Genomic DNA, 99,039 nt, shown 5'->3' with positions numbered 1-99,039 from the left:
GTTCGGGCGCGCCGGCCCACCCGGATGCGTAGCCCGCGGCCAGCAGCGCCCCGGCGACGGCGGCGAAGCGGATCTCCCTCACCTGCCACAGGGTTTCGGGGGCGCGCTCCTCGGCTCCTTGGCCGGCGTGGGGCTCGCCGTCGCCGCAGCAGGTGTCACTCATCGTGCACTTCCCCTGTTCCGCTCCGGTGGCCGGCTCCGTAGTTCGGGCACAGCGCCACCGCGCTGCCGGTGGCGCTCAGCAGCGTCTCCGCCGCGGCCAGCAGGTCCAGCAGTTCGGGGCGGGCCAGCGAGTAGAACACCTGGCGGCCTTCGGGACGCCCCTCGACCAGGCCGCAGTCGCGCAGGCAGGCCACATGGCCCGAAACGGTGGACTGGGCGAGTTCGAGCTGGTTCACCAGGTCGGCCACCCGCGCCTCGCCCTGGGCCAGGCGGCGCACGATCGCCAGGCGGGTGGTGTCGGAGAGGCTGTGGAACAGGGCTCCGGCCTCGACCAGGTCAGGGGGGGTCGCGGGGGTGCGATCGCCCGTACTGTTCATCGCCATTCGCCGATCATATCCTGTCTCGGCGATGAATGGGGGGAGTCGTTCCCGGCCATGGCTTCTGGGGGACCGCTCCCGGGCGAGGCGGGGAGGGAAACAGGCCCGCTTCGGTGCGGTGGCCGAACGCGCCAAAGCTCGAAACGCGCCCGCCACCGGCTTTTCCGCCCTTGGAAATTACCCGAGTGCTTTGATCGCCGTCCGAATGAGAGCGATCGATCCCTCCTGGTCGAGGGCTTTCCTCGTCAACTGCTCGAAAACAGCGTTGTACGTCTCGCTTTCGTCCGGCTCTTCCAGATAGACAGCGCCCAAGCGGTATTCGACGTAGACGACGTCGCGGTCCTGGGGATCTGCGAAGGTCAGCAGGGTGAACGGTGTCTCGATGGCGGCGTGCGCCCCGGCGGCGGCGGGAAGCACCTGCACGGTGACGCGGTCCTGCCGTGCCAAGCGGATCAGCTGTTCGAGCTGCTCGCGCAGCACCTCCCTACCGCCGACCTGCCGGTAGAGCGCGGCCTCGCTGATAACCGCCCAGACCTTGGGCGGGTCGTCGCCGAACAGGCGCTTCTGGCGTGTCCGGCGGACCGTGACGCAGCGGTCCTCCTCCTCTTCGGAGATCGCATGCGACTCACCGCGCAGAAGCGCCCTGACGTAGTCCTCGGTCTGCACCAGCCCCGGAACCACTTCCACCTGGTAGCACAGGACGGCCGCGGCCTCGTGCTCCAGGCCTATGTAGACGGAGAACCATTTGGGCACCTTGAGCGAGTACCGTTGCCACCAGCCCCGCTTCTTGGCGGCCCGGGCCATGTCCAGCAGTTCCGCGCGCTCTTCGTCGCTGAAGTCGTAAAGATCGAGCATGAGCGCCACGGTCCCGACCTCCGCGCGTACCGACGCCGCTTCGATGCGGTTGATCGTCGGCGGGGTCACTCCGGCGTGCCGGGCGACGTCCTCGCGTTTCACGTTCAGCGCTTTGCGGCGTTCGCGCAAGATCCGAGCCAAACTGCGCCGTGCCACTGTGGGGCCTGTTCGCTGCATGGACCTCGCTCCAGCCACATCCGGAAATCTTGTGCGAGAGAAATAGTAAGCTTATTGCACGCAAGTATGAATGGGTCCATACTTCGACTGCCGCCGCCGGTCCATTCGTGGCCGGGGCGGTGAAAAACGTCGAGCGCCGCGATAAGAACGGCTCCGGCCGGGTGGTAGCGCACCCGGCCGGAGCCTTGTCCCACTCACCTGCTAGCCCCAGGGAGTAGAACCGTGTACCAGACTAGCGTCCGGCCCGATCCGGCCCATGCCGGCGTGTGGCACAGGGAGCCCGACCACCAGCTGACCTTCACCGGCCAGGCCGCGAGCATCCGGCTCATGCGCGACTGGATCGCCCAGCACAGCTGCCTCGGTTACTTCCAGTGCGTCGAGGAGCTGACGCGCGACCTCCTGCTCTGCGCGAGCGAGCTCGGCACCAACGCCCTCCAGCACACACGCTCCGGCCTGCCCGGCGGCGTGTTCACCGTCTCGCTCTGGCAGAGTCCCGACTCCCGTTGCCTGGAACTGCGCGATATGGGGCCGCTGTCCGGTTCCGCCAAGCGGCCCTACCTCAGGCAGATCGACCCCGCCGAGAACACCGCCGATTCCGGGCGCGGACTGCGGGTGGTCGCCCATCTGTGCGAAGGGCGTTGCGGTTTCACCGCCCCGCCGCACCCCCGCGGGCACACCGTGTGGTGCGAACTGCGCGCCTAACACGCCTGCGACCTCGTGATGGGCCTGCACCGGATCCGCTCCGGGGTGGGCCTGGCGCCCTACGACGTGACGTGGAACGTCATCGCCGCGGTGCTCGGCGCGGCGGTGCGTCCGTGGAGATCATGCTGATCGTGCTGCCGTGCCGTTCCCGGCCGGCTCCCCGGCGCTCGAAGATCGACGCTTACCGGGGGACGCGGCGACCGCTTCTGTGACGGTACCCGCCGCTAAAGTGCTGCCATGGCACAGCCCTCCTGCGCGCACAGGGCGGTCCCGCCCGGCTCTCTCGGAGTGGAGACACTGATCGCCCTGCGGCGGGCGCGCGACCTCATGGACAGCCGCTACGCCGAACCGCTGGACCTCGGCGACATCGCCCGCGCCGCGGGCTACTCCCGCTACCATTTCGCCCGCGCCTTCCGGGCCGCCTACGGGGAGACGCCCGGCCGCTACCTGTCCCGGCGCCGGATCGAGCGGGCGCAGGAACTGCTGCGCTCGGTCAACCTCACGGTCACCGAGGTCTGCCACCTGGTGGGCTGTACCAGCCTGGGCTCGTTCAGCTCGCGGTTCAGCGAGCTCGTCGGTGTCTCCCCCTCACAGTTCCAGCGCGAGGCGCACCGCAAAGAGCCGGCGCCCATCCCGGGCTGCTACGTCCTCATGTGGGCCGGGCCCAGACCGCGGACACCGAGGACAGCAAGCACGGAGAAGCCCGGCGACCAGGGGCCGGACTAGCGTCGAGACCAACCAGGTGTCGTTCGACGAGAGGGGCAGGCAATGATCACCAGACTCGGCGTGGCTGGTGTCTACGTCCTCGACTACGAGGCGTCCAAGCGGTTCTTCATCGACAAACTCGGCTTCGAGGAGCGCTTCGACCTCACCCTGGAGGACGGCTACCGCTGGCTCACCGTGGGGCCGCCCGCGGACCCGCGCTTCCAGCTTCACCTCACTGTCCCCGGGCCGCCGATGCACAGCGAGGAGGACGCCGCCGCCATCCGCGCCCTGCTCGCCAAAGGCGCGCTGAGCGGGGGCGCCTGGAACACCGACGACTGCCGCAAGACCTACGAGGAGTACGCCGCCCGAGGCGTGGAGTTCCTCCAGGAACCGCAGGAGCGCCCCTACGGCGTCGAGGCGGTCTTCCGCGACAACTCCGGTAACTGGTACAGCCTCAACGAGCTGTCGTTCGACGCCTTCGACTCCGCGGCGATGGCCGCGAAGTTCGATCAGGCTGATCTGCCGCGGGCGTCGGCCGGACGCCCTCGGAGATACCGGCCAGGGGCGGCCGGAAGGCTGAGGGAACTCGGCCGAGCCGGCCCGCCCCGGCCGAGCTGGGGCGCTGGACACTTTCACCCCTCCGCCGTGCCGCGGCGGCCACCAGCACCCGGATCACCGCACACCCTCCCTTTTCGCCGTGTGCCCGGGGCCGCTCAGGCGCCCACGTCGGCGGGGGTTCCCTCGGTGATCCGGACGAGTTCGTCGAAGGTGGAGCGGAAGACCGTTCTGGGGTGGCCGGCGGCCGCCCACACCGTGTCGCGTTCGGCGAGCCGGGTGTCGACGATCGTCCTGATCGGCTGCGGGTGGCCGATCGGGGCGACCCCGCCGATGGGCTGACCGGTGGCCGCGCGCACGAAGTCGGGGGTGGCCCTCGTGACCTCTGAGGCGTCCACCAGGGAGGCGACCTTGGCGGTGTCGACCCGATGGGCCCCGCTGGCGATCACCAGTACCGGTGCGCCGTCGGCGGTGAAGATGAGGCTGTTGGCGATCGCGGCCACGTCGCATCCCAGTTGGGCCGCTGCGGTGGCGGCGTTGGGGGCAGCTTCCGGGAGTTCGGTGATCTCGTCGGCCGCGCTTAGTCGGCGCAGTACCGCGGCGACATGTTCCACCGTCGCGTTCATGCGTGCACTTTAGCCGCACGCGGGGACCGGAACGTGCGCGGTGCCCCGACGCCGGCGGCTCGCGGAGTGGTCGAGCCGGTGGGCTCTCAGGGGTTTCTGCGCCGCAGGATGGCCGCCCCGAGGGACAGGGCCAGCAGGACGAAGCCGAGCACGACTCCCATGTTCGTCGCCAGGCCGGCGGTGAACTCGCCCGCCGATGTCCCTTCCTCCATGGCCTCAACGGCATAGGACAGAGGCATCGTAACGATGGTGGCCCAGATCAGAGCCGGGTTCATTGCGCGTCCTCCCGCTTCTCACGCCGGCCGTGGACTGGGGCGCGGCGGCTTTCGAATGGCTTCCTGCGCGGCGGACGGCGCCGAGAACCGCTGGATCGGGGCCCCGCTCGCTCACGACTGCGCGGGCGCCGGTGCGCTGCGGGGCACCCGGCAGTCGAAGTGCCCAGAGTGGGGCGTTCGACGGTACGAATCATCCACTTACGTGGGAACTTACCGACTGTTTACCGTGCTGGGAGTTCGCTGACCAGGGCTTCGAGGCCATCGGCGACAGTTGTGCTCCGACCCACCGCCGGGAGACCGAAATGTCCGTCAATCTCGCCGTGATCGCCGCGTACCTGATAGGGATGGTCGCGCTGGGCTGGTGGGGTATGTACCGCGCCCGCAACCGCGCCGACTATCTCGTCGCGGGACGACGGCTCGGCACGTTCATGTACTCCGGCACGATGGCCGCCATCGTGCTCGGCGGAGCCTCCACCATCGGCGGCATCGGGCTCGGCTACACCTACGGGATATCCGGCGCCTGGCTGGTCGCCGCCATCGGGACCGGCATCATCCTGCTGCACGCCATCTTCGCCCGCCGCATCTCCCGGCTGAAGGTCTACACCGTCGCGAGATGATCGACCTGCGCTACGGCGGCAACTCCCGGGTCGTCTCGGGGCTGGTGATGTGGGGCTACACCTTCGTGCTCACGGTGCCCTCCACCCTGGCCTTCTCCACGGTCTTCACCGGGCTGTTCGACATGCACCGCACCGCCGCGATCGTCCTCGGCGGCGGCATCGTCGTGCTGTACTCGACACTAGGCGGCATGTGGTCGGTGACCATGACCGACATCGCCCAGTTCGTCATCAAGACCGTGGGGCTGCTGCTGATCCTCACCCCCGTCGCGATCTGGCACGCGGGCGGCTTCACCGGCATGAGCGAGCAGCTCAACGCTCCTACTTCGACCCGGCCGGCATCGGGGTCGGCACGATCGGGACCTACTTCCTCATCTACTCGCTCGGCCTGCTCATCGGGCAGGACATCTGGCAGCGGGTCTTCACCGGCCGAAGTGGGCGGGTCGTCACCACAGGCGGGATCGGCGCCGGCGTCTACTGCCTGGTCTACGGTGTCGCCGGTGCGCTCATCGGTACGGCGGGGGCGGTGATGTTCCCGAATCTGGACAACCCGGACGACGCCTTCACGATGATCGTCGCGGAGACCCTGCCCGTCGGTGTCGCCGGCCTGGTCCTGGCCGCCGCGCTCTCGGCGGTCATGTCCACGGCCAGCGGCGCGCTCATCGCCTGCTCCGCCGTCACCTCCACCGACCTCTGGCCGCAGGTGCGCCGGCTCTGGCGGCGCGGGGCCGCGCCGGTCCCCGGCGAGAGCGAAGGCGCGGGAAACCACGGCGAGGTCGCCGCCAACCGGGTGTTCACCCTTGTTCTCGGGCTGGGCACGATCGGCACGGCGGTGTTGATCGACGACGTGGTCGCGGCGCTGACCGTCGCCTACAACATCCTGGTCGGCGGGCTGCTCGTGGCCATCCTCGGCGGCCTGGTGTGGCCGCGGGGAACCAGGGCCGGCGCGCTGGCCTCCATGGTCTCGGGAACGGCCATCGTCATCGCCACCATGGTCGCCAAGGGCATGGAGGCCAACGAACCCATCTACTACGGGCTGCTCGGCTCACTCGTCGTCTACGTCGCCGTCAGCCTCGCCACCAAGCCCACCGACCCCGCCGTGCTGGCGGCCTGGCGCCGGCGGGTGCGCGGCGAGGAGGCCCCTGAGGCCGCCGCTGAGGCGCGGGTCGACTGAGCGGTCGCGTCGAGACGCACCGAGAGCAACCACGACCAGGAAGGCAGAACGCAGTGAGCCGCACCCGCACCGGTGGCGACGCCGTCGTCGAGACACTCAAGGCTCTGGGCGCCCGGACCGCCTTCGGCATCCCCGGGCAGCACGCGCTCGGGCTGTTCGACGCCATCGACCGCGAACCGTCGCTGCGTTTCGTCTCCAACCGGGTGGAGAACAACGCGGCCTTCGCCGCCGACGGATACGCCCGCACCACCGGCGAGGTGGCTCCGCTGCTGGTCTCCACCGGTCCGGGGGCGCTGCTGACTCTCGCCTCCCTGCAGGAGTCGCGTGCGGCCGGGGTGCCCGTGCTCGGCATCAGCAGCCAGGTCCCGGTCGCCGGCCTGGGCGAAGCGCGCCGCGGTTTCCTGCACGAGCTCCCCGACCAGCAGGCGAGCTTCGCCGGGGTGGTCAAGTCCACGCGTGTGGTCCGGCACGCGAGCCAGATCCCCTCCGCGCTCGCCGAGGCCTGGCGCGACGCCGCCGCCGCGCCGCCGGGCCCCTCCTGGGTGGAGATTCCCCAGGACATCCTGCTGGGCCCGGCCGGCCTTCCCCCGGTGGCCGATGTCGAGGGGAGCCCGCCCGCCCTGCCACCGCGCGCGGAACTCATCGACGCAGCGGCGCGGCTGCTCGCCGGCGCCGAGCGTCCCGCCGTCCTCGCCGGCGGCGGCGTTGCGAGGTCCGGCGCTCACTCGGCGCTGCGGGAACTCGCCGAACGGTTGCAGGCGCCGGTGGCCACCACCTTCGGCGGCAAGGACGCGTTCCCGTGGGAGCACCCGTTGTCGCTGCAGTCGTGGCTGGAAGACCGGCACCTCACCTCGTTCCTGGAGCAGGCCGACGTGCTGCTGGTGGCCGGATCGGGGCTGGGCGAGCTGTCCAGCAACTACCACACGTTCCGGCCGCAGGGCCGCCTCGTCCAGATCGAGGCCGACTTGGGCAAGCTGGAGTCCAACCACCCGGCGCTGGGAATCCACGCCGACGCCGCCGCGGCACTGGCGGCGCTGGCCGCGCGGGTGCCCCGGCGCCCGGAGGATCCGCGGGTCGCCGAGCGGGTCGCCGACGTCAAGGCGCGGGTGCTCGCCCGCCTCGACAAGCAGGGGCTCGACACCGAGCGCGCCGTACTAGCGGCGGTCCGTGCCGCGCTGCCCGATGACGCGCCCAGTTTCTGGGACATGACGATCCTGGCCTACTGGGCCTGGTCGGCCTGGGACCCCCGCTCGGGCCGGGCGCACTCGGGGCAGGGCGCCGGGGGACTGGGCTACGGGCTGCCCGCGGCGCTGGGGGCAGCGGCCACCGCCGAGGGCCCGGTTCTGGCCGTCTCCGGCGACGGCGGCGCCATGTACTCCATCGCCGAACTCGCCACCGCCCGCCAGCACGACCTGGCCGTGACCTGGCTGATCGTGGACGACGGCGGCTACGGGATCCTGCGCGAGTACATGAACGCCGCGTTCGGCGCCCCGGCCCACACAGAGCTGGCGCGCCCCGACTTCGTCGCCCTGAGCCGGTCGTTCGGGGTCCCCGCGACCTCCACGACCCCTGAACGGCTGCAGGCCGATCTCAGCGCGGCCCTTGCCGCGCCCGGACCGAGTGTGGTCGTCCTGCCGGCCGTGCTCCGCATGTTCGAACCGACCCATCTCGCCGCGGACACGCCCTAGCCGCGGCGCCGCGCAGTGGTCCGCCCCCACGAGGACAAGGACGAAGGGAAAAGGTAAGGACCGGCATGACTCCGCCACTTCGCAACTTCATCGACGGTGCGCGCGTTCCCGCCGCCGACGGCCGCACCTCTGCGCTGATCGACCCGGTCAGCGGTGAGCAGGTCGGCTCCGCTGCCATCGCGGGCCCCTTCGAGGTCGACTCCGCGATGCGCTCCGCCGCCACCGCCTTCCGCGCGTGGAAGAGGACCACCGCGGCCGAGCGGCAGGAGGCGCTGCTGGCCATCACCGACGGGCTGGCCGGACGCGCGTCGCAGATCGCCGACGCCGAATGCCGGGAGACCGGCAAGCCCAGGCGGGCCGTCACCGGCGAGGAGATCCCGATGTGCGTGGACACGCTGCGGTTCTTCGCCGGCGCGGCCCGTCTCATGGAGGGCAGGGCCGCGGGCGAGTATCTGGACGGCTACACCTCCTGGATCCGCCGCGAGCCCCTTGGCGTGTGCGCGCAGATCACCCCGTGGAACTACCCGCTGATGATGGCGGTCTGGAAGATCGGCCCCGCTCTGGCGGCCGGCAACACCGTTGTCCTCAAACCGGCGGAGACCACACCGGGGTCCACGGTGCTACTCGCCGAGATCGCCGCCGAGGTGCTGCCTGCGGGCGTGTTCAACGTCGTGCTCGGCGACCGCGACACCGGCCGGCTGGTCGTCGAGCACAAGGCGCCCCGGCTCGTCTCCATCACCGGCTCCACCCGTGCCGGCATCCAGGTCGCGCAGGCCGCGGCCGCCGACCTGAAGAAGCCGCACCTGGAACTGGGCGGCAACGCGCCGGCACTCGTCTTCGACGACGCCGACATCCCCGCCGCCACCGAGGGCATCATCGCCGGCGCGTTCTGCAACGCCGGACAGGACTGCACCGCGGCCACCCGGGTGCTCGTGCACTCCGCCGTCCACGACGTGTTCGTCGCCGAACTCGCGTCCCGGGCGGCCGCCCAGCGCACCGGCCTGCCGTCCGCGCGCAACGGCGACTTCGGGCCGCTCAACAACGCCGACCAGTTCGCCCGGGTGCTCGGCCTGCTCCAACGCCTGCCGGCGCACGCCAAGATCGAAACCGGGGGAGGCCGGGTGGGGGAGCGCGGCTACTTCGTCGCTCCCACCGTGGTCTCCGGGGTCACCTCCGACGACGAGATCGTCGGCGAGGAGGTCTTCGGCCCCGTCATCACCGTGCAGTCCTTCGGCGCCGAGACCGAGGCCGTGGAACTGGCCAACGGCGTCGACCAGGGGCTGGCCTCCTCGGTGTGGACCAGGGACCACGCCCGCGCGATGCGGGTGAGCGCCGAACTGGACTTCGGCGCGGTCTGGCTGAACAACCACGGGACTCTGGCCTCGGAAATGCCGCACGGCGGGTTCAAGCACTCGGGCTACGGCAAGGACCTCTCGGCCTACAGCCTGGAGGACTACACCCGCCTCAAGCACGTGATGAGCGCGCGGTGAAGAGCCCGGAACCGCGCGGTGACCCCGGCCGGCATCCGGGATCGGCGCGGGCTCTTAGGTCCCGCCGGAGGCGGACCGTCTCTGGGACTCCGCCTCCGCCAGGCGCTCCCGGACGTCGGCCATGTCCTCCTCGATGGGGGCGTCGTCCTGGGTCAGCTTGAGCCGCCAGTACCCGGTGAAATCGATCGAGCGCCGGTCCAGGCCGCGCTCGTCGACGAGGTGCCGGCGCAGCGCGCGCACCGTTCCCGCCTCCCCGGCGAGCCAGGCGAACACCGAACCCGGTGGGAACCGCGCGCGCCGCGCACGGCCTCCACCAGGGCGTCGCTGTGTCCGGGCGGACCTCGCCCCGGTGCAGCCAGTGCACGCTCACATCGCCGCGTGTGGCGAAGCGCTGCTCCTCGGCCGCGTCGTCGACCTCGATGTAGGCCAGCGCTCGGGCTTCCCGGGGCAGCGACTCGATCAGTGTGCCGATCGCCGGAAGCGCCGTCTCGTCCCCGGCCATCAGGACCCGGTCGGCGGCGTCGATGGATGAGCCTATGGGAACGGGCCGGGCGTAGGCGGGCGCGCCCACCGTGTCGCGGGACCGGCGTCGCCGTGCAGTACGAAATCGATGTCGATCATGGTGCGCCGCGGGTGGTGCGCGCGGATCGTGTAGCCGCGCATCCACGGCCGCTCGGCTGCGGCGTGATCCGCATGACCTCGGCGACCCGGATGAGCCGGATCGGAAAGCGCCCCATTGAAACCTCCGAAAGATCGCAGGAATTCTCCGCCGTTTCACGGGATTTTCCTGCTTCAATGTTTCATTGAAGCGCTTTTTGGGGCTTCTCGGAGGAATTCGCGGCGATCGCCCTGTTCGGTGCGCAAAAAGTCTCAAATCGCGCTGGAAGCCGCGCGCTCGGTGTGTGTTGGACGGCGGGCCGCGGCCCGCCGGCTTCGCGCGGACGTCCGGGACCGCGGTCCCGCGGCCACGTGGCGGCCTTCCGAGGCGTCGCGGCGCGCGCCGGTCACCGCTTGCGGTGCCGCGCCTGCCCGAGAGAGGCGACGCTGCTCACATCGTTTCCGGGAGGCGCGAACCTCCAGCTGTCCTGCTCATAGGAGCCGCGCCAATCGCTGACGCTGGCCAGGGCATCGCCGCTCGCGCCGTACAGGAAGGCGTGCAGCCCGGTCAGCAGCAGCCGGACATCCTGCTGCGGTCGTACCACGAAGCGGAGGAACCGGCTGGAGGAGCCCAGTTTGTTCCCGCACTCCCGGACATAGATCCCGTGCTCGGCGAACAGGAAGTCGCGCAACTGCACGCCGTCCTTGCCGTCGGGGAGCTTCACCAGGACGAAGTTGCCCTGAGAGGCGAACACCGTCAGCCCTGGCAGTGCGGCGAGCTGCTGGATCATCATCCTGCGGTCCTGGATGAACAGCTCCAGGCTCCTGTGGTACTCCTCGCGGTGCTGCTTGAGCAGGAACACCACGACCTCGGCGAACGCGTTCAGGTTCCACTTGGGCAGCACCTTCCTGACCTTTCCGGCCAGCGCCGGGTTGGCGACGAGGTAGCCGAACCGGATGCCGTGCAGCCCGAAGTTCTTGCCCAGGCTCTTGAGGACGATCACGTTGGGACGGATGGCGGCCTCGTCCGCCACGCTGGTGTGCGCCTCGGCGTCGACGAAGTCGATGAACGACTCGTCCACCACGACCAGGTCCAGATCGACCAGTTGGTCGAGCAGCTTGATCACCTCGCGCCGCGGGAGGTAGCCGCCGTCCGGGTTGTTCGGGTTGCAGATCACCGCGACCCGTGATCCGCGCTGCCGGACGAAGTGGACGAAGGCGTCCACGTCGAGCGCGAAGTCGTGGCTCTCGGGCAGCTGGAACATGTCCACGCGCTTGTCGGTCTCCAGCGGCTGGTCGGTCCAGCGGCCGAACGTCGGGATCGGTGTGGCCAGGCTGTCGTGGATGAGCAGATGGTCGATCCAGGTGATCAGTTCGGTGGAGCCGTTGCCCATGGCCACCGTCTGCGGGTTGAGCCCCAGCGTCGTGCACAGCTCAGCGGTGATCGTGTCGCCGTCGCTGGGGTAGTACTTGAGGATGGTCTGCAGGTTCCTCTCCAGGCGCTCGAACATCTCCGGAGTGGGGAAATACGGGTTGCACGGGATGCAGAAGTCGATCAGCTCACTCTGCTGCCCGCCCATTCCGCGCAAGAGCGAGAAGTAGGAAGGGCTATGCGCGCCCTTGCGCAGCAACCCGAGATCCATGGAACCAGCCAACACAGATCCTTTCTTAGGAGAAACGGGCATGACACAATGCCCTGCCGCTCCCACGACATCGACGCGATACAAGCAGGGCGTTACACGAGGGATACGTGTGCGGGGGAATTACGGTTCAGTCGCGCCGCCTGCCTGTTGGGGCGTTTCGCCGCCGGAGGCCGCCTCCCCGGCCGTGACGTAGTGGTGCAGGTGGCTAGAGCCTTCGAGCATCGCCGTTGCCTGTTGCACCAGTTCCGCGTGCCGTTGTGTGAGGGCCGCGCGAAGTGCGTCGGTGCTGCCTGTTCGGCGTAGGCCGTCGAGGATGGGCTGGATCTGGGGCAGGGGGTGGCGGCCCTGCCGGAGCATGTTGATCATTCGTGCGTCCCGGAGGTCGCTCGGCCCGAAGCGGCGGTACCCGGTGCCCGGATCACGTTTCGGTGCCAGCAGGCCGGCGGACTCCCATACACGTAGCGCGGAGGTGCGGACCCCGAGGTAGTCGGCCACCTCTCCGATGCGCATCTCCGACCGCGGCGGTGCGGGGGTCTCCGGGGTCTGCTTCGCGACCGCTTCGAGCGCCTCGCCGGTGGCCTGGAGGGAGAGCCGCTGCTCGTGCAGCGCGGCATGGCCGGCGTCCACCAGCGTGAGCGCCCGGGGGAGGTCACCGGCGTGGACGGCCTCCATGATCGCGTGGGCGGCGCCTCGCCCGTACCCCCTCGTGAGAGCGCGGTAGGTGAGCAGGGCCCGGCGGTGCCGGGCGCTGAACCTGCGGTAACCGGCAGGGGTGCGGGAGGCCGGGGGCAGGATGCCCGTGTCCGCGTAGTTGCGGATCTGCTGGGTGGAAAGACCCGCCGCTCGCGCCAGGTCAATGGGGCGAAGTCCTGCTTCCGTCCGGCTCATTGATCCGCCCTTCTCATGGCAGGGTTCACCGGTGAGTTGAAGGTTATACGAACACTATCCCAGTTTAAGTCGTTAACTGTGTAGAAAAGTCCCAATAGGAACTTCAATGAGATACTTGAAGGAATGGGTGTCGGCGGCGAGGGCGGAAAAGAATGGTCTCCTCTCGCCGAATGCCACCGGTGGACGGCGGCCACCGGCCGGACCGGGGAAGCGCGGTGCAGGCGGCTGACCGGTGAGCCGCTCGTCCGCGGGATGGCCGGGCAGGCGAACCCCGGTCGCCGAGTTCTCCGGTGGCGTCGGCAGCCGCAGGGCCGACAGGCGCGACGAGCGCTGACGGCGTCAGTACAACTGGTCTAGGGCCTGTAGGAGAGCACAACCATGAACGACTCGATCCTCGTCAAAGGCGCACGCCTGCACAACCTCAAGAACGTCACGCTCGCCGTCCCGAAGAACAAGCTCGTCGTCCTCACCGGTCTCTCCGGCTCGGGCAAGTCCACACTCGCCCTGGACACGCTGCACAAGGAAGGACAGCGGCAGTACCTGGAGTCGCTGGGCATGGTCACGGGGTTCCTCAGCAGGCCCGAGGTCGACTCGATCACGGGCCTGTCACCGTCGATCAGTGTGGACCAGCACCTCACCAACCGCAGTCCGCGGTCAACGGTCGGCACGGTCACCGAGGTCTTCACCTACCTGCGGGTGCTCTGGGCGCGCATCGGCCACCGCCCGTGCCCGGCGTGCGGGCGGAACACCCCGCCCGCCTATCACGTGAGCGGCGACGAGGTCTGGGACGACGAGTCGGCCGGCGGCGAGCCGGACGAGACACCCAGGGCCGGGCCGACCGTGCCGTGCCCGCACTGCGGAACGCCCATACCCGAGATGGGCATGGCGCACTTCTCGTTCAACAAACCCGCCGGCGCGTGCCCCACCTGCACCGGCCTCGGAACGGTGCACCAGGCCGACCTGCGCCGGCTGATCGACCACGAGCGCAGCGTCGCCGCGGGCGCCGTGCACGGCTGGCACCCCTCCGTCGTCGAACGCAACACCGCGATCCTGCAGGCCGCCGGGCGGCACTACGGTTTCGCCTTCGAGGCGGACCAGCCCGTGAAAACGCTCGGGGCCGCCCAGTACGACCTGCTGCTCCACGGCGTCGACAGCCCGGAGTTCCGCCGGCACTTCCCCGGTGCCGCACCGCCCACCACCGTCGCCCACGGGCGCTTCGAAGGGGCGGTCACCAACCTGCTGCGGCGCTACGCCGACCGCATCGAGGACGCCGGCTACCGCGAAAAGATCGAGCGGTTCCTGGTCAACGAAACCTGCCCGGACTGCCAAGCGCGCGCCTGCGCCCCGAGAGCCGGGGCGTCACCGTCACCGGGCTCGGCATCGTCGAGGCCGCGCGCCTGCCGCTCAGCGAGCTCGCCGCATGGATCGACGCGCTGCAGGGGCGCATCACCGCCGAAGAGTGGCTCGTCACCGACCCCATCGTCGCCGACCTGCACGAACGCGTGCGCCGGCTGGTCGACGTCGGTGTCGGGTACCTGACGATGGAACGCGCCACCCCCAGCCTCTCGGCCGGTGAGGCCCAGCGCCTCCGCCTTGCCGCGCTGCTCGGCTCCGGACTCACCGGTGTGCTCTACGTGCTCGACGAGCCCACCATCGGCCTGCATCCCGCCGACACCGCGCGGCTGACCGAGGTGCTGCGCCGCCTGCGCGACCTGGGCAACACCGTGCTCGTCATCGAGCACGACCTCGACGTGCTGCGCGCGGCCGACCACCTCGTCGACGTCGGGCCGGGCGCCGGACGCGACGGCGGGCACATCGTGGCCGCGGGACCACCGGCGGAGGTGGCCGCGAGCACGGGCTCGACCACCGGCGACTACCTCGCCGGGCGGCTGTCCGTGCCCGTCCCCGCGTCGCGCCGGCACGGCGACGGCACGGCGCTGGTGGTACACGGCGCGCGTGCGCACAACCTCAAGAACGTCACCATGCGGCTGCCGCTCGGGCTCCTGGTCGCCGTGACCGGCCCGTCGGGCTCGGGCAAATCGTCACTGCTGCTCGACGTCCTCGGCCGCGCCGCACGGCAGCGGTTCCACAGCGCGGGCGAGGCGCCCGGCGAGCACGACGCGATCAGCGGGTGGGAGCACATCGACACGGCCGTGACCATCGACCAGCAGGCGATCGGGCGCGGAGCGCGCTCGAACGCGGCGACGTACTCCGACGTGTTCACGCCGGTGCGCGAGGCGTTCGCCGCGACCGCCGGTGCGCGCGAGCACGGGCTCACGCCGAGGCACTTCTCGTTCAACGTGCCCGGCGGCCGCTGCGAGCGCTGCGAGGGGGCGGGCGCTCTCACCGTGCAGATGCACTTCCTGCCCGACGTGCAGGTGCGCTGCCCCGCCTGCCGCGGGCGCCGCTTCAAGCAGGCCGTGCTCGCCGTGCACTACGGCGGGCACGACATCGCCCAGGTGCTCGACATGACCGTCGAGGAGGCGCTCGCACTCTTCAGCGGCGTGCCCGCGGCCGCGGCGCGGCTGCGCCTCATGGCCGACGTCGGGCTCGACTACCTGCGACTGGGCCAGCCGGCGACGACGCTGTCCGGCGGCGAGGCGCAGCGCATCAAGCTCGCCAAGGAACTCGGCCGCCGCGCGACCCGGCGCACGCTGTACCTGCTCGACGAGCCGACCACCGGCCTGCACGCCGCGGACAACGCGCGGCTGCTGGGCGTGCTCCAGCGGCTCGTCGACGCGGGCAACACCGTCGTCACCATCGAGCACGACCTCGATGTCGTCCGCGCCTCCGACTGGGTGGTCGACCTCGGCCCGGAAGGCGGCGCTAACGGCGGCGAGATCGTGGCCGAAGGGACGCCGGAGGAGGTCGCGCGGGCGAGCGCGTCCCGGACGGGGGCGTTTTTGCGGGAGCCGCGGCGGCGCGAACGGTAGGGGAGAGGCGCCGGAGGGCCGCCTCCGAGGACGGGCGGGCACCGTTCGACGTATCCGCCGCCAAGGGATTTCTCGACGGAGGCGGTGGCGGGGGTGGTCCGGGCCGTCCCGACCGGACCACCCCCGCGCTCTCAGCGCGCTCCGCGGCGGAGCGCGCCGCCGCTGGATCCCGCGGCGGTCCCTCCCACCCCGGCGGTCACCACCGCGGCTCGCTTCCCGCCGGCGCCGCGACGCGCGCCGCCGATGTCCCGAGCCCGGTGGGGCCCTGTGCGAAACCGGTCCGTGCCCCGGGGCGGTGGACGCGCCGGAGCTCCTCCTCGGTGTAGCGCACGCACCTGCGGTGCCACTCCAGGATTCCCGACGTCCAGTCCTTGAGTCTGTCGGCGTGGCCGGTGAGCGCCGTTCGCGCCTTCTCGTCGAGGCCGGACTCCTCGAAGAGAGCGGGCAGGTCGTTGTCGAGGATGTGCTCGAACTGCTCCATCCGGGCCCTCATCAGGTCGGCCACGACATCGCGCGCCGTCCAGCGGTCGACGTGCAGGAAGTTCTCCACCACCAGAACGAGGTTGTGCAGCTCGCCCTCGAACTCGACCTCCTTCTGGTAGGAGTACAGGTCGTTGGTGAAGCAGGCGTAGTCCTGCGCCGCGGTCTCCAGCTCGCGTAGGGCCCGCGTCTGGTAGAGCTCCGCGGGAACGTCGTCGGTGTGGGCGAGCCGCGCCAGGCTCATCGTCATGTCCGAGCCGAAGGTCCTGCGGCGCATCTCGATGTAGTCGACCGGATCGGGGACCCGGTGCTGCGTCTGGTTGCCCAGCTCCCACAACCAGCTCGAGGTCATGTCCATGACCGCGGTGCGGAACCGTTCGCGGGCGGGCAGCGGCATCGGAGCCGCGGTGCGGCGCCACAGGTCGGCCAGCCCGCGCTCGATCGGGTTGGCCGGCTCCGGGGTGTGCCCGGCGTCGAGGGGCATGAACGCCGGCAGCCGGTCGTTGCACGCCTTCGCCGCCGCGAGGTCGCGGCGCGCTCCGAACACCATGGGGAAGTAGTCGTCGCCGTAGGTTCCCCAGGCGAGCCAGTCGGAGGACAGGTTGAGCTGGTCGGGTGCGGCGTCGGCGTGAATCATCGCCGCGCAGTGCGGGAAGTCGAAGCCGGTGAAGCGCCGTTCGTCCCACACACCGCCGGCCTCCACCCCCGGCGCGGAGTCGAACATGCCCATCCGCCGCGCCCAGTCCACCGCGTGATCGCGCGCGGCGTCCAGGTAGGGGCTCGTGCGGAAGGAGTAGGGCATGTACAGCCCCGGAACCGGCAGGTGGCCCACCGGCCGGAACACCGGCTGCGAGCGCTGCCGGGACCTGCGCTCGAGCCCCGGCCCGAGCGGGGAGGAGGAGAACGGGGGCCTGGCCGAGGAGGTCCCCAGGCCGGTCGGGCCGCCGAGTACGGCCGGTGTGCGGGTGTCGACGCTGTCGTTCATGTACCGGCTGGACCTGGCATGCCACTCGTGTCCGCCGGCCTGCCAGTCCTGCAGCCCTTTGACGTAGGCGGCCAGGTCGGCCTGCTCGGCGTGCGGGGCGGCGTGCTCGGCGAGGAGGGCGGGGACCTCGAGCAGCGCCGCGTCCTCGAACTGCAGCAGCCGGGAGGTCAGCAGGTCGTTGACCTTCTCGGCGGCCTCCTGCGTCGAGTAGCCGAAGAACCGCTCGAACACCAGGACCGCGTTGGAGTTCTCACCCTCCCGCTCGACCTCGCGCTGGTAGGAGAACAGGTCGTTGCGCAGGTGAACGGCGTCGGCGAACGTGTCGGCCAGGTTCGTCACCGGCCTGGAGTCGGCGAAGCGGGCGGGCACCTCGGCGCCGGCGGCGCACTCGACCAGATTGGCCGACCACGGCGCTCCCCCGACCCTGCGGCGCATCTGGATGTACTCGATCGGGTTGGCGATCCGGTTGCGGTCGATGTTGTCGAGTTCCCACATCGACTCCACCATCAGATTGTGCGTGCTGGTTGCGAAGCGCCGCCGCCAGTCGGACGACATCATCGGGACCGTGCGCCGCCACAGATCGGCCAGTCCCGCCTCGGCCGCGTTCGCCGACTCCGGCGCCGACCGGTGGTCGGCGGTCATGAACAGTTCGAGGCGGTCCAGGTAGGCCCTGGCCCCGCGCAGGTCGCGGGAGTTCTTGAACCGTTCCAGGAAGTCGTCGTCGAAGAAGAACACCCAGACGTACCAGTCGGTGATGAGATCCAGAGTGGGGCCGTCGCAGTCGGGGTGGGTGTAGGCGCACATCAGCGCGTAGTCCATACTGGCCAGCGCTTCCTCGTCCCAGACGGGACCACCACCGGGTGCGGGAGCGTCGAGCATGCCCATCCGGCGGGCCCACGCGGCGCTGTGCTCGCGGGAGCGTTCCAGGTGGGGGTTGATTCGGGCGGGGTGCGGGAGGTAGAAGTCGGGCAGGCTGAATGCCTCCATAGGCACCTACTCTCTTCGGGCGTCCACAGCCTGTACTCTCCGCAGATTAAGCATCGCACCGGGTATTCGGGGCTGTTTTTCGAAATTGCCGGCGAACAGGAACCGTAAGGGGGCGCCGCGACCCCGCCGGGCACGCCCGCGCGGCGGGCGGCCTCCCGGTGAAGGTAGGCGGAGCCTGGGAACAGTGCGGGGCACGCACGAGCTGGCTGAGCAGGGCCAGCACCGGCAGTTCCAGCAGCGGGTCCGCGACGGGTCTGGTGCCCCTCCGCAAGCACCGCCGGCCCCGGCCGGGTACAAGAGGAGCGGTCACCGCGGGGAGTCCGGGCCTCCCGTGTGCGCCTCGGGATCACGTGCCAGCACCGATCGGCCGCGACCTCCTCCGGCCGCCCCACCCGGCCCAGCGGGTGCAGCAGGCCCATCTCGTGTTCGGTCCGTGCGGCCTGCTCGGGCCCCTGCTCGCTGAGAAGCGCCTCGTAGCGCTCGGTGGTGATCGAGCCCAGCGCGAGAGCGTTGGTGCGGATGCCTTCCGGCCCGTAGTCCACGGCCAGTGCGCGGGTCAGTCCTTCAACGGCGGCCTTCGCGGTGGCATAGGGAAGGCAGCCGGGAACCGGGCGCTGGGCCTGGTGGGAGGAGATATTGACGATCGCCCCGCCGGTGCCCTCCGCCAGGAAGCGGCGGACCGCGACCGAGTAGCCGGTGACAACGGGGGCAAGATTCAACGCGACCAGGTCGAGCACCTCCTGCGGAGCGGCGGAGTGGAGGGCGGCGTCGCGGAACACCGCGGCGTTGTTCACCCAGCCGGCCAGGGGCCCGGCCCTCCTGGGCCAGGCCGGCCGCCCGTTCGGCGACGGACTCCTCGTGGGCGTCACCGGCGACGGTGCGCAGGCGGTCTCGGGCCGGATGGGCCGCGGCCCAGGCCAGCGCCTGCGCGTCGAACTCGATGGCGACCACGGTGCCGCCGTCGGTCAGCAGCCGCTCGACCACGGCCCGGCCGACACCGCGTCCCGCGCCCGTCACCACATAGGAACGGCCCATGCTCTCCCAACTCCCCTTCGAAGTGCTGCCCCTGGCCGGTGGCCACGGGCCCGCTCCCACCGAGCGTAGGCGTGTGCTGTTCGGCGGCTACGGCTCTCCCGGTCCGGGCCAGGAGGTAGGCCTGCCGGGTCCGCTCGCTCTCCTCAGGTTCGCGCAGCAGCCGGGCGAGCACGGCGAGTCCGGCCCGGCTCAGTAGCTCGGCGACACGCTCGGGGGAGTACCGGTAGAAGTCGCGCGTCACCGTGTGGCCGAACGCCTCCGCCAGGCGCATGGGCTCCCCACCGACCTGGAAGGCGAGCAGCACATGGCCGCCTGGTGCCAGCACCCGGAAAACTCGCCGAACACCGCGGGCAACCGCTCCGGCGGAGTGTGGATGATGGAGTACCAGGCCACGGCACCGCCGAGAGCACCGTCGGCCATCTTCAGGGCGCCCATCGACCCCTCGTCGAACCGCGGGCCCGGGTACGCCCGCCGGGCCAGTGCGACCATCGCCGGCGACAGGTCGAGGCCGAAAACGGCAACGCCCAGCGAGTCCAGGTACGCCGTCACCCGGCCCGGGCCGCAACCGAGGTCGGCCACCGGCCCTTCACCGCCGGCGCGCACGAGTGAGGCTGCCTGCGGGCCGCCGGGGCAGGCAGCTCAGCAGGGTGGTCGTACGGCAGGAAGGGTCACTGCGCGGTGTGGCCGGCGCGCACCAGGCGGGCCTGGCCGTCGGCCGATTCCTCGAGGAGGTAGTCCTCGTCCTCCCGGGAGAGGCTGAGGGCCTCGTTGCGGTAGCGGCGGGCGGTGCGCGGCACCACGCCGAGCTCCCCGGCGATCTCCTTGTCGGTGATGTCGGGGATGGAGCTGAGCAGCTCCCGCACGCGCTGGCGCTTCTCCTCGGCCGACAGGCGGCTCGCCGGGCGCGGCGTACGGTTCTCACCGGTCACGGTCGTGGACTCCTCGGCCTCGTCGGCCTTGCCCTGATCGGTGCGGTCCTCATCGGCCGGCCTGGCGTCCTCCCGCCCGAGGTCTTCGAGGACGGCCTGGCCACGATGGTCATCGGGCGGCGACGCCGCGGGACCGGGAGCCGGGTCACGGGGCGGCGGGGATTGGCCGCGGCCGTTGGCGGTGGCCGCGGCCGGCCACTCCGCAAGGCCGGTGGGGGAGAGCGGGGCGGGGGCGCCGGTGAGGGTGCGGGCTTCGGCGGCGGTCATCGCCACCCGTTGGGCGGTCATCGCCCGGATGATCGCAAAGGCGGTGGTCAGGTCGTAGCCGTTGTCCAGCATCCATTTCAGGTGGCGGGGGGTGGAGCGCCGCCAGGTACGCCCGTACTGCTCGCGCAGCATCGCATAGGCCAGCTGGCGCTGCTGCTCGCGTTCCAGCGCATCAGGGTAGGAGGTGATGGCCGAGCCCAGCATGAGCCGGGCCACCTTGAGTGTGGACAGCGGGTGGGCCAGCCAGCGGCCGGCCGGGATGCGGTCGGTGGCGGTGCCGTGGGCCAGCCCGGCCAGGTGGCGCACCCAGGCGGCCACGCCCTCGGCGATGAGGATGATGACCACCGGCGGGCCGGCGTGGCCCAGGTAGGAGGCGGTGGTGCCCTCGCCCTGGGAGACGTTGAGGATGATGGTGATGGCCGAGAGGCTGTAGGCGGCCCACCGGTTCAGCGGGTGGCGGCGTCCCTGCCACTCCATGACCAGGTCCATCGCCAGGAAGTAGACGATGACCGCATCAATGCCGATGGGGAACAGGAACCGCAGGTCCCCGCCGTTGATCGCGGTCAGCTGGGTGTCGGCCAGCCAGGTCGCCGATGCGTACAGCGCCGCGTAGCTCATGGTGAAGGCGATCGTGATCAGCACCAGCGCCGCCGCGGCGATCAGCGCCGTGGCCACCAGGTAGCCCCCGTGCAGCCCACTGCGGGCCGAGCGCCGGCGCTTCAGCGCCGCGCGCAACGTCCCCACCGCCAGTGCGACCACGAGCAGCGCCGCCGCGGCGATCATCCACCAGGGCGCCTCGGCCATCCATGCAGACATCAGGATCCGTCTCCCAGCTCACGACCACAAAAACAAGAGGGTAGGCGGGTGAGTCTTGCAGACCCGGATCTCACCGCCGTGACCGGCGGGGGCATGGACCCCTCAGCGACGCGGGTGGCGGCTCGGGCGCCTCACGCGCCAAGGCGGCGAGGACCTTCTGGAGTCATCCCATCCTCGTACTTCGATGGGTTATGCTAGCTGTCCGCCGTAGGACTCATTAGAGGAGGTGAGAGCGATTACCGCTGTTGCAGTAGGGGCGTTCCCACCCGGAGGACACACGGTCCCGTCGTAGCCGGAGCGCTCCCGAGCTTGCGAAAGGCTTGCGTGGCGCCCTCATCCTCATCGACTTCTGAGTTGGCTGTTGCGGTTTCGCGTCTTCGCTCCGCCGGCTGCGTGTTCGCCGAGCAGGAGGCGGACCTGATCACCGCAACCGCACGCACTCCCGAGGAATCGACCTCGATGATCCGGCAGCGCTGCTCCGGATATCCCCTCGAGCATGTCCTGGGCTGGGCATGGTTCTGCGGACTGCGCCTTACCGTGGACCCGGGCGTGTTCGTTCCCCGGCCACGCACCGAGTTCCTGGTTCACCGAGCCGCCGCCCTACTGCGCCCCGGTGCGATCGCCGTCGACGTGTGCTGCGGCTCGGGCGCCCTGGGCGCGGTGCTGGCGGCCACCCAGCCGAACCTGACCCTGCACGCGGCCGATATCGACGCGGCCAGCGTGGCCTGTGCCCGACGCAACCTGCCCGGCCATGCGGTCCACCAAGGGGACCTGTACGCCCCGATCCCCGATGAACTACGCGAACATGTGGACGTACTGGTCGCCAACGTCCCCTACGTCCCCACCCATCGGATCGCGCTGCTACCACCCGAGGCACGCTTGCACGAGCCCCGACAGGCCCTGGACGGGGGAGCCGACGGGCTGGACATCCTGCGTCGGCTCACCGCCGGGGCCCATGAATGGCTGGCCCCGAGGGGCCGCCTGCTGGTGGAGGTGGCAGAAGGGCAGGTCGAGGCGGCCAGGGCGGCGTTCGTCACTGCGGGCCTCTCCTACCAGGTGGTGACGAGCGCAGAGCACGATGCCAACGTACTGGTCGGTGCCCTCTGACCTCTCGGTCAAAAGCAGGGCACGCCGAGTCGGGAAGCAGCGGATCAGGCTTCCGCCGCCGCGCCAGTCCGCGTCGATATGCCGTCCAAGCCGCTGTCGGTGGTGCGGCCGGTCGCGGCCCGCACGATCGTGTCGCGAGTTTCGCCACCGAGTTGGGGCGCCGCCCCAATGCGTGTGCGGACGTCGGTTTTCCCTGCGCTGGCCCCAGGGGGCGCGGAAGGCGACGAGGCTGGCCAAGAGCATCAGGAGCAGGATCAACGCGCCTCCGTCGGTCACCACTGAGGGGAGCGCGCCCGCCGAGCGCGAGCACCGCCGCAACCGGTCTGGCCTCTCACCGGTGAGGAGTTGTCAGAGGAGCCTGGCAATATGAGCGGCATCGCAAGCCAGGCGACACGGCCGTGGTGCGGGTGCCGACTCCGGCACGGCCCTGGAGAAGCCGGAGAAAGAGGAGCGCGGTATGGACGTCAGGAAGAGCCTGAGGGGGATCGTCGGCGACTGGACCGGTATGAACAGGCTACGCATGATGCCCGACGACCCCTACGGCGAGTCGAGGGCAAGCGCGACGGTCTCACTCGGCGCCAAGGGAGGTGTCGCCACCATCGCCTACACCTGGGCCTACGAGGGCGAACTCCAAGAGGGCCTGCTGGTGATCGGCAACGGCGCGCAGCCGAAGGAGGTCGTCGCGGTCTGGGCCGACTCGTGGCATCAGGGCCCTCAGTGGATGGAGTGCCGCGGAACCATCGGCGAAGACGGCGTGCTCAGCGTCGAGGGCTCCTATGCCGAGGACGCGGGCTGGCGGATCCGCGTCGACCCCGGTGCCCCGGAGCAGCTGCGCTTGGCGATGGACAACATCATGCCCGGTACCGACTACCAGGTCGTCGAGGCGGTCTACTCCCGGGCGGAGTGAGCGGTCGGCGCCCGCCTCGCTCTCTGCCCGCCTTCATATCCCCCAGACCGAGGATGCACTGGGTGTGCCCTGGAATGCGCGATGCGTCGGCTCGGCCACCCGTGTGCCGGGGCCCGCGCGGATCAGCGCGACCAACTGGGGGCCCAGTGGCGCGCATCCCCGGAGCATCGGCTCCGATCGTGAGGGCTCCGCATGCCGAGCCCACGCCTGTGGAGTGATCTGACTCACACGCTGTCACAACGATCGATCACGCGGTGTCTTGAGGTCGAGCCCCTGGAAACGAAGGAGAACCTCATGAACCTCGCACTGTGGATCGCCGCCGGACTGCTCGCCGTAGTCGCCCTGGCCGGCGGCATCAGCAAGACGTTCGTGCCCAAGGAGAAACTGGACAAGGCGGCTGGCGGGGGATGGACTGCAGACGCCAGCGTCGGCTTCGTCAAGACTCTCGGCGTCCTCGAACTCCTGGCCGCGGTTGGCCTGATCCTGCCCGCCGTGGTCGACATCGCACCGGTTCTGGTGCCGGTGACCGCCGTCTGCTGGGTCTTGCTGATGGTCGGCGCGATAATCACCCATGTGCGCTACCGCGACGGCACCAAGTTTGTGGTGGTGACCTCGATCTATCTCGCTCTTGCGGTATTCATCGCGTGGGGCCGCTTCGGCCCCGAGTCCTTCACCGCCTGACCGACGACCGCGAAGGTTTCCCGATGGCCCAAACGAATGCGACGGCGCACTCCGACCGGTACCTCAGAGAGGTTTCTTCCCTCACCGAGGACAGCGTCGTTGAGGGGCTGGGGATTGCGGGTAGTAGGGACCGCACACCTGACGGCGGCTTTCGGGCAACCGCGTCTCCACGGGGGTTACCTGAGCGGCGATTTCGACGGCCTCGCTCTGCACGGCAACGGAGCAGACGGGGTCTCGTATGTCGGTGCGCTACAGATCGTCACCGCTCTTGTGGTCTGACTTCGCGGTGACGGTCGTCGGGGCGGGTTCGACCGGCATCGAGACCGCTGCGGGGTCGACACTCGGTGGCCAAGCTCGGTGTGACCGTGCTCGAAGGCTCCGGTGTCGTGCGGCGACGCCCTTGTTGCGGTGCGCCGCCTCACGCATGCGTTCATCGGCTGTCCTCTGAGCAACGGATCGTCGTCAACTTGGCGTGTCACAGCCGTGCGCCGGGTGGTGTCCCGCTCTCGATCGCACCAAACCAGTGGGGCAGATCGAACGGCTACCAACGAAAAGGACCTTGCTGTGGATGCACGCTTGAAGGCCTTCGGCAACCAGGGCCGGCCGCGAAGGAGAGGGGGCGAGATATGAGCGACCACGCCACTGACCCGGCGACCGAGACTTTCGTCTCCCACCGCAACCTGCTCTTCACCGTCGCATACGAGATGCTCGGATCGGCGGCCGACGCCGAAGACGTCCTCCAGGAAACCTGGCTGCGGTGGGTCAAGGTCGACTTGGGGCAGGTGCGCGACCAGCGCGCCTACCTGGTCCGGATCACGACCCGGCAGTCGCTCAACCGGCTGCGCACAATGATGCGCCGCAAGGAGGCCTATGTCGGCCCCTGGCTGCCCGAGCCGCTGCTCACTACGCCGGACGTGGCCGAGGACGTCGAGCTCGCCGAGAGTGTGTCGATGGCGCTGATGCTCGTCCTCGAGACGCTGTCGCCGACCGAGCGCGCCGTCTTCGTGCTGCGCGAGGCCTTCGATGTCAGCTACGACGAGATCGCGGCCGCCGTCGGCAAGAGCCCCGCGGCCGTCCGCCAGATCGCGCATCGCGCCCGCCAGCACGTCGACGCCCGCCGGCAGCGCGAGGCGGTCTCCCCGAGCGAGACCCGGGCGGCTCTGGAGTCGTTCCAGCACGCGCTCGAAACCGGGGACCTGCAGGGCCTGCTTGATGTGCTCGCCCCTGAGGTCGTCCTGGTGAGCGACGGCGGCGGAGTCAAGCAGGCCGCGCTGCGGCCGATCATCGGAGCGAGAAGGTGGCCCGCTTCATCGCCGGCGGCTCCCGCAAGGTCGAAGCCACGCCTATCGTCGCCCCCACCGTGGTCAACGGCAACCCGGCACTCGTCGTACGCCTGGACGGCGAGATCGACGGCGTCCTAGCGATCCGTGTCGAAGACACCCGCATCGCCGGCCTCTACTACGTCCGCAACCCGGAGAAGCTGACCCGCGTCGAATCCGAGACCCCGCTCACCCTGCGATGAATACCGGTGGCGGATAGCCACCTGGGAATCAGGCGCGACGCCGAACCCCTCCCACGGACTCCCCTCGATCACACTGCGGATCGAGGAGAAACACCCGTGCGCCACCTTCAATGCGTCACGCCGGTTTCGTTGCACCGGGCCATCTCGCCCGCCCGCCCCAAGACACCCACCGCGCTCCCTGGCTTCCGATAAGGTTCACTTATCGGAAGCCAGAATCCACCCCTCTTTCGTCCTCTTATTCGTTTGCTGTAGCTATTTACGTTTTTGTTTAACGTTATAAACGCTACGTAATTAAGCGCAGGCGAGGCGAGGCCGTCGCCAACGCCACCTTCGCCGCCCGCCACACTGCGCTGTGGGGCGAGGGCGCCACCGCGGTCGCTTCCGACTCCACCCACTTCTCGGCCCATTCACCTCCGAGACCACCCACCTCGCCCACGCCGCGATGCTCGAGGGCGGCCGCGCCCAACGGTCGATCTTCCTCGCCCGCTACCCGCGAGATCGGGAGATGATCCAAGACCCCCTTGTCCCCCCCGAATGGCAGGGCGTGCTCACTGACGCCGACCAGCGCGGCCTCACCCCGGTCTTCCACACCAACATGACCCTGTACGGGGAGATCCAACTCAACCTCGACAAGCGCCTGGCCCTCAGCGCCATCGACACACCTCGGCCGCCGGCTGGCTCGTAGCGGACCGATTCCCGATCCTTGCCCCACAGCCGGGCAGGGCTTGTCGGTGGATGCAGGGATGCCTGGAACGGGTTCCCACTGTCGCGGGACGAACCCGCCCGCGGCAGGTGAATGCGGGCAGGTTCCTTGATCCACGCGGGCATAGGATCGGCGGCGTGGCGACTCGGCTTGTTCAAATTCATATGAATGCTCGGGATGACTCCGCGCTCGGCCGATTCTGGGCGGAGGTGCTCGGCTGGAGTGTTTCCAGCGAGGAACCCGGCGTGACCAACCTGGAACCTGAGGGCTCCGTCTATCCGGACCCCGTCGCCGTCTGCCTCGACGTCGTTGCCGTCCCGGAACCCAAGACGGTGAAGAACCGTGTGCGCATCGACCTCGCCACCACTTCTGTGGCTCATCAGGCGGAGCTGGTCGCGCGCTTTAAGGCTCTCGGTGCAACGCCCGTCGACGTGGGTCAGGGCGACGTGCCGTGGACGGTCCTGGCCGACCCGGAGGGCAACGAGTTCTGCGTCCTCACCCCGTGCTGACGCGGAGCCTTGCCGACCTTCACCGTGACCACCAGCGATGGCTGCCAGCCGGGCCTCGACGACATCATCGCCTTCGCCACGAGGAGTCTCGGTAGCACTGACGAAGTTTCGGTCGGATATAGCCACGACCTGCGGTGAAATCGATCTGGTTGGTTGAGGGGCTCGCGGCGCTGACGGACGCTGCCGGCGAAAGGTGATGTGTGACGGGTCCCGATCGCGGGCAGCCAGGTCGCGTCGGTCTTCCACGCGCCGACCGAGATCAGCGCCGTCGGGGGCCTGTCGACGACGGCCAGTGCGAGGAAGGAGAGGCCTTCCCCACCATGACAGCACCTGAGTTAGCGACAGGGACCACCGCCGCCGGAAAACCGTTTGAGCCTTCCTTCCGCGTTCCCGTAGGTTGCCTGCGGCCCCCGTCGCAGTGAGGACAGAGGACAAACCGCGTGACCCCGCCTGCTCTTTAGACCTGACACCTTCTTCCGCTCACCTTCAAGCCGACCCTCAGGTCGGCTCTTCCGGGCTGCCCGTGTGTGCCCGGTCATGCAGCGTTTGAGGCCGCGCGCAATCGGCCTCGTGTCAGGTCTAGAGAGATCATGTCTTCAGAACCTCATACTGTGCTGCCCTGGGTCGTTTTTCGGACCAGGCTGCCTCTGCTGTCGTTGCGGTGCGTGGACTGCCGGTCGGAGTCGGCCACCACCGGCGAGGGCAGGTTCCGCGTCAACGCCAACGGCAAGCTGCTGGACGTGTGGCTGCTGGTCCGCTGCGTATCCTGCGATCGGACGCGCAAGCTCACCGTGCACGAGCGAGCGCCGGTCAGATCCTTCGATCCGGCCGAGCTCGACGGCTACCACACCAGCGATCCGGAGCTGGTGGCGTCCACGCTGCTGGATCCGCTACTCGCCCGGCGCAACCGCTTCACCCTGGGCTGGGAGGGGGCCTGGCGGCTGGACATCCAGTCGGCATGGCTCGACGAGGCGTGGCCGGTCCAGGTGGAGGTCGTCTTCGAGGATCCGGTGCCGGTGCGCCCGGAGCGGCTCATCGCGCAGGGGCTCGGTCTCAGCAGGAACGAGGTGCTGCGCCGGATCAAGTGCGACATTCCGCTGCGCCGTCCGACGAGCGCCGGGTTCACCTTCACCGTGATGGCCGGAGACTAGCGGGGGTGTAGCCGCGGCGCGCGATCCCCTCAAGCATCCGTGCGAAATACGCCTCGTCCAGCGGCGGCTCCGGCGGCATGGAGTCGCCGCTGGACGGCCACGGTGGGCGAGAGCGCCGCCTATGGCCGCGACGTCTCCCACCACTACTTCCACTGGGGCGCCAAGCTCCTGCTCATCACCACCGCCGAGGGTGCGGTGTGTGCGTCACGGTGTCCAGATGAGGTTGTGGTGGTAGGCGAAGCCGAGGAAGGCGACCAGGCCCACAGTGACCAGGGAGTAGTGCACACGCCCGGCGAGTCCCCACCACGCGTGCCGCCAGGCCAGCGCGGCGCAGGCCAGTACACCCAGGGCGAGCGCCGCCGCGACCGTCAACGGGGCGACGAGCAGCGGGGAGCGCACCCCGATCAGGACGTTCAGCACGTCCTCGCGTCCCGCCAGGGAGACCATCATCCCGGTGAAGCCCAGGCACACCAGCCCGGTCGCCCCGGCGAGCAGCCGAGCACCGGATGCCGCGCGGCAGCGGCGCGAGCGCTGTCCTCGCAGCCGGCGCACCAGCGCCGTGGCCGACCAGCCGAGCATGCTCACCATGAGGAGCAGCCCGGCGGCCACCACACCGAGGTGTGTGGCGGGGTGGGCGTGCCAGGCGACGCGCTGGTAGTTCTGGGTCACGTTGGAGTCGAAGCCCAACCCGGTGACCGTACCGTCGTCCTCGATGAAGGTCACCCGGTCCGAGCCGTCCTCGGCGGCGAACACTCCCGGCTCCACCGGAAGCCAGTGCTGCCCCGCGCCGGCCCCGGAGATGGCCAGCGTGCCGTCGCCGGACTGCCGTACCGTCACGTGGTCGAGCAGCGAGAACAGGGACTCGGGGCCGCTGCGGCTGGCCCATGTGGTCCGGTAGGTTCCGCTGTAGTCCCGCTCTGGCACATCGGCCGCCTCAGCGCTGGAGGAGGCCGGGTCGGCCTGTGAGGGCAGGAACTCGGCGAAGAACTCCTCGAGCAGCAGCGTCGGGACGTCCTCGGCGGGGTCGGGCGGATCGCCGTCACCGTTCGTGGCCACGAAGACTCCCACGTTCTCTTCGGGTACCAGGGCGAAGATGGCGTGTGCGCCGTTGTTGTCGCCACCGTGCGCGAGCACGGTCCGACCCGCCACGGTGAGCTCCCACATGCCGTATCCGGAGCCGGGCATGCCGGAGGCGGCGCTGAACTGCCGTTCCCGCATGGCGGTGGCGCTGTCCTGCGACAGGATGCGCTGACCGTCCAGCTCTCCGTCGTTCAGGTGGGCCAGCATGAACCGGCCGAAGTCCGCGGCGGTGGCGTACATGCCGCCCATCGGCGGAGCGTTCAGTCCGTAGTCGGTGCGTGCGCGCCGGTCCTCTCCGTCGACCCGGTGGTACTGGCGGGCGGATCCGCGCTCGAGCGCCTCACTGGGCTGGAGGACCCCGGAACCGGCCATGCCGAGAGGGTCGAGGATGTGCTCGTGGACGTATTTCTCGTAGGGCTGACCGCTCACCTCCTCCACGACGAGCCCGACCAGGGCGTAGCCGTAGTTGGTGTAGGCGGTGAAGCGCCCCGGCGGGTGGAGCCGCTTGGCTGGGGTCTCGCGGACGTACTCGCGCAGCGAGAGCACTTCGGCCGGATCATCGGTGCCGATTCCCCAGGCGGGGTCGTCAAGGCCCGCCGAGTGGGTGAGCAGGTGGTGCAGCGTCACCGGCTGTCCGGGGTGGGTGTCGGCGAGGGCCGTATCGTCGGGCAGGTAATCGTTGACATCGGTGTGGAGGTCAACGTCTCCCGCGTCGACGAGTTGCAGTATCGCGGTCGCCGTGACCGTCTTGGTGAGCGAGGCCGTGAGGAATGCGGACTCCTCGGGGGCGGCCGGCTTTCGCTCTTCCAGGTCGGCGTAACCGTATCCCTGTGCCATGAGCGGCCGGCCATCGGCGACCACGGAGACCACGGTTCCCGGAACCTGCTTTTCCTCCAGGAGTTCCGGAGTTCGGCGGTCGAAGAACGCCGTAACGGATTCGGTGTCCAGGTCCCTGTCCGAGGAACCTGCGGTGGGGTCCTCCTGCGCCCGGGCGGTACCGGCGGTCGCCGACAAGAGGACAGCGAGGAGGAGCAGAACGGCCGTGAGGCCACGCCCCGCTGTGTTCATCATGATCGCGTGTCTCCTAGGGAAGGGATCTCGGCCGAGGCGGCCGGATCGCTATGGACGTACGCAGCGTGCCCGCCGCGCCGCCGTCCCGCCTGACGTTAGGTCTTCGGTGGGCGGTTGGAATCAGCGAAATCGCCGGTCGTCGTGAAGGCCTGGGTGTTCTGGCGGGCCTCTACTCTGGGGGTGTGTTGTACGGCCGGGACGGGGAGCGGTCGGTGATCGACGCCCTGCTGGAGCGCGTGCGTACCGCCGGCGGCGGTGGTGGGCTGGTGGTGCACGGCGATCCGGGGATCGGCAAAACCGCGCTCCTGGAGTACGCCGCGGAGAGCGCGACGGGGATGGGCGTACTGCGCACGGTGGGTGTCGAGCCCGAGTCCGATCTGACCTATGCCGCCCTGCACCGGCTGCTGCTGCCCGTCCTCGACCGCATCGACCGGTTGCCCGAGCCGCAGGCCCGCGCGCTCAGTGTGGTGTTCGGGCAAGCTGCGGGTCCGGCGCCGGACCGGTTCCTGGTGGCGCTGGCGACCCTGTCACTGTTGTCGGAGGTGGCCGCGAGCCGGCCGGTGGTGTGCCTGGTCGACGACGCGCACTCCTGCGATGCGGCCTCACAGCAGGTGCTGGCGTTCGTGGCCCGCCGGCTGGAGGCCGAGCCGATCGTACTGGCGTTGGCGGCACGTGACGGTGAGGGGCGACCGCCCGACACCGCCGACCTGGTGGATGTGCCACTGTCCGGGCTGGACCGGGAGTCGGCCCGCGCCCTGATCATGGAGCACACCCGGCACCGGCTGTCCGACGCCGGGCAGGAGGAGTTGCTGCGCGCGACCGGGGGCAACCCTTTGGCGATCCGTGAACTGTCGGGCACGGCCTGGCGCACCAGTGGCACCGGCGAACCGGTACCGCTGGCGGCCGGGTTGCAGCGCGCGTTCTTGGAACGGGCGCGTCGGCAAGGCCGCGATGCGCAGGAGGTGCTGCTGCTGGTCGCAGCGGCCGGTGCGGCACCGTTGGCGACCATCAGCCGGGCCGCCGAGGCGCGGGGAGTCACCGCCGGCCCGGCCGTTCTGCACGAGCTGCGTGAGCTGATCGTCGAGGACGGGCCGACCGTGACGTATCGGCACCCGTTGATCCGGTCGGCGAGCTACTACGGCGCGGGGCCTCACGAGCGGCGCGAAGCGCATCGAGCCCTGGCCGCGGCACTGCAGGGGGAGCCCGCCGAGGCCGACCGCAGGGCCTGGCATCTGGGGCGGGCCGCTGTGGGCCGGGACGAGAAGGTGGCCGAGGAGCTGGAGCGGTCCGCGGAACGGGCGATGCGGCGTGCCGGCCCCGGGGCTGCCGGCAGCACATTGGCGCGCGCCGCCGAGCTGACCGTTTCGGAGACCTCCCGGGCGCGGCGTCTGGTCGCTGCGGCTGACGCCTGCTGGCAGGACGGCGACGCCGCGCGCGCCGCGGCACTGTTGGACCGGGCCGAACACGTGCCCTCTCCCGGCGATGTTCCCCACCGGGAGATCGCCGGGCTGCGGGCCTCCATCGAGGTGCGGTCCGGTACGCCCGCGGAGGCCGTGGCACTGCTGCGTCCGTGGCTCCCGGATCTTCTGCGAACCGACCGGTGCCGCGCTGTGCGACTGCTGCTGGTCTTCACCAGAGCCAGCCTCCACGCGAACGCGACGGAGGAGTGGACGGCGATCGCCGGGGTGATGGAGGAGCTGTCGCTGTCGGGTGAGGATGCCGAGGACGTACTGGCTCGCCTGTTCCGTGCGACCTGCCGGGTACGCGAGGGGGAGGATCCGGGACTTGCGGCCGGTGACCTCGCCGCGGTCGAAAGGCTCACCGATCCCGCCCGGCTGTGCTGGGCCGGCGGGATGGTACGCGTGGTAGGCCACCATGAGCTGGGATCGCGTCTGCTCCACGAGGCGGTGCGGCGCGCCAGGGCGCTGGGGGCGGCGGGTGTCCTGGCATGGGCACTGGAAAGCCTGGTCACCGACGAGCTCGCCGGTTGGCGGCCGCGGAGGCCTACGCGGAATAGGGAGACCGCCTGGCCGCGGAAACCGGCCAGGCCAACACGGCCTGTGCCCACCGAAGCTGGCTCGCCGTCATCGCCGCACTGCGCGGCCGAGAGCACGAGGCGCGGCGGCTGGCCGCGGACGTGCTGAGCGAGGCGAACGAGCGTGGCCTGGTCGATACGGCCGCCACCGCCAACCGGGCACTCGGGGTGCTGGACCTGGCCGCGGGCCGGGCACAGGAGGCGTTGCGGCACCTGCGGACGCTGAACCGTGACAGCGACGCGACACATCCCGGTATAGCGCTCGACGCGGTTCCGGCCCTCGTCGAGGCCGCTGTTCGCGCGGGCGAGCCCGAGCAGGCCACCGAGGTGTTCGCCTGGTTCAGGTACTGGGTGGAGTCGGCGGACACACCAGGGCTGCACGCGCTGGCCGCGCAGTGCCGGGGGCTGCTGGCCGCGGGCGACGCCGCGGAGGCCGCGTTTCGCACCGCTATCGACCTGCACAAGCGGGTCAACTGGCCGATGGAGCGGGCCTACACCGAACTGCTGCTCGGTGAGCATCTGCGCAGACGGCGGCGCCGGGCCGATGCCCGTCAGCATCTGTCGGCGGCACTGGAGACCTTCCAGCGCATCGGGGCTCTGGTATGGGCGGAGCGCGCCCACCGGGAGCTTCGCGCCGCCGGCGATACGCGCCACCGGACGGAGCCGAGCACACTGGCGGCCCTCACACCCCAGGAGCTGCGTATCGTCACCGCGGTCAGTCAGGGGGCCACCAACCGCGAGGTCGCCGCCCTGCTGTTCCTCAGTCCGCGAACAGTCGACTACCACCTGCGCAAGGTGTTCCAGAAGCTGGGGATCAGCTCGCGTACCGAGCTCACCAGGCTGGCGCTCACCGGGGCCGGCGACACTGAGGGGCGATGAGGGCGGGTGTTCCCGGGCCGCGTGTCAGCGCGGTCAGCGGCACCACGCCGGCGTCGTCGCGGGCTGCTTTCTCAGACTTCCTTACCCAGAGCAAGGCCGACCCGCTGTCCTTCCCAGCCGTGGTCGGTCCGCCAGATCACGGAGACACCGAACGTTTGAGAGACCGCGTCAGTCGCCCAAGGTTCGGCCGGGGGCTGCGGGAGCACGAGGAAGGTATGATCGGCCCGTATCCTGGTGATATGTCGGACCTCCATCGCTCTCAGAACTCCTTCGCGCATGCGTGTGTAGGTGTGGCCGCCCTCCCCCAACACCTCGTAGAGGATGGTGCCGGCCGGTCCGTTGCTGGCGGCGTCGACGATTTCGGAGTAGATCGGGGACTGTCCAGCATCGAACAATGCCGCGAGGAAGGTATGGCGCAGTGCCTCGTGGGCATTGACCTTCCGATCACCGTGGACAGCCGCCTCGAGGAAGGTGAGAAGACCGTCCGTTTCAGCCGCACTGGTCTCCTGCGGAGTGGGCAAAATCGGCTCCGTGTCCGTCGTCGCTGGTGCGTCGGTTACCGCAAGAGCTGCCCGGTTATCGTCCTCGGAGACATCAACCGGTTCTTCTGGTGGCTCCGTGCCCGCCCGCGCGCGAAGTGAAATGGCGGTCCGCCCGTCCGGGGAGAGATACCAGGTGAGTTCGCCGCCGATGACGTGGGGGAGGCTTTCCTGGGTGAGGATGCGGCCGTTTTCCAGGTCTGCGGACAGGAAGCGGCTCACCATCGCATCGAACTCGGTATCGGAGAGCCCTCGGCTTTCCGGCACCAGCCGTTCGAACGTGTCGTGCGTTTGGGCCGTGATGTAGATCTGCTGGCTATCGATCCCGCGCACACCATTGGCGTCGACCAGAGAGCACCCGGGCGCAGGCCTCTCCCGCAGGGCCGCCCTGCGGGCGGCCCTGCCTCGGCGGCCGACGCGCGAGGACACACCGGCTTTGCACTGGGCGTAGCTGCGCTCCAGGTGCACCGTCCGATAGCCCGTCACCGCATCGGCGTCGGGGCTGAGCACGAGCCGAAAGCCCTCGTGATCCAACACCCAGAATCCGTTCTGCTGACGCGCGTGGCGCCCGTCGCGCAGGAACTCCTCTAGCATGGAGCGAATCTCGATCCCGGCCTCATGGGCGGTTCCCTGGTGCTGGGTGAGAAATTGGTTCAACGCCGTGGCAGTGATCTTCATCTCGGCTACCCGCTCATCGGCCAAGGTGAGCCGGGCTTGCCGGTCGGCGTTCATGGGGACCGAGAACGCCGACCCGCTGCGCCGCTCCGGTCGATCCACCGGAGTACCGGTTCGATAACCACCGCATTCGTCCTGCCGGCACCATCCATCGGGCTCGGCTGTCATGTTCTCGCAGCGATGGCCGTCAATGCGGTACCGGCTGCAGCGCCGTTCACCGGACGGCTCTCCGGTCCGTGGACCAGAAGGGTCGGCCAGCTCAGCGGGAAGCGGCTCTGCATGCACAATGGTGAGCGACTGGGTGCAGCGGGTCAGAGCGACGTAGAGCCTGCCAAGACCCGCGGATTGCGTTCGGGCGATCGAGGCGGGTTCCACCACCACGACGTGGTCGAACTCCAATCCGTTGATCTGTGAATCCGGAAGGACCTGGACCCCCGAGGCGCTCCCAGCCGCTTCCGACTCCGCCATGGTGCACTGCTCTTTCGCCTCTGGCAGCAGAACGTCGTCGTCATGCAGGATCACGGCGACCGAACGCGGCTGCTCATCGGCCTCCAGAAGTCCTTTCACGCCCTCCTTGACCTCGGCGAGCAGCCGATCAGGCGAGGTCGAGACCAACCGCACCGACCCGTCGTCAGGTGGGCGTATCGATGAGGGGTATCTCGTCGTCGGGGAGACGGTTGCGGCCAGCGGTGCAACGAAGTCCATGACCTCACGCGGAACCCGGTATCCCGTCGTGAGCTCCGCCATGTGCCACCCGTCCGGGCCGGCCAGAGGCTCGGCGACCTCGGACCACTCCCTGTAGCGGTGAACCCCGGTGGATTGGGCCAAGTCTCCCAGCACCGTCATGGATCCGGTGCGGCAGCGCAAGCCGAGGGAGCGCACCTGCATAGGAGTGAGGTCCTGGGCTTCGTCCACCAAGATGTGGCGGTACCGCCGGGGGCCGGTACCGGATATCAGCCGGCGCAGTTCCTCCAGGCAGACCAGGTCGTCGATCGTCCAGGGGTCCCGTGTGCCCTCTTCTACCGGGGCCTGAGCAGGACCCGCTGCTCCTCGTCCGTCAGGATCCCCGACGCGGCCGCGTGCAACTCCTCGGCGTCGTTGAGGAGTCTGCGAAGGATCCCGTCCTCGGACACCTTCGGCCACACCGCGTTGAGCAGGCTGCGCACGTCCGTGCTCTCTTTGATGCGCCGTCGGAGGCGACTGTCGCGTTCCCGGGAGGGCCGCAGCCCGACGGCCTCCCGCATCAGGTGATCGGTCAAAGCCTCGGCGAACCGGCTGCGTTGGGCATCGAACGCACCATTCGAACCACGTGCCTGCGTCAGGAGCCGCCCGAGTTCCTCCCTGGAGATCGCCAGCCGCGTTCCCTCGAAGACCGTTTCGAAGAGACCGTGGTGGGTGAACCGGTCGAGCGCGTACGGTCGCACGCTATTGGCCACGGCTCGGTGCAGTACCCGCACCATCCGCAGATCCGATTTGATCAGCCGCTGCTGATCGGTGTCGGTTCCCGCCGGTTCTTCCCGCCACAGGCTTCGCAGCTGCACGGTGGCCACTCCGCGGCTGTCCAAGATGGGCAGCACCTGACTCACGTAATCAAGGAACCCCTGGTGAGGGCCAACGACCAGGATCTCGTCAGCGGATATCCCCTTGTTGACCCGCTCGTTGCCCAGCAGCCAACTGACACGGTGTAGCCCGATCGCGGTCTTACCGGTCCCCGGGCCACCTTGGACGATGAGGACACCCGGGCGATCATCAGACACCAGGTCGAGTTGGGCACGCTGGATGGTTTCGACGATGTCGCGCATGTGCCCGTCGCGAACTCTGGCCAGTTCCTCCAGCAAGAAGGGGTCGACCGACTCGTGGTCGGATTCCTGCCTTCTGGTGTTCGCGATGGCCGCCTCGACCGTGACGGGGGAGGGGCGCGCTCCCGGCTCCGGATCGGCCGGATGCGCGCGCTCGGGTGCCGCTACCTCATCGAAGAAGTCCACGACCTGGTGGGCATGGCAGCGAAGACGGCGCCGCAGCCGAACCTCACCCGGATTCCGCTGACTGGCCTTGCGCCACCGGATCGCCGTATCGGTTCTCCAGTCGATCACGACGAGGTTGCGGTCGCCGTCCCGGACGGCTCTTCGTCCCAGGTAGAAGGTCTCGGGCTCTTCGCCCTCCTCGACGTCCACCCGCGCGAACACCAGCGACTTGCCGCCGAGATCCTCATAGGACGCCAGCCTCTTCTGAAACTCCCGCCGCTGGGCCGCGTTGTCCTTGGCGCTCGCCCCCGCCGGGCTCTCGCTGAGGCGTTTCGTCTCCTGCATTTTGCGTTCTAGGCAGTTGTAGGCGTGGTCGACCGCGCGCTGCTCCGCCGCGATCACCGCGGCGCGGTCCTCCTTGGCCACGTTCCCTCCGACCGAGCCGAGTCGGCGGGCGCCCCTGTCATCGGCGACACGTCCCGATCGCGTGTCACGAACAACACGTGATCGCGAGCAGGTCGGGAACCAGAAGGGGTGCTCCGCATGCGAACCGAGGTCCTCACTTTAGAGAAACCCCCTGACAAAGGGGGGCGAAAAGCCGTTTCGCCGCCGGCACACCGGTGGCCGCATCCGGTCGTGGAGACCGCCTCGCCCGTTCCGTTCACTTCTGTCCTCACGCTGTGCTACCCATGAGGCTCAGGGCAGCGGTCCTGCCCCGAGGGGCAGGACCGGGCGGGAACACCGTAGAACGTGGATGGCAATGGACGTCTTCTCTGTTCACAAGGAACTGATCGACGACTACAGCGAGTACACGAGTTCGCTGGTCAAGGTCCGTGATCAGAGGACCGCCGATTATCTGAAGGAGGAAGAGGAGAACAAGGTCCGCTGGCCCGATCCGTGGCTCTCCCTCAACCCCGGTTTCGAGTCCGGCGGCACCGTCGACGAACTCGCCGCCGACGGCCTGCTCCGCCCCGAATGCGAGCGCTTCTTCCGCGACAAGAAGCATGCGGAGGACCCAGGCGCACGCTCGCTGACCCTGCACCGGCACCAGCGCGAGGCGCTGGAGGCCGCCAAGACCGGGGACAGCTACGTCCTGACCACCGGCACCGGATCCGGCAAGAGCCTGGCCTACATCCTGCCGGTCGTGGACCAGGTGCTGCGCGACCCCCGCCCCGGCCGGATCAAGGCGGTCGTGGTCTACCCCATGAACGCCCTGGCCAACAGCCAGCACCACGAGCTCACCAAGTACCTCACGTGGGGGCTGTCCCGCGGCGGCCAGAAGGTGCGCTTCGCCAGCTACACCGGTCAGGAGGACCAGGAGCAGCGTGACCAGGTGTTCAAGCGCCCTCCGGACATCCTGCTCACCAACTACGTGATGCTGGAGTATCTGCTCACCCGCCCGCACGAGCGGGAGCAGCTGCTGAAAGCGGCCCAGGGACTGGACTTCCTGGTGCTGGACGAGCTGCACACCTACCGGGGCCGCCAGGGCGCCGACGTGGCCCTGCTGGTGCGCCGGCTGCGCGACGCGTGCGACGCACCGGACCTGCAGTGCATCGGCACCTCGGCGACCATGGCCTCCAGCCGCACCTTCGCCGAGACCCGCCGCACGGTGGCCGACGTCGCCTCCCGGCTCTTCGGTACGGATGTCAAGCCCGAACGCGTCATCGGCGAGACCCTGCGCCGCAACACCACCGCGCACGCCCCCTCGGCCGCCGATCTGCGGGCCGCCGTCGAGACCGCGCTCACGCCCGGTACCGAGCGCGACTACGCCGAGCTGGCGGCGGATCCGCTGGCCGGGTGGATCGAGTCCGCCTTCGGCCTGGCCGAGGAGGACGCCGAGGAGCCCGGGCTCCCTGCGCGCCTGGTGCGCAGCAGGCCGACCACCCTACCGACGCCGCCCGAGCCCTCGCCGAGATCACCGGCGACGACCGCTGCGAGGCGGCCATCCGGGAGATGTTGCAGCAGGGGGCCCGCGCCCGCCATCCGGAGACGAACCGGCCCCTGTTCGCGTTCCGCCTGCATCAGTTCCTGTCCAAGGGCGACACTGTGTATGTGAGCCTGGATCCGCCCGCAGACCGCTACATCACCGGCAAGTACCAGGTCAGCGTGCCGGGGCGGCGCGACAAGGTCCTGCTGCCGCTGGCGTTCTGCCGCGAGTGCGGCCAGGAGTACATCGTCGTGGCGCGCTCCACCAGCACCACCACCGCCCCCTCCTACGCCGCCCGTCAGGACCAGGACGCCGGAGGCGGCAACGACGTCAACGGCTACCTCTACGTCAGCGACGACCACCCCTGGCCCGCCGACCCGATCGAGGCCCAGCGCCTGCCCGACTCCTGGTGGTCCGTGGGCGACGACGGCGCCGGCCAGGTGCTGTCGCGCTTCCGCGACAAGCTGCCCCAGGAGAAGTGGATCGACGCCGCCGGGCGCGAGACCGCCCCCGGCGAGGGTTTGCGCGCCTGGTACGTGCAGGCCCCGTTCCGGTTCTGCCTGCGTTGCCGCACCTCCTACGAAGAGCCGCGCTCCAAGGACTTCGCCAAGCTGGCGACCTTCGCCGCCGAAGGCCGCAGCTCGGCGGTGACCCTGGTCAGCGGCAGCGTCGTGCACGGACTGGAGAGCCAGCATGGCCTCGACCCCCAGGCCCGCAAACTGCTCACCTTCGTCGACAACCGGCAGGACGCCTCGCTGCAGGCCGGCCACTTCAACGACTTCGCCAGGTGGCCCAGGTGCGGGCGGCCCTGCACCGCGCCGCCGAACAGGCGGGTGAGAAGGGCCTGCGCCACGACACCGTCGCCGAACGCGTCACCGAGGTGCTGGACCTGCCGCTGACCGAGTTCGCCCAGGACCCCGGGGCGAAGTTCTCCCAGAAGGAGGCGGTCCTCACGGCTCTGCGCAACGTCGTGGGTTACCGCGTCTACACCGACCTCAAGGACGGCTGGCGGGTCACCATGCCCAACCTGGAGCAGACCGGCCTGCTCCGGTTCGACTACGCTGACCTGACCGAGATCTCCGAAGACGAGGAGTGCTGGCACAAGCGCCCCGGCACCGATCAGGACGTCTCGGCCCTGCTGCGGGACGCGCCGCCCGAACTACGCCACCACCTGGCCAAGATCCTGCTGGACGAGTTCCGCCGGGCTCTGGCCGTCGACGTCGAGGTGTTCACCCAGGTCGGCTATGAGCGCCTGGAGCGCCAGTCCAACCAGTCCCTGCGCGATCCCTGGGCGCTGTCCCCGGGCGAGGACCGGGTGCAGCCCGGCACCGTCTACACCGGACCGGGCCGTGCGGGAAGGGCGCGCACCGATAAGCACATCACCGCCCGCGGCGCGTTCGGCCGCTACCTGCGCCACCCCGGCCGGTTCTCCCACGCTGTCGCGGGCGCCGTCTCCCTCGACGACGCCCAACTGGTCATCGACGACCTGGTGGCCGTACTGGCCGGGCTGGGGCTGCTCACGCCGATCGAGGAGAAGCGCGCGGCGACCGGCTACCGGCTGAAGTCCTCGGCCCTGATCTGGCGGGCCGGAACCGGGGAGACCGGCGTTTCCGACCCGCTGCGCAAGGTCGTCGACGAGGAGACCGGAGCCCACGTCAACGCCTACTTCCGCGACCTCTACCGCGCCGGCTCGGACCGGTTCCGCCGCCTGCAGGCCAAGGAGCACACCGCCCAGGTGCCCGCCGACGACCGGCGGGAACGCGAGCAGGCGTTCCGTGAGGGCACGCTGAAGCTGATGTTCTGCTCGCCGACGATGGAGCTCGGCGTGGACATCTCCTCACTGAACGCCGTGGGCATGCGCAACGTCCCGCCCACCCCGGCCAACTACGCCCAGCGTTCGGGTCGCGCCGGCCGCAGCGGCCAGCCCGCCCTGGTCACCACCTACTGCTCCACCGGCAGCGCCCACGACCAGTACTACTTCCGCCGGTCGGACCGCATGGTGGCCGGCAGCGTCGAGCCGCCCCGCCTCGACCTGGCCAACGAGGACCTGGTGCGCTCCCACGTCCAGGCGATCTGGCTGGCCGAGACCGGCGCCCACCTCAACAGCGGCATGGGCGAGGTCCTGGACGTCTCGGCCGAACCCGACACCCTGCCGTCACTGCGGCTGCGCCCGCACATCACCAGCACCATCCACGACCCCGGCGCCCAGCGCCGCGCCGTCGACCGGGCCCGGGCGGTGCTGGCCGACACCGGCGTCGAGGACAGCCCGTGGTGGTACGACGAATGGGTGGCCGACGTCGTCCGGGCCGCGCCCGGGCGCCTCGACCGCGTCTGCGATCGGTGGCGCGGGCTCTACGAGGCCGCGCTCACCGAGCAGCGCACCCAGAACCGGCACGTCATCGACACCTCCAACAGCCCGCGCGTGCGCAACGAGGCCAAGGCGCGGCGCACCCACGCCGAGACCCAGCAGCAGCTCCTGCTCAACCAGGACAAGAACCACCAGTTCAGCGACTTCTACACCTACCGCTACTTCGCCTCCGAGGGGTTCCTGCCCGGCTACTCCTTCCCGCGCCTGCCGCTGGCCGCCTACATCCCAGCCCGCCGGGAACGCGGCACCTACCTGCAGCGCCCGCGCTTCATCGCGGTCTCGGAGTTCGGCCCCGGTGCGCTGATCTACCACGAGGGCCAGCGCTACGAGGTCACCAGCGTCCAGGTGCCCACCGACGGCGGCGACCTCAGCACCGCCGAGGCGCGTATCTGCGGTGCGTGCGGCTACTGGCACGACCGCCAGGCCGGAACCGACGAGTGCCAGGAGTGCGGGCAACCGCTGAGTTCCACCATGTCGGACCTGATGCGGCTGGAGACGGTGTTCACCGTGCGCCGCCAGCGCATTTCCTCCGATGAGGAGGAACGCCGCCGCGCCGGGTTCGAGCTGCGCACCGCATTCCGGTTCTCCGACCACGGCGCCCGCTCGGGCCGCTCGGCCGCCACGGTCAAGGACACCGGCGGGTCCGACCTCGCCGAGCTGGTCTACGGCGACACCGCCACCGTGCGCGTCATCAACATGGGCCGTCGCCGCCGCCGCGACCGCAACGACGTCGGCTTCTGGATCGACCCGGTCACCGGCCGCTGGCTGAGCGAGGCCAAGGCTACCGAGAACGTCCCCGACGAGGAGGGGCTGGGGTCGTTCTCCGACGCGAAGAAGGTCGCCAAGGTCATCCCCTACGTCGAGGACAGCAAGAACATCCTCCTGCTGCGCTGGTCCACGCCCCTGAGCAACGAGCAGGCGGTCACGCTGCGCTATGCGCTGGAGCGCGGCATGGAGGCCGTGTTCCAACTGGAGGACGCCGAGCTGACCAGCGAGGACCTGCCCGACCCGCAGGGCCGCGGCCGCATGCTCTTCATCGAGAGCGCCGAAGGCGGAGCGGGGGTGCTGCGCCGCCTCCGCGACGAGAGCGCCACCCTGGCCCGGGTCGCCGAGGAAGCGCTGAGCATCATCCACGCCGAGGCCGACGGCACCGACCTCGGACACGCCGAAGGCACCACCGAACGCTGCGAACGCGGCTGCTACGACTGCCTGCTCTCCTACACCAACCAGAAGGACCACACCCTGATCGACCGGCTCTCGGCGGTCGAGCTGCTGCTGGCCCTGGCCGGCGGCCGCACCGAATCCGCCGGCGGCGACGCCTCGAGCGCCGAGGAGCAGCTCGCCGACCTGGACCGGACCGCCGAGAGCGGCCTGGAGCGGGAGTTCCTGGCGATGCTGCGCGACGGCGGGTACCGGGTGCCCGACGACGCCCAGGTGACCGTCGCCGAAGCGCTGGCCCGGCCCGACTTCGTGTACCGGCTGAACGGCTCCGACGTGGCCGTGTTCGTCGACGGCCCGCACCACGACACCGCCCACCAGGCCATGCGCGACCTCCAGGCCGAATACCGCCTGGAGGACCTCGGCTGGCTGGTGGTGCGCTTTTCCCACGACGCCGACTGGCGCAGTGTGGTCGCCGCCAACCCCAGCGTTTTCGGCCCCGGCCGGTGACGACCGTGCCTTCCCCGTTCTCCGCACTCGTGTCGGAGGAAGTCCTTAGGGTTGTTCCACACCCCTGATCAACGACCGCGAGGTAGACTCCGTGACCCATCCTTCGGGAGGTGGCGCCCTGTGAGCACCACCGCCACCGCCACGACGTTCGAGCCCGGTTCCCTGGTGCGCGGCCGCGGCCGCGAATGGGTGGTGCTGCCGCCCTCCGACGACACGTTCGTCGTGGCCCGGCCGCTCAACGGCGACGACGCCTACACCGCTCTCCTCTTCCCCTCCGAGGTGGAGCCGGCCGATTTCCCGCGCCCCTCCACCCGCCCCGAGCACATCGGCGACCACGTTTCCGCGGGGCTGCTGCGCACCGCCATGCGCGTCGGGTTCACCTCCACGGCCGGGCCGTTCCGAGCGCTCGGGTCGATCGGGGTGGAACCGCGCCAGTACCAGTTCGTTCCGCTGCTCATGGCGCTGCGGATGGAAACCGTGCGGATGCTGATCGCCGACGACGTCGGTATCGGCAAGACCGTCGAGGCCGGCTGATCGCCAAGGAACTACTGGAGCGCGGCGAGGCGCGCGGCCTGACGGTGCTGTGCTCGCCCGCCCTCGCCGAGCAGTGGCAGGCCGAGCTGCGCGACAAGTTCGGCATCGAGGCGCAACTGGTGCTGCCGTCCACGGTGCGCCGCCTGGAGCGTCCGCTGCGCACCGACCAGTCGCTGTTCGAGGTGTATCCGTACACGATCGTCTCCACCGACTTCATCAAGGCCGAGCACCGCCGCGCCCAGTTCCTGCGCAGTTGTCCCGACCTGGTCATCGTCGACGAGGCGCACACCTGCGTCAGTGCCTCGGGCACCGGCCAGCGCCAGCACCGCCACGAGCTCCTCAAGGGCGTGGCCAAGGACGCCTCCCGCCACCTGCTGCTGGTCACCGCCACTCCGCACAGCGGCAAGGAGGACGCCTTTCGCGACCTGATCGGCCTGCTCAAGCCGGAACTCGCCGAGGTGGACTTCACCAGCCGCAAGGGCCGCGACCTGCTGGCCCGGCACTTCGTCCAGCGCCGCCGCAACGACATCCGCCGCTACATCGGCGAGGACACCCCCTTCCCCAAGGACCGCGAGACCCGGGACGCCGACTACGAGATGAGCCCGGCCTACGCCGAGTTCAACGCCGACATCCTCACCTACGCCCGCGAGAGTGTGCGGGGCTCCCGCGGCAGCGGGGTGCAGCAGCGGGTGCGCTGGTGGTCGGCGCTGGCGCTGCTGCGCTCGGTCGCCTCCTCTCCCGCCGCCGCGGCCGCCACCCTGCGCGCCCGCTCGGCCGCCACCCACGCCGAGAGCGAGAGCGAGGCCGATGATCTGGCGCGCTCGACCGTGCTGGACCTCGCCGACGACGAGGCCATGGAGGGTGTGGACGCCACCCCGGGCGCCGACGCCGACGAGGAGACGCTCTCCGCCAAGGAGAAGCGCCGACTCGCCGACCTGGCCAAGCGCGCCGAGACCCTGCGCGGCCCGCAACACGACACCAAGCTGAAACTGGTCGTCAAGACGGTCAAGGACCTCCTCGCCGACGGCTACGACCCGATCGTGTTCTGCCGCTACATCCCCACCGCCCACTACGTGGCCGAGGAGCTGCGCAATGCGCTGAAGAAGAACCACGCCGTGGCGCCGGTCACCGGGGAGCTTCCCCCGGCCGAACGGGTCGCCCGCATCGAGGAGCTCACCGGCGCGGAGGGCCGCCACGTGCTGGTGGCCACCGACTGCCTGTCCGAAGGCGTGAACCTGCAGGAGCACTTCCGCGCGGTGGTCCACTACGACCTGGCGTGGAACCCCACCCGCCACGAGCAGCGCGAGGGCCGGGTGGACCGGTTCGGCCAGCGGGCCGACCGGGTGCGCGCCGTCACCCTCTACGGCATCGACAACGGCATCGACGGCCTGGTGCTCGACGTGCTGATCAGGAAGCACCGCACCATCGCCGCGCAGACCGGCGTGGCGGTGCCCGTGCCCAGCTCCAGCGACTCGGTGCTGCAGGCCCTGGTCGAGGGGGTACTCATCCGAGGGCAGCAGGCCGACCAGCTCGAACTCGACCTCGGCATCACCCGGGCCCGCGAGAGACTGGACCGCGAGTGGGAGCTGCTATCGGAGAAGGAGTCCAAGCGGATCACGAAGTTCGCCCAGTCCGGCATGGACCTCTCCGACGTCGAGGAGGAGTTGGCACGTCTGGCGCCGGCGGCGCGCGACGCGCTGGGCCGCCCCGGTGACATCGCCGCGTTCGTCCGCGACTCCCTGGCCGCCCTCGGCGCCCCCGCCGCCCTCGGCGACGAGGTGCTCACGGTCACCCCGCATCCGCTGCCGCCGGGGGCGCGCGCCGCACTGGACGTACCGGACGACGCCAAGAAGGACCTGGTGTTCCGCCGCGACCTGCCCGCGGGCCCGCGTGAACACGTGCTGCTGCGCACTGACCCCGCCGTACGGGCGCTGGCCCGCTATGTCCTGGAGGCGGCGCTGGATCCCAAACCGGAGACGGTGCCGGTCGCCAAGCGCCTGGGCGTCACCCGCAGCTCCCGGGTGGCCATCCGCACCGTGCTGCTGCTGGTGCGCTACCGGTTCTTGCTCACCCTGCCCGGCCGCGGCACCCCCCGCACCACGGTGGTCGAGGAGGCCCGGGTCACGGGCTACCGGCCCGGCGAAGGCGGTGAACGGGAATGGCTGGGCGAGGACGAGGTCGCCGATTTGCTGGCGTCGTCCCCGGACGGCAACCTGCTGCCCGAACAGGTGGCCAAGCAGGCCCGGCGCGCCGTCGACGAACTCGACACCGTGCAGCCCGACCTGGATGCGCTGGGCGCCGACCTCGCTGAGGAACTGCGCCAAGCCCACCACAACGTCCGCAGGTCCGCCGAGGCCCGCGTGCGCGGGCTGAAGCTCGTCCCCCACGACCGCGCCGACGTGCTCGGCGCCTACGTCTACCTTCCGGCCGGAGGCGCGCAGTGAACACGGCAGGTACGAGTACGGCGAGCACCGTGAGCACCCAGCGGTACTCGGCTGTCCGCGTGGTGGGGTCGCTGCTGACCGCCGACCTGATCGGCCGGATCGGTGCGGGCGATCCCGACCTGAAGGGCCTGCGGCCCGAGGACTACGGCATGACTTCCGGACGCCGTTTGGGGGAGGCCGCCAGCCGGCGTTGGGACGAACTGCTGGGCGCCTACCAGGCGTTTCAAAAGCGCCTGGCGAATGCGGGGCCGGACGAGTCCGCCGTCTCCCTGACCCGCAACCGCTGGCTGCTGCCACTGTTCGACGCTCTCAGTTTCGGCCGGCTCCAGCACCAGCGTGCCAACCTGGACGCCGGCGGCCGCGCGTTCCCCGTCAGCCACGTGTGGGGCAGCGTGCCCATACACCTGGTGGCCTGGGGGCGCGACCTGGACAAGAAACGCGGTGGCAACGGCGGCTCCGGCGGTGACCGCGCCCCGCAGTCGATGCTGCAGGAGTTCCTCAACGCCAGCGACCACCACCTGTGGGGCATCGTCAGCAACGGCCAGAAGCTGCGCATCCTGAGGGACGCGGCGTCGCTGTCGGAGGCGGCGTTCATCGAGTTCGACCTGGAGTCGATCTTCGAGGGCGAGCTGTACTCCGACTTCGTGCTGCTGTTCGCGCTGGCCCACGCCTCCCGGTTCGAGCCGCACACGCCGGAGGGCGCCGAGGAGGAGGGCGCCGCATCGGTCACGCCGAGTGCGGCGGACTGCTGGCTGGAGAAGTGGCGCACCGAGGGCGACCGGACCGGCGTCCGGTTCCGCGACAAGCTCCGCGACGGCCTGAAAGCGGCCCTGGAGGAGCTGGGCACCGGGTTCCTGGAGGACAATCCGCATCTGCGGGAGAAACTGCGCACGGGCGAGGTGTCCCGCTACGACCTGCGCAACGAGCTGCTGCGGCTGGCCTACCAGGTGCTGTTCCTGTTCGTCGCCGAGGACAAGGGGGCGCTGCTCGACCCCAAGGCGTTCATGGACGACGAGACCAGGAAAACGGCGACGCCCGAGCAGATCGAAGAGGCGAAGCGGAAACAGCGGGCCGCGGAGGTCCGCTACCGCACCTACTTCTCCACCGATCGGCTGCGCCGGATCGCGTCGGAACGGTTGGGTGACCGGCACGATGACCTGTGGCGCACCCTGGTCATCGTGCTGGACGCGCTGGGCGCAGACGAGGGCCGCCCGGAGCTGGCGCTGCCGCCGCTGGGCGGGCTGTACTTCACCGCCGGGGCGCTGGAGGAGAGCGGCGAGGACGGTGACGCGGGGACGGCCCGGCCGGAGCTGCTGCGCGACCCGCGGGTGACACTGGCCAACCGGCGGCTGCTCGCGGCGGTGCGCCACCTCACCCGGGTGAAGGACGACGGCGGCCGCTGGCAGCGGGTGGACTACCAGCACCTGGACGCCGAGGAGCTGGGCTCCATCTACGAGTCCCTGCTGGAGCTCATTCCCTACCCGGATTCCACCAACAAGGTGTTCGAGCTGAAGGAGGCGGCTGGTAACGACCGCAAGACCACCGGCTCCTACTACACGCCGAGTCCCCTGGTGGAGACGCTGCTGGACAGCGCCCTGGACCCGGTGATCCGGGAGTACGCCAAGAGCGGGGTCCCGGCCGACCTGCTCAAGATCACCGTGTGCGACCCGGCCTGCGGTTCGGGGCACTTCCTGGTGGCGGCGGCCCGGCGGATCGCGCGGGCCTACGCGGTGCTGGAGGCCGGGGACGAGGAACCCACCCCGGACGCGATCACCAAGGCCATGCCCGACGTGGTGCGCAACTGCGTCTACGGCGTGGATCTGAACCCGCTGGCCGTGGAGCTGACCAAAGTGTCGCTGTGGCTGGCCTCCCTGGAGCCCGGAAAGCCCCTGGCGTTCCTGGACCCGCACATCAAGGTCGGCAACGCCCTGCTGGGGACCACGCCGAAGCTGCTGAAGGACGGACTTCCGGACGGGGCATTCAAAGCGCTGGAGGGGGACGACCAGAAGTTCGTCGGGGTACTGAGGAAGCAGAACCGGAAGGAACGCGAGACCGGGCAGGCCAGCCTGCTCACGGCCGGTGAAGGCTTCACCAGCAACGTGAAGCTCGCCGAAGCCGCCCGCAAGGTCAACCAGACCACCAGGCCCGGCCTGGCCGGCATCCGCGAGCAGGCCCGGCGGCTGCGCGAACTCGACCAGTCCCCGGAGAAACGACAGAAAGAGCGAGCGGCCGACGCCTGGTGCGCCGCATTCGTGTGGCCCAAGCGCCCCGACGCCCCCGCCGCCATCACCAACGCCACCCTGTGGGGACTCCGGGACGGCACGGGCTCACTGTCGAAAGAGCAGGAGAAACAGCTCACCGACCTGGACCGCCGCTACCAGTTCTTCCACTGGCACCTGGAGTTCCCCGAAGTCTTCCCCGGCATCGACGACGAGCGGGGCGACTACAACCCGGAAACCGGATGGCAAGGCGGATTCACCTGCGTACTGGGGAACCCGCCGTGGGAGCGGGTGAAACTCCAGGAGAAGGAGTTCTTCGCCTCGCGGGATCCGGAGATCGCCAATGCCCCGAACAAGGCAAAACGCGAAGCACTCATCAAGACCCTGGGCGACAGCGAGGAGGGCGCGTTCCTGCTGCGCGAGTTCCACGAGGCCAAGCTCCGCAGCGACGGCGAAGCCCGGTTCCTGCGCGAATCAGGACGCTACCCGCTCACCGGTGTTGGGACAGTAAACACCTACGCTGTCTTCACCGAGCACGGCAAAGAGCTACTGCACCCGCGCAGCAGACTCGGCATCATCGTCCCGACCGGAATCGTCACCGACTCGACCACGCAACGGTTCTTCAAGGACATCGTGCAGCGGCGGGTACTGGCGACAGTCTACGACTTCGAGAACCGAAAAAAGGTCTTCGCGGACGTCGACAGCAGGATGAAGTTCACCCTGCTGACCATCGCCGGGCGCGGGATCACCATCGAGCGGGCCGACTTCGCATTCTTCCTGCACGACACCGGTGAACTCAGCAACGTCGACAAACGGTTCAGGCTCAGCGCGGAAGAAATCCTCAAGCTCAACCCGAACACTGGAACCTGCCCAATCTTCCGCTCCCGCCAAGACGCGAATATCACGCTACGCATCTACGAAAACGCGACAATTCTTTTGGAGCGCGGAAAGCGGGACGGAAATCCGTGGGACCTTGACTTGGGACGCATGTTCCACATGTCCGACGACTCCCACCTCTTTCACACCCGCGAGGACCTGGAAGCCGGAGGTTGGCGACTAGAGGGCAACGTCTTCGTCAAGGGCGAGAAGCGCATGCTTCCGCTGTACGAGGCGAAGATGGTCGGAATGTACGACCATCGAGCAGCGGATATTGTGCGTAGCAAAACAGCGCGAAATCGACAGAATCAGCCACAGTACATAGATACGCACGAGCATCGAGACGCTCACCGCCCAGCCTACTCTCTTTCATGGGTACCTGAAGAAGAAGTGGCGAGCAACTTTGGGCAGTGGCTCACTGGTTTCTGCGACGTCACCAGCGCCACCAATGAACGAACGGTGATCGCAGCCGCCATACCTAGATCCGCAGTAGGCCACACTTTCCTACTCTTCGACTGCACCTACCGTCATATATTGCTCGCAGGATTTAATTCCTTTGTCTTTGATTATACGGCACGCCAGAAAGTTGCTGGCCTCCACTTGGCTTTCAGTCATGTAAGGCAGCTCCCTTTTCCGAAACCTGGAGTTTTTCAGTCCCCCACCTCATGGGAAATAAGTAAAACTTATCTATCATGCTCACTCCCCGCGTCCTCGAACTCACTTACACCGTGTGGGACATGGAGTCCTTCGCTCGGGATCTCGGCGATTCGGGCCCGCCCTTCGTGTGGGATGAGGAGCGCCGGTTCCTGCTGCGCTGCGAGTTGGACGCGGCGTTCTTCCACCTGTACGGGATCGAGCGGGACGACGTGGAGCACATCATGGACACGTTCCCGATCGTGAAGAAGAAGGACCTCCAGACGCACGGCGCCTACCTCACCAAGGACACGATTCTGGAGATCTACGACGCGATGGCGAAGGCCGTCGAAACCGGGGAGCCGTACCGGACCGTCCTGGATCCGCTTCCCGGTGAGGGCCCTCGCCATCCGGTCAGTTCTCGAACTCCTCCCGCCTGAGGTCGGCGACGAACGCCCGCCACTCAGCAGCGGGGAAGGTTAGTGCGGCGGCACCGGGAGACTTGGAGTCGCGGACAGCAGTGGCGTTGCTGAGGTCCGCGACCTCGACACAGTTATCAGAATCCCCGCTGTAGCTACTCTTCCGCCACACTCGCTTATCAAACACTGTTCTCACTCTTCTAAGAAGTCGATGACCTCGTTGATGAACTTTAGAGATCGAGCGGGGCTCAACGCGGCACCCTGAGCCCCGGCAAACATGGAGTTGAATCGCTCCAGTTCAAAGTCTTCCTCCATATAGAGACTGGATGTCGGGGTGTCCACGTAGGCGATGCTCTGATCAAGCGGGTTCGAAAAGTCCATGATGACAAAGCTGCCAACGGTAGCTGTGTGCGCCCCCTCGGAAAACGGCAACACCTGGATATCGACGTTGTGCCGAGCGGCCATGTGAGTGACATGGCGTAGCTGCGTACTCATGACTTCCGCCGATCCCACCAGGCGCCGTAGCGCGGCTTCGTCGATCACTGCCCGATAGGCAGGTGGGTCCACCCTGTTGAGAATGTGCTGCCGCTCCATGCGTGCGGTGACTCGTTGGGCGATCTCCTTTTCAGACCGCACTTGGTTGGCCCGAAAGATCTCTTCGGCGTACTCCGGCGTCTGGAGCAGACCTGGTATGACCTGGGACTCGTACGCGCGAATCGCTGAAGCCTCGGTCTCGAAGTCGGGCAGCGCCCCCTGAAAGACATCGCGGTACTTCGCCCACCATCCTCGCTGCTTGGCAAGACGGGCGCACTCATGCAAAGAGGCACGGATCTCGCTGTCCTTCACGTCATAGAAGTCCAGGAGAGCGTCAAGGTCCGCAGGACCGACCGTCCTCTTGAAGCCGGTCTCGATCTTGGAGACCTTTGTCTGCGCCCAGCCCAGTTCCTTAGCTACCTGACCAGTCGTCTTACCGCTTTGCTCGCGGTACCGGCGTAGCTGAGCGGACAGCCTACGACGGCGGACACTCGGGCTGTGGCTGCGTTGCATGCGTCGCAGTGTAGACCTCCCCAATTTTTTTGGAATAATTCCAATACTAGCTTGACGAGTGGAACTATCCCACTCATCATATGAGTCTGGCAACACAGCCCAGCTCACAAATCCTGGACGGAATCGTGGGAGGTTTCCTCATGCCCACTCACATCACTCATCGCGGTGAACCACCAACCCGCGGTGATGAGAGGTTTCAGTTCCTCACCTCTCTCGCCGCTGCTGTCCGGTCGCGGGGTGGGACCGCTCTCCTCGCGCTGGCAAGCACTGCCCACCCGGTCCTCTACGTGCGCTGTCGGGGCCGCGTCATCGCGGTGGTCCTGGTGCGGGGGATCACCGGCGGGTGGTGGTTCGTCTGGGGCAGGACGGCGGCCGTTCCCGCTTCGCGGGTGGCGGTGGCCGCGGATCGGCTCGCCGGGCCGCAGTGGTCGGGGCGGCGGCGGTCCAACCTGGTCGCTGAGCGGCGCGCTGGGCTGAAGGGGGTGGCGTGATGGGGGCCGGATCCGGTCTCGGGCGGCTCACCGCCGTGTCGGGGTTCTACGAGCTTCCCGGTGACGCCGCGTTCTGCCCGGTCGCGCGGAGGGTGGTGCGGGCGGCGCTCGCGGACCACACGCGGATCGTGGACGACGCCGAACTCGTCGTCTCCGAACTGTTCGGCAACGCCTGCCGGCACACCCGCAGCGGCGAGGGCGGCACGCTGGGGGTCAGTGTCAGCGCCTTGGTCACCGGCCTGGTCGTGGTATCGGTGGCCGACCAGGGCCCCAGGTCCACCGACACCACCGCTCGCCGCGAGCGCGTTCCCCGGATCATGCCCCCGGATCCGCTCGCCGTGGGGTGGCGGGGCCTGCGCCTGGTCGCCGAGGTGGCCGACGACTGGGGCTACGACCCCAACGACGACGGCGGCCTCACCGTGTGGGCCGTCTTCGAGTCCCCCGCGTTCTCCTTCCCGACCCAGCGGTTCCGGGGCTGAGCCGCCCCACTCCACCATCCCCACCCGGTCCGGGCGAGCTTCCCACGCTCCGGCGTCGCCCCGCTCGCCGACCACAAAATCCCGTACTGGAGGGGGCCGTCGTACCCTGGTTCGGCGTGCCCCTGGGCCGCACCGCCCGTGCCCCTTCCGCTTTTGCCGCACGCACGGCGCCATGCTGGAATTTCCTCTCACGTAGCGGCGGCGGACAATACTCCACGGCGTGGAGCATCGGAAGGCAGGCATGCGGCAGTACGGTGAAAACACGGGTTCCCCCAGCGAACCCAGTGACCACACCCCCTATATCCAGGCGGTTTATGCTGCGGCGGCCCGCCACGGCCTCCAGGTCGAACCGCCGTCGTTCGGCTGGGTTCCATCGCGCCACGCGGAAATCAGTCTCCGTTCACCCGGCCGCGAAGAAAATTCACAGCAGCAACCATCGGCTCGGCTGCGATGGGACGAGACGCAGGGCTGGCGATTCACCGTGACCAGCCATACCGGGCAAGACACGGTACTGCGCCGCTATCCCGGCGTGGTCCCCGAGCCGCACATGGTCGCGGCATGGGCGAAGGCCAGCCATAAGACGTTCCGACCCACCCAGGAACCTGCTCAGACCACCCTGGATGACCTCTTCTGGGAAACCCCGGACGAGCCGCTTCCCTCGGCCGAGGTCGACACCATGCTGGCAGCCTACGGAAACCAAGAACCCGGCCTCGACCACCTGTCCGCGGCGGTTTGGGCGTCGGTAGCCAAGCAGTCACCGCCCCCCAAAGAGGTCACGGTCGCTGTCACCAGCCTCACCGAGATCATGCAGGACCATCTGATGGAAAGCCGGTCATGCACCGGAGGTGAGTTCTCCATCCCACGCGGAACCTGGAAGCGCGGGCGTCACCTCTGTGTCTTCCTGGACACGAGTTCCAGCCCGCCCCGGAGCACCATCGGTGGTCTGGGGATCGCGGAGACCAGCGGCAGGGCTGGGGATTTCGAGAAACGGCTTGATGTGTGCGAGTTCCTCCCAGCGGCGAGGCGCATCTCGGTGGCAGACCTCAAGGAGCGGCTCGGACAGTTTCGCGACGGGCTGGACAGAAACGGCACGCTCCCCGAGGTACGGGGCCGCGAGCTCCTGAAAGCGCTCGCGGCGGCCTCTTCGGATCTCGCTGAGCACATAGACCACCTGACTCGCCTGCTCGACGTCGAGCCTCCCACGAGTGCGGACCGGTCGGTGCGCCCGTACGAGCGGGACGCGGTCGGGGTGCTGTTCGAGGCCTTCGACATCGACCGGGAGATCCTGAAGGACTGGCGCCCATCCGCGAACGGGGCGAACTTCGTCCACGGGCTCTCCGGTCGGGATCTCGCCCCACACGAAAGCTGGCACATCGCTCACGACCAGTCCACGTTCTTGGGCTGGTTCCGGGAACACACCGAGAACCTGGCGTGGGGCCTGTTCCGCAACCGCTACAAGACTCGGACGCTTCTCGTGGCCAACGTGGACCGGACCGGTGTGGAGACCAACCTGGGCGTGGACCTCGTCTACTACAACCCCCACCAGGGCAGCTTCGTACTGATCCAGTACAAGAAGATGGAGGAAACACAGGGCGGCTACCTTGTCAGCCGCGTAGACGAACACTTCCTGGGCCAGCTGGACCGCATGCGCAAGGCGGACAGGAACTACCGGGACAGCGCTTCCGGGCACCCCGACCTGCGGCTCGTGGACACCCCGTGTTTCGTCAAACTCTGCAGGCCCGAGACCCGGATACCCAACTCCAGCGAGCTCGTCCCGGGCATGTACCTCACCCGCGAGCATTTCGAGACCGTGCACGCGAGCCCGGGTGCACGGGGCCCATACGGCGGTGCCAGAGTGGGGGAGTCCACGGCGCAGCGGTACCTGACCAACACCGAGTTCGCCTCGCTGCTGTCGAACGGATGGCTTGGTACCCGAGGCACTGGGACGGACAAACTGGCCGCCGAACTGCGGCTATCCCTTGAGCAGGACCGCTCGGTGGTATTCGGAGTGCATTTGGATGGCCAGCCGCTGACGAACCTCAGCAGCGGAGAAACACGCTACTCCGCCCTCCGATAGTCCTCACGAGCAGGGCCGAAGGCATCCATACCGACCGCGGTGAAATTCCCTATCACGGGAAGCGGCGGTGGAAAACACGTCACGGCGGCGATCCGGTACGGTCGGCGGCCGGAATCGGCCAACAATGGCCGCTCTCTCCCGCCCGTTGAAACGCCGTGATTACGGTGGACCATGGCGCGTCGGGAAACACATCCGGAGGACGACCACCGCCTGGTCCAGACCGCCGTCGTGGGCCGTCCCCGATCCGAGGTGCCCGTCAGCCTGCCGATGGACGAGTCCGGCGCCCAGTCGTTCCGCCTACGCAACAAAGACCGGACATTCTGGTGCGGAACGCTGCTCGGCGGATGCGGCGGCCGGCTCAGCGACAAGATCTACCGGGAGAAGGTCTGTCACTTCGCCCACCACCCCTCCTCCAACGGGTGCACCCGCCGCCACGGCGGAGTCGACAGCGCCGACCACCTCTACGCGAGCAGGAAAGTTAACCGCTGGCTCCAACAGCAGGGCTGGGACGAGCGCCCCGCCCGTTACGAAGGGGAGTTCGCCGCGGGCGGCACCTGCGTCCGGGTGCTCCTCGGCGAGGCCGATGGCCTGCCCCCGATCTGCGTCGAGTTCTCCCGGAACCTGGACGCGTACCTGAAGCGGCTCCTGCACGCCGGAGAGATCAACCGGCTCGACTGGCTCGTCAAGGAAAACCCGCCTCTCACGGGCGAGCTGATCGACCGCAACGGCTACGCACTGCGCATCCGGTTCAAGGACGAGGATCTGGGACGCGGATTCGAGGTCGGCACGATGACCGGGGACCTGCGAGTCCGCTGGAACGACCTGTCCGAATGTTCCTTCACCCGCGAGGGGATCCGCACGCCGGTCCTGAAGGAGCGGCGGCTGCTGCGCCTGACCCCAGCCAAGCCCAAGCCCCCAGCGGAGGACACCCCGGAACGGCTGCGCCGCCTCGTCCGCGACGCGCTGGACAACGCGGATTCGCAGGCGGCGGGCCGCGCCATCGACGCCATCGCCCGGCAGATGTCGAACCTCCCAGGCGACGCGCAGAAGGAGTTCCGCGCCAAGCTGATCGACCTGCAGAAGGTCAAGGACCAGTCCGCACCGCGCATGGTGGCCGAACGCCTGCTGAAGGAGTGGCACGCGGCCACAAAGGCGGGACAGTCCAAACACGCGCAGCAGCTCAGGCGTGAACTGCGGGCGCTCATCACCGAACCCGGAAACGGACTCACTCCCGAACAGCGGCGCAGGATCTTCTCCGACCTGGATTCCATCGCCCGGAGAGTGGGCGGGGACGGCCACATGACCGCCTCCCGGCTCCGAACCGGGACCGTGCCCGTGGGCGAGCGCGTAGACATCGCCGTCCACGAACTGAAGATGGCCGTTCTGAACGGCGACCGGGCACGGATCGCCCGCTGCCGAGAGCAGGCGCTCGCGCTGCGCAAAGAGACGGACGCCGGAATCACCGCAGCACACCGGAAAAAGCTGGACAGGGCCCTGGCCAAGACACCGAAGACCGCGCAGCAGCCCTCCCCCGGACAGAAGAAGCGGAATGCCTCCTCCACCGGACACCCCAACGCTTCCACCCGGGCCGAAGCCCCGGACCGCGGCCCGCACGAGGAGCCCGCCCCCGACTCCGCGGCACCGGATTCCTCCTCCGGCATGGACGAAACCCTGCGTGCCCGCAGCGAGGAGATCCGCCGCCAGCTGCGCCGTGAGGGCCGCACCCCGGCGCCTCCCTCAGCGGGTGCTGCGCGGGAAACCGGCGAAGGGTCCTCGGACGCAACGGCCGATGCCGGAACCTTGCGGCGCCTCGCGGCAAAGATCAACTCCCGACGCTTACGGTGAAACACCGTGCGAGCCGAGGATCGCACGACCGCCGTGCGCCTTCTCCGCTTCCGTGACATAGCTGTCGTCCCTCTCGGGCACCATGGGGTTCCCCGCTCGTTTTTTACGCCCGCCTCCGGCTGTCCTAGGAGAGTCCCGATGCCCCCCACCCAGCGGATCGACAACGCCATTGCCCGCACAGCGGTCGAGGTCCTGGCGGACCTGCCCGAGGGGGAAGGGATGCACAAGGACGCCCTGTGGGAACGCGTCAAAGAGCGCCACCCCTCCGTGGAGGACGACTGGGCCGCTCAGGGACGTGCCACGAGTGGCCCGCTCACCTTCCTGCAATGGCGTTCCTCCGGGATGGTCAACGTCGGCTGGCTGCGCAAGGACGGCAACGGCACCTGGTGCGTCACCGGCGCCGGGCGGGCGTCCCTCCACAGCCACCCCGACCCGGACTCCTGGTCCAGCGAACTTCACCGGCTCTACCAGACCTGGTATGGGAAACGGAGCAGATTCGAGCTGGCCGAGAGTCTCCTCTCCGCACTGCCGGAGGGGACCTGGGTGCAAGCGGACGAACTCGCCTCCCAGGTGGAGGTTCCCGCCGAACTCCTGGCACAACGGTTGTACGCCATCCGCCCCGAAGGCTGGCACCGCCTGCTCAACGAGAACGGGGCGCCGCCCGAAAGCGCGCACCCCACCTCGGACGAACGCGCCCTCGCCGACAGCCTGCTCGAAACCGACGGTGTCACCGGCCCCAACGGCCGCGCGGTTCCCCATCGGCGCCTCACCAAAGCCGACCTGGCCCAGCACCTGACCGACACGACCGCCGAAGCCGGCACCGAGGACACGACCAAGCGCCGCGCCTGGCTGGTGCGCGGGTCCAGCGTCCAGGGCACGAACCTGGTCCGGTCCCTGTGGCTGCCGCAGGGGGTGTGTTCGCTGCCGGCCTCCCGGCTCCGGGAGGTTCCCCGCGGAAGCGCCCGAGAAGAAATCGCCGCCGCGGTCGACGACGCATACGCCCACGCCGGCGCCGCCGAACGCGACAAACTCACCCGGGAATACCACGCCTTCCTCACACGGATGCGCCCCGGCGACATCGTGCTGACCAACGACGGAGCCTCGATCTACATCGGCGTCATCGACGGGCCGCCCGACTACACCGCCAGCACCGGCGGTCGGGCCAACCTGCAGAGGGCGGTGACCTGGCACAAGACCGACGATCCGCTCGACTACACCGACGACCTCCCCGAGGAGGCGTCGAACCGGTTGACCAACCCCGACGCCGTCGTCATCGACCTCACCGAGTTCGTCGGCGACCTGGAAAAACTGCTGGGCGTGGAACCCGAGCAGCCGGTCACCGAACGCGCCTTCTCCCTGCCTGACGCCGACGCCGAGCTCGCCGAGGCACTCCTGTTCGACCAGGACTGGGTGCAGGAATGCATCGACCTGCTGCGGGACCAGCCGCAGCTGATCTTCTACGGCCCGCCCGGCACCGGAAAGACCTACGTCGCCCAAGAACTGGCCAGGCACCTCACCGGCGGCAAACCGGAGAACGTACAGCTCGTCCAGTTCCACCCCGCCTACTCCTACGAGGACTTCTTCGAGGGCTACCGGCCCCGGCCGGTCTCCGACGGGCAGGGCGCGACCTTCGAACTCACCCACGGGCCGCTGCGTATACTCGCCGATGCCGCCCGCAAACACCCCGGCGAGCCCTTCGTGCTGATCATCGACGAGATCAACCGCGGCAACCTGGCCAAGATATTCGGCGAGCTGTACTTCCTACTGGAGTACCGCGGTAAGTCGGTGAACCTGCTCTACGGCTCCGACAACGGTCTCGGCTTCACCCTGCCGAAGAACATCGTCATCCTCGCGACGATGAACACGGCCGACCGTTCCATCGCGCTCGTCGACGCGGCCATGCGCCGCCGCTTCTGGTTCCTGGAACTGCACCCCAGCATCGGACCCGCAGACGCCGTCCTGGGACGGTGGCTGGCCCGGCACGGTCTACCCGACGACGCGGCACGACTGCTGACCGAGCTCAACAACCGGATCGACGACCGCGACTTCCGCATCGGCCCCTCCTACCTGATGCGCAAGGCCGTCCACTCCCATCCGCGCGGCCTCGAACGGGTGTGGCGCCACCAGATCCTCCCTCTCCTGGAGGAGCACCACTACGGTGACGGGGTCGACGTCGAGGAGCTGTACGGCCTGGCGGCGCTGCGCGCGCAACTCGGCCTGGACGGCGGAACGGCGCCGCAGGCATGACCCGGATCGAACTGGTCGAGTACGTTCCCCTGCCCGGTGTGCGGGTGAGCCCCGGGCAGGCCGCCGCCCTGGCGGCGTGCGAACTGGTGTCGATGCGGCCCGACTCGGGAGGCTCCTGGACGCTCACCGCCGACAGGGGCCTGGTCGGCGCCGTCCACGTGGGCCACAAGGACGCCTCCGTCGAGCTGCGAGTCGCACCGAAACTCCCGATCCGGCGACTGTTCTTCCTGCTCGGCTACGCCCAGCACGGACTCCACTGGCACCGCCACCCCGTCGACTCCCACGAGCACACCGATCTGCTGCCGGCGATCGCCTCGGCGTTCGCCCGCATGGCCGACCGCGCGCTCACCCGTGGAGTACTGCTGGGCTACCGCACCGTTGAGGAGGCGCTGCCGGTGGTCCGCGGCCGCCTTCGCGAATCCGAGCAGATCCGGCGGCGATTCGGCGCCCTGCTGCCGGTCGAGGTCGTCTACGACGACTACACCCCCGATACACCGGAGAACCGAATCCTGCTCGCAGCGGCCCGCCGGCTGCTGCGCCTGCCCCGACTGGACGGCACCGCCCGGGCCCTGCTGCACCGGGTGGTGCACCGGTTGGACGGCGTCACCGCTCTGGTCGCCGGTCAGCCGCTGCCCGAATGGCGGGCGAGCCGCCTCAACGCGCGCTACCGGGCACCGCTGGGTCTGGCCGAACTCGTGCTGCGCGGCGGTTCCTATGAGCTGGACCAAGCGCGCACCCTACGCGCTGAGGGGCTGGTGCTGCGCATGTGGCAGGTCTACGAGGACTTCCTGACCCGGGCGCTGACCGATGCCCTGCACCCCTACGGCGGCCACTGCGCCTCCCAGGACACCCGGCACCACCTCGACCGCGCACGAGCCATGCCGTTGCGCCCCGACCTGCTCTACTACCGGCAGAGCCCCGACGGCCGACCGATGCCGGCGGCCGTCGCCGACGCCAAGTACAAAACCGCCAGAACCGGCGGCACCGACTCCGACGTCTACCAGATGCTGGCCTACTGCACAGCGCTGGACCTAGCGGAGGGGCACCTGATCTACGCGTCCGGACCCGAGGCCGGGCCACGCGCACACCACATCAACGGCGGGACTCGGATCGCCGTCCACCAGCACGTCCTCGACCTGGACCGCGCGCCCGGGGAGGTGCTGGCGCAGATCGCGCACATCGCCGAGCGCATGCGCGACGGCGCAGTGCAGCGGGCATAGCCGCGCCGGGTCTCGAACCGAAAAGGCGGACCGAACCCCGCGGTGTCCGCGGAACCGAACGTCGCGCTCGGCGCCCTACCGTGGGACGGGCGATTTCGACGTTTCGACAGCAATACGACGCACGCACTGGTGGACTACCACCGCGTCCCCGTCAACAGCCGCATTGAACGGGGGGCGAGAACCTTCAGCCCCCACGCAGAGAGGACCCCCATGCCTCAGCTCGCGATCGACAAGGACTTCCTGAGCCGGTACGCGAAGCTGGACAAACGGGTGCAGAAGGCTGTCGACGAGGCGCTCCAGAAGTTCGCGGAGGTGTACTACGCCGGCGGTCACCTGGAGAAGGTCACCGACGCGCGTGATCCGCGGGCGTGCACGCTGCGGATCACGCTGGGCTACCGGGGCGTGGTGCTCGCCCCTGAATCCGGGGATACCTACCTGCTGGTCACTGTTCTGCCCCACGATGAGGCCTACGCCTACATCCGCAGTAAGCGGTTCTCGGTCAACCAGGCACTGGGGGTGCTGGAGGTCCGGGACGAGACAGCGTTGGAAAGCCTCACCCCCGCCCTGGAGGAACTCGCCGGAGCCGAGTCCGCGCGGCTGTTCAACCGGGTTTCCGATACCGACCTGGTGCGGCTGGGCGTCGACGCGGACTCGTTGCCGATCGTGCGGCTGCTGACGTCGGAGGCACACCTGGAGGCGATGGCGAAGATGCTTCCGGGCGGCCAGTACGACGCCTGGTGGCCCTTGCGTCAGGGATGACGCCGGAGGAGGCGTGGGCCGAGGTCGCCAAGAACCTGGTGGAGGAGGTCGCCCCCGACCGGATCGACCCCGACGACCTCACCACGGCGATCCGGCGCACCCCCGGGCAGGCCGTGTTCGTGGAGGGACCGGAGAACCTGCGGGACATGCTGGAGGCGGCGTTCGACCTGTGGCGGGTGTTCCTGCACCCGCAGCAGCGCAAGATCGCCTACCGGTCCGGCTTCAACGGCCCCGCGATGGTCACCGGCGGCGCGGGCACCGGGAAGACGGTCACCGCGGTGCACCGGGTGGCGCACCTTGCCTCCCGCTACGACTCCGGTCCGCCGCAGATCCTGCTGACGACATTCACCAGGACCCTTGACGCGGCGCTGCGCTCCCAGGTCGAGCTGCTCATCTCCGAACCGGCGCAGCGGGAGCGCGTGGACGTGCGCAACCTTGACAAGGTCGCCCACGAGGTGGTCACGACGGAGCGCGGAACAGCCCCGGGATTCCCGCGTTCCCGGGACCTCGAACGGCTCTGGGACGAGGCCGGCGCGGACAGTGGGTTCTCCGGCGCGTTCCTGCTGGCCGAATGGGAGCAGGTGATTCTCGCCCAGGGGCTGCGCACCGAACGGGCCTACCTGCAGGCCCGGCGGCGCGGGCGTGGCAGCCGGCTCAGCACTGATCAGAGGCGCGCCGTCTGGCGCGTCGTGCTGGCCGCCACCGAGCAGATGGTCCAGGCCAACCAGTGGACGTTCACCCAGGTGGCGGCGGAGGCCGCCGACATCCTGGAGCGCACCGGCGACCGCCCCTATGCTCACGTGGTCGTCGACGAGGCCCAGGACCTGAACCCGGCGAAGTGGCGGCTGATCCGTGCGCTGGCCGCCGAGGGCGCCGACGACCTTTTCATCGCGGGCGACCCGCACCAGCGCATCTACGACCACCGGGTCTCGCTGGCTTCGCTCGGCATCAACGTGCGCGGACGCAGCCGCAGACTGTCCGTCAGCTACCGCAGCACCCAGGAGATCCTGTCCTGGGCGGTCCAGATTCTCGGGACGGCGCCCGCCACGGGCCTGGACGACCTGGAGGACAGCCTCGACACCTACAGTTCACCCCTGCACGGCCGCCGCCCCACCGTGCGTGGCTTCACCGACCGCGCCGCCGAGCTCGACGCCTTGGTGGAGCAGGTCGAGGAGTGGCTGACCCACGGTGTCGAAGCCGATTCCATCGGAATCGCCGGACGCACCCGCAAGGTCACCGAAGCGGTGACCGAGCGGCTGGCGGAAGCCGCCATCGACTGCGGCGCACTCGCCACGGGCCCCGGGGTGCGCGTGGGCACCATGCACGCGATGAAAGGACTAGAGTTCCGGTGCGCGGCGGTGGTGGGCGTCGACGCCGACCTCGTTCCCAATGGGTCCCGGGTCGCCGACCACACGGAGGACCCCGTCGAACACGACCACAATCTCCAGCGCGAACGCAACCTGCTATTCGTCTCCTGCACCCGGGCGCGTGACGCCCTCTACCTCTCCCACAGCGGGGCCCCCAGCCCGTTCCTGCCGACGAAGTGACGCGGGCAGCGGGGGTGGCGAGAGCGCGGGGGAGAGGCTTTTGTCAACGGCCGTTAGGGCCCTCCGGGCGCGCAGCTCCTTAAGGTCGGGGATGTGGTTGTTCAGCGTTCAGGGACTGACGCCCAGCAGCTCGGCGGCTGGAGGCCGCTGAGTACTCGGGGTTGGGCAGCATGCCGCGGGCCCGGACGGCGGCAATGCCGCCGGTCGTCCCAGAGAACGGCTGTCGGCGGTTGTTGAACCGGCCGGGTCTCTGAAGGGATTTTCATCGGAGCGCAGGCCGCCGGTGTCAGCGGATGGGGATCGTCGCCCCTTTCCGGCTTACTTGGTCTGACCCCTAGATCCTGCGATTGGCCTGCGACTCCTGTAGCTACGGTGAGTCGCCGTGTAGCCCGGCAGCGGGCTGCTACCGCTGTCACCGGACCCGCCCCGGCTGCGGTCGTAGACACCGTCGACAACGCCCGTCCACGCGAACCGCTCTTCCTCGTCGCGCTCCTGGTCGCGGCTCATGACTCTCCCATGTCCGACACAGGCGGGATCGTTGCACCGGCCGACAGCAGCCTTTCCGCCAACGCGCGACAGCGCCTGCCGAGTTCCGGAGGGTCGAGTACCTCGAAGTCGTGCCCCAGCAGGAGCACGTGCATGAGCACGAAGTCGAGGTTCTCGGCGCCGCTGAGCACCTCGCAGAGCTCGCTGCCTCGACGTCGTACCACGGCCGCCGACGCGGGAATCTGCGCGCGCACCGTGTCGGCCGACGCGTGCACGAGGAAGCGCGCCTGGTGTCGGTAGACCCGACTCGCCACCCCCTCCTGGACGTAGGCCGCCGCGTCGGGCGCCGCGCGCGGGCTGAAGCGCCAGGTCCGTGCCGACACATCGCTCATACGGTCGATGCGGAAGCTGCGCCAGTCGTCGCGGTCGAGGTCGTAGGCGAGGAGGTACCAGCGTCGGTCGGAGGCGACCAAGCGGTAGGGCTCGACCCGTCGCCGTCGCACCTCGCTTCCGGACGGGTAGCCGAAGCCGGCCTCGACCTCGTCGCGGCAGGCTCTGGCCAGTGTCATGAGCACCTCGGGGTCGCCCGGAGTGCGGCCTGCTCCGAAGAACTCCACCGAGCCGGACAGCGCCCGCACCTCGTGCCGCAGCCGGGTGGGCAGCACCCGGTCGAGCTTGGTCAGCGCCCGGAGTGCGGCGTCGTCGGCGCCGGCGGCCGCGCCGGCGAGCAGCGAGACCGCGGTGGCGATCGCCTCCTCGTCGTCGAGAAGCAGCGGCGGCAGGTCTTGCCCCGGGCCGAGCCGGTAGCCGCCGCCGACACCCTGGCCGGCTTGCACCGGATAGCCGAGCGTGCGCAGCCGCTCGATATCACGCCGCACCGTGCGCGGCGTGACGCCGAGCCGGCCGGCGAGCTCGGGGCCGGTCCAGACCGAGCGCTGCTGCAGCAGCCCGAGCAGGGTGAGCACCCGCTCCGTCGTGCCCCGCTCGTCACCGCTTGCCCTGTCCATGTCTCCCACCCTGCCAGAGATAGCGGACCGATCCTGTCCGCCAGGGGTGTCAGGGTGGCTCCATGAACGCAGACGAACTCGACTGGAACCGGACGCTGCGCGAGCAGTGGGAGTTCCACTGGAACCATCAACTCCGCGCTCGGCTCGACGGCCTCACCGACGACGAGTACTTCTGGTCGCCGGTGCCGGAGGCCTGGAGCGTGCGGCCCCGCGGCAGCTCGACGGCGCCGGTGCAGGCCGGTGCCGGGGACTTCACCATCGACTACGCCTTCCCCGAACCGGTCCCCGCTCCCTTCACCACGATCGCCTGGCGACTCGGGCACGTCACCGTCGGTGTGCTCGCCGCGCGCAACGCGGCGCACTTCGGCGCGCCGGCGGTGTCGTATGAGACCTGGGAATACGCTGGCAGCGCGGCGACCGCGTTCGACCAGCTCGAGGCCCAGCTCGACGTCTGGCTGGCCGGGGTGCGCGGCCTCGGCGAGGCCGGGCTGCGGGTCCTGGTCGGCGCGAAAGAGCCCTACCCCGACGCGCCCATGGCCGATCTGGTGCTGCACATCCACCGCGAGCTGATCCACCACCTGTCCGAGGTCTGCCTGCTGCGCGACCTCTACCCGCACACGAAACCCGCCACGAACGGAGCAACCCGATGAGCCGCCACATCCAGGTCACCATCGACGCCCACGGCCCGCGGGCACTGTCGTCCTTCTGGCGCGACGTACTGGGCTACGTTCACCCCGGCCCGCCCGGAGTCGACCTGCCCGAGGACGCCGACCCGCTGGCCGCGTGGGACGAATTCCTCGCGCGGGTCGGCGTACCGGAGGAGCAGCGCAACACGAGATCGGCCATCGAGGACCCGGACGGGCCCGGCCCACGGGTGTTCTTCCAGCAGGTGCCGGAGGACAAGGTCGCCAAGAACCGCGTCCACCTCGACGTCCGTGCGGCTCCCGGACTGCAGGGAGAGGAGCGGATGGCGGCGCTGGAGGCCGAATGCGACCGGCTCGTCGCCCTGGGAGCGACGCGGGTACGCCGCCACGAGCCCACTCCCCCGATGAGCGCCGGCCACATCGTGATGACCGACCCCGAGGGCAACGAGTTCTGCCTGGACTGACGCAGCTGTAGTCGCGGCTGCCTCGGCCGGTCTTGCGTCCGAGGCAGCCGACCGTGACGAACCGCTCCAGCAGCGGGCGGGCGCGGATCTGACAGCGGTGCCATTTCGCGGTGCGCCCGGCCCCGTGGTCGGGATCGGCATCGGCGCCCGGTTCCAGGCAGCGCCGCACGTGATCGACCACCGCCTCGGGCGCTTCCCCGGCCGAGGGGAACCGGGCCGTCTTCTGGAAGCACTTCAACGCCACGCAGCCGGCGGACGGCGAGCGTCGGCCACGAGGGAGGCGGGCGGGAAAATGGTGTGCGGATCAGGCATCCGGTTGACAGGCTGAGGCCATGGACCGCCAGCACGATCCCGTCCCCGGCTCCTCCGCCACGTCCCGGGCGGCGGACTGGATCACCACGCCCGTCACCGCGGACCTCCTGCGCGGCGCGCTCGACCTGGAGCGCACCGAGTACGGTGTGCTGCCGCACCGGCTACCTGCCCGGGCCCGCGCGCAGTGCGCCGACGGGCAACTGGCCACGGCGGAGGCCCAGCCCTCCGGTGTACGGCTGGTGTTCCGTACCCGGGCCGCCGCCGTCGAGCTGGACACGCTCCGCACCAAGATGGCCTACCGGGGCGCCCCACCCCGTCCGGACGGCGTGTACGACCTGCTCGTCGACGGCCTTCCGGCCGGTCGGGGCAGTGTGACCGGCGGCAACGTCCTGATGATGGACATGGCCACCGGGTCCGCGGAAACCCGGCCCGGCCCGGTCGGCACCGTCCGGTTCACCGGCCTGCCCGACCGTGTGAAGGACGTCGAGATCTGGCTGCCGTACAACGAGAGCACCCAGTTGGTCGCCCTGCGCACCGATGCCCCCGTCGAGGCTGTGCCGAAGGGGGACCGCAGGGTGTGGTTGCACCACGCAGTTCGATCAGCCACGGCTCCGACGCCGCAAGCCCCACCGCGACCTGGCCGGCACTGGCCGCCTCCCACGGCGGCGCGGAACTGGTCAACCTCGGTCTGGGCGGCAGTGCCCTACTCGACGCGTTCACCGCTCGCACCCTGCGGGACACCCCCGCGGACCTGATCAGCATCAAGATCGGCATCAACCTGGTCAACACCGACCTGATGCGTCTGCGCGCCTTCACCCCGGCCGTGCACGGCTTCCTCGACACCATCCGCGAGGGACACCCCACCCTGCCGCTGCTGGTCGTCTCGCCCATCCACTGCCCCATCCACGAGGACACCCCCGGCCCCAGTGCCCCGGACTTCGGCGACCTCAGCGCTGGGAAGCTGCGGTTCCGGGCCACGGGCGACCCTGCGGAGCGCGCCGCCGGGAAGCTGACACTCAACGTCATCCGTGCGGAGCTCTCCCGCATCGTGAAGCAGCGGGCGGCCGACGACCCCGACCTGCACTACCTCGACGGCCGCGACCTCTACGGCGAGGCGGACTTCGCCGAGCTGCCGCTGCCCGATCAGCTCCACCCCGACGCCGCCGCACACCACCGCATCGGCGAACGCTTCGCTAAGCTGGCCTTCGGCGCCGGCGGACCATTCACCGCCCGGCATGCCTGGGACGCCCGGTGACGGTGCCGAGGTAGAAGCATCCGCGCTTGTCTCTTCCTGGGGCGCGAGCGCATCGGCTTCCCGGACTCCCGTGTCCTTTCCCACCCGGATGTGGACGGTGGGCTACGCTTCCTGAGCGTCCCCGACCAGTAAGAACCTCCGGATCAGCTAAGGCGGCCGGAATTCGTGGTCGGTCAATGGCGCCGTATCGCCGGGGCGCAGGCGAGAGTGGACGTGCACCGCTCTGCCGCGCCTGGCCTGTGATAATTCGGCGCGTGCCATCACTCGTGGAACCCTCGGTGCCGCCTGGTCGGATGGCGGCGCTCGTACAGCCCGTGATCGATGCCGGTGGCGTCCTGCTGCGCCCGTGGCGGCCAAACGCCGCGAGCCCCGCCACGTCGACGACTGGCATGACATGCACCTCCACGCCCGCCTCAACCCCGACGACTGACTGTGTCCACGAGGTCGCGCGGCCCCTCATCGCGGATGCCCGAGGGCGGTGGCGAGGTCGTCGAGGTGCTCCGAGACCGGGCCCAGGGTGAGCAGGCCGCTGCCCGCCCCGGCCAACTCCGTCGCCGCGGGGGTGAGCTCGGTGCGGGCGCGCCGCATCGTCTCCCGGTCGCCGACGGCGATCGCCGCTCGCGCGGCGAGGCACCACAGGGCCTCGAACAGCAGGTCGCGGGGCGGATCGGGGGTCGTGCGCAGCGCCGCCGCGGCCTCACCGCGGCGGTCCCGGGCCAGCAGCACCAGGGGGCGGGCCCACGGCTCGTAGGGGCCCCAGTCGGTCCGTTCGTCGTCCTGGACAGGTTGTGCGTACCGCAGGCGCAGGCACAGCAGGGCGAGCGGCAGCACACCGCGTTCCAGTCCGGGCATGCCGGCGCCGTCCAGCCGCGCGGCGGCGTCCCGGTAGGCCGCCTCCGCGTCGGCCATCGGCGCCCGCTCGGCCTCGGCGAGCCGCAGCGCCCGGTACCACCGGGTGAAAACGCCCACCAGCGGCAGCTCGTGGCGCTCGGCCAAGCGGTCCGCGGCGGCCGCGTGCCCGTCGGCCCCGGAGAAATCCGCGAGCGCGCTGCGGGCCTGGAGCCGGATCAGATGTCCGAGCACCTCGTAGGTGGTCAGGCCGTTCCGGGCGGACAGGGCGACCAGCTCGGCGCCGATCGCGTCCCGGCGCGGGGCCAGCCCCGCGCGGTGGAAGGTCTGCATGAACACGCCGTTGAGGGCGAACGCCAGCAGCCCGGGGTCCTCCAGGCCGCGGGCGGTCTCTTCCGCCCGCCGGGCCGCTTGGGGCCCGCGCGCTGAGCGGGCGCCGCGCGACTCCAGGGCGATCGTGGCCAGCAGCCGGGCCCGGAGCGCCTGGTGCGCGCCCGGCGGGAGAGCGTCCAGGGTGCGCTCGGCCGCCGCCACGACACGCGCGGCCTGCTCCGGGTCGTCCACCCGGGCCCAGATCGCCGGGACGTCATAGGCGCCGATCACGCGGGCGGTCAGTTCCGGGTCGCCCAGTTCCTCCGCCGCCGTGATGGCCGCCACGCGGTGCCGGCGGGCCTCCTGCAGGCCGCGGCCTCCCGTCACCGCGAGGCCGCGCAGCAGGTCCACCGCCGACTCCAGCCGGACCCGGGCACCGGGTGTCACGGTGCGGTCGTAGGCGGCGGCCGCCTGCGCCCACACCCGCTCCGCCGTACCGTCCGGTCCGGACGCGGGGTCGAGGTGGCGGGCGTGGTCGAGGATGTCGGATTCCAGGCGGCGCAGTGCCGGGCCCGGATCGACCCCCAGCTGCTCGACGAGGAGCGCTCGCGCCCGGCGCAGCACCGCGAGCGCGTCGCCCTGGCGGCCGGTGCGGTACAGCGCGAGGGCCAGCAGCCGCCAGGCGTCCTCGCGCCAGGGGTGCTCGGCCACGTGCGCGTCCAGATCCGGCACCGCCTCGGCGGCGAGCCCCAGGGCCAACCGGGCCGCGGCTCCGCGCTCGACGGCGTGCAGCCGCAGCTCGCCAAGGCGGGAGCGCTCCGCACGGGCCCAGGGCTCCTCGGTGAACTCGGCGTAGGCGGGACCGCGCCACCATCCCAGCGCCTCCTCCAACCGGGTGAGCGCGTGCCGGGGCGGCAGAGTCGCGGCGGCGGTCACCGCCCGCTCGAAACGCCAGGCGTCCACCGCGTCCGGTTCGGCGCGCAGCGCGTACCCCGGCCCCTCGGTGACCAGCAACCGGGCCGGAGCCCGGGGCGGGCGCCGCGGTTCCAGCGCGCGGCGCAGCGCGGCCACGAAGGTGCGCACCGCGCCCACCGCGCCCGGAGGCGGATCCACCCACAGGTCATCGACCAAGCGGGAGACCGGGACGACACGGCGGCGGGCGACGACCAGCCGGGCCAGCACCGCGCGGTGCCGCGGCCCCTTCAGCGCGATCACGTCCCCGGAACCGTCCCAGGCCACCACCGGCCCCAGCACACCGAACGCGACCCGCACCCCTGCCCCCTTTCCGGGGCATCGCCCCTCGTCACGGTAGCGCGCTGATCGGATGCTCATCGGCGCCCGGCAGGCTTTGCAGCACCTGACCACCTATGGAGGAGGGCGAAACCATGGCGCCTGGCATCGCCGGATTCAGCTACCAGCACGTCCCCGTCGCCGACGGGGTGTCCCTGAACGCGGCCGTCTCCGGCTCGGGCAGTCCGATCGTGCTGCTGCACGGCTTCCCGCAGACCCACCTGATGTGGCGGCACGTCGCCGCCGACCTCGCGGCCGACCACACCGTGATCTGCCCCGACCTGCGCGGCTACGGTGCCAGCGGCAAACCCGCCGAGACCGACGGAACCGTCTACGCCAAGCGCACCATGGCCGCCGACATCGTCACCCTGGCCCGTGCGCTGGGGCACGAGCGCTTCGCGCTGGCCGGGCACGACCGCGGCGCTCTGGTCGCCTTCCGCACCGGGCTGGACCACCCCGGGGCGATCACTCACCTGGCCTGCCTGGACGTGCTGCCCACAGTGGACATGTGGGAGGTGATGCGCGGTGTCACCGCCGCCGTCGGCTTCCACCTCTACCTGATGGCCCAGCTCCGGGGCTGCCCGAGCGGATGATCGCCGCCAGTGCGGACGCTTTCTTCGGCCACTTCCTCGACCTCTGGGCCAACGACCCGCACGCGATCCCCGGCGACGTCCGCGCCGCCTACCTGGACGCCTGCCGCGACGCGGTGCCCTCGATCGTGGCCGACTACCGCGCCTCCGCGGGCATCGACCTCGACCACGACCGGGCCGACCGGGAGGCCGGCAACCGGCTGCGGATGCCGGTCACCGTGCTCCAGCAGGACTGGGGCGCCGCCCTCGGCTTCGACGCGGCCGCCCTGTGGCGCGCATGGGCGCCCGACCTGCGGCACACCACCGTCACCTGCGGCCACTTCATGGCCGAAGAGGCACCTGCCGACGTCGCCAAGGCGCTCCGCGACCTCCTCGCCCGCTGAGCGGCGGAGGCGGGCGGCGGCGCGGGGGTCAGCCGGGTTCGGGGGCCATCGTGAGGACGACGCTTCCCTTCTTGTGTCCGGTGCCGACGTGCCGGTGGGCGTCGGCGGCCCGCTCCATCGGGTAATCGCGCTCGATCACCGGCCTGATGCTGCTCTTCTCGGCGAGTTCGGTGAGCAGGAGCAGGTCCTTGGCCTTACCGCTCTGCGCCAGTTCAAGCGGGCACGCTCTCAGGAGAGTGCCGACCAGCACGGCACAGGCGCAATCCGGCCGGCCGTCGGGGACAACCCCGCGTCCGGACACGGCGTCACACAGGCGAGAGCAGGCGGTGACCCGGGTCACCGCCCCCCGACCGGCCTCATGAGGAGACGTCATGCCGTCCCTGCCCCCGGCCCGGCTCCGTGCCGGGCGCGTAGCGCTCGCCGCCGTCGCCGCACCGATCCTGCTGCTCACCGCCACCACCGCCACAGCGGCCTCGGCCGAGGACTCCGCGTCCGGCGCCGAGACCCGCCGGATCGCCACCACCACACTCGGCTCGGACCTGAAGGTGACCCTCACCGCCCACCGATCCGGCGAGTACGAGGCGACCGTCGAACTCGTCGCCTTCCGCCACGAGCAAGGCGGCTGGCAGGAGGCGGACCGCGCCCCCGTTGGGGAGACGTGGTTCTGGTACCCGCTGACCGGCAAGGGCGCGGTCTGCGAACTGACCGTGACCAATCCGCCGGGCGACGCTCCCAGCGTCACCGTCAGTCTCCTCCAGAGTCCGTCCCTGGGCTGCTCGGAGCCTTACACCATTCCCATCGGCGAGTGAGCCCGCAGGGCGTGGCGCGCAACCTGGACGAGCTGCTGGCTGGATGCCCGATCGACCGGGTTGACTTCCCCCACGGCTGAAACCGGGGGCCGCGCCGCGAGAAACTTTATGGTCAGATATTCGCTTCCCGGAGGCGGCTGGCCGTGAGCATCAACGGTGTGCTGACTCCGTGCTGGGAACTCGCGTCGGCGAGGAAAGCCGACAGCCATCCCAGGGCATCAAACGACCACTCGGCGAGGGTGCCGCGAAACGTGGCCGCGTGGCGAGCGGGCCCGAGCACAGCTCGTCGATAACGGCGGGGGGCAGATCCATATCGTCCTCGTCCGCCAGGGAGAACGAGTCGCACGAGAAGACGTCCTGCTCGAATTGTCGTATCCACTGGAGCATTTCGGGGGCTGCCGAGTGGATGGACGGGTCCTGCCCGCTGTCCAATGTCACCCGCACCCGTGTTCTGGCCCGCGGATCGGAGTCGGCGAACCAGCCACTGTCCTGAAGCAGGGTCATCACGGCGCTTCCGCCCAAGTACGCGCCTGCCGAGGTATCCAGGTCCTGCACAGGCAGCAGGACCTGAACCGCCTGCAGGCGCGGCGTGCCGATACGCGCCACAACGCTGCCGGCGCACGCGAGGAATGCCTGCACCGGCAACGGTCGTCCGGCAGGGACCGGTTCGGTCAACGACACCTGAAACCACGCGATGCGTGACGGCTGCGATCCGGAACCCGGCTCCTGACCGGCGTCGTTCATGCCCCAGACACCGTTGGACGCGCCCTCCGCGGCCTCAGCGAGCCACCCCATCGCCGAGGATCTCGCGACGAACAGGCTGTAGGCGTCTGAGGAGGCGACGGCGGGGTCTCGCCATGGGTGCGGCACCAGCTCACCGTGCAGAGCCGCGAACATGGTGCTGTTGGGTCTGGTGCTCAAGGTGCGTTACCGCCTGCATCTGATGTTTCGAGCCGGAGTGGTGAGCTTGCGCGGGTCGTCGGCCTGCCCGACCAGGTCCACGTCGATGACGCTGCGCCACCCCGTCAGGCTGCTGTTGTTGCACCCTGCCCGCCCGGTCGCACGGTTGCCGGCGCCGCCGCCGGACGCCACCGTCTTCCTACCCACACTGCCTATGTTCCGCCATCTTCCGTCGCTGTAGTACTGCTGCAGCTGCACCGTGACAACCGCCAGCCTGGCGCTGCAATTGCCGTTGACCCACCAGCCGTGTCCGGACGCCTCGAAAGCGGACGAGGAGACGTGTACGTAGTCGCCCCTGGTCTGGAAAACGCACACCGCCGAAGACGAACGGGTGTTTTCTGTGGAACCCGTGTTGTCTAATGTTGCTTCGCCGCCGCTTGCTGGGGCAGGTGCGGGAGCGGGAGTTGCCTTCGCTGAATCCGCGATCGCCGGAGTCTGCGACCCCACGAGCAGTATCGCGCTCACGACGACGCAGGATGTTAAGGAGATCCGACGAAGAACGTGACGCGGCGACCTTTTTTCCTCTTGATTTTTGAACACAAGACCCCCCGAGCAGTAACGTTGCCCACATTCACGGGCAACCATTAACTCAGAGAGTAGCGAGCACGAAAGATCACTTCTATGCCACAATCAAGATGGCCAGAATAGGCCATTTTTGTTGAATCTTGATATTTATGGATTCGAATTTCTACGTTATCTCCCGTTTGGACCGAATGCCGGCATCCGGTGCTCGACCTCCTTACGACGCGCTGAACTGCGCGGCCATCGCCTACGCCGGGAATCTGTACGGGATGCTCGCCAACGGCAGCGTCATCGACCGCGCGCACCGGGCGGCGGTTCACACGGTCCGGACTTTCGGCCTGGAGAAGGGGGAGCGGATCCGGCTGTTCACCGCTTCCGAGACCGCTTCCGGTCGCGGGTTGGTCCCCGCCGTCCACCTCCGGCCGCCGGACACCGAACCGGTCAAGCCGGGGGTCACCGCTGCGCTGGTACACCTGAGCGGAAGCCGTGCGGAGGTCGACCGGGCCCGGTCGGTCTTGCGGGCACTGGACTCCGCGGATCTGCGGACCCGCTGGCTCCCGCTTGAGGATCAGAAGGGGGAGGGCGGCTCAGAGCAGCCGTGACTTGACGCCACCGAGGAAGAGAGTCCACTCGGCGGCGGAGAACAGGAACATGCCGTGACCGGGGTGGCGCGAGTCCCGCACGGCGTACCTGGGCGCATCCGCTACCGGTCCGGCTTCAACGCACTGGCCGCCACCATTCTCGCTGTAACTACTAGTACGCCAGCCAACAACCGCAACCTTCACCTCCGGCGAGGTCTGAGCTGGTGGCTGCGGAGTATTCACTATGTCTCCTCAATCAGTCCCGTGATGAAATCGACCGAAGCCGTCTCATTTAGGCATAGTCCCAGATTCGAGCATATCGCTCGGCCATGGGATCGGTATCGGGCTGCTCGATGTAGGCGCCACCCTTGGGAGTCTCGACGTAGACGACATCCGGGTAGGGATCGGCCATGCCGAAGAAAACAACGACCTCTGATTGGCAGACCTGGGCCGTTCCTTCATACGTCAGCACGCGGACATGAACGTTGGAGCGTTCGGATACCCGAACGAGGTGTCGAAGCTGGTCGTTGAGAAATTGAGTGATGGCGAAGGACGCCACGACAGCCCGGACGGGATCTGGAGTTGGCGCTCGTCCCGCCCGGGCCGCGTATCCCCGGAGGGCTTATGGACAAGCACGACCCCGGTTCCCGCTCTGTCTACCACGAAGGCACCGCGGGCACCGACCCCCAGCCCGTCCCCGAGCAGGACGAGGCACCCGAACTGTTCTCCGACGAGCAGATGGAACGCCGCATCGCGGCTCTCACCGCCGGACTGGCCACGCTCGGCCTGAACGTGCGCACTCCTGATCCGGCGGACCCCTACCACCTCAAGGCGGAGAACCTCTCCCCATGCGCCTCGGTGGAGATCGACCTGGACGAGGACGGCGGGGCGACGTGGGAGGTCTACAGCGAGGCCGCCGAGCACACACCGCTGAAGGAGATCGTTGAGCGGGTGTCCCGCGCGATCGCCTGAGGGCCCCACGAGTGTTTCCTGGCGGCGACATCCAGGTCAGCAGGACCAGAAGCGCCCAACGCCCCCGGAGCCCGAATATCGTCAACACGAAGTTGACGCATTCAGGGTCGTCAACCTATGGTTGACGCATGACAGATCCAGTTCGCATGACACACCCCGTACGACTCGACGACCTGATCGAGGCCATCAAGAAGGCCCGCCCCCACACCCTCGACCAGCTCTCCGACGCGGTCATCGCCGCGGAGCACCTCGGCGAAGTGGCCGACCACCTGATCGGCCACTTCGTGGACCAGGCACGGCGCTCGGGCGCTTCCTGGACGGAGATCGGCAGGAGCATGGGGGTCAGCAAGCAGGCGGCGCAGAAACGCTTCGTCTCAAAAGACTCTGGCGAACAGCCGGATCTCGACCCCGACCAGGGGTTCAGCCGGTTCACCCTGCGGGCGAAGAACGTCGTGATGGCGGCGCAGAACGAGGCCCGCGCGGCGGCCAACGACGAGATCCGCCCCGAGCACCTGGTGCTGGGCCTGCTGAGCGATCCGGAGGCACTTGCGATAAAGGCGATCGCCGCGCAGGACGTGTCGCTGGAGGCCGTCCGGCAGAGCGCGACCGCGGCGCTGCCGCCGGCGGCCGAGCAGGTGCCCGACCTCGTCCCCTACGACCAGCAGGCGCGCAAGGCGCTGGAGCTCACCTTCCGGGAGGCCCTGCGGTTGGGGCACAACTACATCGGGACCGAGCACATCCTGCTCGCGCTACTGGAACTCGAGGACGGCACAGGCGTGCTCTCCGGCCTGGGCATCGACAAGGCGAGCGCCGAGGCCACCATCACCGAGATCTTGGCCACCATCATCGCCTCCCTTGAGCAGGGGAGCGAGGGACAGCAGTAGCGAGAACCCCCACTGCGGGTTCCGCCATGCGGCGCCGAGGAGGGGCGGCCGGCCTCAGGGCAGCGGGGTCGCCTGGTGGAACAGCATCCGCCAGGTTCCGTCGGCGCCGCGGCGCCACAACGAGCTGCGGGCGGCGTCGCGGCCGGGGCCGCGAACGGTGTAGGTGAGGTGGACCAGCCCGGGTGCGAGGACCCGGGCGCTCATCCCCTCAGGAGCGCCGGGCCCGCCCTCGGCGTCCATCCCGGGCAGCGCCGCCAGGATGGCGTCGCGCGTCCACCACCGCCCTGAGCGGCCGATCTCGGTGAAGTCGGAGTCCAGCAGCGCGCCGGCCGCAGCGGGGTCGTCGCGCACGGCGGGGTCGAGCAGGCGCAGTTCGCCCGCTACGGCGGCCTCGCACGCGGCCCGCTCGGCGTCGGGGGAGGCGTTGTCGGAATCCATGGCGGCCGCGACTCCCGTCAACCGCGATAGCGGTCGGTCCACCGGGTGAACGGGCCGTACTCGCCGTGCAACCGGTCCGGGGCGGTGAACTCCCACACGAAGTCGTCGGCGAGTTGCAGGATCGTGCCGCGCCCCTCCACCTCGAAGGCGAGTTCCGGCGGGAGCGTGCTCTCCCCGTGCAGCGCGCCGAGGATGTTTCCGCAGACGGCGCCCGTGGAGTCGCTGTCGCCGGAATGGGTCACGGCGAGCGCCAGCGCGTCGAGGAACGCATCAGGGGTGGGTCCATCGTGGACCAGCGCCGCGTAGACCGCGATGGCCAGCGCCTCCTCCGCGATCCACCCGCCGCCCAGCCGCTCCACGGTCTCCGCGCACACCGGGCTGCTCTCCGCGGCCGCGCGGGCGGCGCTAAGGGCCTCGCTTGTCTCCTCGTGCCCGTCGTGGCGGGCGAGTTCGCTCATCACGCCGTCGAGCGCCCCGCTCAGCCCGTCGCCGGCCACCAGCCGGTGGACGAGGAGCGCGAGCGCGCCCGAGGCCAGTTTTCCCGTCGGGTGGCCGTGCGTGAGACCGGCGGCCTCGGCGGCCCAAGAGAAGATCGCGGGACCGTGGTCACCCCTCCACGGCGGCAGCAGGCCGATGGGAGCGCTGCGCATGACACCGCCGCACCCCTTGGAACCGTTGTCCGCCGCGGCGCCGTAGCGCTGCCGCTCCCCGGTCGGCGCCGCGGCCGCGGCGAGCGCGTTCAGGCAGGTGTTTCCAGGGGCCCGCCTGGCGTACAGCCAGCGCTCGCGGCGCAGCCAGCCCGCCCGATCGCCGCTCGGCTCCGCGCGTGTCTGCGTCTCGTACCAGGTCAGGTAGCTCCTGTGCAGCAGTCCTACCGGATTGAAGCCGAGCCCGCGGTCCCGGCGTATCCCTGCCTGGGCCAGTCCCTCCACGGTGAACAGGGTCATCTGCGTGTCGTCGGTGACCAGGCCGAACCGGGGCGCTCCGCCCGTGTGGTCGGCGCAGTATCCCCGCACACCGCGCTCGCCGTGCTCGGCGCGGATCCTGGAGAGGGCGACGAACTCCACCGGCGCCCCAAGGGCGTCGCCGATGGCGCCGCCGAGCAGGCATCCCCGCACCCGCGACCGGTATCCCTCGGCCTGTGCCCGGCTCAGCTCCACCCTCGCACCTCCTCATCGGCCGCCGCCGTGGAGAAGCCTAGCCGCACTCATCCGGCGTCAGCGGCGGAGGGAAGGAGGTGGTCGTGGTGGCGCCTCGCGACGACCTGCAGGCCCACGGGCAGGCCGGACGCGGTGAATCCGGCGGGCAGGCTCAGAGCCGGGTGGCCGGTCAGGTTGAACGTCCAGGTCAGTTCCGTTCCCACCCGGTCTCCCGGGCCGTCGTGGCCGTGCGGCTCGCACGGCGTGGTGGGGGTCAGGATCAGCTCGACCCGTTCGAACACCTGGCGCAGCCGCCGCTCGATCTCGGCGTGCTCCGCGCCGGCGGCGGTGTCGGGGCGCCTCCGGCGCAGCGCCATCCATGCCCGGGCGGGGTCGATGAGCTCCACCTCGGGATCCCGCCGCAGCGCCACCCGGCCTATGGCGGCCAGCCGCCGCGCGGCGCTGTAGGCGATGTCGGCATCGGTTGCGGCGAAGCCAGGGTGGGCGACCACACCGCCGATCGGGGCGTCTCCGTGCTGAGGGCGCGGGTGAATCGGCCCTCCTGCCGCGGGAACAGCACATCGAGGACAGTGGCGAGGTCGCCGGCGTTGGCCGCCAGCGGGCCGAGTGCCCCCAGGCCGTCGCCGCGCCGGGTGGGCAGCCACGCGTTCGTGGGTTTCATGCCCAGCACGCCGCACCATGCGGCGGGGATGCGGATCGACCCGGCGCTGTCGCCGCCGGTGGCCAGCGGAACGATCCCCGCCGCGACGGCGGCCGCGGATCCGGCCGAGGAACCGCCGGGCACGCGATCGGGGCACCACGGATTGCGGGTCGGGCCGCGCTCGGTGCTGCCCCAGGTCTGGTAGTCCGTGCCCGGTCCCGGCACGGAGGTGGCGCCGAGCGGGACGCAGCCGGCCGCGATCAGCCGGTCGGCGATCGCCGAGGTGGTGCCGCCCCACGCCTTGACCGCGATTGGAACCCCGGCCAGCGGGAATGTGGCTCCCCGGACCACGGCCGCGTCGATCTGCCGCGCCACGCGCACCGCGTGCTCGGGCCACACCTCGCGAAAGGCCCGCAACCGCTCGTCCTCGCGTGTGGCGCGTTGCAGCGCCGCCCGCGCGAACTCCTCCGCGGACGCCGAGCCTCCGGAAACCCTGTCGGCGATGTCGGCCACCGCCGGCCACGCCGTGGCGGGGTCGGGCTCACTCGATCGCATCGGCACTCACCCGTCGCTGGACCCGCGCGGCGTCGGCCGGACGGCCCCAGCCTGGTTTCCCCCTTTCGAGGGCCGGCCGTTTTCGCCGCCGGGAGCCGGGGAACGTCAGGGGCGCGAGACGACGCACGCGACCGATCACACGGGGGACGCGTTGACCGAGCAGCTCGAGCCGATGCCCACCGAGTGGCGCCGGGCCCTGGCGATCGTCGCCCATCCCGACGATGTCGAGTACGGGACCGCCGCCGCGGTCGCCACCTGGGTCGACGGCGGCCGTGAGGTCGCCTACCTGCTCGCCACGCGGGGAGAGGCCGGAATCGAGGGGGTGCCGCCGGAGGAGTCGGCCGAGATCCGCGAGCGGGAGCAGCGGGCCGGCGCGGAGGTGGTCGGCGTCTCGGCGGTGGAGTTCCTCGGCCACCATGACGGGGTGATCGAGTACGGTCCCGCGCTGCGCCGCGATCTCACAGCGGCGATCCGCGGCCACCGCCCCGAGCTGGTGGTGACCATCAACCACCACGACACCTGGGGCAGGGGCGCGTGGAACACCCCGGACCACCGGGCGGTGGGGCGGGCGGCGCTGGACGCGGCCGCCGACGCGGGCAACCGCTGGATCTTCCCCGAGCTGGCCGACGAGGGCCTGGTGCCGTGGGACGGGGTGCGCTGGGTGGCGGTCGCCGCCTCGCCGCAGCCGACCCACGCCGTCGACGTGACCGGGGGACTCGAACGAGGGGTGCGCTCCCTGCTGGAGCACCGCACCTATATCGAGGGGCTCACCGACACCGATCCGGAGAGCTACTGCCGTGACATCATGAAGCAGATCACCGGCAGCGCCGCGCCCCGTTTCGGCGACCGCCCCGCGCTCGCCTTCGAACTGTTCTCCCGCTGAGGACCGGCCCCGGAACACGCCCGCCCGCACAGCGGTGCGACGGGGTGTGCGGGCCGGTACCTCCACGGCGGGGCGCTCACAGACCCACGCGGCGCATGCCGTCGGCGGGGTAGCGCTCGCCCGCCGCGGCGCCGCGTGGCGCCGCCCGGCTCAGCTCGTCCAGCTCCGTGGGGGTGAGCGCCATGTCGGAGGCGGCGACGTTCTCCCCCAGGTAGGTGCGGCGTTTGGTTCCCGGAATCGGCACGATGCCGTCGCCTTGGGCGAGGACCCAGGCCAGGGCGAGCTGGCCCGGAGCGACACCCCTGGCCCCGGCGAGGGAGCGCACCCGTTCGACCAGGGCGAGGTTGGCGTCGAAGTTCTCCTGCTGGAAACGGGGCAGGTTGCGGCGGCGGTCGTCCTCGGCCAGGTCCTGGGGGCCGCGGATCGCGCCGGTGAGGAAACCGCGGCCCAGGGGGCTGTAGGCGACGAACCCGATGCCCAGCTCCCGCACGGTCGCGAGCACGCCGTCCTCCTCGACATCGCGCGTGAACAGCGAGTACTCGCTCTGCAGCGCCGTGATCGGGTGCACGGCGTGGGCGCGGCGGATGGTCTGCGGGGCCGCCTCGGAGATCCCCAGGTGGCGCACCTTCCCCGCGTCGACGAGCTCGGCGAGGGCGCCCCAGGTCTCCTCGATGGGCACGTCGGGGTCGACGCGGTGCTGGTAGTACAGGTCGACGTGGTCGACGCCCAGCCGGCGCAGCGACCCCTCCAGCGCCTGGCGCAGGTACTCCGGGCGGCCGTTCACCTGGCCGATGAGCTTGCCCTCCGGGGTGACCTCGTTGCCGAACTTGGTGGCGATGACCACCTGGTCCCGGTGTCTGCGCAGCACCGGGCCGACCAGTTCCTCATTGGTCCACGGCCCGTACATGTCGGCGGTGTCGAAGAAGTCGATCCCCAGCTCCAGTGCCCGTTCCAGGGTCCGCACCGACTCCGCGTCGTCGCGGCCGGCGTAGGAGAACGACATCCCCATGCACCCCAGGCCCTGCTCGGAGACGGTCAGGCCCTGGCTGCCGAGCGTGCGCTTGCGCATGCTGTTCCCTTCCCTTCGTCGATGCTGGCGCCTGACCGCCACTCTACGGACCGCGCGGCCGCGGTCCCCGCGCATGAGGGGAGCACGCGGCCGGGGCGCTCCCGGAATCAGTCCTGGATGTGCCGGACGCTGTAGGCGCACACCGCCGCCCAGGAGGCGGCCGCGGCGGCGATCTTGAGGCGCTGGGCGCGTTCGGGCAGGCCGAAGCCGAAGACGAGCGCGTCGCCGAGGTCGGAGGCCACGCGGGCGGCGACGGCGGCCCGCAGTGCCGGGCCGTTGGGGGCGCACATCATCGCCGCGCCGATCGCGATGTCGCGCACTCCGATGGCGTTCATGAGCAGCCTGGTGTCGCGGGGGACGCGCCCGTCGGGCCCGGTGTGCCCGCTGGGGCCGGCTATCAGGCGTGGGCGGACGATGAAGGCGGTGCTGAAGGCGATCGTCGCGGCTCCCAGCAGGCGGGGCAGTTGCATACCGTCCGTCCTCCTTCCCGGTTCGGTTTCGGGGTCGCCGACCATCGTGGCCCTCCGAGTAGGCGGGCGCACCGTCCGGTGCGAAGAACCGCGGGGCGCGCGCCGCCGGCTTCCGGCACCGCCTTCGCCCCTCAGTGCCGCTCGGGCGGCTGGGGAGCGCCGAGTCCGGCGCGGATCCGGCCCTGCCGGCCGATGGCCTCCACCGCGCGCAGCGCGTCGCGCACGTCGCGCCGCGAGGGGGTGAAGGGCAGGTTGTGGATCGTCTCCTGGGACGCCATGGCGGCCTCCACGACCGTGCCCAGGACCGCGTCGCCGGCGTCGGCGAGCCCGGCTTCAGTGAGCGTGGTCGGCAGCCCGACGCGCGCGGTGAACTCGGCGAACTCCTCGATCTCGTCCGTGGGCGCGTCTTCGAGGACCAGTTGGGTGAGCGAGCCGATGTTGACCTTCTCGCCGTGGGCGAGGTGGTGGGTCTCGTCGACGGCGGTGAGGCCGTCGTGGATCGCGTGCGCGGCCGCCAGCCCTCCGGATTCGAAACCCAGCCCCGAGAGCAGCGTGTTGGCCTCCACGACCGCCTCCACGTCCGGGGTCACGAGGTTCTCCTGCACGGCCCGCAGCGCCGGCAGCGCCGACTCCCACAGGATGTCCCAGGACAGCCGGGCCAGCGCAGTGCCCGCGCGTGTGGGCCGCCCGCCCACCATGGTCGGCCGGTCGGCCTCGCGCACGGCACGGGCCTCGATCCAGGTGGCCAGCGCGTCGCCCACTCCCGCGGAGAGGAACCGGACAGGGGCGTCGGCCACCATCTGGGTGTCGACCACGACCAGGGCGGGGTTGCGGTCGTAGAAGCGGTAGCTCTCGAAGGCGCCCGACTCGGTGTAGATCACCGAGAGCGCGGAGGTCGGCGCGTCGGTCGAGGCCACGGTGGCGGCGCTTACCCAGGCGGCGCCGGCGTCGTCGCCCGCCGCCTTGGCCGTGTCGATGGCCGCGCCGCCGCCCATGCCGATGACGACGTCGTGCCCCTGCTTGGTGATCACCTCCGCGACGCGCCGGATCTCGTTCCTGCTCGGTGTCCCGGTGAAGCGTTCGAAGGACAGTGGGAGATCGGCGTCCTTGAACGAGGCTTCGAGGGTGGGTTCGGCCAGCTCGCGGACGATGTCGTCGGTGAGGACCAGCGGCCGGGAACCGAGCGGCGCGACCCGGTGCCCCAGGTCGGCCAGTGCGCCGCGCCCCTGGACGTAGCGGCTCGGCGAGGCGAATACGCGCAGCGAGGCGGACGTCGTTGACTCGGCCATGGCCGGCCCCCTTCTCGGTCGGCGGAGTCTTCTCCCTTCTCCGGCTGACCCAGGCCTGTGTGCTCAAACGTCGGCGCGCGGGCTCCGCGGCCGAGCCGGTCTCCGTGCGCGTCCAGGCCGCGGTGCAGCGAAAACACCCACCCCGCTTAGGTTTGGTTTACCTAATTCGGTAGGGTGCTCCCGTGATCGACGTGAGAGGTGCCCTGTGAGACGAGGTGAGGTCCGGCTCCTGGCGGAAGGGCTCGATGCGGGCCACGCGAAACAGCGGATACTCTCCGGCGTCGACCTCGCGCTGCGCGCGGGCGAGGTGACCGTTCTCGTGGGGCCGAACGGCTGCGGGAAATCGACCCTGCTGCGCACCATGGCGGGGCTCCTGCCGCCGCTCGGCGGCGGCGTAGGGGTCGAAGGCGTCCCGCTCGGCTCGCTGTCACGGCGCGCTCTCTCCCAGCGGCTGGCGTTCCTCCCGCAGACGGCACAGGTGCCGGCGGGGGTCACCGTGCGGGAACTGGTGCGCCACGGCCGCTACGCCCACCGCGGGGCGTTCGCCCGCCACACGGCCGACGACGCCGAATCGATCGAGTGGGCGCTCGCCGTGACCGACGCCGAGCCGCTCGCGCACCAGCGCCTCGACGAGCTCTCCGGCGGTGAACGCCAGCGCGCCTGGCTCGCCACCGTGCTCGCCCAGCGGGCCAACATCCTGCTGCTCGACGAGCCGACGACCTACCTGGACCTGCGGCACCAGTTCGAGGTCCTGGACGTGGTGCGCACGCTCGCGCACGATCACGGCATCGCGTGCGGGGTCGTACTGCACGACCTGATGCAGGCCGCCTCCTACGCCGACACGGTCGCCGTCATCGCCGACGGGGCGGTGGTACGGACGGGATCCCCGTCCGAGGCGCTTACCCCGGACTCCATCGCCCAGGCGTTCGGGATCCGGGTCAGTGTGGTCCGCGACCCGGACTCCGGCCATCTCGCGTGCTTTCCCATCCGGCCCGACACGGCCGCGCTCTGAGACTCCACGAGAGCGCCCCGAAATCCCCGACACACAAGGTGGCTTCCCATGAACAGGCTCATACGCATGCTGGCGACCGGAGGCTCCGCCGCCGTACTGACGCTCGCCGCGGCCGGGTGCGGCTCCGGAACCGTGAGCGACCCGGGCGGCGACGGCAACGGCAACGGTACCGGTGAGATCAGCGTCGAGACCGCTCGCGGTCCCGTCGGGCTGCCCGAACCGGCGGCCAGGGTCGTCTCGCTGGAGTACGCCTACACCGAAGAGCTGCTCGCGCTCGGTGTCGAGCCGGTCGGCGTCGCTGACAGCGAGGGGTACCGGACCTGGGTCTCGGCGGAGGGCACCGAGCTTCCCGGCGGTGTCGAGGACGTCGGCACGCGCCAGGAGCCGAGCATCGAGAAGATCAGGGCGCTGGAGCCCGACCTGATCGTCTCCGACGAGGACCGCCTCAAGGAGAACTTCGACCAACTGGAGGAGATCGCGCCCGTAGTGTCCTTCCAGCCGACCGACGAACCGCAGCTGGACACCATGCGGACGAACTTCGCCGAGCTGGGCAAGGCCGTCGGGAAGGAGGACGAGGCCGAACAGGTCCTCGCCGACCTCGACGAGAAGACGGCGGAGGTCGAGGAGCGGCTGGACGAGGCGGGCAGATCGGGCGAGACGTTCGCGCTGGCGCAGGGCTTCTCCGAGGAGGGCGCGCCGAGCATCCGGATGTTCACCGGCGACGCGGCCGCCGCAGCGCTCCTCGAATCGGTCGGGCTGGACAACGGCTGGGACGGCGAACCGGACGAATGGGGCATGACGACCGTTGGCGTCGAAGGCCTGACCCGGGTCGAGGAGGACGCCGTCTTCCTGTACGTGGCCGCCGAGGAGGACAACCCGTTCACCGGGGAGCTGCGGGACAACTCCGTGTGGCAGGACCTGTCGTTCGTGGCGGACGACCGCGTCGCCGGACTCGACCCCGGCACCTGGCTGTTCGGCGGACCGCTTTCGTCGATGCAGCTGCTGGAGGAGACCGCCAAGGCATTCGAGGCCTAGCGGGATGCTCAAGGCCGAAGGCCGCTCCCTGCGCCGTCCGCCAGCGACGCTGGTGGGCGGCGCAGTCTCGTGCGCGCTGCTCGGTGTCGTCGTCGTGCACATCGGGCTCGGCGCCTCCGGAGTCGGCGTCGCCGAGTTCGCGGGCCTCCTCGCCGGCCGGGCGGACCCGCACGCCGAGGCCGTACTGCTGGGCAGCCGCCTGCCGCGCACGCTCGCCGGACTCGTCACGGGGATCGCGCTCGGCGTGTCCGGCACCCTGCTCCAAGGGGTGACCCGCAACCCGCTCGCCTCGCCCGACACCCTCGGCGTCAACGCGGGGGCCTATTTCGCGGTGGTCGCGGTGGCGTTCACGGGCCTCAACGTCGGCCTGCTCACGGGCGGGGGAGTGGCCTTCCTCGGCGGGCTGCTCGCGATGCTCGTGGTGTACCTCCTCACGGTCGGCGGCGTGCTGACCCCGGGGCGCGTGCTGCTCGCGGGGGCCACGGTCATGCTCGCCGGTACGGCCGGGGCGGAGTTCCTGCAGATCCTGGACGAGAACTCCACGCGGGGAATGTACGTGTGGGGCAAGGGGTCGCTGCTGCAGACCGGGCTGGAACGCCCGCTGGCGGCCGGTGTCTTCGTCGGCTGCCTGTTCCTGGTGGCGCTGCTGTTCGCCCGGCAGCTCGACCTGATCGCGCTCGGCGACGAGACCGCGGAGGCGATGGGGGTGCGGGTCGGCCGCGTGCGGCCGGCCGTGCTCGTGCTCGCCGTGCTGCTCGCCGCGGCCGCTGTGACCGTGACCGGTCCGGTCGCCTTCGTCGGGCTCATCGCGCCGGTCGTGGTGCGGATGCTGGGGGTCAACGCGCACGCGGCGCGCCTGCCGCTGGCCGCGCTGGTCGCCGCCGCGCTCGTGGTGGCCGCCGACACCGGCGCCCAGCTCCTGCTGCCCCCATCGGCCGGGCACGGTGAACTCCCCGTCGGGGTGGTCACCGCGCTGCTCGGCGGACCGGTGTTCGTGTTCCTGGCCTCCAGAATCACCACGGGCGACGCCGACGTCGGAGCGGCGGTCGCCACGGCGCGCCCGCGCGGCGCGGACAGCTACCTGCTCGCCCTGGCGGCCTGCGTGGCCGCGCTGGCGGCGGCGATGGCGGTCGGCCTGCGCGTCGGGGACGTCGCGGTCGGCTGGCAGCAGTTGAGCGCCGTGCTCCTCGGCTTCGGCGACGGCGCCAGCCACGCCGTTGTGGCCTACCGTCTGCCGCGGATCCTCGTCGCCGCGCTCGCGGGTGCCTGCCTCGCGGTGGCGGGGGCCGCCGTGCAGTCGGTCGTGCGCAATCCGATCGCCGAACCCAACCTGATCGGCGTAACCCAGGGTGCCGCTGTCGGCGCCGTGCTCGTCATCCTGACCGCGCCCGCCGCGCCCGCCGCGGTGCTTCCGCTTGCCGCGGCCGTCGGCGGGATGGCCACGCTCGGTCTGGTCATGCTGATCGCGCACGGGCGCACCGGCCTCGATCCCACGCGGGTGGTCCTCGTCGGCCTGGGCTGCGGCTACACGGCGCAGGCGCTGGTGCACATGCTGGTGGTCGGCGCGCAGATGAACCTCTCAGCCGCGCTGACCTGGCTTTCCGGCAGCACCTACGCCCGCGATTTCACCGCGCTGGGGTGGCTGGCCGCCCCTGCCGCTGCCGCCGTGCTCCTTGTGTGCCTCTCCCGGTCGGTGGACCTGCTCGCCTTCGGCGACGACCTTCCCCGCGCGCTCGGCCTCTCCCTCGGCCGTGCCCGGGTGCTGGTACTGGGGTGCTCCGCTGTACTCGCCTCCGGCACGGCCGCCGCCGTCGGCACCGTCGGGTTCGTCGGTCTGGTCGCCCCGCACCTGGCGCGCCGCATCGTGGGCGGCGCAACGGCGCGTCTCGTTCCCATGGCCGCGCTGCTCGGTGCGGTGCTCGTCGTGAGCGCGGACGCCTGGGCCGGTCCCTGCTCGCTCCGGTGGAGATCCCGGTCGGCGTGGTGACCGCCCTGATCGGTGCGCCCTACCTGATATGGCTGCTGCGCAGGACCTGAGCACCCCTGTCGGCGGTGCGGCGCTCAGCGCGGGGACTCGGAGCCGTTCCTCTGTTCCGCTTGGACATCACAGCCGACCCGGCACGCGATAGCCCGTCCGAGGGTATTTTCAACAAGCGTTGAGTTTTCGGGGTAGCCTCTGGCTCATGACTTGGACAGTCGGGTTCGCCGAGATCGACGGCGACATGCTCGCTTCGGTCGGCGGTAAGGGCGCGAACCTCGGCGTCCTGACCAGGGCCGGTTTGCCGGTGCCGCCCGGATTTTGCGTCACGACGGATGCGTACAAAAGGGTGGCCGGCGCTGATCACACCAACGCGCGGGAGCGGCTGCTGAACGACGAGATCCCCGCGGAAATCGTCGAGGAGATCACCGAGGCCTACCAGGCGCTTGGGGAGAACGTCCCGGTGGCTGTGCGGTCGTCGGCCACGGCGGAGGACCTGCCGTTCGCGAGCTTCGCCGGTCAGCAGGACACGTACCTCAACATCATCGGCGCCGAAGCGGTACTCGCGGCAACGCGCAACTGCTGGGCGTCGTTGTGGACAGACCGCGCGGTCGCTTACCGGGCCACCAACGGGATCGACGAGGACACTGTTCGGCTCGCGGTCGTCATCCAGCGGATGGTCCAGTCGGATGTGGCCGGCGTGATGTTCACGGCCAACCCCGTGACCGGTCGGCGCCACCAGTACGTGATCGACGCCGGCCCGGGGCTCGGCGAGGCCGTCGTCTCCGGCGCGGTGAACCCGGATCACTTCGTGGTGACGGACAACGAGATCACCGAGCGCCGCATCGGCGACAAGCGCATCGTGATCCGCTCACGTCCCGAGGGCGGCACCGAACAGATCGAGCGGACGGGCACCGACCCCTGCCTCACCGACGACCAGATCCTCGCCCTCGCCAGACTCGGTGCGGCAACGGAGAACCACTACAAGAGCCCGCAGGACACCGAGTGGGCCATCGAGAACGGCGAGCTCTGGCTCACCCAGGCGAGACCGATCACCACCCTCTACCCTCTCCCCACGCAAACCGCGGAGGACACACGGGCGTATTTCTCGTTCAGCATCGCGCAGGGTCTCTACCGCCCGATCACCCCGAGCGGTCTAGCCGCAATACGGCTGATCGCGAGTTCGGCCAGCAAACACATCGTCGGCTACCCGGTGCGAAATCCGTTCGACGGACCGCCGATGGTCCTCACCCCCGGTCAACGGGTCTTCATCGACGTAACCGACCCGATTCGCAGCACGGTCGGCCGCATGATCGTCCCGAAGGTCCTCGATGTGATGGAAGCCCGGTCCGCGAAGATTCTTAAAGGATTGTTCGACGATCCGCGGTTCTCGCTCAAATACACCTCGCGCCGCAAGTTCCTGCGACGACTACTGAAGGTCGCGTTGAAGTACCGCGTCCCGTTGCGGGGCCTGCGGGCGATCGCCGCGCCGGACGCCGCCCACCGCCACGTGGCCGAACTCTGCGAACGGCTGCGAGTCAAGGCGTACCTGCCGGAGCCGGCGACCCGGCAGCAGCGGATCGATCACATTTGCAGGCTGCTCGGTGGGGCCGCCCCCGTGCTGCCCACCGTGCTCCCGAGTGTGGGAGCCGGGTTCGCCATGCTGCTCCTCGCGCGCAAGCTGACCGGGGCCGACAGCGTGCAGGAGGTGCTACGCGGCCTGCCGCACAACATCACCACCGAGATGGACCTGGAGCTATGGCAGATCGCCACCCGCATCCGGGCGAACGAGGAGGCCCGGGCCCGGTTTCTGGACACCCCGCCGGAGTGGCTGCGCTACCAGGATCTTCCGGACGTCGGGATCGGCGCGTTCCTGGAGAAGTGGGGGCACCGAGCGGTCGCCGAGATCGACCTCGGCATGCCGCGGTGGGCCGATGATCCGACCCACATTCTCGGCGTGCTGGCCAATTATCTCAGACTGGACGACCCGGACCTCGCTCCCGATAGGCAGTTCGCCCGCGGTGCCGCCGCGGCGCAGGCCACGATCGACCGGCTCGCCGGTCAGGCGCGGGTGAAGTGGATGGCCCGGTTCGCGTTCGACCGTGCGCGGCGGCTTATCGGTCTGCGGGAGATGCCCAAGTACTACCTGATCGTGGCTCTCGACGCCGTCCGGCGGCAGCTTCTCAAGTTGGGCGAGGAACTGGTCGCGACCGGCCGGGTCGCGCGGGTCGAAGACGTGTTCTTCCTGGATTTCCAAGAGATGCTCGGCGAGCACGACCTCCGTCATGTGATCACCGGTCGGCGGGCTGCCTACGACCTGGAATTGCGCTGCCGCAGGCTGCCCAGGGTGCTGTTGTCCGACGGCACCGAACCCGAGGCTTTGACCCAGGCCCCGGCGACGGATGGGCTGGTCGGCACGCCCGCGTCCGCGGGCACGGTCACCGGCACGGCCCGTGTTGTGCTCGATCCGGTCGGCGCTCACCTGGAACCGGGCGAGATCCTGGTCGCGCCGAGCACCGATCCCGGCTGGACGCCGTTGTTCCTGACCGCGGGCGGTCTGGTGATGGAGATGGGCGGGCCGAACTCGCACGGCGCGGTGGTGGCGCGCGAGTACGGCATCCCGGCCGTCGTGGGTGTCGCGGACGCGACGCATCGGATCACCACAGGACAGACGATCACCGTCGACGGGGCCACCGGCGCCGTCGTCCAGCAGTTCGCTTGAACCCGACACCGCACCGGCTCGCCGCTGCTTGAGGCATGGGGAACGGTCCCGGCCTCGGGCCTTCGACGGGCCGGATCGCTACCGGGTGGCGGGTCCGGGGCGGGCAGGTCGCCGCCGTCGCTGAGGGAGCCGGGCAGGTCCACCGGCACGGTGGCCGTTCCGTGTCCGCAGAGCTCCGCCGCCGCGTCGCTCCAGGACCACGGGCCGAGAAAGCTGCCGTGGACGAGTACGAAGGTGGCGGGGGAGGCCACGCCCCACCCTAAGAGCCGATTGCCCCGCATCCCGTAAAAGCCGCGGGCCCGCTGCCGCGACTCTTTCCGGACTCTTGGAGGAGGCCCGCAGAAACCCGGTACCGCGTCTTCGGCCTCATGAGTGGGGCGCTACCGTCGGAAGCGGCCTCAGGGGGCCGCGTGGCCCCAGTGGTGGGGGAGTCCTGGTGGAGGGGGCGTCCGCAGTGCACGACGAAGACCGGCTTCCCTCCGCCACGGCCGCGCCACTGCCCGGGCCGCCGCTGGTGAGGCAGAGCTGGCGCGACACCACGTTCGTGCACTGGCCGGTGGCGCCCGCCGACGTCGCGCCGCTGCTGCCCCCGGGCACCCGGCCGGACACGCTGGGCGGGGTGAGCCATGTCGGTCTCGTCGCGTTCCGCGTGACCGCCACCACGGTGGCGGGAGTGCTCCCCACAGGCGGATTCACAGAGGTGAACGTGCGGCTGTACGCGGTGGACGGCGCGGGCCGCCGCGGGGTCGTCTTCGTGACCATGGACGCCGACTCGCTGCACAGCGTCCTGGCCGCCAGGGCGCTCACCGGTCTGCCCTACATATGGTCCGACACCAGCCTGCGTCCCCAGGAGGGCGGCATCGCCGCGGGGGCGGTCCGGCGCCGGTGGCCCGGCGGCCACGCGAGGGGCCGCTGGCGCATAGCCGTGCGGGATCACCTCGCCGAGCCGTCCCCCTTGGAGCGGTTCCTGACCGCACGATGGGGCCTGCACACCGCCCATGCCGGCCGCACCTGGTGGATCGGCATCTCCCACCGGCCCTGGCGGCTGTTCCGGGCCGATCTCCTGGCCTATGAGGGAAACCTCGTCGACGCCGCCGGTATCCCCCTCGGGGAGCAGCCCCCCATCTCGGTCCTGTGGTCACCGGGCGTCGACACGGACGTGTGCCCGTCGCCCGCTCCGGTCGCCTGACCGAGCTCCGGCACCGGAGGGGTGCGGGGCGCGCTCGCCCGTTGGGAGGGCGGGCGCTTAGGCGATCCGGGGACGCCGTGTACCCGCCCCCACGCACACCCCACAAGGCGCGTAGGTTAGCCTAACATTCGTTTGTTTAGGCTAGCCTTAGTTAGGATGGCTCATGACTCTCCTCGGGCACCCCGACGAGGACCGCCCTCCCGAACCCGACGACGCATCCCCGGCCTCCCGCGCGAACCTCCTCAACCACCGGAACGCGGAACGGTACCGGCGCGCGGTCACCGACGGGGTTGAGCAGGTCGCACAGAGACTGTCCCAGGTCACCCAGCCCGCTACCGGCGTCTCCGTTCCCGAGCTCACGACCGAGTTCACCGAGATCGACCTCGATCGGCCGCTGCACGACCCCAGCAGCGCCCTGGACGAGCTTGAGCGCGTCTACCTGCGGGACGCCGTGTACTTCCACCACCCCCGCTATCTCGCCCACCTCAACTGCCCGATCGTGATCCCGGCCCTGCTCGGCGAGGCGGTGCTCTCCGCTGTCAACTCCTCACTCGACACCTGGGACCAGAGCGTGGGAGGGACGCTGATCGAACGCCGGCTGATCGAGTGGACGGCGCGGCGCATCGGCCTCGGCCCGGCCGCCGACGGCGTCTTCACCAGTGGGGGGACGCAGTCCAACCTGCAGGCGCTGCTGTTGGCCCGCGACGAGGCGTGCGCGGCGGTGCGGCGGGAGTCCCCGTCCGTCCCGCGCTCGTGCGACATCCTGCCCCGGCTGCGGGTACTCACCTCCGAATGCGCCCACTTCAGCGTCGCGAAGTCGGCGGCTCTGCTCGGGCTCGGGTACGAGGCCGTGCTGTCCGTGCCCTGCGACGAGGAGAAGCGGATGCGGACGCCGGCGCTGGCCGCCGAACTCGACCGCTGCCGCGGTGAGGGGCTGATCCCCATGGCCGTGGTCGCCACGGCCGGAACGACCGACTTCGGCAGCATCGACCCGCTCGACGAGATCGCGGACGTGTGCGAGCGCGCGGGCGTGTGGCTGCACGCCGACGCCGCGTACGGGTGCGGCCTCCTGGTCTCCCGCAGGCGCCGGCTCCTGGCGGGCATCGAACGCGCGGACTCGGTGACCGTGGACTTCCACAAATCCTTCTTCCAACCGGTCAGCTCCAGCGCGGTGCTGGTACGCGACCGGGAGACCCTGCGGCACGCCACCTACCACGCCGACTACCTCAATCCGGCCAGCAGCGCCGAGAACCTCATCCCCAACCAGGTCGACAAGAGCATCCAGACCACCCGGCGCTTCGACGCGCTCAAGCTCTGGCTGACCCTGCGCGTCATGGGAGCCGACGCCGTCGGGGAGCTCTTCGACGCGGTGGTGGACCGCACGGCCGAGGCGTGGAGCCTGCTGGACGCCGACCCCCGGTTCGAGGTCGTGACCCGGCCGCAGCTGAGCACTCTGGTGTTCCGCTATCTGCCCTCGGCCGAGGCCAGCCCCGAACTGTGCGACCGCGTCAACCTGCACGCCCGCCAGTCCCTTTTCGACTCGGGTGCCGCCGTCGTGGCCGGCACCACCGTCGCCGGCCGGAACTACCTGAAGTTCACCCTGCTGAACCCGGAGACCTCACTGCGCGACATCTCCGACGTGCTCGACATGATCGCCGAGCATGCCGGTATGGCCGAACTCGAGGAACTCAGCCGCTCCCGCGTCAGTTAGCCGACCCTCACCGGATTGGAGAGCCCATTGACTCCGCCCCATGACTTCATCGCCATCGGAATCGGCCCCTTCAACCTCGGGCTCGCCTGCCTGACCGAGCCCATCACCGAACTCGACGGCCTGTTCCTGGACAGCAAACCCGAATTCGACTGGCACTCCGGAATGCTCCTGGGGAGCAGCCTCCTGCAGACCCCCTTCCTGGCGGACCTGGTCACCCTGGCCGATCCCACGTCCCCGTACTCGTTCCTCAACTACCTCAAGGAGACCGGGCGCCTCTACTCGTTCTACATCCGGGAGAACTTCTACCCGCTGCGCACCGAGTACAACGACTACTGCCGGTGGGCCGCCGGCAAGCTGAGCGGACTGCGCTTCGACCACCACGTCACCGCCGTCACCTACGACGAGGAAGAGGGCACCTACCTGGTACGGGCCGTTCGGCCCTCGACCGGTGAACCGGTCTCCTACCGGTCCCGGCGCCTCGTACTCGGCACCGGGACCCCGCCCCACATCCCCGAGGCGTGCCGCGGACTCGAAGGCGACGCCGTCCACAGTTCCCGCTACCTGGACCACAAGGCCGCGCTGCAGGCGAAGCGCAGCATCACCGTCGTCGGCAGCGGCCAGAGCGCGGCCGAGATCTACTACGACCTGCTCCAGGACACCGACAGCCACGGCTACAGCCTCACCTGGGTCACCCGCTCGCCGCGCTTCTTCCCGCTGGAGTACACCAAGCTCACGCTGGAGATGACCTCCCCCGAGTACGCCGACTACTTCCACTCGCTCCCGTCGAGCACCCGCGACGAGGTCGTGGCCGCGCAGAAGAACCTCTACAAGGGGATCGACTCCGCACTGATCAACGCGATCTTCGACCTGCTGTACACCAAGAGCCGCGGCGGAAACCGGTCGGACCTCCTGATGACCAACACGGAGGTGACCCACGCCGGCCACGACGCCGGCAGCGGCATCCACACCCTGAACCTGCGCCAGGTGGAGCAGCAGCGGGACTTCACACACACCACCGAGGGGCTGGTCCTCGCCACCGGGTACCGCTACGAGGTCCCGGAGTTCCTGTCCCCGATCACGCACCGGATCCGCTGGGACTCCTCCGGCCGCTTCGCGGTACGGCGCGACTACAGCACCGACACCGCCGGTCGGGAGATCTACGTGCAGAACGCGGAGCTGCACACGCACGGCTTCGTGGCGCCCGACCTCGGCATGGCCGCCTACCGCAACTCGTGCATCATCCGCGAGCTGCTGGGCCGGGAGTACTACCCGATCGAACGGTCGATCGCCTTCCAGGACTTCTCCGCCCCGGAAGGGGCCGTGCGGCCGGTGGAGGTGGCATCCGCATGAGCGAGACCGTCTTCACCCGCACCGACCCCCGGCTGGGGACGTTCGCCCTCCGCCCGGTCGACCCGAACACCGACACCGAGCTGCTGCACCGCTGGCTCACCCACCCCAAGTCCGTGTTCTGGCAGATGAGCCAGGCCACACCGGCAGACGTCGAGCAGGAGTTCCGCACCATCGCCGCGGACCCGCACCGCGACGCCTTCATCGGACTGCACGAGGCCCGGCCGGCGTTCCTGGTCGAGCGCTACGACCCCGCGCACAGCGAGCTGAACGGGAAATACCGGGCCGAACCCGGCGACATCGGCATGCACTTCCTCGTCGCGCCGACCGACACCCCTGTACACGGTTTCACCCACGCTGTGATCAGCACCGTCATGGAGCTGCTGTTCGCCGCAGCCTCCACGGACCGCGTCGTCGTCGAGCCCGACGTGCGCAACCAGGCGGTGCACGCGCTCAACGCCGCCGTCGGCTTCCAGGTGGTGGACACCGTCTCCCTGCCCGACAAGGACGCCTACCTCAGCACCTGCACCCGCGAGCAGTACCGCGCCGCCGTGCGCGAGCAAGGAGCCCACCGATGACCCCTGACCCCCTGACAGCGCCGCGCGACGCCATCGCGCACCTGACCCCGGAGCACTGGGAACGCGCGAACCGCCTCCTGGTCCGCAAGATCCTCGCCGAGTTCTCCCACGAGCGCCTCATCACCCCTGGACCGCGTCCTCCCGGGCGCTACGTGGTGCGCAGCGACGACGGGCGCACCGAGTACCGCTTCGCGGCACGCGTGCTGAGTCTGGACCACTGGCAGATCGACGGCGCCGGCATCACCCGGCATCGGGGCGCGGACGAACTCCCGCTCGACGCGGCCGGCCTGATCCTGGACCTGCGGCGCACTCTGGGGCTGGGAGAGCAGGTGCTGCCGGTGTACCTGGAGGAGATCAGCAGCACCCTGGCCAGCAGCGCCTTCAAACTGTCGGGGCGGCGGCCCGCGGCCGCCGAGCTCGCCCGGGCCGACTTCCAGGCGATCGAGGCCGGGATGACCGAGGGCCACCCGTGCTTCGTCGCGAACAGCGGCCGGATCGGGCTCGACGCGGCCGAGTACCGCGGCTACGCGCCGGAGGCCGGTCCCCGGGTGCGGCTCGTCTGGCTGGCCGCTCGCCGCGACCGGTGCACCTTCTCCGCCTCCGCGGACCTGGACTACGCGGCGCTGATCCGCGCCGAGCTGGACGAGCGGACGCTGGAGCGGTTCTCGGCCACGATGGCGGACCTCGGGCTCGACCTCGACGACTTCCACCTGATCCCCACGCACCCGTGGCAGTGGTGGAACAAGCTCTCGGTCACCTTCGCGGGCGAGATCGCCCGACGCGACCTGGTGTGCCTGGGCCACGGCGACGACGAGTACCAGCCGCAGCAGTCCATCCGGACGCTGTTCAACACGACCGCCCCCGCGCGCCACTACGTGAAGACCGCCATGTCCGTGCTGAACATGGGGTTCCTGCGCGGCCTGTCCACCGACTACATGCAGGCCACCCCGGCGATCAACGACTGGGTCGCCGACCTGGTCGCACGGGACGAGGTCCTGCGGGGATCGGGGTTCACGATCCTGCGGGAGCGGGCGGCGATCGGCTACCACCACGAGCAGTACACGGCCGCCGCCCCCAAGGGATCGCCCTACCTGAAGATGCTCGCCGCGCTCTGGCGGGAGAGCCCGGTCCCGATGCTGGAGCAGGGCCGGCGACTGGCGACCATGGCCTCCCTGCTGCACGTCGACGCCGACGGCGACTCCGTGGCCGGCGCGTTCATCGCGCAGTCGGGCCTGGCGCCCGCGACGTGGCTGCGCCGCTATCTGGACGCCTACCTCACGCCGCTGCTGCACTGCTTCTACGCCTACGACCTCGTGTTCATGCCGCACGGGGAGAACGTGATCCTCGTGCTGGAGAACGGGGTCCCCGAGCGTGTCTTCATGAAGGACATCGCCGAGGAGATCGCGGTACTGGACAGCGAAGCGGTGCTTCCTCCGGAGGTCGAGCGCATCCGGGCCGAGGTGCCCGAGGAACTCAAGTCGCTGTCGCTCCTCACCGACGTGTTCGACTGCTTCCTGCGCTTTCTGAACGCGGCCCTGCACGCCGAGGGCCTGCTGGCGGAGGAGGCGTTCTGGTCCACCGTCGCCGCGTGCATCCTCGACTACCAGGAGTCCATGCCGCACCTGGCGCGGCGATTCGCCCGCTACGACCTGTTCACCGAGCGCTTCGGGCTCTCCTGCCTGAACCGGCTGCAGCTTCGGAACAACCAGCAGATGGTGGACCTGCAGGACCCGGCCAGCGCGATCCAGCTTGCCGGCGAGCTGGAGAACCCCATCGCGCGGTTCGCCGGCGGTGCGGCCGCCGGGGCGGGACACGGCGGCCACGCTCTGGACACCGCTCCCAGGTGAGCCCGCGGCGCCGCACCGGAACGGGACGGGGCGGCGGGCACCGCCTCAACGGGGTGTTCGATCGGCGCCTTCGCGGGCCAGCCGGGTGAGCAGTCCTGCCACCAGCGCCACCTGTGTGGGGGTGGCGCTGGTCAGGATGTGCTCGTCGCGGGCGTGCGGACCGGCACCGACAGCGCCCAGGCCGTCAAGGACCGGGCGGCCCAGCGCTGACACGAAGTTGGCGTCGCTGGCACCGCCCACGAAGATCTCGCCCAGGTCGGTGCCGAGATCCGCGGCCACCTCGCGGGCCCGGGCGAAAAGCCGGCGCGAAGGCGGGTTGGGGTTCATCGGCGGACGGTTCCACTCCCCGCTGACCATGAGCTTCACCCGGGTATCGGTGGGCGCCAGGTCCGCGAGGCCGGCGTCGACCCGCCCCATCTCGGCGGGCTCCCGGACACGGATATCCACCAGGCAGTTCGCGCGGCCGGCCACAACGTTGCGGCTCGTACCGCCGGAGACGACACCGACGTTGACCGTTGTGCCCAGCTCGGGGCGGGCGAGTGCGGTGATCGCGGGTATCGCCTCCGCAAGGGCGTGGACGGCGCTGGCACCGGCCAGGGGGTCGAGTCCGGCGTGCGATTCGATCCCGTGCGCGGTGACGCTGAACAGCCCCATTCCCTTGCGGCCCGTCTTGACCTGGCCGTCCTTGCTCGGCTCCAGGACCAGGGTGGCCGACGCCCCCGCGCTGACCCGCTCGATGTGCGCGCGGGAGGCGTGGCTGCCGATCTCCTCGTCCCCGGTGAGCAGCAGCCGCACGCCGGGGCGGGCCAGACCGAGCTCGCCCAGGAACCGCAGGGCCCACACCCCGTGGACCAGTCCCGCCTTCATGTCCAGGCAGCCCGGGCCGCTGAACCGGTCGCCTTCGACGGTGACGGGCCATTCGTCGATGGTCCCGGCAGGCCACACGGTGTCGTAGTGGCAGAGGAGGACGACCGTACCGCCGGTATCAGCGGGAACGGCATGGTAGTCGAGTTCCAGTACGTCGCCGTTGCTCCCGCCGTCGTGGCGGCGGCGCGCGGCGGGCCGCCCCAGCCGCTCGGTCAGCCAGTCCTCGATGTCGCTCAGGCCGGTGTCGAGCAGGGCCTTGTCGTTGCTGGGCGTCTCCAGTCCGACCAGTCGCCGCATGTCCTCCAGCATGGACGGCAGGTCGCGCCGGGCCAGGTCCGCGAGCGCGGCAGCCGCGTCGGCCATGGTCCACCTCCCCTTTCATGTCCGCTCGGTCGCCGTTCGTCTCGCGGCGCCGACGCTGCGGCCCCGCGGTGACCGGCTCAGTGCACCGGTGCTCCCGGACCAAGGGGGTACCCGGTGCCCACCAGGCGGCGATGATCAGCGCCAGCGGTGGGAAGGCCGCGAAGTTCTCGACCGCGTCCCCGTGCCCTCGGCGGCCCGACATGTATTGGTACCCGCATCGAGCCTGCCTCATCAGGCCTTCCGGAGGATGCTCCGGCCTTCAGGCCGGGGATGAGTCCGGGACTGCCACCCCCGAGACGGCTTACTCACGCCGAGCCCTTCCGCGAAACCGGGTCTATGCGGCCGAGGCTTTTGGCCATTTTCCACAAATAGAGCCGCATAGCATGCGCTATCTACGACATGGCGCTGCCGGCCGGAAGACGGGAGGGTGGGCACTGCCGGGGCCACCGTGTCGCGGCGCGCACATCGTTGGTCTATAGAAGGGCTCGGTCGGGTGTTCAGTCGTATCGCCATCGTCAACCGTGGTGAGGCCGCTATGCGGCTCATCCACGCCGTACGGGACATCGCCGCGGAGACCGGGACGCGGATCGAGACCGTCGCCCTGCACACCGACGTCGACCGCACTGCCGCCTTCGTCCGCGAAGCGGACCTGTCCTACGATCTCGGTCCCGCGTCCGCGCGTCCGTACCTCGACCTGAATGTGCTGGAGCGCGCGCTGGTGGAGACCAGGGCCGACGCCGCGTGGGTCGGTTGGGGCTTCGTCGCGGAGGACCCGGCGTTCGCGGAGCTGTGCGAGAAGGTCGGAGTCACCTTCGTCGGACCGGGCGCTGAGGCCATGCGCAAGCTCGGCGACAAGATCGGCGCGAAGCTGATCGCCGAGGAGGTCGGTGTGCCGGTCGCGCCGTGGAGCCGCGGTGCGATCGAGACCCTGGACGCCGCCAGGGCGGCGGCGGCCGAGATCGGCTACCCGCTGATGCTGAAGGCGACCGCGGGCGGCGGCGGGCGCGGCATCCGCGTGGTCACGAACGAGGCCGAGCTCGCCGACGCCTACGAGCGCACCGGCCAGGAGGCCGCGCGGGCGTTCGGCAGCGGCATCGTGTTCCTGGAGCGCCTGGTCACCGGTGCCCGGCACGTCGAGGTCCAGGTGATCGCCGACGGCGAGGGAACCGCGTGGGCGCTCGGTGTCCGCGACTGCTCGGTGCAGCGGCGCAACCAGAAGGTCATCGAGGAGTCGGCGTCGCCGTTGCTCAGCCCGGTACAGACGGCCGAGCTCAAGGCGTCGGCCGAACGGCTGGCCGTCGCGGTCGGTTACCGCGGCGCGGCGACCGTCGAGTTCCTCTACCACCCCGGCGACAAACTGTTCGCGTTCCTGGAGGTCAACACCCGCCTGCAGGTCGAGCACCCGATCACCGAGTCCACCACCGGGTTCGACCTGGTCAAGGCGCAACTGCGGGTGGCATCCGGCGGCAGACTCGAAGGCGAGCCACCGGTGGAGCACGGGCATGCCATCGAGGCCCGGCTGAACGCCGAAGACCCCGACCGCGACTTCGCGCCCTCCCCGGGCCGCATCGCGCGGCTGGGCCTGCCCGTCGGGCCGGGCATCCGCGTGGACACCGGCGTCAGCGAGGGCGACACCATCCCCGCCGACTTCGACTCGATGATCGCGAAGATCATCGCCTACGGCCGCGACCGCGACGAGGCGCTCGGCAGGCTGCGCCGGGCGATGGCGCAGACCACGGTGATCATCGAGGGCGGTGCGACGAACAAGAGCTTCGTGCTCGACCTGCTCGACCAGCCCGAGGTGATCGACGCCAGCGCGGACACCGGCTGGATCGACCGCGCCCGCGGCGAGGGCAGGCTCGTCTCGCACCGGCACTCCGCCATCGCGCTGGCGGCCGCCGCCATCGATGCGTACGAGGAGGAGGAACGCGTCGAGCGGCAGCGGCTGCTGTCGACGGCGTTCGGCGGACGCCCGCAGGTGCAGCACGAGAGCGGCCGCCCCCTGGACCTCAAACTGCGCGGCGTCGGCTACCGCGTGCGCGTCGCGCGGGTCGGCGCGCACCGGTTCCGCGTCGGCGTCGAGGCGGGGGGCGACGTCCGCGCCGCCAACGTCGAACTCGACCGCTTCGACCGGCACACCGGGCAGATCGTCGTCAACGGCACCCGGTACCGCCTGCTCACCGACACGCACGGGCCGATCCACCTGGTCGAGGTGGACGGCGTGACGCACCGGGTCAGCCGCGACGAGGGCGGCGTCGTCCGCTCGCCCACGCCCGCACTGGTCATCGCCACGCCCCTGGAAGTCGGCGCCGAGGTCGAGGCGAGCGCGCCGGTGCTGGTGCTGGAGAGTATGAAGATGGAGACGGTGCTGCGGGCGCCGTTCAAGGCGCGGCTGAAGGAATGCGTCGTGTCCGTGGGCAACCAGGTGGAGACCGGCGCCCCGCTACTGCGGCTGGAACCGATCGCCGACGACGCCGAGGACACCTCGGCCGCCGAGTCCGTCGAACTGGACCTACCGGCCGCGGCCGAGGAGATACCGGCGCGGGAGCGGCTCACGCTCGGCCAGGAGGACCTGCGCAGCCTGCTGCTGGGCTTCGACGCCGACCCGCACGACGAACGCCGGGTGCTCGACGACTACCTCGCCGCGCGCCGGGCGGCCACCGAGGACGGCCACCGGCCGCTGGCCGAGGAGCTGGAGCTCGTCGACGTGTTCGCCGACCTCGCCGAGCTGAGCCGCAACCGGCCAGCGGGCGAGGACGGCGGCGACGACAACCACGTGCACAGCGCCCGCGAGTACTTCCACACCTACCTGCAGAGCCTCGACGTCGAGCGGGCCGGGCTGCCGGAGGCGTTCCAGGCCAAACTCGCCAAGGCGCTCGGGCACTACGGTGTCACCGGACTGGAGCGCTCTCCCGAGCTCGAAGCCGCGGTGTTCCGGATCTTCCTCGCCCAGCAACGTGTGTCCGCCGACGCCACGGTCGTCACGACGCTGCTGCGCGCGTGGCTGCGGGAGCCGCCGCCGGACGAGACGCTGCGCGAGCCCGCCGGTCTCGCACTGGAGCGGCTGGTGGCCGCGACGCAGGTCCGCTTCCCCGTGGTCTCCGACCTCGCGCGCGGCGTGGTGTTCGCCTGGTTCGGCCAGCCGCTGCTGCGCCGCAACCGCGCCCGCGTCTACGCCGACGTCCGCAGGCATCTGCGCCACCTGGACGCGCACCCGGACGCACCGGACCGCGCCGAGCGCATCGCCGAGATGGTGCGCAGCACCGAGCCGCTGGTGCGACTGCTCGGCCAGCGGCTTGTCCGCGACGACCTGGACAACGCGATCATGTTGGAAGTGCTGACCCGGCGGTACTACGGCAACAAGGGTCTCATCGACGTCCGCACCAGCGAGGTCGCGGGCTGCACGTTCGTGGCCGCCGAGCGCGCGGACTCGTGCGTGGTCTCCTCCGCGGTGAGCTTCGAAGCGCTGGGCAGCGCGCTGCGCGGGCTCGCGGAACTGGCGAGCGGCGAGGACGCCATCGACGCCGACATCTACCTCGCCTGGGAGAAGCAGCCGGAGGACTCCGAGGCGATGGCGGCCGCCCTGCACGAGGTCGTCAGGGCGCACCCGCTGCCGAACCAGGTCCGCAGACTCACCGCCACCGTCGCGGGCAGCGGAGGTGCGGTGATGCACCACCACTTCACGTTCCGCCCGTCGAGCACCGGGATGACCGAGCAGCGGCTGATCCGCGGCCTGCACCCCTACATCGCACAGCGGATGCAGCTGGAGCGGCTGAGCAAGTTCGACCTCACCCGGCTGCCGTCGTCGGACGAGGAGGTCTACCTCTTCCAGTGCGTGGCACGGGAGAACCCGTCGGACGACCGCCTCGTCGCGTTCGCGCAGGTGCGCGACCTGACCGAGCTGCGCGAGCACGACGGCAGGCTGGTCGCACTGCCGACGGCCGAGGACACCATCGCCACCTGCCTCGACTCGATCCGCCGCGCGCAGTCGCGGCGCCCGCCGAAGAAGCGCTTCAACACCAACCGGATCGTGGTCTACGTCTGGCCGCCGAGCGACCTCACGCGGGCGGATCTGGAGATGCTCGCCAAACGTGTGATGCCGACGACCTCGGGGGCCGGGCTGGAGGAGGTCCTGTTCATCGGTCGGCAGCGTGACCGGACAACCGGGGAGTTGACCAAGGTCGCTGTGCGTTTCTCCGTCGACGCCACCGGCGGCACCGAGCTGACCGTCGGCGAGCCGTCGGACGAGCCGGTCGAGCCGGTCGACGACTACCGGCAGAAGGTGCTGCGCGCGAGCAGCCGCAACACGGTGTACCCGTACGAGCTGACCGGCCTGCTCGGCGACTTCGTCGAGCACGACCTCGACGACGACCACGCGCTGGTGCCGGTCGGCCGACCGAAGGGGAACAACACCGCGGCGATCGTCGCGGGCGTGGTCACCACGCCGACCCGGCGGCATCCGCAGGGCGTCACCAGGGTGGTGCTGCTCGGCGACCCGACGAAGTCGCTCGGCGCGCTGTCGGAGCCGGAGTGCCGCCGCGTGATCGCGGCACTGGACCTGGCCGAGCGGATGCGGGTGCCTCTGGAGTGGTACGCACTCTCCGCCGGCGCCCGGATCTCCATGGAGTCGGGCACCGAGAACATGGACTGGGTGGCCGCGGCGCTCAAGCGGATCGTCGAGTTCACCCAGGACGGCGGCGAGATCAACATCGTGGTCGCGGGCATCAACGTCGGCGCGCAGCCGTACTGGAACGCCGAAGCGACGATGCTCATGCACACCAAGGGCATCCTGGTGATGACACCCGACTCGGCGATGGTGCTTACCGGCAAGCAGTCGCTCGACTTCTCCGGTGGCGTGTCGGCCGAGGACAACTTCGGCATCGGCGGCTACGACCGTGTGATGGGCCCCAACGGGCAGGCACAGTACTGGGCGCCGAACCTGACCGCCGCGCGGGACGTGCTGATGTCGCACTACGACCATTC

General features: G+C 70.1%; 78 protein-coding genes and 12 pseudogenes (1 of these 90 cut by a window edge). 56 read left to right on the top strand and 34 right to left on the bottom strand.

Going from position 1 to position 99,039, the window contains the following annotated elements; genetic code table 11:
• Window positions 1-155: 155 nt before the first annotated feature.
• Entirely contained in the window at window positions 156-545 is a 390-nt protein-coding gene (locus VS93_RS02430; protein WP_046468375.1) for an ArsR/SmtB family transcription factor, read from the bottom strand.
• Between the two features lie 171 nt (window positions 546-716).
• Entirely contained in the window at window positions 717-1,571 is an 855-nt protein-coding gene (locus VS93_RS02425) for a helix-turn-helix domain-containing protein (RefSeq protein ID WP_046468374.1), read from the bottom strand.
• 222 nt (window positions 1,572-1,793) lie between these two features.
• Here VS93_RS02425 and VS93_RS02420 point away from each other — a divergent pair, with 222 nt between their 5' ends.
• From VS93_RS02420 to VS93_RS02410, 3 genes and pseudogenes are all read left to right on the top strand, one after another.
• On the top strand, window positions 1,794-2,273 hold the full coding sequence (locus tag VS93_RS02420; protein ID WP_236700291.1) for an ATP-binding protein: 480 nt from the start codon (window positions 1,794-1,796) through the stop codon (window positions 2,271-2,273).
• A 237-nt stretch (window positions 2,274-2,510) separates the two neighbouring features.
• Entirely contained in the window at window positions 2,511-2,999 is a 489-nt protein-coding gene (locus VS93_RS02415; protein ID WP_046468373.1) for a helix-turn-helix transcriptional regulator, read from the top strand.
• A 42-nt stretch (window positions 3,000-3,041) separates the two neighbouring features.
• Window positions 3,042-3,413: pseudogene (locus tag VS93_RS02410) on the top strand (VOC family protein); the annotation flags it as partial.
• A 278-nt stretch (window positions 3,414-3,691) separates the two neighbouring features.
• Here the strand turns inward: VS93_RS02410 and VS93_RS02405 are convergent.
• Complete coding sequence (locus tag VS93_RS02405) at window positions 3,692-4,159, bottom strand: YbaK/EbsC family protein (protein ID WP_046468372.1); 468 nt, start codon at window positions 4,157-4,159, stop codon at window positions 3,692-3,694.
• 86 nt (window positions 4,160-4,245) lie between these two features.
• Window positions 4,246-4,434, bottom strand: a complete 189-nt coding sequence (locus tag VS93_RS02400; RefSeq protein ID WP_046468371.1) for a hypothetical protein — start codon at window positions 4,432-4,434, stop codon at window positions 4,246-4,248.
• A gap of 302 nt (window positions 4,435-4,736) precedes the next feature.
• On the opposite strand from VS93_RS02400, the pseudogene VS93_RS33665 reads away from it, so the two are divergent.
• From VS93_RS33665 to VS93_RS02385, 4 genes and pseudogenes are all read left to right on the top strand, one after another.
• Window positions 4,737-5,308, top strand: a pseudogene (locus VS93_RS33665) (sodium:solute symporter family transporter); the annotation flags it as partial.
• On the top strand, window positions 5,242-6,222 hold the full coding sequence (locus VS93_RS02395) for a sodium:solute symporter family transporter (protein ID WP_449353787.1): 981 nt from the start codon (window positions 5,242-5,244) through the stop codon (window positions 6,220-6,222). The pseudogene VS93_RS33665 and the gene VS93_RS02395, both read left to right, overlap by 67 nt.
• A 53-nt stretch (window positions 6,223-6,275) precedes the next feature.
• A complete protein-coding gene (locus VS93_RS02390) occupies window positions 6,276-7,910 on the top strand; it encodes a thiamine pyrophosphate-binding protein (protein WP_046468370.1) in 1,635 nt (544 codons plus the stop codon).
• 65 nt (window positions 7,911-7,975) lie between these two features.
• Window positions 7,976-9,400, top strand: a complete 1,425-nt coding sequence (locus tag VS93_RS02385) for a gamma-aminobutyraldehyde dehydrogenase (protein ID WP_046468369.1) — start codon at window positions 7,976-7,978, stop codon at window positions 9,398-9,400.
• Window positions 9,401-9,454: 54 nt separating this feature from the next.
• Here the strand turns inward: VS93_RS02385 and VS93_RS32410 are convergent.
• From VS93_RS32410 to VS93_RS33190, 3 genes and pseudogenes are all read right to left on the bottom strand, one after another.
• Window positions 9,455-9,691 (bottom strand): annotated as a pseudogene (locus VS93_RS32410) (SIP domain-containing protein); the annotation flags it as partial.
• A 58-nt stretch (window positions 9,692-9,749) separates the two neighbouring features.
• Window positions 9,750-9,971, bottom strand: a pseudogene (locus VS93_RS33195) (siderophore-interacting protein); the annotation flags it as partial.
• Complete coding sequence (locus VS93_RS33190) at window positions 9,935-10,048, bottom strand: siderophore-interacting protein (protein WP_394298781.1); 114 nt, start codon at window positions 10,046-10,048, stop codon at window positions 9,935-9,937. The gene VS93_RS33190 and the pseudogene VS93_RS33195, both read right to left, overlap by 37 nt.
• Between VS93_RS33190 and VS93_RS30890 the strand changes: the two genes are divergently transcribed.
• A complete protein-coding gene (locus tag VS93_RS30890; protein WP_162231625.1) occupies window positions 9,995-10,207 on the top strand; it encodes a hypothetical protein in 213 nt (70 codons plus the stop codon). The genes VS93_RS33190 and VS93_RS30890 overlap by 54 nt on opposite strands.
• Window positions 10,208-10,404: 197 nt before the next feature.
• Here VS93_RS30890 and VS93_RS02375 read toward each other — a convergent pair whose 3' ends face one another.
• Complete coding sequence (locus VS93_RS02375; protein ID WP_201776532.1) at window positions 10,405-11,652, bottom strand: pyridoxal phosphate-dependent aminotransferase; 1,248 nt, start codon at window positions 11,650-11,652, stop codon at window positions 10,405-10,407.
• A 108-nt stretch (window positions 11,653-11,760) separates the two neighbouring features.
• Window positions 11,761-12,528, bottom strand: a complete 768-nt coding sequence (locus VS93_RS02370; protein ID WP_046468367.1) for a MerR family transcriptional regulator — start codon at window positions 12,526-12,528, stop codon at window positions 11,761-11,763.
• 378 nt (window positions 12,529-12,906) lie between these two features.
• Between VS93_RS02370 and VS93_RS30205 the strand changes: the two genes are divergently transcribed.
• Both VS93_RS30205 and VS93_RS30200 read left to right on the top strand, forming a co-directional pair.
• Window positions 12,907-14,067, top strand: coding sequence for an excinuclease ABC subunit UvrA (locus tag VS93_RS30205; protein WP_201776531.1), 1,161 nt, complete (start codon window positions 12,907-12,909; stop codon window positions 14,065-14,067).
• On the top strand, window positions 14,031-15,461 hold the full coding sequence (locus tag VS93_RS30200; protein WP_201776530.1) for an excinuclease ABC subunit UvrA: 1,431 nt from the start codon (window positions 14,031-14,033) through the stop codon (window positions 15,459-15,461). The genes VS93_RS30205 and VS93_RS30200 overlap by 37 nt, the downstream gene beginning before the upstream one ends.
• Before the next feature lie 196 nt (window positions 15,462-15,657).
• Here VS93_RS30200 and VS93_RS02360 read toward each other — a convergent pair whose 3' ends face one another.
• The 3 genes and pseudogenes from VS93_RS02360 to VS93_RS33180 all read right to left on the bottom strand — a co-directional run.
• Entirely contained in the window at window positions 15,658-17,913 is a 2,256-nt protein-coding gene (locus tag VS93_RS02360) for a terpene synthase family protein (RefSeq protein WP_046468366.1), read from the bottom strand.
• A 425-nt stretch (window positions 17,914-18,338) separates the two neighbouring features.
• Window positions 18,339-18,692 (bottom strand): annotated as a pseudogene (locus VS93_RS33185) (SDR family NAD(P)-dependent oxidoreductase); the annotation flags it as partial.
• A gap of 103 nt (window positions 18,693-18,795) precedes the next feature.
• A pseudogene (locus VS93_RS33180) lies at window positions 18,796-18,948 on the bottom strand (SDR family NAD(P)-dependent oxidoreductase); the annotation flags it as partial.
• On the opposite strand from VS93_RS33180, the gene VS93_RS29635 reads away from it, so the two are divergent.
• Window positions 18,947-19,144 (top strand): hypothetical protein, encoded by a 198-nt coding sequence (locus tag VS93_RS29635; RefSeq protein WP_052745467.1) that lies wholly within the window; start codon window positions 18,947-18,949, stop codon window positions 19,142-19,144. The pseudogene VS93_RS33180 and the gene VS93_RS29635 overlap by 2 nt on opposite strands.
• A gap of 41 nt (window positions 19,145-19,185) precedes the next feature.
• Here the strand turns inward: VS93_RS29635 and VS93_RS02355 are convergent, their stop codons facing one another.
• Together VS93_RS02355 and VS93_RS02350 are read right to left on the bottom strand one after the other, a co-directional pair.
• Window positions 19,186-19,527 (bottom strand): class I SAM-dependent methyltransferase, encoded by a 342-nt coding sequence (locus VS93_RS02355; protein ID WP_052745466.1) that lies wholly within the window; start codon window positions 19,525-19,527, stop codon window positions 19,186-19,188.
• A gap of 89 nt (window positions 19,528-19,616) precedes the next feature.
• Window positions 19,617-20,960, bottom strand: a complete 1,344-nt coding sequence (locus VS93_RS02350) for a DUF2637 domain-containing protein (protein WP_082126562.1) — start codon at window positions 20,958-20,960, stop codon at window positions 19,617-19,619.
• Between the two features lie 354 nt (window positions 20,961-21,314).
• Here VS93_RS02350 and VS93_RS02345 point away from each other — a divergent pair, with 354 nt between their 5' ends.
• The 9 genes and pseudogenes from VS93_RS02345 to VS93_RS33660 all read left to right on the top strand — a co-directional run.
• Window positions 21,315-22,067: a putative protein N(5)-glutamine methyltransferase gene (locus VS93_RS02345; RefSeq protein WP_236700290.1), complete on the top strand. Its 753-nt coding sequence runs from the start codon at window positions 21,315-21,317 to the stop codon at window positions 22,065-22,067.
• A 457-nt stretch (window positions 22,068-22,524) separates the two neighbouring features.
• On the top strand, window positions 22,525-22,974 hold the full coding sequence (locus VS93_RS02340) for a DUF1579 family protein (RefSeq protein ID WP_046468363.1): 450 nt from the start codon (window positions 22,525-22,527) through the stop codon (window positions 22,972-22,974).
• 294 nt (window positions 22,975-23,268) lie between these two features.
• Window positions 23,269-23,655, top strand: coding sequence for a DoxX family protein (locus tag VS93_RS02335; protein WP_046468362.1), 387 nt, complete (start codon window positions 23,269-23,271; stop codon window positions 23,653-23,655).
• A 626-nt stretch (window positions 23,656-24,281) separates the two neighbouring features.
• Window positions 24,282-25,177: pseudogene (locus tag VS93_RS02330) on the top strand (RNA polymerase sigma-70 factor).
• 505 nt (window positions 25,178-25,682) lie between these two features.
• A complete protein-coding gene (locus VS93_RS30190; protein ID WP_201776528.1) occupies window positions 25,683-25,862 on the top strand; it encodes a hypothetical protein in 180 nt (59 codons plus the stop codon).
• 182 nt (window positions 25,863-26,044) lie between these two features.
• A pseudogene (locus tag VS93_RS02315) lies at window positions 26,045-26,383 on the top strand (VOC family protein); the annotation flags it as partial.
• 15 nt (window positions 26,384-26,398) lie between these two features.
• The gene (locus tag VS93_RS32405) at window positions 26,399-26,527 is read left to right on the top strand and encodes a hypothetical protein (protein ID WP_269082789.1); all 129 of its coding nucleotides are present in this window, start codon (window positions 26,399-26,401) and stop codon (window positions 26,525-26,527) included.
• A gap of 452 nt (window positions 26,528-26,979) precedes the next feature.
• Window positions 26,980-27,540, top strand: coding sequence for a DUF1062 domain-containing protein (locus tag VS93_RS02310; RefSeq protein WP_046468359.1), 561 nt, complete (start codon window positions 26,980-26,982; stop codon window positions 27,538-27,540).
• A gap of 102 nt (window positions 27,541-27,642) precedes the next feature.
• Window positions 27,643-27,744: pseudogene (locus VS93_RS33660) on the top strand (IS982 family transposase); the annotation flags it as partial.
• Here the strand turns inward: VS93_RS33660 and VS93_RS02305 are convergent.
• Entirely contained in the window at window positions 27,745-29,691 is a 1,947-nt protein-coding gene (locus VS93_RS02305; protein ID WP_046468358.1) for a serine hydrolase domain-containing protein, read from the bottom strand. It lies immediately after the preceding pseudogene.
• A gap of 50 nt (window positions 29,692-29,741) precedes the next feature.
• Between VS93_RS02305 and VS93_RS02300 the strand changes: the two genes are divergently transcribed.
• Together VS93_RS02300 and VS93_RS26605 are read left to right on the top strand one after the other, a co-directional pair.
• On the top strand, window positions 29,742-31,835 hold the full coding sequence (locus tag VS93_RS02300) for an AAA family ATPase (RefSeq protein ID WP_082126560.1): 2,094 nt from the start codon (window positions 29,742-29,744) through the stop codon (window positions 31,833-31,835).
• A complete protein-coding gene (locus VS93_RS26605) occupies window positions 31,829-32,605 on the top strand; it encodes a helix-turn-helix transcriptional regulator (protein WP_052745464.1) in 777 nt (258 codons plus the stop codon). Before VS93_RS02300 ends, VS93_RS26605 begins: the two co-directional genes overlap by 7 nt.
• Before the next feature lie 71 nt (window positions 32,606-32,676).
• Here the strand turns inward: VS93_RS26605 and VS93_RS26600 are convergent, their stop codons facing one another.
• The gene (locus tag VS93_RS26600) at window positions 32,677-34,734 is read right to left on the bottom strand and encodes a helicase domain-containing protein (protein ID WP_162231626.1); all 2,058 of its coding nucleotides are present in this window, start codon (window positions 34,732-34,734) and stop codon (window positions 32,677-32,679) included.
• Between the two features lie 104 nt (window positions 34,735-34,838).
• Window positions 34,839-36,209: a helicase domain-containing protein gene (locus tag VS93_RS26595; protein WP_052745462.1), complete on the bottom strand. Its 1,371-nt coding sequence runs from the start codon at window positions 36,207-36,209 to the stop codon at window positions 34,839-34,841.
• A 334-nt stretch (window positions 36,210-36,543) separates the two neighbouring features.
• Between VS93_RS26595 and VS93_RS30185 the strand changes: the two genes are divergently transcribed.
• From VS93_RS30185 to VS93_RS30880, 7 genes are all read left to right on the top strand, one after another.
• Window positions 36,544-37,839, top strand: coding sequence for a DEAD/DEAH box helicase (locus tag VS93_RS30185; protein ID WP_201776527.1), 1,296 nt, complete (start codon window positions 36,544-36,546; stop codon window positions 37,837-37,839).
• On the top strand, window positions 37,836-38,609 hold the full coding sequence (locus tag VS93_RS30180) for a hypothetical protein (RefSeq protein WP_201776526.1): 774 nt from the start codon (window positions 37,836-37,838) through the stop codon (window positions 38,607-38,609). The genes VS93_RS30185 and VS93_RS30180 overlap by 4 nt, the downstream gene beginning before the upstream one ends.
• A complete protein-coding gene (locus tag VS93_RS30175) occupies window positions 38,498-41,746 on the top strand; it encodes a helicase-related protein (protein ID WP_201776525.1) in 3,249 nt (1,082 codons plus the stop codon). Before VS93_RS30180 ends, VS93_RS30175 begins: the two co-directional genes overlap by 112 nt.
• 120 nt (window positions 41,747-41,866) lie before the next feature.
• Complete coding sequence (locus VS93_RS30170) at window positions 41,867-42,280, top strand: hypothetical protein (RefSeq protein ID WP_201776524.1); 414 nt, start codon at window positions 41,867-41,869, stop codon at window positions 42,278-42,280.
• A 44-nt stretch (window positions 42,281-42,324) separates the two neighbouring features.
• Entirely contained in the window at window positions 42,325-44,724 is a 2,400-nt protein-coding gene (locus VS93_RS02285; RefSeq protein WP_201776523.1) for a helicase-related protein, read from the top strand.
• Window positions 44,725-44,753: 29 nt separating this feature from the next.
• Window positions 44,754-48,719, top strand: a complete 3,966-nt coding sequence (locus VS93_RS02280; RefSeq protein ID WP_236700287.1) for an Eco57I restriction-modification methylase domain-containing protein — start codon at window positions 44,754-44,756, stop codon at window positions 48,717-48,719.
• Entirely contained in the window at window positions 48,698-48,892 is a 195-nt protein-coding gene (locus VS93_RS30880; RefSeq protein WP_046468357.1) for a hypothetical protein, read from the top strand. The genes VS93_RS02280 and VS93_RS30880 overlap by 22 nt, the downstream gene beginning before the upstream one ends.
• On the opposite strand, the gene VS93_RS27540 is transcribed toward VS93_RS30880, so the two are convergent.
• Both VS93_RS27540 and VS93_RS02270 read right to left on the bottom strand, forming a co-directional pair.
• A complete protein-coding gene (locus VS93_RS27540; protein WP_394298780.1) occupies window positions 48,867-49,043 on the bottom strand; it encodes a DUF397 domain-containing protein in 177 nt (58 codons plus the stop codon). The genes VS93_RS30880 and VS93_RS27540 overlap by 26 nt on opposite strands.
• 20 nt (window positions 49,044-49,063) lie before the next feature.
• A complete protein-coding gene (locus VS93_RS02270; RefSeq protein WP_046468356.1) occupies window positions 49,064-49,918 on the bottom strand; it encodes a helix-turn-helix domain-containing protein in 855 nt (284 codons plus the stop codon).
• A gap of 140 nt (window positions 49,919-50,058) precedes the next feature.
• Between VS93_RS02270 and VS93_RS02265 the strand changes: the two genes are divergently transcribed.
• The 8 genes from VS93_RS02265 to VS93_RS02235 all read left to right on the top strand — a co-directional run bounded on the left by VS93_RS02265 (window position 50,059) and on the right by VS93_RS02235 (window position 60,583).
• On the top strand, window positions 50,059-50,409 hold the full coding sequence (locus VS93_RS02265) for a hypothetical protein (protein ID WP_236700286.1): 351 nt from the start codon (window positions 50,059-50,061) through the stop codon (window positions 50,407-50,409).
• Complete coding sequence (locus VS93_RS02260; protein ID WP_046468355.1) at window positions 50,409-50,888, top strand: ATP-binding protein; 480 nt, start codon at window positions 50,409-50,411, stop codon at window positions 50,886-50,888. The genes VS93_RS02265 and VS93_RS02260 overlap by 1 nt, the downstream gene beginning before the upstream one ends.
• Window positions 50,889-51,129: 241 nt before the next feature.
• A complete protein-coding gene (locus tag VS93_RS26590; RefSeq protein WP_236700285.1) occupies window positions 51,130-52,965 on the top strand; it encodes a DUF6292 family protein in 1,836 nt (611 codons plus the stop codon).
• A gap of 171 nt (window positions 52,966-53,136) precedes the next feature.
• Window positions 53,137-54,810 carry a competence protein CoiA family protein gene (locus tag VS93_RS02250; RefSeq protein WP_046468354.1) on the top strand — a complete coding sequence of 558 codons (1,674 nt, stop codon included), beginning with the start codon at window positions 53,137-53,139 and terminating at the stop codon, window positions 54,808-54,810.
• 138 nt (window positions 54,811-54,948) lie between these two features.
• Complete coding sequence (locus VS93_RS02245) at window positions 54,949-57,057, top strand: McrB family protein (RefSeq protein WP_052745460.1); 2,109 nt, start codon at window positions 54,949-54,951, stop codon at window positions 57,055-57,057.
• A complete protein-coding gene (locus VS93_RS02240; RefSeq protein ID WP_046468353.1) occupies window positions 57,054-58,277 on the top strand; it encodes an McrC family protein in 1,224 nt (407 codons plus the stop codon). Before VS93_RS02245 ends, VS93_RS02240 begins: the two co-directional genes overlap by 4 nt.
• A gap of 210 nt (window positions 58,278-58,487) precedes the next feature.
• Window positions 58,488-59,036: a hypothetical protein gene (locus VS93_RS30875; protein WP_236700284.1), complete on the top strand. Its 549-nt coding sequence runs from the start codon at window positions 58,488-58,490 to the stop codon at window positions 59,034-59,036.
• Entirely contained in the window at window positions 59,015-60,583 is a 1,569-nt protein-coding gene (locus VS93_RS02235) for a UvrD-helicase domain-containing protein (RefSeq protein WP_236700283.1), read from the top strand. Before VS93_RS30875 ends, VS93_RS02235 begins: the two co-directional genes overlap by 22 nt.
• A gap of 503 nt (window positions 60,584-61,086) precedes the next feature.
• Here the strand turns inward: VS93_RS02235 and VS93_RS02230 are convergent.
• A complete protein-coding gene (locus tag VS93_RS02230; protein ID WP_046468352.1) occupies window positions 61,087-62,076 on the bottom strand; it encodes a helix-turn-helix transcriptional regulator in 990 nt (329 codons plus the stop codon).
• 62 nt (window positions 62,077-62,138) lie between these two features.
• Between VS93_RS02230 and VS93_RS02225 the strand changes: the two genes are divergently transcribed.
• The 3 genes and pseudogenes from VS93_RS02225 (at window position 62,139) to VS93_RS02215 (ending at window position 64,751) form a co-directional block, all read left to right on the top strand.
• Window positions 62,139-62,726, top strand: a complete 588-nt coding sequence (locus VS93_RS02225; RefSeq protein ID WP_046468351.1) for a DinB family protein — start codon at window positions 62,139-62,141, stop codon at window positions 62,724-62,726.
• The gene (locus VS93_RS02220) at window positions 62,723-63,184 is read left to right on the top strand and encodes a VOC family protein (protein WP_046468350.1); all 462 of its coding nucleotides are present in this window, start codon (window positions 62,723-62,725) and stop codon (window positions 63,182-63,184) included. Before VS93_RS02225 ends, VS93_RS02220 begins: the two co-directional genes overlap by 4 nt.
• Window positions 63,185-63,516: 332 nt before the next feature.
• Window positions 63,517-64,751: pseudogene (locus tag VS93_RS02215) on the top strand (GDSL-type esterase/lipase family protein).
• A 456-nt stretch (window positions 64,752-65,207) separates the two neighbouring features.
• Here the strand turns inward: VS93_RS02215 and VS93_RS02210 are convergent.
• Window positions 65,208-67,184 (bottom strand): AfsR/SARP family transcriptional regulator, encoded by a 1,977-nt coding sequence (locus VS93_RS02210; protein ID WP_046468349.1) that lies wholly within the window; start codon window positions 67,182-67,184, stop codon window positions 65,208-65,210.
• A gap of 113 nt (window positions 67,185-67,297) precedes the next feature.
• On the opposite strand from VS93_RS02210, the pseudogene VS93_RS02205 reads away from it, so the two are divergent.
• A pseudogene (locus tag VS93_RS02205) lies at window positions 67,298-68,175 on the top strand (alpha/beta fold hydrolase).
• Window positions 68,176-68,203: 28 nt separating this feature from the next.
• Here VS93_RS02205 and VS93_RS30165 read toward each other — a convergent pair.
• Complete coding sequence (locus VS93_RS30165) at window positions 68,204-68,425, bottom strand: zinc-binding dehydrogenase (protein ID WP_052745459.1); 222 nt, start codon at window positions 68,423-68,425, stop codon at window positions 68,204-68,206.
• Between the two features lie 121 nt (window positions 68,426-68,546).
• Between VS93_RS30165 and VS93_RS02195 the strand changes: the two genes are divergently transcribed.
• Window positions 68,547-68,984 (top strand): hypothetical protein, encoded by a 438-nt coding sequence (locus tag VS93_RS02195; protein ID WP_046468348.1) that lies wholly within the window; start codon window positions 68,547-68,549, stop codon window positions 68,982-68,984.
• A 150-nt stretch (window positions 68,985-69,134) separates the two neighbouring features.
• Here VS93_RS02195 and VS93_RS02190 read toward each other — a convergent pair whose 3' ends face one another.
• Entirely contained in the window at window positions 69,135-69,881 is a 747-nt protein-coding gene (locus tag VS93_RS02190) for a hypothetical protein (RefSeq protein ID WP_052745458.1), read from the bottom strand.
• A 30-nt stretch (window positions 69,882-69,911) separates the two neighbouring features.
• Window positions 69,912-70,142, bottom strand: coding sequence for a hypothetical protein (locus VS93_RS02185; RefSeq protein ID WP_156184647.1), 231 nt, complete (start codon window positions 70,140-70,142; stop codon window positions 69,912-69,914).
• 515 nt (window positions 70,143-70,657) lie between these two features.
• Here VS93_RS02185 and VS93_RS02180 point away from each other — a divergent pair.
• The gene (locus tag VS93_RS02180) at window positions 70,658-71,068 is read left to right on the top strand and encodes a hypothetical protein (protein ID WP_052745457.1); all 411 of its coding nucleotides are present in this window, start codon (window positions 70,658-70,660) and stop codon (window positions 71,066-71,068) included.
• On the opposite strand, the gene VS93_RS27530 is transcribed toward VS93_RS02180, so the two are convergent.
• Both VS93_RS27530 and VS93_RS02175 read right to left on the bottom strand, forming a co-directional pair.
• Window positions 71,054-71,251, bottom strand: a complete 198-nt coding sequence (locus VS93_RS27530; protein ID WP_236700293.1) for a DUF397 domain-containing protein — start codon at window positions 71,249-71,251, stop codon at window positions 71,054-71,056. The two genes, VS93_RS02180 and VS93_RS27530, sit on opposite strands and share 15 nt — an antisense overlap.
• Window positions 71,252-71,339: 88 nt before the next feature.
• On the bottom strand, window positions 71,340-71,606 hold the full coding sequence (locus VS93_RS02175; RefSeq protein ID WP_046468346.1) for a Scr1 family TA system antitoxin-like transcriptional regulator: 267 nt from the start codon (window positions 71,604-71,606) through the stop codon (window positions 71,340-71,342).
• A gap of 65 nt (window positions 71,607-71,671) precedes the next feature.
• Between VS93_RS02175 and VS93_RS02170 the strand changes: the two genes are divergently transcribed.
• Window positions 71,672-72,019, top strand: coding sequence for a hypothetical protein (locus VS93_RS02170; protein ID WP_046468345.1), 348 nt, complete (start codon window positions 71,672-71,674; stop codon window positions 72,017-72,019).
• 128 nt (window positions 72,020-72,147) lie between these two features.
• A complete protein-coding gene (locus VS93_RS02165) occupies window positions 72,148-72,903 on the top strand; it encodes a Clp protease N-terminal domain-containing protein (RefSeq protein WP_173434237.1) in 756 nt (251 codons plus the stop codon).
• Between the two features lie 54 nt (window positions 72,904-72,957).
• On the opposite strand, the gene VS93_RS02160 is transcribed toward VS93_RS02165, so the two are convergent.
• Genes VS93_RS02160 through VS93_RS02150 form a run of 4 tightly spaced genes read right to left on the bottom strand, consistent with a single transcriptional unit; the run spans window position 72,958 to window position 75,696 of the window.
• A complete protein-coding gene (locus VS93_RS02160; RefSeq protein ID WP_046468343.1) occupies window positions 72,958-73,341 on the bottom strand; it encodes a nuclear transport factor 2 family protein in 384 nt (127 codons plus the stop codon).
• Window positions 73,342-73,358: 17 nt separating this feature from the next.
• Complete coding sequence (locus tag VS93_RS02155; RefSeq protein ID WP_046468342.1) at window positions 73,359-74,501, bottom strand: ADP-ribosylglycohydrolase family protein; 1,143 nt, start codon at window positions 74,499-74,501, stop codon at window positions 73,359-73,361.
• Window positions 74,502-74,548: 47 nt separating this feature from the next.
• Window positions 74,549-74,992 carry an amidase family protein gene (locus tag VS93_RS27525; RefSeq protein ID WP_082126556.1) on the bottom strand — a complete coding sequence of 148 codons (444 nt, stop codon included), beginning with the start codon at window positions 74,990-74,992 and terminating at the stop codon, window positions 74,549-74,551.
• Window positions 74,917-75,696, bottom strand: coding sequence for an amidase family protein (locus VS93_RS02150; RefSeq protein WP_082126555.1), 780 nt, complete (start codon window positions 75,694-75,696; stop codon window positions 74,917-74,919). The genes VS93_RS27525 and VS93_RS02150 overlap by 76 nt, the downstream gene beginning before the upstream one ends.
• 151 nt (window positions 75,697-75,847) lie before the next feature.
• Between VS93_RS02150 and VS93_RS02145 the strand changes: the two genes are divergently transcribed.
• Window positions 75,848-76,579 carry a PIG-L deacetylase family protein gene (locus VS93_RS02145; RefSeq protein WP_046468341.1) on the top strand — a complete coding sequence of 244 codons (732 nt, stop codon included), beginning with the start codon at window positions 75,848-75,850 and terminating at the stop codon, window positions 76,577-76,579.
• 76 nt (window positions 76,580-76,655) lie between these two features.
• Here the strand turns inward: VS93_RS02145 and VS93_RS02140 are convergent, their stop codons facing one another.
• The 3 genes from VS93_RS02140 to VS93_RS02130 all read right to left on the bottom strand — a co-directional run bounded on the left by VS93_RS02140 (window position 76,656) and on the right by VS93_RS02130 (window position 79,407).
• Window positions 76,656-77,648, bottom strand: a complete 993-nt coding sequence (locus tag VS93_RS02140; protein WP_046468340.1) for an aldo/keto reductase — start codon at window positions 77,646-77,648, stop codon at window positions 76,656-76,658.
• Window positions 77,649-77,755: 107 nt separating this feature from the next.
• Window positions 77,756-78,118: a hypothetical protein gene (locus VS93_RS02135; RefSeq protein WP_046468339.1), complete on the bottom strand. Its 363-nt coding sequence runs from the start codon at window positions 78,116-78,118 to the stop codon at window positions 77,756-77,758.
• A 131-nt stretch (window positions 78,119-78,249) separates the two neighbouring features.
• On the bottom strand, window positions 78,250-79,407 hold the full coding sequence (locus VS93_RS02130) for a glycerol dehydrogenase (protein WP_046468338.1): 1,158 nt from the start codon (window positions 79,405-79,407) through the stop codon (window positions 78,250-78,252).
• Window positions 79,408-79,612: 205 nt separating this feature from the next.
• Here VS93_RS02130 and VS93_RS02125 point away from each other — a divergent pair, with 205 nt between their 5' ends.
• From VS93_RS02125 to VS93_RS02085, 9 genes and pseudogenes are all read left to right on the top strand, one after another.
• The gene (locus VS93_RS02125; protein WP_046468337.1) at window positions 79,613-80,419 is read left to right on the top strand and encodes an ABC transporter ATP-binding protein; all 807 of its coding nucleotides are present in this window, start codon (window positions 79,613-79,615) and stop codon (window positions 80,417-80,419) included.
• 48 nt (window positions 80,420-80,467) lie between these two features.
• Complete coding sequence (locus tag VS93_RS02120) at window positions 80,468-81,454, top strand: ABC transporter substrate-binding protein (protein ID WP_046468336.1); 987 nt, start codon at window positions 80,468-80,470, stop codon at window positions 81,452-81,454.
• 4 nt (window positions 81,455-81,458) lie between these two features.
• Window positions 81,459-83,491 (top strand): annotated as a pseudogene (locus VS93_RS02115) (iron ABC transporter permease).
• A gap of 146 nt (window positions 83,492-83,637) precedes the next feature.
• Window positions 83,638-86,154 (top strand): PEP/pyruvate-binding domain-containing protein, encoded by a 2,517-nt coding sequence (locus VS93_RS02110; protein WP_046468335.1) that lies wholly within the window; start codon window positions 83,638-83,640, stop codon window positions 86,152-86,154.
• A 454-nt stretch (window positions 86,155-86,608) separates the two neighbouring features.
• Complete coding sequence (locus tag VS93_RS02105) at window positions 86,609-87,343, top strand: YqjF family protein (protein ID WP_236700282.1); 735 nt, start codon at window positions 86,609-86,611, stop codon at window positions 87,341-87,343.
• A 163-nt stretch (window positions 87,344-87,506) separates the two neighbouring features.
• A complete protein-coding gene (locus tag VS93_RS02100) occupies window positions 87,507-89,054 on the top strand; it encodes a pyridoxal phosphate-dependent decarboxylase family protein (RefSeq protein WP_046468333.1) in 1,548 nt (515 codons plus the stop codon).
• 27 nt (window positions 89,055-89,081) lie between these two features.
• Window positions 89,082-90,404, top strand: coding sequence for a lysine N(6)-hydroxylase/L-ornithine N(5)-oxygenase family protein (locus VS93_RS02095; protein ID WP_046468332.1), 1,323 nt, complete (start codon window positions 89,082-89,084; stop codon window positions 90,402-90,404).
• Window positions 90,401-90,979: a GNAT family N-acetyltransferase gene (locus VS93_RS02090; protein WP_046468331.1), complete on the top strand. Its 579-nt coding sequence runs from the start codon at window positions 90,401-90,403 to the stop codon at window positions 90,977-90,979. The genes VS93_RS02095 and VS93_RS02090 overlap by 4 nt, the downstream gene beginning before the upstream one ends.
• On the top strand, window positions 90,976-92,826 hold the full coding sequence (locus VS93_RS02085) for an IucA/IucC family protein (RefSeq protein ID WP_046468330.1): 1,851 nt from the start codon (window positions 90,976-90,978) through the stop codon (window positions 92,824-92,826). Before VS93_RS02090 ends, VS93_RS02085 begins: the two co-directional genes overlap by 4 nt.
• Before the next feature lie 45 nt (window positions 92,827-92,871).
• On the opposite strand, the gene VS93_RS02080 is transcribed toward VS93_RS02085, so the two are convergent.
• Window positions 92,872-94,056 (bottom strand): M20/M25/M40 family metallo-hydrolase, encoded by a 1,185-nt coding sequence (locus VS93_RS02080; RefSeq protein ID WP_046468329.1) that lies wholly within the window; start codon window positions 94,054-94,056, stop codon window positions 92,872-92,874.
• A gap of 493 nt (window positions 94,057-94,549) precedes the next feature.
• Here VS93_RS02080 and VS93_RS02075 point away from each other — a divergent pair, with 493 nt between their 5' ends.
• On the top strand, window positions 94,550-99,039 hold the 5' portion of the coding sequence (locus VS93_RS02075; RefSeq protein WP_046468328.1) for an ATP-binding protein. Its footprint extends 967 nt past the window's final position; the window shows 4,490 of its 5,457 coding nt (coding positions 1-4,490); its start codon is at window positions 94,550-94,552; its stop codon lies off the right edge, out of view.

It is taken from the genome of Allosalinactinospora lopnorensis, from assembly GCF_000981225.1.
In the GTDB taxonomy this organism is placed as follows: domain Bacteria; phylum Actinomycetota; class Actinomycetes; order Streptosporangiales; family Streptosporangiaceae; genus Allosalinactinospora; species Allosalinactinospora lopnorensis.
The sequence above is the reverse complement of the archived record's forward strand: the minus strand, read 5'-3'. Positions and strand labels throughout refer to the sequence as shown.

Coding starts and splice junctions, on each gene's coding strand:
- VS93_RS02270 (WP_046468356.1), bottom strand. CDS start 49,918: ATGCAACGCAGCCACAGCCCGAGTGTCCGCCGTCGTAGGCTGTCCGCT.
- VS93_RS02150 (WP_082126555.1), bottom strand. CDS start 75,696: ATGCGATCGAGTGAGCCCGACCCCGCCACGGCGTGGCCGGCGGTGGCC.
- VS93_RS02170 (WP_046468345.1), top strand. CDS start 71,672: ATGGACAAGCACGACCCCGGTTCCCGCTCTGTCTACCACGAAGGCACC.
- VS93_RS30190 (WP_201776528.1), top strand. CDS start 25,683: ATGATCCAAGACCCCCTTGTCCCCCCCGAATGGCAGGGCGTGCTCACT.
- VS93_RS26590 (WP_236700285.1), top strand. CDS start 51,130: ATGCGGCAGTACGGTGAAAACACGGGTTCCCCCAGCGAACCCAGTGAC.
- VS93_RS02190 (WP_052745458.1), bottom strand. CDS start 69,881: ATGTTCGCGGCTCTGCACGGTGAGCTGGTGCCGCACCCATGGCGAGAC.
- VS93_RS30185 (WP_201776527.1), top strand. CDS start 36,544: ATGGACGTCTTCTCTGTTCACAAGGAACTGATCGACGACTACAGCGAG.
- VS93_RS02080 (WP_046468329.1), bottom strand. CDS start 94,056: ATGGCCGACGCGGCTGCCGCGCTCGCGGACCTGGCCCGGCGCGACCTG.
- VS93_RS02180 (WP_052745457.1), top strand. CDS start 70,658: ATGCCGGCATCCGGTGCTCGACCTCCTTACGACGCGCTGAACTGCGCG.
- VS93_RS02140 (WP_046468340.1), bottom strand. CDS start 77,648: ATGCGCAAGCGCACGCTCGGCAGCCAGGGCCTGACCGTCTCCGAGCAG.
- VS93_RS02340 (WP_046468363.1), top strand. CDS start 22,525: ATGGACGTCAGGAAGAGCCTGAGGGGGATCGTCGGCGACTGGACCGGT.
- VS93_RS30205 (WP_201776531.1), top strand. CDS start 12,907: ATGAACGACTCGATCCTCGTCAAAGGCGCACGCCTGCACAACCTCAAG.
- VS93_RS02305 (WP_046468358.1), bottom strand. CDS start 29,691: ATGATGAACACAGCGGGGCGTGGCCTCACGGCCGTTCTGCTCCTCCTC.
- VS93_RS02225 (WP_046468351.1), top strand. CDS start 62,139: ATGAACGCAGACGAACTCGACTGGAACCGGACGCTGCGCGAGCAGTGG.
- VS93_RS02120 (WP_046468336.1), top strand. CDS start 80,468: ATGAACAGGCTCATACGCATGCTGGCGACCGGAGGCTCCGCCGCCGTA.
- VS93_RS02350 (WP_082126562.1), bottom strand. CDS start 20,960: ATGTCTGCATGGATGGCCGAGGCGCCCTGGTGGATGATCGCCGCGGCG.
- VS93_RS02085 (WP_046468330.1), top strand. CDS start 90,976: ATGACCCCTGACCCCCTGACAGCGCCGCGCGACGCCATCGCGCACCTG.
- VS93_RS02310 (WP_046468359.1), top strand. CDS start 26,980: ATGTCTTCAGAACCTCATACTGTGCTGCCCTGGGTCGTTTTTCGGACC.
- VS93_RS02230 (WP_046468352.1), bottom strand. CDS start 62,076: ATGGACAGGGCAAGCGGTGACGAGCGGGGCACGACGGAGCGGGTGCTC.
- VS93_RS02250 (WP_046468354.1), top strand. CDS start 53,137: ATGGCGCGTCGGGAAACACATCCGGAGGACGACCACCGCCTGGTCCAG.
- VS93_RS02160 (WP_046468343.1), bottom strand. CDS start 73,341: ATGGATTCCGACAACGCCTCCCCCGACGCCGAGCGGGCCGCGTGCGAG.
- VS93_RS02370 (WP_046468367.1), bottom strand. CDS start 12,528: ATGAGCCGGACGGAAGCAGGACTTCGCCCCATTGACCTGGCGCGAGCG.
- VS93_RS02090 (WP_046468331.1), top strand. CDS start 90,401: ATGAGCGAGACCGTCTTCACCCGCACCGACCCCCGGCTGGGGACGTTC.
- VS93_RS02385 (WP_046468369.1), top strand. CDS start 7,976: ATGACTCCGCCACTTCGCAACTTCATCGACGGTGCGCGCGTTCCCGCC.
- VS93_RS02195 (WP_046468348.1), top strand. CDS start 68,547: ATGCCGTCCCTGCCCCCGGCCCGGCTCCGTGCCGGGCGCGTAGCGCTC.
- VS93_RS02135 (WP_046468339.1), bottom strand. CDS start 78,118: ATGCAACTGCCCCGCCTGCTGGGAGCCGCGACGATCGCCTTCAGCACC.
- VS93_RS02335 (WP_046468362.1), top strand. CDS start 23,269: ATGAACCTCGCACTGTGGATCGCCGCCGGACTGCTCGCCGTAGTCGCC.
- VS93_RS02245 (WP_052745460.1), top strand. CDS start 54,949: ATGCCCCCCACCCAGCGGATCGACAACGCCATTGCCCGCACAGCGGTC.
- VS93_RS29635 (WP_052745467.1), top strand. CDS start 18,947: ATGCTCTCCCAACTCCCCTTCGAAGTGCTGCCCCTGGCCGGTGGCCAC.
- VS93_RS02240 (WP_046468353.1), top strand. CDS start 57,054: ATGACCCGGATCGAACTGGTCGAGTACGTTCCCCTGCCCGGTGTGCGG.
- VS93_RS02430 (WP_046468375.1), bottom strand. CDS start 545: ATGGCGATGAACAGTACGGGCGATCGCACCCCCGCGACCCCCCCTGAC.
- VS93_RS02265 (WP_236700286.1), top strand. CDS start 50,059: ATGCCCACTCACATCACTCATCGCGGTGAACCACCAACCCGCGGTGAT.
- VS93_RS02360 (WP_046468366.1), bottom strand. CDS start 17,913: ATGGAGGCATTCAGCCTGCCCGACTTCTACCTCCCGCACCCCGCCCGA.
- VS93_RS02425 (WP_046468374.1), bottom strand. CDS start 1,571: ATGCAGCGAACAGGCCCCACAGTGGCACGGCGCAGTTTGGCTCGGATC.
- VS93_RS02415 (WP_046468373.1), top strand. CDS start 2,511: ATGGCACAGCCCTCCTGCGCGCACAGGGCGGTCCCGCCCGGCTCTCTC.
- VS93_RS02100 (WP_046468333.1), top strand. CDS start 87,507: ATGACTCTCCTCGGGCACCCCGACGAGGACCGCCCTCCCGAACCCGAC.
- VS93_RS30880 (WP_046468357.1), top strand. CDS start 48,698: ATGGACACGTTCCCGATCGTGAAGAAGAAGGACCTCCAGACGCACGGC.
- VS93_RS02260 (WP_046468355.1), top strand. CDS start 50,409: ATGGGGGCCGGATCCGGTCTCGGGCGGCTCACCGCCGTGTCGGGGTTC.
- VS93_RS02300 (WP_082126560.1), top strand. CDS start 29,742: ATGGACGTACGCAGCGTGCCCGCCGCGCCGCCGTCCCGCCTGACGTTA.
- VS93_RS02110 (WP_046468335.1), top strand. CDS start 83,638: ATGACTTGGACAGTCGGGTTCGCCGAGATCGACGGCGACATGCTCGCT.
- VS93_RS02220 (WP_046468350.1), top strand. CDS start 62,723: ATGAGCCGCCACATCCAGGTCACCATCGACGCCCACGGCCCGCGGGCA.
- VS93_RS02400 (WP_046468371.1), bottom strand. CDS start 4,434: ATGAACCCGGCTCTGATCTGGGCCACCATCGTTACGATGCCTCTGTCC.
- VS93_RS30875 (WP_236700284.1), top strand. CDS start 58,488: ATGCCTCAGCTCGCGATCGACAAGGACTTCCTGAGCCGGTACGCGAAG.
- VS93_RS02405 (WP_046468372.1), bottom strand. CDS start 4,159: ATGAACGCGACGGTGGAACATGTCGCCGCGGTACTGCGCCGACTAAGC.
- VS93_RS02165 (WP_173434237.1), top strand. CDS start 72,148: ATGACAGATCCAGTTCGCATGACACACCCCGTACGACTCGACGACCTG.
- VS93_RS02130 (WP_046468338.1), bottom strand. CDS start 79,407: ATGGCCGAGTCAACGACGTCCGCCTCGCTGCGCGTATTCGCCTCGCCG.